At 66.3% G+C, this 104,095-nt stretch carries 106 protein-coding genes and 2 tRNA genes; 49 read left to right on the forward strand and 59 right to left on the reverse strand.

Translation table 11 applies throughout. The annotated features are described in order from the left end of the window. Positions 1-124: 124 nt before the first annotated feature. Positions 125-586, reverse strand: coding sequence for a DciA family protein (locus GBG68_RS10025; RefSeq protein ID WP_152146874.1), 462 nt, complete (start codon positions 584-586; stop codon positions 125-127). A gap of 105 nt (positions 587-691) precedes the next feature. Here GBG68_RS10025 and secA point away from each other — a divergent pair, with 105 nt between their 5' ends. From secA to GBG68_RS10040, 3 genes are read left to right on the forward strand one after another with little or no spacing between them, the layout of a single operon-like run. Next, on the forward strand, positions 692-3,409 hold the full coding sequence (gene secA / locus GBG68_RS10030; protein ID WP_152146876.1) for a preprotein translocase subunit SecA: 2,718 nt from the start codon (positions 692-694) through the stop codon (positions 3,407-3,409). A 10-nt stretch (positions 3,410-3,419) separates the two neighbouring features. After that, positions 3,420-4,619 (forward strand): bifunctional glutamate N-acetyltransferase/amino-acid acetyltransferase ArgJ, encoded by a 1,200-nt coding sequence (gene argJ, locus GBG68_RS10035; protein WP_152146878.1) that lies wholly within the window; start codon positions 3,420-3,422, stop codon positions 4,617-4,619. Continuing rightward, positions 4,619-5,560 carry a Nudix family hydrolase gene (locus GBG68_RS10040; protein ID WP_152146880.1) on the forward strand — a complete coding sequence of 314 codons (942 nt, stop codon included), beginning with the start codon at positions 4,619-4,621 and terminating at the stop codon, positions 5,558-5,560. The genes argJ and GBG68_RS10040 overlap by 1 nt, the downstream gene beginning before the upstream one ends. Positions 5,561-5,618: 58 nt before the next feature. Here GBG68_RS10040 and GBG68_RS10045 read toward each other — a convergent pair whose 3' ends face one another. The 10 genes from GBG68_RS10045 to ispB form a co-directional block, all read right to left on the reverse strand. Then, positions 5,619-5,828, reverse strand: a complete 210-nt coding sequence (locus GBG68_RS10045; RefSeq protein WP_152146882.1) for a DNA gyrase inhibitor YacG — start codon at positions 5,826-5,828, stop codon at positions 5,619-5,621. 16 nt (positions 5,829-5,844) lie between these two features. Further along, positions 5,845-6,633: a cell division protein ZapD gene (gene zapD, locus GBG68_RS10050; protein ID WP_193222299.1), complete on the reverse strand. Its 789-nt coding sequence runs from the start codon at positions 6,631-6,633 to the stop codon at positions 5,845-5,847. A 96-nt stretch (positions 6,634-6,729) separates the two neighbouring features. Beyond that, positions 6,730-7,326, reverse strand: coding sequence for a dephospho-CoA kinase (gene coaE, locus GBG68_RS10055; RefSeq protein WP_152146887.1), 597 nt, complete (start codon positions 7,324-7,326; stop codon positions 6,730-6,732). A 9-nt stretch (positions 7,327-7,335) separates the two neighbouring features. Further along, positions 7,336-8,199, reverse strand: a complete 864-nt coding sequence (locus GBG68_RS10060; protein ID WP_152146888.1) for a prepilin peptidase — start codon at positions 8,197-8,199, stop codon at positions 7,336-7,338. 5 nt (positions 8,200-8,204) lie between these two features. Next, positions 8,205-9,428, reverse strand: a complete 1,224-nt coding sequence (locus GBG68_RS10065) for a type II secretion system F family protein (RefSeq protein WP_152146891.1) — start codon at positions 9,426-9,428, stop codon at positions 8,205-8,207. 36 nt (positions 9,429-9,464) lie between these two features. After that, positions 9,465-11,192 carry a type IV-A pilus assembly ATPase PilB gene (gene pilB, locus GBG68_RS10070; RefSeq protein WP_152146893.1) on the reverse strand — a complete coding sequence of 576 codons (1,728 nt, stop codon included), beginning with the start codon at positions 11,190-11,192 and terminating at the stop codon, positions 9,465-9,467. A gap of 169 nt (positions 11,193-11,361) precedes the next feature. Continuing rightward, a complete protein-coding gene (locus GBG68_RS10075; protein WP_152146895.1) occupies positions 11,362-13,314 on the reverse strand; it encodes an EAL domain-containing protein in 1,953 nt (650 codons plus the stop codon). A gap of 112 nt (positions 13,315-13,426) precedes the next feature. After that, a complete protein-coding gene (locus GBG68_RS10080; RefSeq protein WP_152146898.1) occupies positions 13,427-14,233 on the reverse strand; it encodes a TlpA disulfide reductase family protein in 807 nt (268 codons plus the stop codon). A gap of 58 nt (positions 14,234-14,291) precedes the next feature. Continuing rightward, positions 14,292-14,368: transfer RNA gene (locus tag GBG68_RS10085), tRNA-Pro, on the reverse strand. A gap of 10 nt (positions 14,369-14,378) precedes the next feature. After that, positions 14,379-15,347: an octaprenyl diphosphate synthase gene (ispB, locus tag GBG68_RS10090; protein WP_152146899.1), complete on the reverse strand. Its 969-nt coding sequence runs from the start codon at positions 15,345-15,347 to the stop codon at positions 14,379-14,381. A 175-nt stretch (positions 15,348-15,522) separates the two neighbouring features. Between ispB and rplU the strand changes: the two genes are divergently transcribed. From rplU to ispH, 10 genes are all read left to right on the forward strand, one after another. Further along, on the forward strand, positions 15,523-15,837 hold the full coding sequence (gene rplU, locus GBG68_RS10095; protein ID WP_152146901.1) for a 50S ribosomal protein L21: 315 nt from the start codon (positions 15,523-15,525) through the stop codon (positions 15,835-15,837). A gap of 21 nt (positions 15,838-15,858) precedes the next feature. Next, complete coding sequence (rpmA, locus tag GBG68_RS10100) at positions 15,859-16,116, forward strand: 50S ribosomal protein L27 (RefSeq protein ID WP_152146903.1); 258 nt, start codon at positions 15,859-15,861, stop codon at positions 16,114-16,116. Between the two features lie 73 nt (positions 16,117-16,189). Further along, a complete protein-coding gene (gene cgtA, locus GBG68_RS10105) occupies positions 16,190-17,245 on the forward strand; it encodes an Obg family GTPase CgtA (protein ID WP_152146905.1) in 1,056 nt (351 codons plus the stop codon). Then, the gene (gene proB / locus GBG68_RS10110; protein ID WP_152146907.1) at positions 17,226-18,344 is read left to right on the forward strand and encodes a glutamate 5-kinase; all 1,119 of its coding nucleotides are present in this window, start codon (positions 17,226-17,228) and stop codon (positions 18,342-18,344) included. Before cgtA ends, proB begins: the two co-directional genes overlap by 20 nt. Positions 18,345-18,430: 86 nt before the next feature. Next, positions 18,431-18,694 (forward strand): 30S ribosomal protein S20, encoded by a 264-nt coding sequence (rpsT, locus tag GBG68_RS10115; RefSeq protein WP_152146909.1) that lies wholly within the window; start codon positions 18,431-18,433, stop codon positions 18,692-18,694. 111 nt (positions 18,695-18,805) lie between these two features. Continuing rightward, positions 18,806-20,380 carry a murein biosynthesis integral membrane protein MurJ gene (murJ, locus tag GBG68_RS10120; protein ID WP_152146910.1) on the forward strand — a complete coding sequence of 525 codons (1,575 nt, stop codon included), beginning with the start codon at positions 18,806-18,808 and terminating at the stop codon, positions 20,378-20,380. A 25-nt stretch (positions 20,381-20,405) separates the two neighbouring features. After that, the gene (locus tag GBG68_RS10125) at positions 20,406-21,329 is read left to right on the forward strand and encodes a bifunctional riboflavin kinase/FAD synthetase (protein WP_152146912.1); all 924 of its coding nucleotides are present in this window, start codon (positions 20,406-20,408) and stop codon (positions 21,327-21,329) included. Between the two features lie 31 nt (positions 21,330-21,360). Next, positions 21,361-24,186 carry an isoleucine--tRNA ligase gene (gene ileS / locus GBG68_RS10130; protein ID WP_152146914.1) on the forward strand — a complete coding sequence of 942 codons (2,826 nt, stop codon included), beginning with the start codon at positions 21,361-21,363 and terminating at the stop codon, positions 24,184-24,186. Continuing rightward, a complete protein-coding gene (gene lspA / locus GBG68_RS10135) occupies positions 24,186-24,647 on the forward strand; it encodes a signal peptidase II (RefSeq protein ID WP_152146916.1) in 462 nt (153 codons plus the stop codon). Before ileS ends, lspA begins: the two co-directional genes overlap by 1 nt. Positions 24,648-24,759: 112 nt before the next feature. Further along, complete coding sequence (ispH, locus tag GBG68_RS10140; RefSeq protein ID WP_152146918.1) at positions 24,760-25,704, forward strand: 4-hydroxy-3-methylbut-2-enyl diphosphate reductase; 945 nt, start codon at positions 24,760-24,762, stop codon at positions 25,702-25,704. A 67-nt stretch (positions 25,705-25,771) separates the two neighbouring features. On the opposite strand, the gene GBG68_RS10145 is transcribed toward ispH, so the two are convergent. From GBG68_RS10145 to GBG68_RS10180, 8 genes are all read right to left on the reverse strand, one after another. After that, entirely contained in the window at positions 25,772-26,344 is a 573-nt protein-coding gene (locus GBG68_RS10145) for a GspH/FimT family pseudopilin (RefSeq protein ID WP_152146920.1), read from the reverse strand. Between the two features lie 74 nt (positions 26,345-26,418). Continuing rightward, positions 26,419-26,853, reverse strand: coding sequence for a type IV pilin protein (locus tag GBG68_RS10150; protein WP_152146922.1), 435 nt, complete (start codon positions 26,851-26,853; stop codon positions 26,419-26,421). A 14-nt stretch (positions 26,854-26,867) separates the two neighbouring features. Further along, a complete protein-coding gene (locus tag GBG68_RS10155) occupies positions 26,868-27,227 on the reverse strand; it encodes a hypothetical protein (protein WP_152146924.1) in 360 nt (119 codons plus the stop codon). 35 nt (positions 27,228-27,262) lie between these two features. Further along, a complete protein-coding gene (locus tag GBG68_RS14570; RefSeq protein WP_152146927.1) occupies positions 27,263-30,580 on the reverse strand; it encodes a pilus assembly protein in 3,318 nt (1,105 codons plus the stop codon). Positions 30,581-30,611: 31 nt separating this feature from the next. Beyond that, positions 30,612-31,157 (reverse strand): PilX N-terminal domain-containing pilus assembly protein, encoded by a 546-nt coding sequence (locus tag GBG68_RS10165; RefSeq protein WP_152146929.1) that lies wholly within the window; start codon positions 31,155-31,157, stop codon positions 30,612-30,614. Positions 31,158-31,161: 4 nt separating this feature from the next. Continuing rightward, on the reverse strand, positions 31,162-32,058 hold the full coding sequence (locus GBG68_RS10170; RefSeq protein WP_152146930.1) for a PilW family protein: 897 nt from the start codon (positions 32,056-32,058) through the stop codon (positions 31,162-31,164). Beyond that, positions 32,055-32,552 (reverse strand): type IV pilus modification protein PilV, encoded by a 498-nt coding sequence (gene pilV / locus GBG68_RS10175; RefSeq protein ID WP_152146932.1) that lies wholly within the window; start codon positions 32,550-32,552, stop codon positions 32,055-32,057. Before pilV ends, GBG68_RS10170 begins: the two co-directional genes overlap by 4 nt. Then, entirely contained in the window at positions 32,549-33,061 is a 513-nt protein-coding gene (locus GBG68_RS10180) for a GspH/FimT family pseudopilin (RefSeq protein ID WP_152146934.1), read from the reverse strand. Before GBG68_RS10180 ends, pilV begins: the two co-directional genes overlap by 4 nt. A gap of 131 nt (positions 33,062-33,192) precedes the next feature. On the opposite strand from GBG68_RS10180, the gene GBG68_RS10185 reads away from it, so the two are divergent. Then, positions 33,193-33,268: transfer RNA gene (locus tag GBG68_RS10185), tRNA-Thr, on the forward strand. Positions 33,269-33,276: 8 nt separating this feature from the next. Here GBG68_RS10185 and GBG68_RS10190 read toward each other — a convergent pair. Further along, positions 33,277-34,155 (reverse strand): LysR family transcriptional regulator, encoded by an 879-nt coding sequence (locus tag GBG68_RS10190; RefSeq protein ID WP_152146937.1) that lies wholly within the window; start codon positions 34,153-34,155, stop codon positions 33,277-33,279. Between the two features lie 95 nt (positions 34,156-34,250). Between GBG68_RS10190 and GBG68_RS10195 the strand changes: the two genes are divergently transcribed. Continuing rightward, complete coding sequence (locus GBG68_RS10195; RefSeq protein ID WP_152146939.1) at positions 34,251-35,303, forward strand: YeiH family protein; 1,053 nt, start codon at positions 34,251-34,253, stop codon at positions 35,301-35,303. A gap of 40 nt (positions 35,304-35,343) precedes the next feature. On the opposite strand, the gene GBG68_RS10200 is transcribed toward GBG68_RS10195, so the two are convergent. The 9 genes from GBG68_RS10200 to GBG68_RS10240 all read right to left on the reverse strand — a co-directional run bounded on the left by GBG68_RS10200 (position 35,344) and on the right by GBG68_RS10240 (position 45,092). Continuing rightward, positions 35,344-37,107 (reverse strand): GspE/PulE family protein, encoded by a 1,764-nt coding sequence (locus GBG68_RS10200; RefSeq protein ID WP_152146941.1) that lies wholly within the window; start codon positions 37,105-37,107, stop codon positions 35,344-35,346. A 2-nt stretch (positions 37,108-37,109) separates the two neighbouring features. Next, positions 37,110-37,964 carry a carboxylating nicotinate-nucleotide diphosphorylase gene (nadC, locus tag GBG68_RS10205; protein ID WP_152146943.1) on the reverse strand — a complete coding sequence of 285 codons (855 nt, stop codon included), beginning with the start codon at positions 37,962-37,964 and terminating at the stop codon, positions 37,110-37,112. Further along, positions 37,964-38,302: a Na+/H+ antiporter subunit G gene (locus GBG68_RS10210; protein WP_152146945.1), complete on the reverse strand. Its 339-nt coding sequence runs from the start codon at positions 38,300-38,302 to the stop codon at positions 37,964-37,966. The genes nadC and GBG68_RS10210 overlap by 1 nt, the downstream gene beginning before the upstream one ends. A gap of 8 nt (positions 38,303-38,310) precedes the next feature. Further along, a complete protein-coding gene (locus tag GBG68_RS10215) occupies positions 38,311-38,580 on the reverse strand; it encodes a K+/H+ antiporter subunit F (RefSeq protein ID WP_152146947.1) in 270 nt (89 codons plus the stop codon). Continuing rightward, a complete protein-coding gene (locus GBG68_RS10220; protein WP_152146949.1) occupies positions 38,562-39,065 on the reverse strand; it encodes a Na+/H+ antiporter subunit E in 504 nt (167 codons plus the stop codon). The genes GBG68_RS10215 and GBG68_RS10220 overlap by 19 nt, the downstream gene beginning before the upstream one ends. Then, positions 39,062-40,615: a monovalent cation/H+ antiporter subunit D gene (locus GBG68_RS10225; RefSeq protein WP_152146951.1), complete on the reverse strand. Its 1,554-nt coding sequence runs from the start codon at positions 40,613-40,615 to the stop codon at positions 39,062-39,064. Before GBG68_RS10225 ends, GBG68_RS10220 begins: the two co-directional genes overlap by 4 nt. Next, a complete protein-coding gene (locus tag GBG68_RS10230) occupies positions 40,612-40,935 on the reverse strand; it encodes a Na+/H+ antiporter subunit C (protein ID WP_152146953.1) in 324 nt (107 codons plus the stop codon). The genes GBG68_RS10225 and GBG68_RS10230 overlap by 4 nt, the downstream gene beginning before the upstream one ends. After that, positions 40,935-43,724: a monovalent cation/H+ antiporter subunit A gene (locus GBG68_RS10235; RefSeq protein WP_152146955.1), complete on the reverse strand. Its 2,790-nt coding sequence runs from the start codon at positions 43,722-43,724 to the stop codon at positions 40,935-40,937. The genes GBG68_RS10230 and GBG68_RS10235 overlap by 1 nt, the downstream gene beginning before the upstream one ends. A 315-nt stretch (positions 43,725-44,039) precedes the next feature. Further along, positions 44,040-45,092 (reverse strand): class I fructose-bisphosphate aldolase, encoded by a 1,053-nt coding sequence (locus GBG68_RS10240; protein WP_152146957.1) that lies wholly within the window; start codon positions 45,090-45,092, stop codon positions 44,040-44,042. Between the two features lie 246 nt (positions 45,093-45,338). Between GBG68_RS10240 and GBG68_RS10245 the strand changes: the two genes are divergently transcribed. After that, on the forward strand, positions 45,339-46,115 hold the full coding sequence (locus GBG68_RS10245) for a lysophospholipid acyltransferase family protein (RefSeq protein WP_152146959.1): 777 nt from the start codon (positions 45,339-45,341) through the stop codon (positions 46,113-46,115). Between the two features lie 113 nt (positions 46,116-46,228). On the opposite strand, the gene GBG68_RS10250 is transcribed toward GBG68_RS10245, so the two are convergent. Together GBG68_RS10250 and egtC are read right to left on the reverse strand one after the other, a co-directional pair. Continuing rightward, on the reverse strand, positions 46,229-47,404 hold the full coding sequence (locus GBG68_RS10250) for an SUMF1/EgtB/PvdO family nonheme iron enzyme (RefSeq protein ID WP_152146961.1): 1,176 nt from the start codon (positions 47,402-47,404) through the stop codon (positions 46,229-46,231). Beyond that, positions 47,401-48,180: an ergothioneine biosynthesis protein EgtC gene (egtC, locus tag GBG68_RS10255; protein ID WP_152146964.1), complete on the reverse strand. Its 780-nt coding sequence runs from the start codon at positions 48,178-48,180 to the stop codon at positions 47,401-47,403. The genes GBG68_RS10250 and egtC overlap by 4 nt, the downstream gene beginning before the upstream one ends. A gap of 67 nt (positions 48,181-48,247) precedes the next feature. Between egtC and egtD the strand changes: the two genes are divergently transcribed. Then, complete coding sequence (gene egtD, locus GBG68_RS10260) at positions 48,248-49,252, forward strand: L-histidine N(alpha)-methyltransferase (protein WP_152146965.1); 1,005 nt, start codon at positions 48,248-48,250, stop codon at positions 49,250-49,252. A 118-nt stretch (positions 49,253-49,370) separates the two neighbouring features. Then, positions 49,371-51,476: a methyl-accepting chemotaxis protein gene (locus GBG68_RS10265; RefSeq protein WP_193222300.1), complete on the forward strand. Its 2,106-nt coding sequence runs from the start codon at positions 49,371-49,373 to the stop codon at positions 51,474-51,476. Positions 51,477-51,487: 11 nt separating this feature from the next. On the opposite strand, the gene GBG68_RS10270 is transcribed toward GBG68_RS10265, so the two are convergent. Beyond that, on the reverse strand, positions 51,488-52,576 hold the full coding sequence (locus GBG68_RS10270) for a porin (RefSeq protein ID WP_152146969.1): 1,089 nt from the start codon (positions 52,574-52,576) through the stop codon (positions 51,488-51,490). 124 nt (positions 52,577-52,700) lie between these two features. Between GBG68_RS10270 and phoB the strand changes: the two genes are divergently transcribed. The 13 genes from phoB (at position 52,701) to arsB (ending at position 63,703) form a co-directional block, all read left to right on the forward strand. Beyond that, a complete protein-coding gene (gene phoB / locus GBG68_RS10275; protein WP_152146971.1) occupies positions 52,701-53,381 on the forward strand; it encodes a phosphate regulon transcriptional regulator PhoB in 681 nt (226 codons plus the stop codon). After that, positions 53,378-54,685: a phosphate regulon sensor histidine kinase PhoR gene (gene phoR, locus GBG68_RS10280; protein ID WP_152146973.1), complete on the forward strand. Its 1,308-nt coding sequence runs from the start codon at positions 53,378-53,380 to the stop codon at positions 54,683-54,685. The genes phoB and phoR overlap by 4 nt, the downstream gene beginning before the upstream one ends. A 242-nt stretch (positions 54,686-54,927) precedes the next feature. Continuing rightward, the gene (locus GBG68_RS10285) at positions 54,928-55,983 is read left to right on the forward strand and encodes a porin (protein ID WP_152146975.1); all 1,056 of its coding nucleotides are present in this window, start codon (positions 54,928-54,930) and stop codon (positions 55,981-55,983) included. Positions 55,984-56,108: 125 nt separating this feature from the next. Next, positions 56,109-57,149, forward strand: coding sequence for a phosphate ABC transporter substrate-binding protein PstS (pstS, locus tag GBG68_RS10290; protein ID WP_152146977.1), 1,041 nt, complete (start codon positions 56,109-56,111; stop codon positions 57,147-57,149). A gap of 67 nt (positions 57,150-57,216) precedes the next feature. Continuing rightward, the gene (gene pstC / locus GBG68_RS10295) at positions 57,217-58,212 is read left to right on the forward strand and encodes a phosphate ABC transporter permease subunit PstC (RefSeq protein WP_226801765.1); all 996 of its coding nucleotides are present in this window, start codon (positions 57,217-57,219) and stop codon (positions 58,210-58,212) included. Positions 58,213-58,219: 7 nt separating this feature from the next. Next, a complete protein-coding gene (pstA, locus tag GBG68_RS10300; protein ID WP_152146979.1) occupies positions 58,220-59,059 on the forward strand; it encodes a phosphate ABC transporter permease PstA in 840 nt (279 codons plus the stop codon). A 50-nt stretch (positions 59,060-59,109) separates the two neighbouring features. Next, positions 59,110-59,907: a phosphate ABC transporter ATP-binding protein PstB gene (pstB, locus tag GBG68_RS10305; protein WP_319020499.1), complete on the forward strand. Its 798-nt coding sequence runs from the start codon at positions 59,110-59,112 to the stop codon at positions 59,905-59,907. A 22-nt stretch (positions 59,908-59,929) separates the two neighbouring features. After that, positions 59,930-60,655 (forward strand): phosphate signaling complex protein PhoU, encoded by a 726-nt coding sequence (phoU, locus tag GBG68_RS10310; RefSeq protein WP_152146982.1) that lies wholly within the window; start codon positions 59,930-59,932, stop codon positions 60,653-60,655. Then, positions 60,655-61,026, forward strand: coding sequence for a hypothetical protein (locus GBG68_RS10315; protein WP_152146984.1), 372 nt, complete (start codon positions 60,655-60,657; stop codon positions 61,024-61,026). The genes phoU and GBG68_RS10315 overlap by 1 nt, the downstream gene beginning before the upstream one ends. 64 nt (positions 61,027-61,090) lie before the next feature. Further along, positions 61,091-61,426, forward strand: a complete 336-nt coding sequence (locus tag GBG68_RS10320; protein ID WP_152146986.1) for an ArsR/SmtB family transcription factor — start codon at positions 61,091-61,093, stop codon at positions 61,424-61,426. Further along, positions 61,423-61,860 carry an arsenate reductase ArsC gene (locus tag GBG68_RS10325; protein ID WP_152146988.1) on the forward strand — a complete coding sequence of 146 codons (438 nt, stop codon included), beginning with the start codon at positions 61,423-61,425 and terminating at the stop codon, positions 61,858-61,860. The genes GBG68_RS10320 and GBG68_RS10325 overlap by 4 nt, the downstream gene beginning before the upstream one ends. Further along, the gene (arsH, locus tag GBG68_RS10330; RefSeq protein WP_152146990.1) at positions 61,857-62,603 is read left to right on the forward strand and encodes an arsenical resistance protein ArsH; all 747 of its coding nucleotides are present in this window, start codon (positions 61,857-61,859) and stop codon (positions 62,601-62,603) included. The genes GBG68_RS10325 and arsH overlap by 4 nt, the downstream gene beginning before the upstream one ends. 14 nt (positions 62,604-62,617) lie before the next feature. After that, positions 62,618-63,703 (forward strand): ACR3 family arsenite efflux transporter, encoded by a 1,086-nt coding sequence (gene arsB, locus GBG68_RS10335; protein WP_226801766.1) that lies wholly within the window; start codon positions 62,618-62,620, stop codon positions 63,701-63,703. A gap of 72 nt (positions 63,704-63,775) precedes the next feature. On the opposite strand, the gene argF is transcribed toward arsB, so the two are convergent. The 3 genes from argF to GBG68_RS10350 form a co-directional block, all read right to left on the reverse strand. Continuing rightward, positions 63,776-64,693, reverse strand: a complete 918-nt coding sequence (gene argF, locus GBG68_RS10340; RefSeq protein ID WP_152146992.1) for an ornithine carbamoyltransferase — start codon at positions 64,691-64,693, stop codon at positions 63,776-63,778. A gap of 11 nt (positions 64,694-64,704) precedes the next feature. Further along, the gene (locus GBG68_RS10345; protein WP_152146994.1) at positions 64,705-65,886 is read right to left on the reverse strand and encodes an acetylornithine transaminase; all 1,182 of its coding nucleotides are present in this window, start codon (positions 65,884-65,886) and stop codon (positions 64,705-64,707) included. A gap of 232 nt (positions 65,887-66,118) precedes the next feature. Further along, positions 66,119-66,706 carry a superoxide dismutase gene (locus GBG68_RS10350; protein WP_152146995.1) on the reverse strand — a complete coding sequence of 196 codons (588 nt, stop codon included), beginning with the start codon at positions 66,704-66,706 and terminating at the stop codon, positions 66,119-66,121. Between the two features lie 195 nt (positions 66,707-66,901). On the opposite strand from GBG68_RS10350, the gene GBG68_RS10355 reads away from it, so the two are divergent. Together GBG68_RS10355 and grxD are read left to right on the forward strand one after the other, a co-directional pair. Further along, positions 66,902-68,473 carry a hydantoinase B/oxoprolinase family protein gene (locus GBG68_RS10355; protein WP_152146997.1) on the forward strand — a complete coding sequence of 524 codons (1,572 nt, stop codon included), beginning with the start codon at positions 66,902-66,904 and terminating at the stop codon, positions 68,471-68,473. A 98-nt stretch (positions 68,474-68,571) separates the two neighbouring features. After that, positions 68,572-68,889 carry a Grx4 family monothiol glutaredoxin gene (gene grxD / locus GBG68_RS10360; RefSeq protein WP_152146999.1) on the forward strand — a complete coding sequence of 106 codons (318 nt, stop codon included), beginning with the start codon at positions 68,572-68,574 and terminating at the stop codon, positions 68,887-68,889. Between the two features lie 60 nt (positions 68,890-68,949). Here grxD and rnt read toward each other — a convergent pair whose 3' ends face one another. Further along, positions 68,950-69,606, reverse strand: a complete 657-nt coding sequence (gene rnt / locus GBG68_RS10365; protein ID WP_152147001.1) for a ribonuclease T — start codon at positions 69,604-69,606, stop codon at positions 68,950-68,952. 46 nt (positions 69,607-69,652) lie between these two features. After that, positions 69,653-70,687, reverse strand: coding sequence for a dihydroorotase (pyrC, locus tag GBG68_RS10370; RefSeq protein WP_152147003.1), 1,035 nt, complete (start codon positions 70,685-70,687; stop codon positions 69,653-69,655). 208 nt (positions 70,688-70,895) lie between these two features. Between pyrC and GBG68_RS10375 the strand changes: the two genes are divergently transcribed. Together GBG68_RS10375 and GBG68_RS10380 are read left to right on the forward strand one after the other, a co-directional pair. Beyond that, positions 70,896-72,110: an argininosuccinate synthase gene (locus GBG68_RS10375; RefSeq protein WP_152147005.1), complete on the forward strand. Its 1,215-nt coding sequence runs from the start codon at positions 70,896-70,898 to the stop codon at positions 72,108-72,110. A 152-nt stretch (positions 72,111-72,262) separates the two neighbouring features. Next, entirely contained in the window at positions 72,263-74,608 is a 2,346-nt protein-coding gene (locus tag GBG68_RS10380; protein ID WP_193222301.1) for an EAL domain-containing protein, read from the forward strand. 24 nt (positions 74,609-74,632) lie between these two features. Here the strand turns inward: GBG68_RS10380 and GBG68_RS10385 are convergent, their stop codons facing one another. The 9 genes from GBG68_RS10385 to metG form a co-directional block, all read right to left on the reverse strand. After that, a complete protein-coding gene (locus tag GBG68_RS10385; protein ID WP_152147009.1) occupies positions 74,633-75,067 on the reverse strand; it encodes a DUF1841 family protein in 435 nt (144 codons plus the stop codon). An 85-nt stretch (positions 75,068-75,152) separates the two neighbouring features. Beyond that, positions 75,153-75,785, reverse strand: coding sequence for an endonuclease III (nth, locus tag GBG68_RS10390; RefSeq protein WP_152147011.1), 633 nt, complete (start codon positions 75,783-75,785; stop codon positions 75,153-75,155). Then, positions 75,782-76,489 carry an electron transport complex subunit E gene (locus GBG68_RS10395; protein ID WP_152147014.1) on the reverse strand — a complete coding sequence of 236 codons (708 nt, stop codon included), beginning with the start codon at positions 76,487-76,489 and terminating at the stop codon, positions 75,782-75,784. The genes nth and GBG68_RS10395 overlap by 4 nt, the downstream gene beginning before the upstream one ends. Then, a complete protein-coding gene (gene rsxG / locus GBG68_RS10400) occupies positions 76,479-77,168 on the reverse strand; it encodes an electron transport complex subunit RsxG (RefSeq protein WP_152147016.1) in 690 nt (229 codons plus the stop codon). The genes GBG68_RS10395 and rsxG overlap by 11 nt, the downstream gene beginning before the upstream one ends. Before the next feature lies 1 nt (position 77,169). Continuing rightward, a complete protein-coding gene (gene rsxD / locus GBG68_RS10405) occupies positions 77,170-78,198 on the reverse strand; it encodes an electron transport complex subunit RsxD (protein WP_152147018.1) in 1,029 nt (342 codons plus the stop codon). Next, positions 78,198-79,796: an electron transport complex subunit RsxC gene (gene rsxC / locus GBG68_RS10410; protein ID WP_152147020.1), complete on the reverse strand. Its 1,599-nt coding sequence runs from the start codon at positions 79,794-79,796 to the stop codon at positions 78,198-78,200. The genes rsxD and rsxC overlap by 1 nt, the downstream gene beginning before the upstream one ends. Further along, positions 79,793-80,347, reverse strand: coding sequence for an electron transport complex subunit RsxB (gene rsxB / locus GBG68_RS10415; RefSeq protein ID WP_193222302.1), 555 nt, complete (start codon positions 80,345-80,347; stop codon positions 79,793-79,795). The genes rsxC and rsxB overlap by 4 nt, the downstream gene beginning before the upstream one ends. A gap of 29 nt (positions 80,348-80,376) precedes the next feature. After that, positions 80,377-80,958 carry an electron transport complex subunit RsxA gene (gene rsxA / locus GBG68_RS10420; protein WP_152147022.1) on the reverse strand — a complete coding sequence of 194 codons (582 nt, stop codon included), beginning with the start codon at positions 80,956-80,958 and terminating at the stop codon, positions 80,377-80,379. A 219-nt stretch (positions 80,959-81,177) separates the two neighbouring features. Beyond that, positions 81,178-83,205: a methionine--tRNA ligase gene (metG, locus tag GBG68_RS10425; RefSeq protein ID WP_152147024.1), complete on the reverse strand. Its 2,028-nt coding sequence runs from the start codon at positions 83,203-83,205 to the stop codon at positions 81,178-81,180. 161 nt (positions 83,206-83,366) lie between these two features. Here metG and GBG68_RS10430 point away from each other — a divergent pair, with 161 nt between their 5' ends. The 3 genes from GBG68_RS10430 to dcd all read left to right on the forward strand — a co-directional run bounded on the left by GBG68_RS10430 (position 83,367) and on the right by dcd (position 85,704). Then, a complete protein-coding gene (locus GBG68_RS10430; RefSeq protein WP_152147026.1) occupies positions 83,367-83,738 on the forward strand; it encodes a PilZ domain-containing protein in 372 nt (123 codons plus the stop codon). A 197-nt stretch (positions 83,739-83,935) separates the two neighbouring features. Further along, entirely contained in the window at positions 83,936-85,027 is a 1,092-nt protein-coding gene (gene apbC / locus GBG68_RS10435; protein ID WP_152147027.1) for an iron-sulfur cluster carrier protein ApbC, read from the forward strand. 110 nt (positions 85,028-85,137) lie between these two features. After that, the gene (gene dcd, locus GBG68_RS10440; protein WP_152147029.1) at positions 85,138-85,704 is read left to right on the forward strand and encodes a dCTP deaminase; all 567 of its coding nucleotides are present in this window, start codon (positions 85,138-85,140) and stop codon (positions 85,702-85,704) included. Positions 85,705-85,717: 13 nt separating this feature from the next. Here dcd and GBG68_RS10445 read toward each other — a convergent pair whose 3' ends face one another. Genes GBG68_RS10445 through purM form a run of 3 tightly spaced genes read right to left on the reverse strand, consistent with a single transcriptional unit; the run spans position 85,718 to position 88,206 of the window. Then, positions 85,718-86,434: a DUF3108 domain-containing protein gene (locus tag GBG68_RS10445; RefSeq protein ID WP_152147031.1), complete on the reverse strand. Its 717-nt coding sequence runs from the start codon at positions 86,432-86,434 to the stop codon at positions 85,718-85,720. Between the two features lie 48 nt (positions 86,435-86,482). Then, a complete protein-coding gene (gene purN / locus GBG68_RS10450; RefSeq protein WP_152147033.1) occupies positions 86,483-87,154 on the reverse strand; it encodes a phosphoribosylglycinamide formyltransferase in 672 nt (223 codons plus the stop codon). Further along, on the reverse strand, positions 87,151-88,206 hold the full coding sequence (gene purM / locus GBG68_RS10455) for a phosphoribosylformylglycinamidine cyclo-ligase (RefSeq protein WP_152147035.1): 1,056 nt from the start codon (positions 88,204-88,206) through the stop codon (positions 87,151-87,153). The genes purN and purM overlap by 4 nt, the downstream gene beginning before the upstream one ends. Positions 88,207-88,309: 103 nt before the next feature. On the opposite strand from purM, the gene GBG68_RS10460 reads away from it, so the two are divergent. Together GBG68_RS10460 and GBG68_RS10465 are read left to right on the forward strand one after the other, a co-directional pair. Next, positions 88,310-89,341: a DUF2066 domain-containing protein gene (locus GBG68_RS10460; RefSeq protein ID WP_226801771.1), complete on the forward strand. Its 1,032-nt coding sequence runs from the start codon at positions 88,310-88,312 to the stop codon at positions 89,339-89,341. Positions 89,342-89,353: 12 nt separating this feature from the next. Next, entirely contained in the window at positions 89,354-89,914 is a 561-nt protein-coding gene (locus GBG68_RS10465) for a CDP-alcohol phosphatidyltransferase family protein (RefSeq protein WP_152147039.1), read from the forward strand. Positions 89,915-89,937: 23 nt separating this feature from the next. Here GBG68_RS10465 and GBG68_RS14440 read toward each other — a convergent pair whose 3' ends face one another. Next, positions 89,938-90,942: a DUF481 domain-containing protein gene (locus GBG68_RS14440; RefSeq protein WP_152147042.1), complete on the reverse strand. Its 1,005-nt coding sequence runs from the start codon at positions 90,940-90,942 to the stop codon at positions 89,938-89,940. Between the two features lie 168 nt (positions 90,943-91,110). Here GBG68_RS14440 and hda point away from each other — a divergent pair, with 168 nt between their 5' ends. Continuing rightward, positions 91,111-91,839 carry a DnaA regulatory inactivator Hda gene (hda, locus tag GBG68_RS10475; RefSeq protein ID WP_193222304.1) on the forward strand — a complete coding sequence of 243 codons (729 nt, stop codon included), beginning with the start codon at positions 91,111-91,113 and terminating at the stop codon, positions 91,837-91,839. 34 nt (positions 91,840-91,873) lie between these two features. Here hda and GBG68_RS10480 read toward each other — a convergent pair whose 3' ends face one another. Genes GBG68_RS10480 through arsC form a run of 3 tightly spaced genes read right to left on the reverse strand, consistent with a single transcriptional unit; the run spans position 91,874 to position 93,218 of the window. Further along, positions 91,874-92,218, reverse strand: a complete 345-nt coding sequence (locus GBG68_RS10480; protein WP_152147046.1) for a DUF2069 domain-containing protein — start codon at positions 92,216-92,218, stop codon at positions 91,874-91,876. Further along, positions 92,215-92,817: an NAD(P)H:quinone oxidoreductase gene (gene wrbA / locus GBG68_RS10485; protein ID WP_152147048.1), complete on the reverse strand. Its 603-nt coding sequence runs from the start codon at positions 92,815-92,817 to the stop codon at positions 92,215-92,217. The genes GBG68_RS10480 and wrbA overlap by 4 nt, the downstream gene beginning before the upstream one ends. 50 nt (positions 92,818-92,867) lie before the next feature. Continuing rightward, entirely contained in the window at positions 92,868-93,218 is a 351-nt protein-coding gene (arsC, locus tag GBG68_RS10490) for an arsenate reductase (glutaredoxin) (protein ID WP_226801767.1), read from the reverse strand. 102 nt (positions 93,219-93,320) lie between these two features. On the opposite strand from arsC, the gene GBG68_RS10495 reads away from it, so the two are divergent. The 5 genes from GBG68_RS10495 to GBG68_RS10515 all read left to right on the forward strand — a co-directional run bounded on the left by GBG68_RS10495 (position 93,321) and on the right by GBG68_RS10515 (position 96,110). Continuing rightward, complete coding sequence (locus tag GBG68_RS10495; protein WP_193222305.1) at positions 93,321-94,592, forward strand: virulence factor BrkB family protein; 1,272 nt, start codon at positions 93,321-93,323, stop codon at positions 94,590-94,592. Beyond that, complete coding sequence (locus GBG68_RS10500) at positions 94,589-94,858, forward strand: acylphosphatase (protein WP_152147052.1); 270 nt, start codon at positions 94,589-94,591, stop codon at positions 94,856-94,858. The genes GBG68_RS10495 and GBG68_RS10500 overlap by 4 nt, the downstream gene beginning before the upstream one ends. 126 nt (positions 94,859-94,984) lie before the next feature. Further along, on the forward strand, positions 94,985-95,308 hold the full coding sequence (locus GBG68_RS10505) for a c-type cytochrome (protein ID WP_152147054.1): 324 nt from the start codon (positions 94,985-94,987) through the stop codon (positions 95,306-95,308). 11 nt (positions 95,309-95,319) lie between these two features. Further along, a complete protein-coding gene (locus GBG68_RS10510; protein ID WP_226801768.1) occupies positions 95,320-95,661 on the forward strand; it encodes a c-type cytochrome in 342 nt (113 codons plus the stop codon). 86 nt (positions 95,662-95,747) lie between these two features. Beyond that, the gene (locus GBG68_RS10515) at positions 95,748-96,110 is read left to right on the forward strand and encodes a sirohydrochlorin chelatase (RefSeq protein ID WP_152147056.1); all 363 of its coding nucleotides are present in this window, start codon (positions 95,748-95,750) and stop codon (positions 96,108-96,110) included. Here GBG68_RS10515 and GBG68_RS10520 read toward each other — a convergent pair. Then, positions 96,097-96,936, reverse strand: coding sequence for an SDR family oxidoreductase (locus GBG68_RS10520; protein WP_152147058.1), 840 nt, complete (start codon positions 96,934-96,936; stop codon positions 96,097-96,099). The genes GBG68_RS10515 and GBG68_RS10520 overlap by 14 nt on opposite strands. A 53-nt stretch (positions 96,937-96,989) precedes the next feature. Here GBG68_RS10520 and trmH point away from each other — a divergent pair, with 53 nt between their 5' ends. After that, the gene (gene trmH / locus GBG68_RS10525; RefSeq protein WP_152147060.1) at positions 96,990-97,646 is read left to right on the forward strand and encodes a tRNA (guanosine(18)-2'-O)-methyltransferase TrmH; all 657 of its coding nucleotides are present in this window, start codon (positions 96,990-96,992) and stop codon (positions 97,644-97,646) included. A gap of 9 nt (positions 97,647-97,655) precedes the next feature. Here the strand turns inward: trmH and GBG68_RS10530 are convergent, their stop codons facing one another. The 5 genes from GBG68_RS10530 to GBG68_RS10545 all read right to left on the reverse strand — a co-directional run bounded on the left by GBG68_RS10530 (position 97,656) and on the right by GBG68_RS10545 (position 101,769). Then, positions 97,656-98,228: a lytic transglycosylase domain-containing protein gene (locus GBG68_RS10530; RefSeq protein ID WP_152147062.1), complete on the reverse strand. Its 573-nt coding sequence runs from the start codon at positions 98,226-98,228 to the stop codon at positions 97,656-97,658. A 44-nt stretch (positions 98,229-98,272) separates the two neighbouring features. After that, the gene (locus GBG68_RS10535) at positions 98,273-99,991 is read right to left on the reverse strand and encodes a proline--tRNA ligase (RefSeq protein ID WP_152147064.1); all 1,719 of its coding nucleotides are present in this window, start codon (positions 99,989-99,991) and stop codon (positions 98,273-98,275) included. A 168-nt stretch (positions 99,992-100,159) separates the two neighbouring features. Continuing rightward, positions 100,160-100,597, reverse strand: a complete 438-nt coding sequence (locus GBG68_RS10540; RefSeq protein ID WP_152147066.1) for a DUF4124 domain-containing protein — start codon at positions 100,595-100,597, stop codon at positions 100,160-100,162. Positions 100,598-100,742: 145 nt separating this feature from the next. Further along, complete coding sequence (locus GBG68_RS14185) at positions 100,743-100,901, reverse strand: hypothetical protein (RefSeq protein WP_193222306.1); 159 nt, start codon at positions 100,899-100,901, stop codon at positions 100,743-100,745. Between the two features lie 208 nt (positions 100,902-101,109). Further along, the gene (locus GBG68_RS10545; protein WP_152147068.1) at positions 101,110-101,769 is read right to left on the reverse strand and encodes a hypothetical protein; all 660 of its coding nucleotides are present in this window, start codon (positions 101,767-101,769) and stop codon (positions 101,110-101,112) included. A 271-nt stretch (positions 101,770-102,040) separates the two neighbouring features. Here GBG68_RS10545 and ilvN point away from each other — a divergent pair, with 271 nt between their 5' ends. Both ilvN and ilvC read left to right on the forward strand, forming a co-directional pair. Next, a complete protein-coding gene (ilvN, locus tag GBG68_RS10550) occupies positions 102,041-102,535 on the forward strand; it encodes an acetolactate synthase small subunit (protein ID WP_152147070.1) in 495 nt (164 codons plus the stop codon). A gap of 51 nt (positions 102,536-102,586) precedes the next feature. Next, positions 102,587-103,603, forward strand: coding sequence for a ketol-acid reductoisomerase (ilvC, locus tag GBG68_RS10555; protein WP_152147072.1), 1,017 nt, complete (start codon positions 102,587-102,589; stop codon positions 103,601-103,603). Positions 103,604-104,095: the final 492 nt, after the last annotated feature.

A 104,095-nucleotide genomic window follows, 5' to 3' on the forward strand; every position in this document is an offset into this window, starting at 1 on the left:
GAAACCACTCAGCGCCGATGATAGTGCAGCCTCGCTGTTGTGCGAAAGTAGGTCATCGCCAGGCTCTTAATACCAAAACCCCCGAAGGAAATACCTTCGGGGGTTTTTCTTTGCGCGGGTGACCCTAATCCTTGGGCGATCGGTCCGCGCGGCGGGCGAGGTGCAACAGTGCACGGCGCAGGCGCGCGTCTTCGAAACCTTCCGCGGCCTGGCGCAGTGTTCGGGCGGCCTCTGCACTCAGCTTCTCCCGCTGTTCCGGCGGCGCCTGCCGTTGTTCGGCGATCTTGATGCTCACTCTTGCCGGGCGAATGCCGGTGTAGGCCTCCGCGGCGTCTTGCAGCCGGCGTCCGAGATAGCGAAGTTGGCTCGCCCACAGGGAAGAGTCCGCGACCAGCACCAATTCCTGCGCGTCCAGGCGTGCAACCTGCCATTTGCCACGCAAGCTATCGGGCAGTGCGTCCTGTTGTAACTGCCTGGTCAGCATGGCGAGCTGGCGGGCCCGCTGACGTATCTGCCCCAGGGGGCTGTGCTGGCTGCGTAGCCAGTGGTGGGGCGGCTGGGCGTGTGGCGGTTTGGCGTTGGGCATAGCGGGGTCGGTAATAATTTGCCTGCTCTTGCAGTATAGTAAGCGGTTTTCCGGCAGGTGCCGAATCCGGCGGCTGTCAGCCTACAGCAGGACTGGAATCCGACTATGCTCAGCGCCATTGCGAAGAAGTTGTTCGGTAGCCGTAACGATCGTCTGGTCGGCCGCTTGCGTAAGCTCGCGGAACGGATCGGTGACCTGGAGGCCGAGTGCGAAGGGCTTTCCGACGAGGAGCTGAGTGGCCGAACGCAGGCGTTTCGCAAGCGGCTAAGTCAGGGCGAATCCCTGGACGATCTGTTGCCGGAAGCCTTCGCCACCGTCCGTGAGGCGGCTAAACGCGTCCTGGGAATGCGGCATTTCGACGTTCAGCTCGTAGGCGGCATGGTGCTGCACCAGGGCAAGATTGCCGAGATGAAGACCGGCGAGGGCAAGACCCTGGTCGCAACCCTGGCCGTCTACCTCAACGCACTGGCCGGCAAAGGCGTGCATGTTGTGACGGTGAACGACTACCTGGCGCGCCGGGATGCCGATTGGATGGGCAAGCTCTACCGCTTTCTCGGCCTGAGCGTCGGGGTGGTGGTGCCGGGGATGGAGCAAGAGGCCAAGCGCGAGGCCTATCTGGCTGATATCACCTACGGGACCAATAATGAATTCGGCTTCGACTATCTGCGTGACAACATGGCGTTTCGCAAGGAAGACCGAGTGCAGCGCGAACCGTATTTCGCGGTTGTCGACGAAGTGGATTCCATCCTCATCGATGAGGCGCGCACCCCGTTGATCATCTCCGGTCCGGCCGAGGACAGCGCAGACACTTATCAAGCGATGAATCGCCTCGTGCCGAAACTGCGGCGTCAGGAACACGAGCCTGAAGAGGGCGAGGAAGCTGAAGGCGACTACTACGTCGATGAGAAGGCTCGTCAGGTGTACCTGACCGAGGAAGGTCATGAGCACGTAGAGCAGGTACTTCGGGAGGCCGGCTTGCTGGAGGAGGGTTCCAGTCTGTACGACGCTCGCAACATCGGCCTGGTTCACCATTTGAATGCCGCGTTGCGGGCTCATGCCTTGTACCAGAAGGACGTGCATTATCTGGTGCGTGACGGCCAGGTGGTGATTGTCGATGAGTTTACGGGCCGCGCCATGGCCGGTCGACGCTGGTCGGAAGGGCTGCATCAGGCGGTAGAAGCGAAAGAGGGCGTGCAGGTGCGCGCCGAGAACCAGACCCTGGCCTCCATCACTTTCCAGAATTACTTCCGGCTCTACGAGAAGCTTTCCGGGATGACCGGCACGGCTGACACCGAGGCCTTCGAGTTTCAGCAGATCTACGGTCTCGAAGTGGTCGTGATCCCCACCCATCGGCCCATGGCGCGCGTCGACCACAACGATCTGGTCTACCTCACCCAGAAAGAGAAGTTCAACGCGATCATCGAGGATATCGCCGATTGTCAGCAGCGCGGGCAACCGGTGCTGGTGGGTACTACCTCCATTGAGGTCTCGGAGTATCTGAGCGGTCTGCTCGACAAGCGGAAAGTTTCCCACGAGGTGCTCAACGCCAAGCAGCATGAACGGGAAGCCACAATCATTGCCCAGGCCGGGCGGCCCGGCGCGGTGACGCTGGCCACCAACATGGCCGGCCGTGGTACCGATATCATGCTCGGGGGTAATCTGGACGCGGAACTCGACAGCCTGGATGTCGCCTCCGACGAGGAGGCGCGCCAACAGGTTCGCGACGGCTGGAAGATGCGCCACGACCAGGTGTTGGCCGCCGGCGGGCTGCACGTGATCGGCAGCGAACGTCATGAGTCTCGACGCATCGACAACCAGCTTCGCGGTCGCTCGGGCCGCCAGGGCGATCCGGGCTCCACCCGGTTCTATCTCTCCCTTGAGGACTCGCTGTTGCGTATCTTTGCCTCCGAGCGTGTCACCGGCATGATGCAGCGCCTGGGCATGGAGGAAGGCGAGGCTATCGAGAGCGGACTGGTCTCCCGAGTCATCGAGAACGCCCAACGCAAGGTGGAAGGGCACAACTTCGATATCCGCAAACACTTGCTGGAGTTCGATGATGTGGCCAATGATCAACGCCGGGTGGTGTATCAGCAGCGTAACGAGCTGCTGGAGGCCGACGAGATCGAGGACATCATCCGTGGGTTGCGGGAAGACGTGATCCACCAGCTGATCAGCGAGCACGTGCCGCCGGGTTCTATCGATGAGCAATGGGATGTAGCCGGTCTCGAAGAGGCGCTCGAGCGTGAACTTGGCTTGAAGCTGCCGGTGCGGCAGTGGCTGGACGACGAAACCGATCTGCACGAGGAGCCGCTGCGCGCGCGCATACTCCAGCAGGCCGCCGACCTTTACGCGGAGAAGGAAGCGCTGGCTGGCAGTGATGTCCTACGTCAGTTCGAGAAATCGGTGATGCTGCAGGTGCTGGATACCCAGTGGAAAGAACACTTGGCCGCCATGGACTATCTGCGCCAAGGGATTCACCTGCGCGGCTATGCCCAGAAGAACCCCAAGCAGGAGTTCAAGCGCGAGGCCTTCGAGATGTTCAGCGAGATGCTGGACAACATCAAACGCGAAGTGGTCAGCCTGCTGTTGAGGGTCCAGGTGCGGGCCCAGGAAGACGTGGCCGCGGTGGACGAGCAGCGCCGCCCGCAGGGGGAGATGCAGTATCAGCATGCCGACGCCGGCGGTCTGGGCGCCGACGAGGAAGCCGACCAGGTGCAGCGGCGCGAGCAACCCTACGTGCGCGACCAGAAGGTGGGACGCAACGACCCCTGCCCCTGCGGCTCCGGCAAGAAGTACAAGCACTGCCACGGGCGTTTGCAGTAAGGAGCCGCGGGTGAGCGAACAGTCGATACACCCGGTGCCCGGCCTGCGGTTGGGTGCCGTCGCCGCCGGGATCAAGAAACCCGACCGGCGTGATCTGGTGGTGATGGAACTGGCGCCGGGCAGTCGGGTGGCTGCGGTCTTTACCCGCAACCGCTTTTGCGCCGCACCGGTGCATGTGGCCCGAGAACACCTCGCCCGGGGTGAGCCGCGCTATCTGCTGGTCAACACCGGTTACGCGAATGCCGGAACCGGGGAGCAGGGCCTGCGCGATGCCCGGGCCTGCTGCGCGGCGCTGGCCCGGGCGGGTGGCTGCGCGCCGGAGCAGGTGCTGCCTTTTTCCACCGGGGTGATAGGTGAAGCGCTGCCCGTGGAGCGCATCAGCGCGGGCCTTCCAGCGGTGCTGGAGGCCTTGGCGGGCGATGGCTGGCGAGAAGCCGCGAGCGGGATTCTCACCACCGACACCGTGCCCAAACTCGCCAGCCGTGAGTTTCGCGTCGATGGCGTGCGCTGCATCCTCACCGGCATGGCCAAGGGGTCGGGAATGATTCGCCCCGATATGGCGACCATGCTCGCCTACGTGGCTACCGATGCAGCTCTCCCCCAGGCGCTGCTGGACCGTGCGCTGCGAGAGGCGGTTCATCTGTCGTTCAACCGGGTAACCGTGGACGGTGATACCTCTACCAACGATGCCTGCGTGCTCGCCGCCACGGGGCAAGGCGAGTTGCGGATCGAGGAAGAGGGTGACGCCTACCGGGCGTTCCGCGCGGCGCTCACCGAGCTGTGTGTGGAGCTGGCCCGTGCCATTGCCCGGGACGGCGAAGGTGCGACCAAACTGGTCAATGTGCACGTCGATGAGGCGCTCAACGAACTCGAAGCGGCCCGGGTGGCTTTCACCGTGGCGGAGTCGCCGCTGGTAAAGACGGCCCTGTTCGCCAGCGACCCCAACTGGGGGCGGATTCTCGCGGCGGTGGGCCGTGCCGGAATCGACGATCTGGACGTCAGTCGGGTGCGGATCTACCTGGATGAGCTTTGCATCGCGCGCGACGGTGGTCGTGCGCCGGATTACCAGGAGTCGGCGGCCGCCGCCCGTATCGCCGGCAGCGAGGTTACCATCCGTGTGTGCCTTGGCCGCGGCGTGGCCAAGGGCACGGTCTGGACCTGTGATTTCAGCTACGACTACGTGCGCATCAACGCCGAATACCGTACCTGATGCCGACGCTGCATGTGGCCGCAGCGGCCATTTTCGATTCCCTGGGTCGGGTGCTGATCGCGCGCCGGTCGGCACATCGCCATCAGGGCGGGCTATGGGAGTTCCCGGGCGGCAAGATCGAACCGGGTGAGAGCGTGCAACAGGCCTTGTGCAGGGAGCTTGAGGAAGAGCTGGGTATCAGGCCGCTCGATGCCCGCCCCCTGATACGTATCCCCCACCGCTACCCGGACCGGGAGGTCGTGCTCCATGTGAGGGCAGTGCGCCGCTGGCACGGTGAGCCTCGTGGTCTGGAGGGCCAACCATTGCGCTGGGTCACAGCGTCCGAGCTGAATGATTACGATTTTCCCACTGCCAACCGGCCCATCGTGCGCGCGGTGCAACTTCCCGATCAGTATCTGATCACCCCGGATCCTGCCGAGGTGCCCGCCTTTGAACAGCAGCTGGATGCCGCGCTGAGGCGCGGCGTGCGCCTGCTTCAGCTACGCGCTCCCTCCTTGGGCGATGCCGCCTACGCGCGCCTGGCCGAGCGCCTGTTGCCGCGGGTTCATGAGCTGGGGGGGAAGCTGCTGCTCAATGCCGATCCGGCGCTTTGTCTGTCGCTGGGCGCCGACGGCGTGCACTTGAACGCGCGACGCCTGGCGGCGGCCCGGCAGCGGCCCCTGCCGAGCGGCTATCGAGTGGCGGTGTCCTGTCACGACGCGTCGCAACTGGCGCGGGCCGCTGCGTTGGACGCGGACTTCGCGGTGCTCTCGCCGGTGTGCGCCACCGCCAGCCACCCCGGCGTCGAGCCTATGGGCTGGGAATCGTTCGCCGCGCTGGTCGCCGACGCGGCATTGCCGGTCTATGCCCTGGGTGGTCTGAGCCCGGCCGATACGGCGCGGGCAAGGGAAGCGGGCGGTCAGGGAATTGCCGCTATACGAGGTCTCTGGTCTAGGAGCTAGGCGGCTCCCTAACCATCTCCAGGCGGCCGCACGCCCAAGGAACCAGCGTGCAGTCCTGCTAGTCTTCGTTCGCTGGGCGTGTGCCCGGATCAGCCAGCCGACCCACCAGTTCTTCGTCCAGCTCGGCGCCGGGGATGCTGTGGCGTTCCGTGAACCAGTCGTTGAGATCAGCCATGCGGCAGCGCTTGCTGCAAAAGGGCCGATAAGGCGAGGCCGCGGACCATTCGACCGGTGCGCGACAGTTGGGGCAGGGAACGGTGGTGCTCATGGAGTGATCTCGAAGTTCAGATCATGCAGCATTGCAGATGAAAGTGGACGGTGTCGCTCACCCGCTCCGCCCGCCCGCCCCCATCGGCGGTGGCCTGCAGGAAGCGTACGGTGATGAAATGCTTGCTGCCGCTGATCACCGCGTGGCAGCGCGATTCCGCAGGCAGAAGCACGCGTATCAACTGGCCGGGGGCGCCCGCGGGCAGCTTGCGTTGGTAGCTGCCGTCCTCGGCGTTCAATGACTGGATGTTCGCGCTCTGACGGTACAGGCTCAGCACCGTTTCGCCGGCTTCGCGCAGTTCCGAAAGCGTGCTCAGCCAGCGCTGTAACTGCTCCAGGCGCTCCCGCGGATGCCGATGCAACCAATGATGGTAGGCCGGCAGGTCGAAGCCGCAGGTGCCGCCGGCGACTCCAGAGCGCTGGAGGACGGCCACCAGCAGTTCGTCCTGCTTGAGCGCGCCGCCCGGTGCGCCCGGTAGCGCCTTGAGGCGCCGGTTGCAGCCCTCCAATCGCTGCAGTAGCGCATCGAGTTGAGCGTCGTCCACCCCAGGCTGGCGGCGCAGGGGGGCGAGGACGCCCAGCAGCCGGTCCAACTCCTTGTTCAGTTCGCTGCGCAGATCGCCACGTCCGAGCAGTTCCATCAACTCCACCAGCGTGTGTACGCCCAGCCGGCTGTGCCACGGGCTCTCGCCCTGCAGCGCGAAATCCGCTTGCCGGAACAGAAATTCCAGGCGTAACAGGGTGCGAGCACGTTCGTTCAGCGGTTGCTCGTAGGCCGTAACGGCTTCTTCTGCGTTGGACTCCATTGGCATCCTGCCCTGATCCCAGCCAATAAGCCGCACATTGTCGCCCAGGGGGGCGCATGGTGAAAGGGGCTCAGGGGGTGGCCGCCAGGGAATTGATCAGTCCCCCGCCAGGCGAAGGTACGCCTGATGCAGCGCCTCCACGTCCGCCTGCAGCCGTTTCAGGTCGCTATCGTTGACGATTACATCGTCGGCGATGGCCAGCCTCGCGCCACGCTCCGCCTGGGCGGCAAGCATGGCTTCGGCCAACTCCGCGCTGCCGCCGTCTCGGGCCATCAGGCGCTGTCGTTGAGTCTCCCGGGGGGCGTCCACCACCAATACCCGGTCGGCCAGGCCCTGCATGCCGGTTTCCACCAGCAACGGGATCACCAACAAGGCATAGGGCGCATGGAGTGCGCGCAATTGTCCTCGCAGACGCTCGCGGATCAGCGGGTGGAGCAGGGCATTCAGCCGGGCGCGGGCCTCGGGGTGTTGGAAGATGTGCTCTCGCAGGCGCGCCCGATCCAGGCGGCCCCGATTGTCCAGCATGCTCTCGCCAAAGGCTTGACGGATGCCTTCCAGACCCGGTTGGCCGGGTGCTACCACTTCCCGGGCCGCCACGTCCGCATCCACCACTGGGACTCCGAGGGCCGCGAAGCGGTCGGAGACCGTGGTCTTTCCGCTGGCGATGCCGCCGGTGAGGGCCACGACCAGCACGTCGCCCGCCTACAGCCCCGCCCAGCGGAAATACAAAGCGGTGAACTCTTCGCGCCAGAGCAGCGCCAGCCAGCCGGCGGCAGCGAGGTAGGGGCCGAAGGGAATGGGAATGTTGCGATCGCGCCCGCGCAGTATGATCAGCGCGATGCCCACCACGGCGCCCACCAGCGAGGAGAGCAAGACGATCAGTGGCAGGCTCTGCCAGCCCAGCCAGGCGCCGAACACGGCGAGCAGCTTGAAATCCCCGTAGCCCATGCCCTCCTTGCCGGTGAGCAGGCGGAACAGGTGGAAGATCAGCCACAGGGCAAGATAACCCGCCGCCGCGCCAATCACCGCATCCGGCAGGCTGGTGAACACGCCGCCTACATTGACCAACAGCCCCAGCCACAGCAGCGGCAGGGTGATGTTGTCGGGCAGCAGTTGCTCGTCGAAATCGATCACACTCAGTGCGACCAGCGACCAGGTCAACACCAGGGCGAACGCAGTCTCCCAGCCGAACCCGAAGCGCCAGGCCACCAACGCGGACAGCAGCCCGGTGGCCAGCTCCACGGCCGGGTAGCGGACCGGGATGCGGCGCTTGCAGGCGCTGCAGCGACCGCGCAGGAAGAGGTAGCTGATGAGCGGGATGTTCTCCCAGGGGCGGATACGATGCCCGCAGCCGGGGCAATGGGAGGCCGGGGCGACCAGGTTGAAGGGCGCGGCCGCTTTGTCGGTCTCGGTTTCACCGAAAAGTGCCTCGCACTGGCCCTTCCACTCTCGCTCGAGCATCTTCGGCAGGCGCAGGATCACCACATTCAGGAAGCTGCCCACCAGCAGCGACAGCAGGAAGGCCGCCAGTACGAAGGCGGCCGGGTTCTGTTGTAAATAATACAAGACGCTTAGACCACCTGGCCCATCTTGAAGATCGGCAGATACATGGCGATGACCAAGCCGCCCACCAGGACGCCGAGAATGGCCATGATCAGGGGCTCCAGCAGGCTGCTCAGGCTGTCGATGGCATTGTCCACCTCTTCCTCGTAGAAATCGGCAACCTTGGCCAGCATGTCGTCCAGGGCACCGGATTCTTCACCGATGGCGACCATCTGCACCATCATGTTGGGGAACAGGTTGCTCTGACGCATCACGGACTGCAGCTGTTGGCCGGAGGAGACGTCATCCTTCATCTTCAGCGTCGCTTCCTGGTAGACCACGTTGCCGGTGGCCCCGGACACCGACTGCAACGCATCCACCAGGGGTACGCCGGCCGCGAACATGGTGGAGAGGGTACGGGCAAAGCGTGCCTGGGCGGCCTTGTTGAGAATCACGCCAACGATGGGTAGCTTGAGCGCAATTCGATCCAGCAGATGCGCGAACTTCTGCGAGCGGCGCTTGCCCTGTACGAAAGCCACGATTACGCCCACGGCGCCGAACAGCATCGCCCACCAGTAGCTCTGGAAGAACTCCGAGAGGTTCACCACCATCTGGGTGAAGGCCGGCAGGTCCGCGCCGAAGCCGCTGAACAGGTCTTCGAACTGGGGTACCACATAGATCAGCAGGATGGCGGTGACCACGAAGGCCACCACAATAACGGCGGTAGGGTAGAACAGCGCCTTCTTGATCTTCTTCTTGATGGACTCGGTCTTTTCCTTGTAGGTGGCGATCTTGTCCAGCAGGGTATCCAGCACGCCCGCCTGCTCGCCGGCCTGGACCAGGTTGCAGAACAGTTCGTCGAAGTGGTACGGGTGCTTGGAGAGTGCTTCCACCAGCGACGCGCCGCCTTCCACGTCGGTCTTGATCTTCATCACCAGGTCCTGCACGCCGGCGTTCTCGTGGCCGCGGCCGATGATGTCGAAGGCCTGCACCAGCGGCACGCCCGCATCGAGCATGGTGGCCAACTGGCGGCTGAACACGGCGATATCGGCGGTGGTGACCTTCTTCTTCTTGCCGGCGCTGGAGAACAGCGTGGATTTCTTCACCACCTTCTTGGCGGCGATGCCCTGGCGGCGCAGTTCGGCGCGCAGCATGGTGGGATTGGTGGCCTGGCTCTCGCCCTTGACCTTCGAACCTCGCTTGTCGACACCTTCCCAACTGAAGGTGGACAGTTTGATCGCTTTTTCTGCCATGGCTCCGTGTCTCTTGTGCTTGTTATGCCGCTGTTATTATTCGACGGTTACGCGGTTGACTTCGGTGAGGCTGGTCACGCCCTGCATGACTTTTTTCAACCCCGAGCGGCGTAGGTCGTCTATGCCTTCCTTGCGCGCCTGATCGCCCAGCTGCAGGGAGTTGCCTCCCTCCATGATGATCCGGCCCATGGCCTCGGAGACGGGCATGACCTGATAGATGCCCACCCGCCCCTTGTAGCCCTCGGCGCACTGGTCGCAGCCCACCGCGTCGTAGAGGGTGAGCCCGTCCAGGTCCTCTTCGAGAAAACCTTCCTTGAGCAGTGCGTCCCGGGGCACTTCCACCGGCGCCTTGCAGCTGTTGCACAGCCGCCGGGCCAGGCGCTGGGCGATGATCAGGCTCACCGAGGAGGCGATGTTAAAGGCCGGAACACCCATGTTCGCCAGGCGCGTGAGCGTCTGGGGGGCGTCGTTGGTGTGCAGGGTGGAGAGCACCATGTGCCCGGTCTGTGCCGCCTTGATGGCGATCTCGGCGGTTTCCAAATCACGGATTTCACCGACCATGATCACGTCCGGGTCCTGGCGCAGGAAGGCCCGCAGGGCCGAGGCGAAACTCAATCCGGCCTTCATGTTCAGGTTCACCTGGTTGATGCCTTCCAGGTTGATTTCCACCGGGTCCTCGACCGTGGAGATATTGCGATCCGCGGTGTTGAGGATGTTCAGCGCCGTGTACAGGGATACCGTCTTGCCGCTACCCGTCGGGCCGGTAACCAGCACCATGCCGTAGGGCTTGTGGATGGCGTCGACGAAGCGTTCCTTCTGCTCCGGCTCGTAACCCAGCGCATCGATGCCCAGTTTGGCGCTGGAGGGGTCCAGGATACGCAGGACGATCTTCTCGCCGAACAGGGTGGGGCAGGTGTTGACGCGGAAATCGATGGCCCGGGTCTTGGAGAGCCTCATCTTGATGCGGCCGTCCTGGGGTACACGGCGCTCGGCGATGTCCATCTGCGACATGACCTTGATGCGCGCGGAAATGCGGTTGGCCAAAGCGATGGGCGGTCCGGCCACCTCGCTCAGCATGCCGTCCTGGCGGAACCGTACCCGAAAGCGCTTTTCATAGGGCTCGAAGTGTATGTCCGAGGCCCCCTTCTTGATTGCGTCCAACAGTACCTTGTTGACGAAGCGCACCACCGGCGCGTCGTCCGCGTCGGCCTCGGTGACCGCCTGCCCGCCCTCGTCCTCGTCACCGCCGGAAATGTCGAGATTGTCCAGATCCGCGTCCAGATCCATGCCGGACATGGCGCCCAGACCACCATCGGCGGCCTCCAGCGCCTTGTCCATGGCGCGCATGAGCTTGTCTTCTTCCACCAACACCGGGTCGGTGGTCAGGCCGGTGTGGAACTTGATCTCGTCCAGTGCGTCCAGGTTGGTGGGGTCGGAAACGGCCACGAACAGCCGTTTGCCGCGCTTGAGCAGCGGCAGGGCCCGGTGGTGGCGAACCAGTTTCTCCTTGACCAGTTTGACGGCGGCCACATCCGGTTCCATGGCGTCCAGGTCCATCACCGGCACGCCGAACTCCTGGCTACCGGCCTCGGCGATGGCCTTGGCGGCGACCAGCTTCTTCTCCACCAGGTGGGCGACCAGCGGGGTGCGGGCCTTCTTGGCTTCTTCCGCGGCGCGCCGGGCGGTTTCCTCGTCGAGCAGGCCGTCGCGCACCAGGCGGGCGGCCAGTCCGCTGAGCCGTATGGAAGGGTTCACTGTTGCCATATGGGGTTTTGATCTCGCTTTGCGCGGCGGCGTGTGCTTCGGTCCATGGTTTTTATTATGGGTGTTCGTGAAGTTCCGTTACGGGGAAACTTCATGTTCCAAGGTTTCGAATATAAACCATAAAATCTCCCTCAACTAGGAAGCGGGACACGTCTGCCCGAGTCTCTGCTCAGGAGGACAAGGCTTCGCTGGCGAACACATCCGCCGGTTCCTGCATGAAATAGCCCTGGATGTATTCCACGCCACATTGCCAGAGCACGGAGAGATTCCCCGCGTCTTGCACCAGCGGGGCGATGGTGCGCGCGCCGGTGCTGCGCGCTTGGGCCACCAGAGTCTGGATGCGTTTCTGCTGTTGCACATCGGTGGCGGCGGCGCGAGTAAGGTTTCCGGCGAGCTTGATGTAATCGGGCTTCAGGGTTTGCAACAATTCCAGGCTCTGATTGCCGTCGCTGACATGCTCCAGGGCCACGCCGCAGCCCAGATCACGCAGCGCCCGCACCAGTCGGGCGCTTTCCGACAGGCGCGTGATCGCTGTGGATTCAGGGATCTGCAGCACCAGCTGCTCGGGGCGCACGGCGTTCTCCCGTACGCACTGGGCGATGTGCTTGGCGATGTCGGGGTTGGATATGCTTTCGGCGAACAGCTTGACGAACAAAACCGGCGCGGTCTCCCGCTGGCTGCCCAGTACCTCGGCGGCGCGGCTGAGCACCCAGCGGTCAAGCTGCGGCTCCAGCCCGGCCCGCGCCACGGCAGGCAGAAATTCCCGGGGCAGAATGTCGTCCCCGTCTTCACTGCGCAGGCGCAGGAAGACCTCATAGAAGCTGCTCGGTTGGCCGGAGAGGCTGGCAACAGGTTGGTAGACCAGGCGGAAGTGTTGTCTCACCAACGCCTGGCTGACCCGTTTGTGCCACTGCTCCAGGAGAGCCTGGTCGGCTTCGCTGCGCACCGCCTGGTCGCCGGCCTCGCCGCCCGCGAGTTGCAGCGCCTGGGTAGCGCGGTCCAGCAGTTGTCCCGGGTCCGCGTCCGCCGCGCTCACTACCGTCATGCCCAGGCGCGCGCTGGCGGGGAGTTTGCTCATCTGGCTATCGATTTCGCTCGCCAGTTGCTCCAGCGCGGAAGCATCCAGACCGTGCAGCAGCAGGCCGATGTCGCCATCGCTCAGGCGGGCGGCCAGACTGGCCGGGGGCAGCAGGCGGTGCAATTGCTCGGCGGCCTCCACCAGCAGCCCGGGCAGTTGCGCTTGATCGCCCTCCAGGCGCAGCAAGGCGAGCGCCGCGTTGGTGCCGGCCCGCCGGGCCGCCAGGGTGTGACGCAGGGTTTCGTAAAAATGCTCGTCGTTGTAGAGGCCGGTGAGCGGTTCGCGCCGGGCCAGGTAGCGCCAGGCGCTGCGCAGATCCCGTGCGCGGCCCACCCGGTGATGAATGATGGCGGCCAGGTCAGTGGCGGCCACCGGCAGACCCAGCAGGCTGTCCACGCCAGCGACGATGGCGGCATCATCCAGGCTGCGTTTGTCTGCCGAGGTCAGCAGGATCACCGGCAGGCCCTGGTAGCTCGGGATCTGGCGCAGCGCCTGTACCAGCTCCAGGCTGCACTCCGGTGTCTCATCGGCGTGGAGCAGCAGCAGATCCACGGCTTCGCGGCGCAGGGTTTCCAGCAGTTGATCGCTGGTATCGCAGTCCAGCAGCCGAATGCCGGCCGCCTCCAGCTTGTCGCGCTCGACGGGGGCGCAGCTCCCAGGCTCCTCCAGCAACAGGGCGGTGGGCTGCTCGGCGCTGTCCGCGGCAAGCAGTTGGCTCAGGCGATGCAACAGGGCTGTGCGATTGAGCGGCCAGTGGAAAAAGCCGCTGCCATTGGCGCGTATGGCCCGCAGCCGGGTGCTCATGTCGTCCTGGCGCGAGACGAAAATATGCGGGGCCTGGGGCGCGGCCAGCGGTTCCTCGCCCAAGGCCTCCAGCTCCGCGATCACCGCCGCCGGCGGCAGGGTTGCCGCTGCATTGCCCATTACCGCCGCACTGACGAAGTGCCGTGCCTTGTAACCGTAATGACGCAGATCCAGCGCCAGGGCCTCGCCGACGGTGCCGTCCTGGAACAGCAGATAAATCGGGCCGCTTTGATCCCCCATGGGTAAAGGCATCCCCTGCAGTTTGGGTTCTTGTTGTCTTTTCCGAACCGCAAGGATAGGCCCCGCGAGCGCTTCGGGTAAAGCGCGGTTCCGGTGGGGGCCGGGCAGGCGCTCAGGGCGGGGCGAGTCGCTTCAGGAAATCCGCCAGCATGGGCTCGCTCAGTTCGCCCAAGTGCGTGTCGACCAGTTGCCCGTCGGCGTCATAGAAGAAGGTGGTGGGTAGGCCTCGTGCGCCGGTCTGCTCGGAATACTGGTGGAGCGGGTCCAGCAGCAGGTTCTCCAACTGCAGGCCTTGACCGTGCAGGTAGCGGCCGATCGAGGCGCGGTCTTCGCCTTGATTGACGAAAACAATGTGGAGGTTCGCATGTTGGCGCTGGGCTGCCTGCAGCACTGGCATTTCCCGCCGGCAGGGCGGGCACCAGGTGGCCCAGAGGTTCACCACCGTGGGTTTGCCGCGGAAATCGCGCAGCGCCATCCACTCGCCACTCAGGCTCTGAAGGTCCAATTCCGGCAGGCCGGGACCGGCTTGCTGCAATTGCTGGTTAAGCCAGGCGAAGGCCGCCCAGGCCAGCGCCGCCGTCGCGATGAGGGTGAGTAGCGCCTTGCGCAGGGCGGCGCGTTTGCCGCGCGCCGTGGCGTAGACCATGCTGCCGATTACTCCTGCCCAAGCGGAAAAGCCACCCTGCCACAGGTAGAGGGTTTCCAGGGGCCGTTGCTGGAAGTAGTCCGCGTGACCCAGCGCATAAGCCAGCCGCGCAGTGATGAGGCCGGCCACCAGGCTTTGCCAGAGCAGTGATTCCAGCCCGCGGTGGCCGCGCCGTTCCCACAGGCGGGCGGCGAGCAGCGCCAGAATCATCAGCGCCACCGCCACCAGGCGGGGGATGGCCAGCGCCAGTGGGCCGAGGGTGATGCTGTTCATGGCTCCCACGACAAAGGCCGCCCGGTATTGCTACCGCGGCGGCCTTCGATCTTGTGCCTGGTCGGGGTGAGAGGATTCGAACCTCCGGCCCCTGCCTCCCGAAGACAGTGCTCTACCAAGCTGAGCTACACCCCGAATTGTCGATCTAGTGAGAGCGATCCACCGCTGATTTGGCGACCTGTTCAAGCGCTTGCCGATACGGGTTGGCCGGCAAATGCTCCAGACAGGCCAAGGCGGCATCCGTCTCCCGCTGAGCGAGGCGGCGAGTATAGGCAATGGCTCCGGTGTTTTCAATCGCTTCGCGCACTTCCGCCAGGCGCGACACGTCACCCTGTTCGATGGCTATGCGGATCGCCGCCGCCTGCGCCGCGGAGCCGGTGCGCATGGCGTAGATCAGCGGCATGGTGGGTTTGCCCTCGGCCAGGTCGTCGCCCACGTTCTTGCCGATCTCCTCGGCACTGCCGGTGTAGTCCAGCAGGTCATCCACCAGCTGGAAGGCTGTGCCCACGTGGCGGCCATAGTCGGCCAGCGCATCGGCCACTACCTGCGGCTGATCGCTGATCACCCCGCCGAGCCGGCAGCCAGCTTCGAACAGCGCCGCTGTCTTGCGGTAGATCACCTCCAGGTAGCGCTCTTCGCTGACATCCGGGTCGTTGCAGTTGAGCAGCTGCATCACCTCGCCGGCGGCGATGGTATTGGTGGCGGCCGCCAGCACGGCCATCACATCCATGCGACCCACTTCCACCATCATCTCGAAGGAGCGTGAGTAGAGGAAATCCCCCACCAGCACGCTGGCTTCGTTGCCCCAGATGTGGTTGGCGGTGTCACGGCCGCGGCGCAGCTCGGAGGCGTCCACCACGTCGTCGTGGAGCAGGGTGGATGTATGGATGAACTCCACCACCGCGGCGAGCTGTATGTGATCCTGACCGGTGTGCCCGCAGGCCCGCGCGGCCAGCAGCACCAGCAGGGGGCGCAGGCGCTTGCCGCCACTGTTTATAATGTAGGCGCCCAGCTGGTTGATCAGCGCCACGTCCGAGCTCAGCCGAGTCTGTATCAGCCGGTCCACGGCCGACACGTCGTCCGCCACCAGTTCACGCAGCGCGTTGATATCCATTGCCGATCGAAAGGCCCACAGCGGAAGGGAAGCCGCATGCTAGGAAGGGCGCGGAGGGGTGTCAAGAAAGCGAGGTGTCGGCGTTGACCGCGGGGCTAGGAGTCGCTAAGATTCCGCGCCTTGACTTGGCTGCCCTCTCGGCGGCCAGCGAATGGAATTCAACGGAGAACGGGCCATGTACGCCGTCATCAAGACCGGAGGCAAGCAGTACCGCGTCGCCGAAGGCGACAAGCTGCGCATCGAGAAGCTGAACGCCGAAGAAGGCGCCACCGTGGATTTCGACCAGGTTCTGCTGGTCGGCGAAGGTGATAACGTCAAGGTCGGCGCGCCGCTGGTGGAAGGCGGCAAGGTCACCGCCGAGGTCGTGCGCCAGGGCCGCGCGGACAAGGTGGAGATCATCAAGTTCAAGCGCCGCCACAACTACAAGCGCACCCAGGGGCATCGGCAGAGCTTCACGGAAGTGAAGATCACCGGCATCTCCGCAGCCTAATCGACTGAGAGGACAAAGCTCATGGCACATAAAAAGGCAGGCGGCAGTACTCGTAACGGTCGCGATTCAGAGTCGAAACGTCTTGGCGTGAAGCGCTTTGGCGGGCAGGCGGTAATCGCCGGCAACATCCTGATCCGTCAGCGCGGCACCCACTTCCATGCCGGCGAGAACGTCGGTCTGGGTCGGGATCACACCCTGTTCGCCAAGGCCGACGGTCACGTGGTCTTCGAGCGCAAGGGGCCGAAACAGCGTCGCACCGTGAGTGTGCGCCCCGCGTAAGGCTCGGCCACAAGCATAGTGCGAAAGCCCCGTTCCTCGAGCGGGGCTTTTTTGTATGGGGTAATGTGCCGCCATGAAATTCGTCGATGAAGTCACCATCAAGGTGGCCGCCGGGGACGGCGGCAATGGCTGCGTGAGCTTCCGCCGGGAGAAGTACATCCCCAAGGGGGGGCCGGACGGTGGTGATGGCGGCAAGGGCGGCAGCGTCTGGCTGCAGGCCGACGAGGGGCTCAACACCCTGGCGGATTTCCGCCACACCCGTCACTTCAAGGCCCGCCGCGGCGAGAACGGCATGGGTCGTCAGTGCAGCGGCGCCAAGGGTGAAGACATCGTGGTGATGGTGCCCATCGGCACCCTGGTCTACGACCGGGAGACCGGCGAGCAACTGGGGGATCTGCTGGAGCACGGCCAACAGCTCCTGGTGGCCCAGGGCGGCCGGGGCGGCTTGGGCAACATCCACTTCAAGAGCTCCGTCAACCGGGCTCCCCGCCGCGCCACCTCCGGCACCGAAGGCGAGCGCCGGGAGTTGAAGATGGAGCTCAAGCTGCTGGCGGATGTGGGCTTGCTGGGTATGCCCAACGCCGGCAAATCCACCTTGATTCGGGCGGTCTCCGCCGCGCGGCCCAAGGTGGCCGATTATCCTTTCACCACCCTGTATCCGAATCTGGGCGTGGTGAGCGTGGGCGCCGGGCGCAGTTTCGTGGTGGCCGATGTGCCCGGGGTGATCGAAGGCGCGGCCGAGGGCGCGGGGCTGGGGGTGCGTTTTCTCAAGCATCTGAGCCGCACCCGCCTGATTTTGCACCTGGTGGATGCGCTGCCGCTGGATGAGAGCGTCTCTCCGGCGGAGCAGGTGCGCAAGATCGCCGACGAGCTGCGTCGCTTCAGTCCTGAGTTGGCCGAGCGGGAGCGCTGGCTGGTGGTCAACAAGCTCGACCTGCTGCCCGAGAGCGAGCGTCAGTCCCATGTGGATGCCCTGTGTGCCGAGTTGGGCTGGCAGGGGCCGGTCTACGCGGTCTCGGCGCTCAGCGGCGAGGGCACCGAGCGGCTGAGTCAGGATGTGATGACCCGCCTGGAAGCGATGTGGGCGGAAGAAGAGGAACAGGGCCGGAATGAGCGGACGGAGCAGTAGCGAGCGCTGGGTGGTCAAGGTCGGCAGCGCCCTGGTCACCGACGACGGGCGCGGGCTGGACCGCACACGCATCGCCGCTTGGGTAGAGCAGATTGCCGAGCTGCGCCGGCGGGGGCTTTCTGTGATTCTGGTCTCTTCCGGTGCCGTGGCCGAGGGCATGCAGCGTCTGGGCTGGCGGCAACGCCCGCGCGCCGTTCACGAGCTGCAGGCCGCCGCCGCGGTGGGGCAAATGGGTTTGGTGCAGGCCTACGAGGCGGAGTTCCAGCGCTACGGTCTGCACACCGCCCAGGTGCTGCTCACCCATGAAGATCTGAGCAACCGTCGGCGGTATCTGAATGCTCGCAGCACATTGAAGACCTTGCTGGAGCTGGGTGTGGTTCCCGTGGTCAACGAGAACGACACCGTGGTTACCGACGAAATCCGCTTCGGTGACAACGACACCCTGGCCGCGCTGGTGGCGAACCTGGGGGAGGCGGATCAACTGGTCATTCTCACCGACCAGCAGGGCCTCTACGACGGTGACCCGCGAAGCAACCCCCACGCTGCTCTGGTGCGCGAGGCACGGGCGGGTGATCCGTCCCTGGATGCCATGTGCTCCGCCGCGGCGGGCGCCGTGGGCAGTGGCGGAATGTTGGCCAAGGTGCGTGCCGGCGCCCGGGCGGCACGCTCCGGTACCGTGACCCGCATCGCCTCCGGGCGAGAGGAGCGGGTGCTGCTGCGCCTGCAGGAAGGGGAGGCGCTGGGAACTCGGCTGAGCCCCGCCGCCGAGCCGTTGGCGGCCCGCAAGCGCTGGCTGGCCGGGCAACTGCAGCTGCGCGGCAAGCTCTGGCTGGATGCCGGCGCGGTGCGGGTGTTGCGCGAGCAGGGCCGCAGCCTGCTGGCCGTGGGTGTTAGCCGGGTGGAGGGCAGGTTTTCCCGCGGCGAAGTGGTAGCCTGTCTGGGCCCCGATGGCGTCGAGGTCGCACGTGGCCTGGCCAATTACGGCGCGGACGAGGCGCGTCGCATTCAAGGGCGCGGCAGCGACGAGATCGAGAGCCTGCTCGGTTATGTGGGCGAGCCGGAACTGATCCACCGGGACAATCTGGTGCTCACCGGTTGAGCGTCTCCCTGGTTGACATAAGCGGCTCCCGCAAGAATAATGACCGCCCTTTCTGGATTCCGATTCTTTTGGTAGGAGTTTAAGCCTTGGCTAACATCGCGTCCGCAAAGAAGCGTGCCCGTCAGGCCGAAGTACGTCGGCAGCACAACCAGGCCCGCCGCTCGATGCTGCGCACCGAGATCAAGAAGGTGCTCAAAGCTGTGGAGAGCGGTGACAAGGCCCAGGCTGATGCCGCCTTCAAGACCGCTGTGCCGGTTATCGACCGCATGGCCACCAAGGGCCTGATCCACAAGAACAAGGCTGCTCGCCACAAGAGCCGTCTGAACGCCAGCATCCGCGCCCTGGCCTAACGGCCGGCGCCGAATCGAGGAAGCCGCCTGACCGGGCGGCTTTTTCGTGGCCGGGTGTTTTCCAGCCGGGCCTTGCTATGATCTGGCCTTCGCTCGGCCGCGAGTAGATCCATGCTCAGATCCCTGTTCACCTTTGGCTCCTGGACGCTGCTCTCGCGGGTGCTGGGCTTGGTGCGGGATGTGGTGATCGCCACCTTCTTCGGTGCGGGCGCGGCCACCGACGCCTTCTTCGTCGCCTTCAAGATTCCCAATTTCGGTCGACGGCTGTTCGCCGAGGGGGCCTTCTCCCAGGCCTTCGTGCCGGTGTTGAGCGAATACCGCCTGCACCGCTCCCTGGAGGAGGTGCGCGCGCTGATTGCTCGGGCCTCGGGCACCCTGGGGCTGGTGCTGTTGGCGCTGACCCTGATAGGCGTGCTGGGCGCCCAAGGAGTGATGGCCCTGTTCGCCCCGGGCTGGCTGGCCGATGACCCGACCAAGTTCGCCATGGCCGTGGACATGCTGCGGCTCACCTTTCCGTATCTGCTGCTGATCTCCCTGGTGGCCTGTGCCGGGGCGGTGATGAACACTTACGGTCATTTCGGCATGCCGGCCTTCGCACCGGTGCTGCTCAATCTGTGTCTGATCGCTGCCGCCCTCTGGTTGCAGCCCTACTTCCAGCAGCCCATCTATGCGCTGGCCTTCGCCGTGTTCGTCGCCGGGGTGCTGCAGCTGCTGATTCAGCTGCCGGTACTGCGCCGCCTGGGCGTGCTCAGCTGGCCGCGCTGGGGCTGGAAGGATTCCGGCGTGCGTCGGGTGCTGCGGCTGATGGGGCCGGCGGTGTTCGGCTCCTCGGTGGCGCAGATCAATCTGCTGATGGACACCGTGCTGGCGTCCTTCCTGATCACCGGCAGCATCACCTGGCTGTATGTGTCGGACAGGCTGATGGAGTTCCCGCTGGGTATCTTCGGCGTGGCTCTGGGTACGGTGATCCTGCCCCGGCTCTCCGGTGAGCACAGCAGCGCCCGGCCCGCGCAGTTCTCCGCCACCCTCGACTGGGCGCTGCGCCTGACCGTGTTGATTGCGCTGCCCGCGGCGGTGGGGCTGATCATGCTCGCGGGGCCGATATTGACCACGCTATTCCAGTACAAGGCCTTCTTGGCCGCCGATGTCTACGCCGCGCGCCTGAGCCTTTTCGCCTACGCCGCCGGGCTGTTCGCCTTCATCCTGGTGAAGGTGCTGGCGCCGGGCTACTTTGCGCGCCAGGACACCCGCACCCCGGTGCGTTTCGCCGCCTTCAGCTTCCTTCTCAACATGGTGTTGAGCGCCCTTGCCGTCTACCGCCTGCACGACACCGCCTACGGGCATGTGGGCCTGGCCTCGGCCACGGTGGTGGCCGCCGGCGCGAATGCCTGGATGCTGTTCCGCGGCCTGCGCGCCACGGGGGTGTATCAGCCCCGCGACGGCTGGGGCCTGTACGCCGGGCGCATCCTGCTGGCGGTCGCCGCGATGGCGATCGTGCTTTACTGGCCTGCGCGCGAACTGCACAGTTGGCTGCTGGCGGACGTCTGGGCGCGGGTCGGGCGGCTGCTGTTGTGGGTGAGCGCGGGTGTTGTGGTCTATGGCGCGGTGCTGTGGCTGAGCGGTCTGCGCCCGGGGAGCCTGCGTGCCCCCGCCGCGCATGGCCGGGGGGCTTCAAAGCCCTTATAATGCACGGTTTTGCGGGCCCTGTGGCATGCGCCTGATTCGCGGTTTCGACAATCTGCCCTCCAGCCTGCGTGGCGGCGCGGTGACCATCGGCAACTTCGATGGGGTGCACCGCGGCCATCAGCGCATGCTCGCCGAGCTGCGTGCCCGGGCGGATGAGCTGGGCGGGCCGGCGCTGTTGCTGAGCTTCGAGCCCCATCCGCTGGAGTATCTGCACCCCGAAAAGGCCCCGCCGCGCATTACCCGGCTGCGGGACAAGCTGCTGGCGCTGCGGGGCTGCGGGCTGGACGCGCTGATCTGTCTGCGTTTCGGCCCGCGTCTCGCCGCCCTGGAGGCCGAGGCGTTCGTCCGACGGGTGCTGCACGACGGCCTGGAGGCGCGTTACCTGCTGGTGGGCGACGATTTCCGCTTCGGCCGGGGCCGGGGCGGGGACTATGCGCTGTTAAAGGGCTTGGCGCCGCGCTACGGGCTGGCACTGGGCCGCATGGACACGGTGGCCGAGGCCGGCGGACGCATCAGCAGCACCCGCATCCGTGAACGGCTGGCCGCCGGCGAGCTGGCCGAGGCCGAGCGCCTGCTGGGCCGCCCCTATGCCATTTCCGGCCGGGTAAGCCATGGCCAGCGCCTGGGGCGGGAGCTGGGTTTTCCGACCCTGAACCTGCCCTTCATCGGCATGCGACCACCGCTGCGCGGGATCTTCACCGTGCGGGTGCATGGCCTGGGCGCGCCGCGGGAAGGGGTGGCCAGCATCGGCACCCGGCCCACGGTGAACGGGCGGGGCACGGTGCTGGAAGTCTACCTGCTGGATTTCGACCAGCAGGTGTACGGTCGCCACGTGCGGGTGGAGTTTCTGCACTGGCTGCGCGACGAGCAGCGCTTCGATTCGCTGGAGGCCTTGCGCGCGCAAATTGCCGCCGATGTAGCCGCCGCCCGCCATTATTTCACCGCCTGAACCATTTGCCGCTTAACACTGGGAAACCGACGTGACCGATTACAAGCACACGCTCAATCTGCCGCAGACCGACTTCCCCATGCGGGGCAACCTGGCCAAGCGTGAACCGGAGCGGTTGAGCCAGTGGCAGGGCATGGATCTGTACCGCCGCCTGCGCGAGCAGCGCGCCGGGCGCGAAAAGTGGGTGTTGCATGATGGCCCCCCCTACGCCAACGGCGACATCCACATCGGTCACGCGGTCAACAAGGTCCTCAAGGACATTATCGTCAAGAGCCGCACGCTGGATGGCTATGACGCGCCCTACGTGCCGGGCTGGGATTGTCACGGACTGCCCATCGAGGCGAAGGTGGAACAGCGCCTGGGTCGGGTGGGCGACAAGGTGAGCGCGCGGGAATTCCGCCAGGCCTGCCGCGAGTACGCCGCCACCCAGGTGGACGGCCAGCGCGAAGGCTTCAAACGCATGGGCGTGATCGGGGATTGGGACAATCCCTACCTCACCATGGATTTTCGCATCGAGGCGGATATCCTGCGCACGCTGGCGAAGATCATCGACAAAGGTCATCTGCTGCGTGGCTTCAAGCCCGTGCATTGGTGCCTGGACTGCGGATCGGCCCTGGCCGAGGCCGAGGTGGAATACGAGGAGCGTACCTCGCCGGCCATCGACGTGGCCTTCCCGGTAGCCGACGAGTCGGGATTCCTCGCGCGCCTGAACGTGGAAGCGGACGCCCCCGGCGAGCTGGCGGTGGCCATTTGGACCACCACCCCCTGGACCCTGCCCGCCAACCAGGCCGTGGCAGTCCACCCCGATCTGAACTACGCCCTGGTGGCCTTCGAGCACGAAGGCCGTGCCCGCCGCCTGCTGCTGGCCGAGGACCTGGTGGAGAGCGCGCTGCAGCGCTACGGCGTGGAAGACTACCGCGTCGTTGCCCGTGCCCAGGGTGCGGCCCTGGAGCGCGCCAGCCTGCGCCACCCCTTCCAGGCCCGCGAGGTGCCGCTGATTCTGGGTGAGCATGTGACCACCGATGCCGGCACCGGCGCGGTGCACACCGCCCCCGCCCACGGCGTGGACGACTACAACGTCGGCCAGCGCTACGAGCTGCCGGTGGACAACCCGGTGGACGATCAGGGCCGTTACCGCGAGGGCGTGGCGCACTTCGCCGGCGAGCAGGTCTTCAAGGCCAACCCGGCGATCGTCGCACTGCTCGCCGAGCGCGGCGTGCTGCTGCACCACGAGAAGTTCCAGCACAGCTACCCTCACTGCTGGCGCCACAAGACGCCGCTGATCTTCCGCGCCACCCCCCAGTGGTTCATCGGCATGGACAAGCAGGGCCTGCGCCGCGATGCCGTCCAGGCCATCGACGGCGTGCAGTTCGTGCCCGGCTGGGGCCAGGCGCGTATTCGCGGCATGGTGGAGGGCTCACCGGACTGGTGCATTTCCCGCCAGCGCAACTGGGGTGTGCCCATTGCCTTGTTCGTCCACAAGGAGAGCAAGCAGCCCCACCCGCGCACCGTGGAATTGCTGGAGCAGGTGGCACTGAGGGTGGAACAGGGCGGCATCGACGCCTGGTTCGAGCTGGAGCCCGCCGAGCTGCTGGGCGAGGAAGCCGCGCAGTACGAGAAGGCCAGCGATGTGCTGGACGTGTGGTTCGATTCCGGCAGCACCCATCACGCGGTGCTGGATCGTCGCCCCGAGCTCACCTTCCCCGCCCAGATGTACCTGGAAGGCTCCGACCAGCACCGGGGCTGGTTCATGGCGGCCCTGCGCACCAGCATCGCCATGCGCGGCGTGGCGCCCTACCGAGCGGTCCTCACCCATGGCTTCACCGTGGACGAGAAAGGCCACAAGATGTCCAAGTCCCGGGGCAATGTGGTGGCTCCGCAGAAGGTCATGGACAGCCTGGGCGCGGACATCCTGCGCCTGTGGGTGGCCTCCACCGATTACAGCGGCGAGATGGCCGTCTCCGACCAGATCCTCAAACGGGTGGCTGATGCCTATCGGCGTATCCGCAATACCGCCCGCTTCATGCTGGGCAACCTTGCCGGCTTCGATCCGGCCGCGAATCTGCTGCCACCCGAACAGATGCTCCCGCTCGATCGCTGGATCGTCGATCAGGCCCTGCAGCTGCAGGAACGGTTGCGCCAGGCCTACACCGATTACGAGTTCCACCAGATCGTCCACCGGGTGCACAACTTCTGCGTGCTGGAGATGGGCGGCTTTTATCTGGACGTGATCAAGGACCGCCAGTACACCATGCCCGCCGACAGCACCGGTCGGCGCTCGGCGCAGAGCGCGCTCTACCACGTGGTGCAGGCCTTCGCTCGCTGGCTCGCGCCGGTGCTGAGCTTCACCGCGGAAGAGATCTACGAGCACATTCCCGGCGAGCGGGGCGAGTCGGTGCTGCTGGAGGAATGGTATGAAGGGCTCTTCCCCCTGCAGGGCGAGCTGGATCGTGCCTACTGGGCCCGGGTGCTGCAGTTGCGCGAGGCGCTGAACAAGGAGATCGAGGGCCAGCGCAACGAGGGTCGCATCAAGGCCTCGCTGGAGGCCGAGGTGGATCTGTATCTGCCCGAAGGGCTGTATCAGGACTTCGCCCGGCTGGAAGATGAGCTGCGCTTCGCGTTGATCACCTCCTATGCCCGTCTGCACCCGCTGGCCGAGCGGCCCGCCGACGCGGTGGACGCCCAGCTGGAGGACGGCACCGCCTTCGCGCTGAAGGTCACCGCCTCCGGGCACGCCAAGTGCACCCGCTGCTGGCATCGGCGCGAGGACGTGGGCGCCGTGGCCGCGCACCCCGAGCTGTGCGGTCGCTGCGTCGAGAACGTGGACGGCAGCGGCGAAACGAGACGGTACGCCTGATGAAGCGCTGGCTCGCACTGATCGTCGCGGTGGTGCTGCTGGACCAGCTGAGCAAACAGTTGGCTGAAGCCCTGCTGGTCTACCACCAGCCCTTGCCGGTGCTGCCCTCGTTCAACCTGACGCTGGGTTATAACACCGGGGCGGCCTTCAGTTTCCTGGCCGACCAAGGCGGCTGGCAGCGCTGGTTCTTCGTGGTGCTGGCCATCGTCGTGAGCGTGTTCCTTGGCCGGTGGCTGCGGGAGGTGCGCGACCAGCCCTGGCTGGCGGCCAGCCTGAGCTTGATTCTGGGCGGCGCCATCGGCAACGTGATCGACCGGGCCTTCTACGGCCACGTCATCGATTTCATCGATCTGTATTACGATCGCTGGCACTGGCCCATATTCAACGTGGCCGACATCGCCATCAGCTGCGGCGTGGTGCTGCTGGTCGTGCTGACATTCCGCAGCCCCAGGAACCCGTAGCCGTGATGCAGCGAAGCGGAATCGAGGGCTCCCACCCAACAGAGCCAAGGCAGCTCCCGGGTTCCCGCCTTTGGTTCCACCCGGGCTACGTGTCACGACAAGGTTGAACGCTATGCAACAGATCCTCCTCGCCAACCCCCGCGGCTTCTGCGCCGGCGTGGACCGGGCCATCAGCATCGTCGAGCGCGCGCTGGAACTGTTCGGCGCGCCCATCTACGTGCGCCACGAAGTGGTGCACAACCGCTTCGTGGTGGATGACCTGAAGGCCAAGGGCGCGATCTTCGTCGAGGAACTCCATGAGGTGCCCGACGGCAATACCGTGATCTTCAGCGCCCATGGTGTCTCCCAGGCGGTGCGCGAGGAAGCCGCGAACCGGGAGCTGCGCGTCTTTGACGCCACCTGCCCGCTGGTGACCAAGGTGCACCTGGAAGTACACAAGCACGCCTCCGAGGGGCGCGAGGTGGTGCTGATCGGGCACGCCGGTCACCCGGAGGTGGAGGGCACCATAGGCCAGTATGTGGGCGAAGGCGCCGAGCGCGGCGCGATCTACCTGGTGGAGACCGTGGCGGATGTGGCGCATCTACAGGTCCGCAACCCCGATGAATTGGCTCATGTCAGCCAGACAACGCTCTCCATGGACGACACCGCGGCGATCATCGATGCGCTGCGGGCCAGGTTCCCGCGCATCCACAGCCCGCGCAAGGATGACATCTGCTACGCCACCCAGAACCGTCAGGACGCGGTGAAGGAACTGGCCGAGCGCTCCGACCTGCTGTTGGTAGTGGGGTCGTCCAACAGCTCCAACTCCAACCGCTTACGGGAGCTGGCCGAGCGGCGGGGTATTCCGGCGTACCTCATCGACGGGCCGGAGGATCTGGACCGGGCCTGGCTGGCAGGCGTGGAGCGGATTGGGCTCACCGCCGGGGCCTCGGCGCCGGAGAATTTGGTGCGCCAGGTGGTCGACCGGCTGGTGGCATGGGGGGCGGCCGTGCCACGAGAGATGAAAGGGCGGGAGGAGACGGTGGTTTTCTCTTTGCCACGGGCGCTGGGTCGGTAACAACCGTCGTGGACTAGTGCCGCTCCTGCTGACCGAGCACGGCGGCGTGTGCGATTGATGCCTGTAATCATTCCCCGCTTTGCTCGTCGCACCCGCTCAGCTCCTCCGGATTCGCCCGCCTCACCCGCCCGGTGGTCGCCACGACCAGGCCTCTGTGTTCTCCATGCCGGTCGCACAGCGAGAAGGTCGTCATATATCCGACACTCATTCCCAATGGGCCATATACCATGCGTCGGGACGCGTTGAGACCGCTGGCGCTCAAGCTGAAACGCGCCGGCAGCGAGGGCTGTCGCCACACAATACGGCCCTGGTCGCCGTCGCAGCGGTGATCGCCATCGAGATCCTGGCAATGGCCGTCGCTGTTGTTATCCTGAAAGACCCACCAGCCGTCGTGCCACGGGGCGCTGTGATCGCAGGCGCCATCGCGCGGTTTGCACATCACCGCGCGCCGCCCGCCATGCACCGCCGTGCTGCGGGTCAACGCGAGGCCGTGGTTGAGGCTGTTGATGGCGGTGCTGGCCTGGTTGCGGTTGATGACGCTGGTGTAGGCAGGCAAGGCCATGCTGGCGAGTATCGCCAGCATGGCCAGGACGACCAGCAATTCGATGAGCGTGTAGCCGCGCGCTACATTCCTTTGCATGACGATCTTCCTTGATCGGCGGTTGCTTGGCGGGCGTCCGTGCTCGCCGGTTTTCTATGGGAGAGGGATTGGGGTTACCAGCAATCCGCTCGGGTGACGCCGGCGCCCTGACCGGTGATGTTACCCAACCCGGTCTGATCAAGGGTCAGCGTCCCGCACCGATCACCGTCTTGAATGCCGCCGGCCACTGGGGCGGCCTGCAGCGTAAAGCTGGTGGCAGTGACATTGCTGATGCTGATGTTATAACCGTCGTTGCCCAGGCTCGGCGTCAGGGCCGGGGCTGTGGTGCCATTGCTGCCGTCGTCATAGCGGTTGTTTTCGGTGTAGTAGCGCTCCATCAACTGCGCCAATTCCACCAGGGCGGCACGGGCATCGGCGCGGTTCGAGCTGCGCACGTGTTCCGTGTAGCTGGGTACGGCGATGGCGACGAGAATGCCGAGGATGGCGACCGCGATCATCAGTTCGATCAGACTGAAGCCGCGGTTGCTCCGAGCGGTGCTGTTGGTCATTGTCGCTATCTCCGTCAGTTTGCTTCATCCGGCTCGGGCTGCAGCCAGCGGCGGCTGTCTCCCTTCGGGAGTATCCAGATCTCGCGTACCAGCTCCTGGCCGTCCGGTAGAGGCTCCGGGAAAAAGGTCACCCGCTGGCCGACCCGCAGTGCCTGCGGCGGCGCGTTGGCGGTGGCCGGTGTGTGCACCCGCAGGTTGGGATCCAGGCGATAGGCAAGATCGCCTGCCACCAGGGTGTTCTCGGACAGGTCCACCCGGTCGACGGTCTGAATCGCGGTGATTCGCGCCGGGTAATGCAAGGGCAGACCGTTGCCGGCGCTCGCCGGCCCCAGCGCCAGGGCCAAAAGGGCGCTTGCGAGTAGTCTAATTAACATGAGCTTCATCCTCATATTGGCGCCTGGCCTGCTGTTCACAGTTCCTGCCAGGACATGCGGCCGGCGTTGCTGCCACCCAAGCTTTCCACCAGGCGCTCGCGCAACCGATGGGTATCCGTGCTCACGGTGACTTGCTTGTTGCCGGAGAAGGCAGCGCCCCCGGGCAGGCCTTCGGCTGTCTTCGAGCCCACATAGGCGTCTTTGTCCCGGCCGTAGGTATCCAGGCTGTCGATTACGCCGTCGCGGTTGTAGTCGAAGACCGGGCGGGGCGGCGCGCCGCCGTTGCTGATGCTCAGCGACATCTCCCACCCACTGCCGCCCGCCTGGCAGGCATCGGCGGAGGGGATCTTGGTGTTGAAGTAGACGATGTCGCCGCGCACCACCGGGTCGGTATCCGCCCGCTCGCCGCTGTCCGGCAGATTGGCGTAATAGCCGTACTGGCGGTCGTCTTCGTCGGCGGGCATCCAATCGACGCTGTGGCTGGTGGCCGTGCGGCCCTTGTTGCCGTCGACGTTGGTGATGGTCTGCTGCTGGAGCTTGCTCTTGGTGAGCCCGCCCACGCCGCGGTCCCACACGCCGTAGAAGGCCTGGGTGTCGGTATTGGTCTTGTCGGCTTCGGTCAGATACTGACCGGTGCCGAACAGCACGACCAGGTTCGGGTCGCCGGCGTTCTCGTCGCTGCCCACCGCGCTGTCGGGGTGGCGAATGACGGTGGGCTTGGCGGTGATCGGCTGGGTGGCGAGGCCCGTGAACAGGGGTTGCGGGTTGCCGCCGTCCTGGTAGGCGACATCCCAGCCACTGGCCTGGCAGTCGCCGTCGGCGTCCTCGTTGCACAGATCGAAGACCCACAGATTGCCGTGTAGATCGCCGGCATATACCCGGTCGGCGGTGCCGTCGCCGTTCACGTCGACCACTTCCGGGGTCGAGAGACCGTTGCGATCGGCCGCCGAGCCGACGCCGGTGGACAGCTTGATGTAGTCGGTGGCGGTCCAGTCGCTGGGGTGGTAGCTCCAGGTGCCGTCGATGCCGCCTTCCAGGTAGACGATGAACAACTGCGCTTCGCCGCTGCCGGTGTCGTTGTAGCCGTTGCCGAAGATAGCCGCCCAGCGGCCGTTGTTGAGCAGGACGACGGTGGGCTTACTGTAGGTATAGCCCAGGTCGGCGTCGTTGGCGTTGGTGAACTCCCACAGCACCAGGTCCGCGGCCTTGGCCTCCTTGAATTGGCTGGGGTCGGTGATGTCCAGCGCGAACAGCCCGCGGCCGCCGGCGCGCTGACCGCCCAGCAGCACCGTGCGCCAGGCGGCGGTGGCGCCGACCGCGGCACTGGTCTTGATGTGTGCCGGTGCGGTCGTGGGCGTCAGGTCCACATGATAGCGGTGGGCGTAGTCGGGCTGGGTGAGAAAATGCAGGCCCCGGCCCTTGGCGGTGGAATAATTGGTGCCGGGGATGTAGGCGAGTACTTCTTCGCCGCTTTCGTTGAAGGCATGGAGCATGCCGTCGTTGCCGCCGACGTAGATGATGCCGTCACGGCTGGTGTTGGTTACGAAGGTAGAGTAGGCCTGGGCGCCGGTGGGGAAGGGCGCGCTGTCCAGCCAGTAGTACTCCATGGGGTCGCCCACGTAAACCGGACTGGAGCTGATGATATCGCCAAGTCGGCTCTTGCGGTCGCGGAAGTTGTGGCCGGTGCCTTCGTGGCTGGTATCGCCGCGGATGAAGGCCAGGCGGGCCTTGGCGACATCGTCCTGGCCGCTGATCACACCGCTGCCATCGTGACGCAGATCGTTCTTCTGCGCGGTCGATAGCTGGTCCCACTCAAAGGCTACGCCGGTGCTGCCATTGTGGGTCAGGATGGTGCGCGGTTGGGTCTTCAGGTTGCGCGCGTCCAGCTTGTCGGCGGCGCTCCAGTCGGGGGTCGTCTTGAAGCTCTGGGTATTGGCATCCAGGCTGTAGGCGCGCAGATCACCGCTCCAGCCGTTGGAATTGAACAGCCCCTGGTAGACCACGGTATCGGTCTCCAGTTGGGTGTTGCTGAAAGCCACGGTGCCGCCGGCGCCGGTGCGGTCGATGATGGTGGCGATCGCATCGCTCAGGGAGTCGATCAGCTCCTGCGGGTCACCGGCATTGAGGAACTTGCCCCGGCCGTTCCAGGCGGCGTGACGCATGTCGTCGGTGGTGGTGGGCTGGTTGTTCGTCGGCTTGGGCCAGTTGAAGCTGGCCTTGGGGTTGGTGGGGTTGGCGTCCAGGGTGCCGGGCACGCCGAAGGCCACGGTGAAGGTCACCAGATGCTGCTCCGGGTTCTCGTCCACGCCGTCTATGGTGGGCACCGCCGGCGGCAGCGAGGGTGCCAGGTCGGTGGAGTAGTAGTACATCGCCACATCCGCCAGGGTGTTGGAGTACTTGTCCGCATAGGAGCCGCCGGCGAATTTGTTGCTGCTGTCGCCGTCGACGTTGCCCACGTACGGGGAGCTGCCGTTCCAGTAGCCGTCGGACATCACCACGGCGAAGTTCTGCTGGCAGGCGCCGCCTTTATCCAGTGGCAGAATCGGCGAGTGCTTGCCTCGGAAATATTCGCCGGTACTCTTGAGCGCCGTTCTCAGCGGCGTGCCGCCGCTGGAGTTGATTCTGGCGGCGTTCTTCAACAGCGCTGCGCGGTTGCCGTCGTCATCGTTGTCTTTCACCGAGGTCCACACCGAGTTGTTGTTGTGCAGGGTCTTGAGTCCCATGCGGGTCTCGGTGTTGGTGCTGATCAGCTCGGTCAGCGAGCGTTTCGCGACATATTCGCGCTTGCGATAATAAGTGTACCAGTTGGCGTAATTGGTCTTCTCGCTGGCGCTCAGATCCTTGACGTACTTGCGGTGCTTCTTCTTGGTGGGGCACTCGCCTTTTTGGAAGACGCCATCGCCATTGTCGCGCCAGGCAAAATAGTAGTGGTTTTTCAGGTTGGCGGTGCTGGTGTAATAGGGGTGTTTGCGCGCCGCGGTGTAGGACTGATCGCCGAACGGATTGCCCGCTTGGTCGACGCCCTTCCAGGGCGTGTAGGTCTTTTTCGGATCATAGGCCAGGGCGTTATAGCCGACGCACAATTCCAGCCGCTCGGTACTGTTGTCCGGGGTGAAGTCCAGGTTGCCGGAGTTGTGACTGTAACCCTCGTCCCTGGCACCATCGGTGAGCAGCACTTCCCAGTCCATGCTGCCCGAATCGTCCATCACGAACATGATATTGGGCTTGACCTTGGTGCCGGTGAACAGCGGCTGATCCGCCAGATTGCCGGGGGCGGCCTGGGCGACGGGGAGCCCGGTGGCCGCGATCAGGCCGGTCAACAGGCTTTTGCGGATGAGGTCTTGTATTTTCATGGCTCGTCACCCCTGTGGGCGGATCAATAGATTACAGCGACAGTCCGTAGCGGGTGCGCAGGACAACCTGGGCGTCGGTATCGCCGCCCGTGCCCTGGGCCGTGATTTCGAAAACCGTGATGCCGCCGCTGCCTTGAGGAACGCCTTGGCTCAGCCCGATGCTGCCACCGGTGCCGGGCACGAAGCCGATTTCCTTGATGTAATAGCGTGGCAGCGCCGCGGTGCCCGGCACGGCATTGGCAGCTACCGAACGGGTGCCCTGCCAGAGCGTGTTGTCGTGAGGGTCGGCATCATGGTTGCTGTCGTACAGACCATTGCCGACGCCGTCGCCGAAGTTGGCGCTGATGAACGCAGCGTCATAGCCGGTCAAGGTGGTCTCGGCTTCACGCAGAGCAGCTTCGGCCGCCTGGAAGGCGATGCTGCGGTTGCGGGTGTTGCCGGCCATTTTCTCCTCCAGCGTGGTGCCGCGCATGGCAGAGACACCTAGCAGGGTCATGACCAGCAGCAGTATGAGGCTGATGGCCAGCGCGGCGCCCCGCTGCGCGTGCCGGGACTGGTGTGTCGGTTTACGAGTCATGGAGCTACCCCGTCCGGTTTCGGATGGTGACGGTGGTGGAGAAGCCGCGGCGCAGGCGGCCGTCACCGTTGCTGGCGGCGGCGCCGTTGAAATAATAACCTTGGGCGCCGCTGGTCAGGTTCTGCTCCTCGGAGCGCAGCAGCACGTTGATTCGCATGCTGGTTACCTGCTCCCAGGTGCCGTTGCCGGTCACCGTGTTGGCGTCCACGTAGTAGTCGGCGGAGCCGTCGGGGCTGCCCGCCGGCAGCACGTCCACCCCGTATCGGACCTGAAAGCCTTCGACGTTCGGGATCAGTGGTTGACCGTTGCGAACCAGCGTTCCGTTGGTGACGGCGTAGGTGACGGCTTCCAGCGGATAGACGCGCGCCGTCGGGCCGTAGCTCTTGCTGAGGGTGGTGGCGTGGGAAATGCTGGTGCTGTCGCTACCGGTGAGGGTGACGATGTCGCCGCGCTGGCAGTCGGCGATCAGCACCACATCACCGGTGGTGTGGCCATGGTTGGCGGGTACGGTGATCGCGCCGCTGACCGGCGCCCCGGCGGGCAGCGCCGTGCCCGCGCCCAAAGCCTTGACGGCGGTGAATTGATCGCTGGCGCCGTTCACCTGGCCGACGAGCCCGGTGCTGAAGATCGCATTGCCACTGCGGTTGGTAATAAGCCCGCTGTCTGTCAGGCACCCCCAGAAGTCCGCCATCCGCACATCGCGAGAGACCAGTTCCATGCTGAAACGACCGTCTTCCTGCAGGCGCCCGGCGGCTTCCTGTACGCGGTAGCCCTGCTTGGATGATATGAAGATCTGCACGACGCCGGCGACCAATAGCAGACTGATGGCCAGGGCGATCATGATCTCGATCAGGCCGACACCGTACTGCTGTCGTCGGCTGACGGAATAGAGCTGTTTCATGGGCGCACGCTCGTGTCAAAGAGGAGCGTGCTGCCGTCACGCTCGTCGTTCCACCAGATCTTGATGGCGTAAAAATCCCCGGCGCCGTCACACGCTGGTGCGGCGGGGGTCGCGGTGTTCTCCAGGGTGCTGTCACGACAGACTATTGCGTTGCCGCCCGGGAGCTGGGCGGCAACGGCCTGTTGCCACTCCCAGGCATCGTGGGCGGCCATGTTGGCGGCGCTGCAGCCGGCGGTGGTCAGGCAGGTGGCGGTCTGCGCGGCTGCCGGTTGGTCGTAGGCGCCGCTCAGAAAGCCTGCACGATTGGCGCGCATCCGGTCGGCCATATCGTTGGCGAGGATGGTCGCCTGGCTGCGCAGGTAGGCGCTGTGGTTGTTCTTCAGGCTGGCAGCCTGTAGCCCGGCCAGCCCCAGCAGGCCGACGGAAAGCACCAGCACTGCCACCAGCACTTCGATCAGAGACAGCCCCTGTTGTCGCTTTCGTTGCTGTCTCATGAGCAGGCCTCGTTGGTGGTGCCCGGGCGCCCGGTCAGCGCGACCGTGATTCGGCGCTGCTCCGTATTGCTGCAGCCCTTCGCCCTGTGGACGATGGTCTGGGCGGCGGCCTGGTCCAGCATGCCATTGCCGGCGTAGCGGATTTGGCCCGGTCCGGTAATGTTCGGCGCGCCCGCCGGGGCGTCCCAGACCTTCAGGACCGTGTCGGTGCCCGCATCGACGGCGCCGTTGCCGTTGGCATCGGTGAACACGATCCAGCCCACCGACCAGTCGGTGCCGCCGCTGCAGTTGGTCAGGTTGCTGCTGGGGCACACCGATACGCGCTGATTTCGCTTGATCGCTTCACTGCGCGCCAGGTTAAGCGCCGCCAGCATGTCATTGGCTTGGGTCGTGATGCGGTTGTCGCGGACAATGTCGGTGAAGCTGGGGACAGCAATGGCTACGACGATGCCCAGCAAGGCGACCACCACCATGAGTTCGATCAGGGTAAAGCCGTTAGTCGTTTTCATGTTGCCCGTTATAGACAGGGGGCGCGAGCGGTACCAGATTTCGACGACGAGGTGCTCGGTCCAGCCGACCAGCGGCCTGTCGCGTCCCGCGTTGTTCAGTGCGCGGCCTTGTTCTATACTCCCGCACCCGTGCCGGAGTAGCTCAGTCGGTAGAGCAACTGATTCGTAATCAGTAGGTCGGGGGTTCGATTCCTCTCTCCGGCACCATTCCTTTTTTAATCCGCCTCATCCGCCATCTCGATGAACCGTTGCGCCGCGGGGCTTAGCGGTTTGTGGCGCAGGCCGATACGGTACAGCGGCCGCCGGAAGACCGGCAGCCCCTTCAGGATCCGCAGCCGGCCGGTGGTCAAGTGCTGGCGGGCGGCGGTGCGCGAGACCATGGTAAGGCCCAGCCCGGCGGCGGTGCTCTCCACGGCCGCGGCGACGCTGTCCACCTCCAATACCCGCGTGACCTCGATGCCGGCGTCCCGCAACAGGGTCTCGGTCACCGTGCGCGTGCCCGAGCCGGCCTCGCGGATGATCCAGCGCTCCCGGGCCAGTCTCTCCGGCTCGAGCGCGGCGAGCTGGCTCAGCGGGTGAGAGCCCGCGGCAAGAATCACCAGTTCATCTTCCCGCCACGGGGCGCGCAGGATCTCGCGATGCCGAGTCGGCCCCTCGACGAAGGCCGCGTCCAGTTCGTAACCCAGCAGGCGGCGCTCGATCGCCGCGGTGTTGTCGCTGACGATCTTCACCTCGACGCCGGGATGGCGCGCTAGAAACCGCGCCACCAGCGGGGGCAGCAGATAGGTGGCGATGGTCATGCTCGCGCCCACGGTGAGGTTGCCTCGCTCCAGCCCCTGGCGCGCCCGCAGGTCGGCCTGGGCCGCCCGCTCCAGGGCGAAGATGGCCTTGGCATGCTCGTGCAGCGCTTCACCGGCCTCGGTCAGGCGGAGCTGGCGCGCGCCGCGCTCCAGCAGCGTTATCCCCAGTTGAAACTCCAGATCGCGAACCCCCTTGGAGACGGCGGGCTGGGTGATATGCAGGGCCTGGGCGGCGCGGGAAAAGCTGCCGTGGGTCGCGACGGCGGTGAAGGTGCGGAGCAGGTGCAGGTTCACGGTATTACCAAAAGTTATGCATAGGTGATAAATGGCAATTGGCAGTATGCATCAGGCTGAAGGAGGATGTTTATAAGCTTATGCGGGGGTGATCTATGTCGCAGCTTACAGGAACGGCGGTATGCCTTGAGGACAGCCGCCGGCCGGCGGCGCGGAACTATCTCCCGGGCTTGGCGCTGGTGCTGCTGATCGCGCTGGGCGCGGGCTGGGTAGCGGGCAGTGGCTTCGTCCGCGGCCTGGGGCTGGGCAGCTTGACGCTGGCGATGATATTCGGCGGTGTCGTCGGCAACACGGTTTATGGGCGGCTGCGCCTCGCCTGCGAGCCTGGGGCGGAATATGCCGCCGGCGGGTTGCTGCGCCTGGGCATCGTGCTCTACGGTTTCCACATTACCTTGCAGGATCTGGCGCTGGTCGGCTGGTCGGGCTTGCTCACCAGCGCCGTCATGGTCTGCAGTACCTTCCTGCTGGCCGTGTACGCCGGCACGCGCCTGCTGCGGCTCGATCGTCAGAGCGCCATGCTGATCGGCGCGGGCAGCGCGATCTGCGGGGCGGCGGCGGTGATAGCGGTGGCGCCGGTGCTGCGCGCGCCGCCCCACAAGGTGGCGGTGGCGGTGGCGACGGTGGTGCTGTTCGGCACCCTGGGCATGTTCCTCTATCCGTTGGCTCATCCGTATCTGGGCCTCGGCGAGCAGGCCTACGGCGCCTTCGTCGGCTCTACCCTGCATGAGGTCGCCCAGGTGGTGGTCGCCGGTGGCGCGGTGGGGGCCGAGGCTGCCCATACAGCGGTGTTGGTGAAGATGCTGCGGGTGATGCTGTTGATGCCGTTCCTGCTGCTGCTTTCCGGCTACGCGGGCGCGCAGGCTGAAGGTGGCAGGAGCCGGCTGACGGTCCCCTGGTTCGCGCTGCTCTTTCTCGGCGTGATTGGCGTCAATTCGCTGGTGACGGTGCCGGCGCCGCTGCTCGACGGGCTGCTGCGGCTGGATGCCGCCTTGCTGGCCATGGCCATGGCGGCTCTGGGGTTGCGCACCCGCGTCGCCGCCGTGGTCGGTGCCGGGCGGCGGCCGATGCTGCTGGCGCTGTTGCTGTTCGGCTTCCTCTTTGCCGGCGGCTATGGGGTGAACCTGCTGTTGGGCGGTCTGTCTCCCTGACGGGCAGTATCCCGCGCCGGCTCAGGTCTCGTGCGGCGACTCAGGCCTCGTGCGGCGGCGGCGTCACCTTGATCACCTCGTCGATATCCGTCACCCCCTGGGCGATCTTGCGCGCGCCACTGAGTCGCATCGGCCGCAGCCCCTCCTTGATGGCCTGGGCCCGAAGGGCGGGCAGATCCGCCTCCGCGGTGATCAGCTCCCGCAGGGCCGGGGTGATGCGTAATAACTCATACAGCCCCGTGCGTCCCTTGTAGCCGGTGCGGCGGCATTCCAGGCAGCCCGTGGCGCGGCGGATCTGCGCGGGCGGCTCGGCCTTCCAGGGGGCGACCAGCTTCTGCCAGGCCTCCCGCTCCACGGCTTCCGGTTTCCGGCAGTGGGGGCAGAGCGTGCGCACCAGGCGCTGGGCCAGCACGCCGAGCAAGGAGCTGCGAATCAGATAGGCCGGCAGGCCCAGGTCCAGCAGACGGACGATGGCCGAGGGCGCATCGTTGGTGTGCAGGGTGGAGAGCACCAGGTGCCCGGTCTGGGCCGCTTGCACGGCCATCTCGGCGGTTTCCAGGTCGCGGATCTCGCCCACCATGATGATGTCCGGGTCCTGGCGCAGCAGCGTGCGGATGCCGTCGGCGAAGTTCAGGCCGATATTGCGCTGTACCTGCATCTGGTTGAAGGACGGCTCCACCAGTTCCACCGGGTCCTCCACGCTGCTCACGTTCACCTCGGGGCCGGCGAGCTGGCGCAGGCTGGAGTAGAGCGTGGTGGTCTTGCCCGAGCCGGTGGGGCCGGTGACCAGGACGATGCCGTTGGGGGCGTGGATCAGCTCCTGCCACTGGGCGTTCTCCTGCTGGCTGAAGCCGAGCTGGGCCAGATCCAGCACCAGGGCATCCGGGTCGAAGATGCGCAGCACCAGCTTCTCCCCAAAGACGCTGGGCATGGTGGACAGGCGAAACTCTACCTCGCGGCCCTGAACGCTGCGGATCTTCAGCCGCCCGTCCTGGGGGCGGCGCTTTTCGGCCACGTCCATGCGGGCGAGGATCTTCAGTCGACTGGTGACCGCGCCCATCACCGCGGCGGGGATTTCGTAGACCTGGTGCAACACGCCGTCGATGCGAAAGCGGACATTGCCTTGCTCACGGCGCGGTTCCATGTGGATATCACTGGCGCGCTGTTCCATGGCGTACTGCAGCAACCAGTCCACCACGCTGACCACGTGGCCGTCGTTGGCTTCCAGCTCGCCGCGGCGGCCGAGTTCGCGCAGCTGCTCCAGGTTCTGCAGGCCGCTGTCCCGGCCCTGCTGCGTTTTCGCGCCGCGCATGGAGCGGGCGAGGCTGTAGAACTCCACCAGGAAGCGGTCGATGTCGGCGGGGTTGGCCATGACCGGCTTGACGGTCTTGCCGAGAATGCGCTCCAGCTCCTCGCGCCACTCGCCGCTCCAGGGGTCGGCGCTGGCGATGGTGACGCTGTCGGCTTCCACCTGGATGGGCAGGATGCGAAAGCGGCTGGCATAGGCGTAGGAAACCACCCCGGCCACTTCCGCCACGTCGATGGCGAGCGGGTCTATGCGCACGTGGGGCAGGCCGTGGCGGGCGGCGAGCCAGGTGCTAAGGCGCTCCAGGTCCAGGGTGCGCCCCGGTCGTTCGGGGTCCGGCGCCTCCCGGCGGGCGAACTGCACCAGCGGGTGTTCCGTGCCCGGATCCTTGCCGTGGCTGCTCCACAGGCGGCGCTGGTCCTCGTCCAGCAGACCATCCTCGGCGAGCTGGGCCAGCAGCGCCTCGACAGTCAGACGGCCGGTGGGGGCGGCTGCCATGCTCAGGCGTCCTCCAGCCGCAGCGAGAGGTCGATGGCGTGTACATGCTTGGTGATCGCCCCGGTGGAGATGAAATCCACGCCGGTTGCGGCCAGCGCCGTGAGCCGGTTCAGTTCTACATTGCCCGACGCCTCCAGCGGGATGCGCCCGCCAGCCAGCGCCACGGCCTGCTCCAACTGGTCCAGCGAGAAGTTATCCAGCAGGATCTGGTCGGGCGCGGCGTGCAGGGCCTGCTGCAGCTCGTCCAGGTTCTCCACTTCCACCTCCACCGGTGCGCCAGGGTGCAGGCGACGGGCCTCCATCACCGCGGCGGCCACCCCGCCGCAGGCGAGGATGTGGTTTTCCTTGATCAGCACCGCGTCGTAGAGGCCGAGGCGGTGATTCACGCAGCCGCCGCAGTGCGTGGCGTACTTTTGTGCCAGGCGCAGACCGGGGAGGGTCTTGCGAGTATCCAGGATGCGGGTCCGCGTGCCCGCCACGGCGGCGGCGAAGCGCCGCGCCGCGGTGGCGGTTCCGGAGAGGGTCTGGAGGAAGTTCAGCGCCGTACGCTCGCCGCTGACGATGCTGCGCACCGGGCCTTCCAGCACGCACAGTAGTTGGTTGCAGGCGAGCTCGTCGCCGTCGGCCACGCGCCAGTCGACGGTTACGCTGGGGTCGAGCTGGCGGAACACCTCGTCCAGCCAGGCGCTGCCGCACAGCACCGCCGGTTCCCGGCTGATGAGGCGGGCACGGGCGGTTTTGCCGGCGGGCAGCAGCGCGGCGGTGAGGTCGCCGGCGCCGATGTCCTCGGCCAACGCTCGGCGCACGTCCTCGGTGACGCTCTCGGGGCGTGGTTCGCTCAGTTGCTCGGTGCGCATCAGGCCTCTTCCCGCGGAGTCTCGCCCCGGTCGTGGGGCAGGGGCGCGCAGGAGCGCAGCTTGCGGTAGATGGCGGCCCGGGCCAGCAAGTGGGCGCTGATCGGCGCGGTCATGAACAGAAAGACGGTAATCAGCACCGGGCGGGCGGTGAGCTCGCCGCTGACCAGGTGGCTGTGCAGCGCGGCGGCGATGAGCATGCCGCCCAGGCCCAGGGTGGTGGCCTTGGTGGGGGCGTGAAGCCGGGTGAAGAAGTCCGGCAGCTTCGCCAGCCCCAGGGAGCCGATCAGGGCGAAGGCGGCGCCGATCAGCAACAGGATGGAAATGAACACTTCGCTCATGGTCGCACTCACTCGATGATATTGCCGCGCAGCAGGTATTTGCCGAAGGCCACGGTGCCGATGAAGCCCAGCAGCGCGATGATCAGCGCGGCCTCGAAGAACACGCTGGTGCCAAAGCGCATGCCCAGCAGGATCATCAGGGCGATGGTGTTGATGTAGAGCGTGTCCAGGGCCAGCACCCGGTCCGGCACGTCCGGGCCGCGCAGTAGTCGCCACAGATTCAGCAGCATGGCCAGCGCAACCGCGATCAGCGCGATGTTCAGCGAGACGGCGAGCATTCGAAGATCTCCTTCAGCGGCTGTTCATAGCGCTGCTTGATGCCGGCGATGTCGGCCTGTGGGTCGGCGGAGTCCAGGGCGTGCACGTACAGGGTGCGCCGGTCCTCGCTCAGCTCCGCCGAGACAGTGCCCGGGGTGAGGGTGATGATGCTGGCGAAGGCGGTGATGGCGTGGGGGCTTTCCAGTTCCACCGGAATCACCAGGAAGGCCGGACGCAGCTTGCGGTTCGGGCCCAGAACCAGCCGCGCCACCGCGATATTGGCCACCAGAATGTCCCATAACACCAGCGGGACGAAGCGCAGCAGCAGCCCCGGGCGCCGGAAGCCCACGGGTTCGGGCCAGAACGCGGTGCTCCAGCGGGCGATGAGCACGGCCAGGATCAGGCCCAGCAGCAACACGCCGATACCGGCGCTGTCCATCAGCAGCACCCAGGCGAGGAGCAGGGTGGCGGCGAGCACCGGGTGAGGCAGCAGGCGCTTGATCATCGGGCGTTCTCCCCTGCGGACAGCAGTTCACGAGCTTCCAGTGCGCCGGGGGTGCCCAGCACGGCATCCACGTAGGCCCCGGTGTCCATCACCTGGGCGGCGGTGGCGGCGGTCAGTTCGCCGAAGGGGCCGGCCAGCACCGTGAGCGCGGCGAGCAGTGTCAGCACCGCCGCCACCGGCAGGGCATGGCCCAGGCCGACGCGGGGGGTGTCGGCGGCGGCTTCCACGTCGCCGCTCTTCCAGAAGATCTGGCTGCCCGCCCGGCCCATGCCGATGATGCCCAGCAGCCCGCCGCCCAACAGTACGGCCCAGACCCAGGCCAGCGCGGAGCTGTCCAACGCGGCGTTCATGATCAGCACCTTGCCGATGAAACCGCTGAGCGGCGGCAGGCCGATTACGGCGATGGCTAGTGCGAAATACAGGACGCCCAGCAAGGCCGGCTGCGCCAGGGCACGGCCGGCCTGCAGACGGTCATCCAGCTCGCCCCGCTGCATGCCCACCAGGTCGGCGAGCATGAACAGCGCGCAGATCACCAGGGTGCCGTGGGGCAGGTAATACAGGGCGGCATCCAGCCCTTCGCCGCTGTAGAGCCCCACGGCGGCAAGCAAGGTGCCCATGGAGGCGACCACCAGGTAGGCCACCTGGCGGCGCAGGGTATCGGCGGCCAGCGCCCCCACCATGCCCGCCACATGGGTAGCCAGCGCCACCGGCAACAGATAGGGGGCCAGCAGGTCCGCGGCCTCGCCGGCCTGGGGGCCGAATACCAGCACGCTCACCCGGATGATGGCGTAGGCGCCCACCTTGGTCATGATGGCGAAGATCGCCGCCACCGGGGCCGAGGCCGCGCTATAGGCGCCGGGCAGCCAGAAGTACAGCGGCAGCAGGGCGGCCTTCACCGCGAAGACCAGCATCAGCAGCAGGCCGCCGGCCTTCAGCAGGAAGGCGTCCTCGGGGGAGACGACGGCGGCCTGTACGGCAAGATCCGCCATGTTCAGGGTGCCGGTGACCGCGTACAGCAGCCCCACCCCCAGCAGGAACAGGGAGGAGCCGATCAGGTTGATTACCACGTAGTGGAAGCCCGCCCGGGTGCGGGCGCGGCCGCCGCCGTGCAGCAGCAGGCCGTAGGAGGCGATCAGCATCACCTCGAAGGCGACGAAGAGGTTGAACGCATCCCCGGTGAGAAAGGCGATGTTCAGGCCCAGCAGCTGTAGCTGGAACAGCGGGTGGAAGTTCTTGCCGCGCCCGTCCCAGCCCTGCACCGCGAACAGCAGGCTGGCCAGGGCGACGATGCCGGTCAGGCAGACCATGAAGGCGCTGAGCCGGTCCAGCACCAGCACGATGCCGAAGGGTGCGGGCCAGTCGCCCAGCTCATAGACCCGGTGGGCACCGTCGGCGGACAGCCACAGCAGGCCGATGCCCAGCAGGAGCAGGGCGGTGGTGGCGATCAGGTTGGCGGCCCGGCGCGAGGCCAGCGGCGCGCTGGTCATGAACACCAGCAGGACGCCGGCCAGCAGCGGCAGAACGATGGGAGCAATGACCAGATGATTCATTGTTTGCCGTCCACGTGGTCGTTACCCAGCACGAAGCGCGCGCGCAGCGCCAGGGCTACCAGAAAGGCGGTCATGGCGAAGCCGATGACAATGGCGGTGAGCACCAGGGCCTGGGGCAGCGGGTCGGTGAAGCGCTCCGCACCGGGCAGGGTGAGCGGCGGGGCGTCCAGCTGCAGTCGGCCCATGGCGAACAGATACAGGTTCACCGCGTAGGCCAGCAGGTTCAGGCCCAGGATGACGGGAAAGGTGCGGCCCCGCAGCAGCAGGTAGATGCCCGCGGCGCTCATCACCGCCACGGCACTGGCGACCAGAAATTCCATCAGTTCTCCTCCTTGCCGGCCCGCCGCGCCGGTTCCTCGCGCAGGGCGCCGAGCCGGGTGAGCATCAGCACCACCGAGCCGACCACGGCGAGGAACACGCCCAGGTCGAAGGCGATAGCGCTGGCGACCTCGAATTTGCCCACCAACGGCCACTTCAGGTAGGTGAAGGCGCTGGTGAGAAAGGGGTGGCCCACGAACCAGCTGCCGATACCCGTGAGGGTGGCAACAAGCAGGCCCATGGCGATCATGCCCCGGTAATCGTTCCACAGCCGACCGGCGGCCCACAGGGTGCCGCTGGCCATGTACTGCATGATCAGCGCGACACTGGCGATAAGCCCGGCGATGAAACCACCGCCCGGCAGGTTATGGCCGCGCAGGAAGATATAGGCCGCCACCAGCAGGGCGAAGGGCAGCAGCAGGCGGGTGCCCACTTGCAGCATCATCGGCCAGCGAGCCTCGCTGCCGTCCACCGCGACCACGTCCTCGCGCAGCTTGTCGAGCATGGCGTACACGCCCAGTGCCGCGATGCCCAGCACCGTGATCTCGCCCAGGGTATCGAAGCCGCGGAAGTCCACCAGGATCACGTTGACCACATTGGTGCCCCCGCCGCCGGGTTTGGACTGCAGCAGGTGGAACAGCGAGATGCTCTCCAGCGGCCGGGTCATGGCGGCATACACCAGCGCGCCCAGCCCCAGCCCCGAGGCGGCGGCGATCAGCCCGTCCCGGGTGCGCCGCCCGATGCCCGATTCCCGCGGCGATTCCTTGGGCAGCAAATTGAGCGCCAGCAACAGCAGGATGGTGGTGACCAGCTCCACCGAGAGCTGGGTCAGGGCCAGATCCGGCGCGGAGAGATAGGCGAAGCCGATGGACAGGATCAGCCCGACGACACCCACCACCACGATGCTCACCAGCCGGCGTCGATGCAGCAGCACCGTGGCGAGGCAGCCGGCGATCAGCAGCGCCCAGACCGCCCAGGCGATGGGCGCGGCGGGCGTGCGGGGCAGCTCGCCGAAGCTCGGGCCCAGCGGCCCCGACATGGCCAGCGCGCCCAGGGCCAGGGCGCTGAGCAGAGTGTAGGTGGCATAGCGTTGCAGGGAGCGGTTGTCCAGCAGTCGCTCCAGCCAGCGGGCCAGGCCCCGCAACGCCGCGATGGCCTGGTCGAACAGGGGTTTCGCCTCGATGCGCGGCCATACGGTGTCGTGGAGACGGATCACCGCGGCGCGCTGCCAGTAGATCAGCGTGCCACCCGCCAGCGCGATGGCGCTCATCAACAGGGGCAGGTTGAGGCCGTGCCAGATGGCGAGGCTGTAGTGGGGCAGCTCGCCCAGCAGCACGGAGCCGGCGGCGGTGGCCAGCAGGCCGCCGATGATGATCGTGGGCACGATACCCACCGCCAGGCTCAGGCCTACCAGAATTTCCACCGGCACCTTCATGTAGCGCGGGGGTTCGTGGGGCATGTTGGGCAGTTCACCCCCGGGCTTGCCGAAGAACACGTCGTGGATGAAGCGCAGGGAGTAGGCGACGCTGAACACCCCGCCCAGGGTGGCAAGAATCGGCAAGATGATGCCGCTGGCGCCGTACTGGTCGGCGTGCAGCACCTCGGCGAAGAACATCTCCTTGGAGAGAAAGCCGTTCAACAGCGGCACACCGGCCATGGCGGCGGCGGCCACCAGTGCCAGGGTGGCGGTATGGGGCATGTACTTGAACAGCCCGCCCAGCACGCGAATGTCCCGGGTGCCGGTCTCGTGGTCGACGATGCCCGCGGCCATGAACAGCGAGGCCTTGAAGGTGGCGTGGTTGAGAATGTGGAACACGCCGGCGACAGCCGCGAGGGGCGTGCCCAGGCCGAACAGCAGGGTGATCAGGCCCAGGTGGCTGATGGTGGAATAGGCCAGCAGGCCTTTCAGGTCATGCTGGAACAACGCAACGTAGGCACCGAACAGCAGGGTGAGGGTGCCGGCGCTGCTGACGAGATAGAACCACTCCTCGGTGCCCGCCAGCGCCGGGAACAGGCGTGCGAGCAGGAATACGCCGGCCTTCACCATGGTGGCCGAATGCAGATAGGCGCTCACCGGGGTGGGCGCGGCCATGGCGTGGGGCAACCAGAAGTGGAAGGGGAACTGCGCCGATTTGGTGAAGGCCCCCAGCAGGATCAGTACCAGCATGGGCAGATACCAGGGGCTGGCCTGGATGATGTCGGCCCGCTGCATGACTTCCGAGATCTGGAAGCTGCCGGCGATGGTGCCCAGCAGGATTACCCCGGCGAGCATGGCAAGCCCCCCGGCGCCGGTGATGGTCAGCGCCATGCGCGCGCCCTGGCGGGCATCGGCCCGGTGTTTCCAGTATCCGATCAGCAGGAAGGAGCTCAGGCTGGTCAGCTCCCAGAAGATGGTCAGCAGGATCAGATTGTCCGAGAGCACCACGCCGAGCATCGCGCCCATGAACAGCAGCAGAAAGCCGTAGAAGCGGCCCATCGGGTCTTGGTCGGACAGATAATAGCGGGCGTAGAGGATCACCAGCAGGCCGATGCCCAGAATCAGCAGGGCGAACATGAAGCCCAGGCCGTCGATCATCAGGCTGAAGTTCAGGCCCACCTGGGGCAGCCACGCCCAGCTTGTCTGCAGAGTCTCGCCGCGGAACACCGCCGGCGCCTGGCTGAGCAGCAGGGCCAGCGCCGTGAGCACGGGGGCCGCGGTCATCCAGGCGCAGTGGCTGCGCCCGCTGCGCACGGTGAGCACAGGCAGCCAAGCGAACAGAAAGGGCAAGAGCACGATCAGCAGGATGTTCATAGAAGGGGTCTGCCGTGTCCGGTTGGGAGCGGGAAACAGAGACCCGCGTGCATGAATTGGCCCGGATTCTAGCAACTGCCGAGCGCCCTGGGGAGTCTGCGGCCCACGCCGCCCGCTGTCCGATAAATAGGTGTGAAAGGGCGAAGAAAATGTAGGCGCGGCTCCTGGCCGCGATGGTTTTGGCGCCGGCTTCCCGGGTGTGGGGCGGTTTTGCCAAGGCAATAGCGGTCAGGAGCCGCTGCTACAGGCCGAAGGCACCGCCAAACAAAAAAGGCGGCTCATGGAGCCGCCTTTTCCGCGTGTCTTTGCCTGGCTTCAGGCGATGGTGACGTCCTGGCTCAGGTACACGTCCTGAATGGCGTTGAGCAGCTTGACGCCTTCGGGCATGGGGCGCTGGAAGGCCTTGCGCCCGGAAATCAGGCCCATGCCGCCGGCGCGCTTGTTGATCACCGCGGTGCGCACGGCCTGGGCCAGGTCGCTCTCGCCCGAGGAGCCGCCGCCGGAGTTGATCAGCCCCGCGCGGCCCATGTAGCAATTGGCCAGCTCGTAGCGGTTGAGATCGATGGGGTGGTCGGAGGTGAGCTCGTCATAGACCTTCTGGTGGGTCTTGCCGTGGCCCACCGCCAGGTAACCGCCGTTGTTCTCGGCCAGCTTCTGCTTGACGATGTCGGCGTTGATGGTGGCCGCCAGGTGATTGGCCTGGCCGGTCAGATCCGCCGAGACGTGGTAGTCCACGCCGTCCTGCTTGAAGGCTTCGTTGCGGGTGTAGGCCCAGAGAATGGTGCACATCCCGAGCTCGTGGGCGTAGGCGAAGGCCTCGCTGATCTCCTGGATCTGGCGGCGGGATTCATGGGAGCCGAAGTAGATGGTGGCGCCGATGCCCACCGCACCCATGTCGAAGGCCTGCTGCACGCTGGCGAACAGGGTCTGGTCATGGATGTTCGGGTAGCTGAGCAGCTCGTTGTGGTTGATCTTGACGATGAAGGGGATGCGGTGCGCGTAGCGCCGGGCCACCGAGCTCAGCACGCCCAGGGTGGAGGCGACGGCGTTGCAGCCGCCTTCCACGGCCAGCTCGCAGATCGCGGCCGGGTCGAAGAAGGCCGGGTTCGGTGCGAAGGAGGCGCCGGCGGAGTGTTCGATGCCCTGGTCCACCGGCAGGATGGACAGATAACCGGTGCCGGCCAGCCGCCCGGTGTTGTACATCTGCTGCAGGCTGCGCAGCACGCCGACCTTGCGGTCCTTCTGGGCCACCACCCGGTCCACGTAGTCCGGGCCCGGCAGGTGCAGGGAGCTGCTCGGGATGGTCTTGCACTGGTGGTTGAGCAGGCTGTCCGCCTCGTCGCCCAAAAGGGCCTGAATATCGGTCATTGGTCGATCTCCCTCGCCGGTTCGAGCGTGTTCTTGCTTAACGGCACTAAAAATCCGTGGCGCGCGAATTATAGAGGCTTTGCTGCCTGGGGGCATCTTTCGCGGCCTTGGCCGCCAGTGGGCCGGAGCCCCGGGGGAATGAATGAGCGTCGCCCCGGTGGCTCAGGCTACTGAGTAGCGGGCGGCAAGAGGCTTTTCAAGACTGTGTTGCCGCAAATATGGCGGCCTGCGCTAAGATGCGGGCCCATGAAAACAATACGACGCCTGTGGCGCTTTCCGCTGGTTTTGCTGCTTGTCCTGTTCGGTGGGCCCATTATCTGCCTGGCGGTGGCCTGGGATGGCCGGCGGGGGCGGCCGCTGCACAGCGGCGCCGGGCGGCGCGCCCAGGTGCTCTGGTCGCGCTGGATGTGCGCGCTGCTGGGCGTGCGCGTCACCCTGGAGGGCGAGCCCCTGGGCGAGGGGGCGGCGCTGATCGTTACCAACCATGTTTCCTGGATCGACATACCGGTGCAGGCCTCGGTGTGGCCGGTGGGTTTTCTCAGCAAGTCCGAAGTGCGCGACTGGCCCATCGTGGGTAGCGCGGCCACTGGGCTGGGCACCCTCTACATCGCGCGTGGCCGCAGCGGCGCGGCGGCGGATGCCACTCGGGTGATGGCCGAGCGTATGCGGGCCGGCCACCGGGTGCTGTTCTATCCGGAAGGCACCACCAGTGACGGCCGGGGTTTGCTGCCGCTGCGTCCGCGCCTGTTTCAGGCCGCGGTGGATGCCGGTGCACCGGTTCGGCCGGGTGTGATCCGCTATCTGGAGGATGGCCGGGTCAGTGAGCTGGCGCCGTTCATCAACGACATGAGTCTGGCCGCGCATGTCTGGCGGGTACTCGGGGTGCGGCGACTGGATGTGCGACTGCACCTGGGGCCGCCACTGGAATCCGCCGGCCGCAGCCGTAGCGAACTGGCGCTGGAAGCGCGGGAATACATGGCGGCGTATCTGGCATCCGGCACATCGGGTAGCGCTTCTCTGTAGAAGCGACTCATGGCCGCGCATGGCCGTGATTGCCTTTGTCCCGGACCCCGGGTGCAACCGAAGGGCAGCCGCGGCTATGGGTCGCTCTTACCGGGAGACAGGGGGCATTCCGTTCAGCGGTTCGCCGGCCAGGCCAGCCGCAGGCCGGCGAAGATGTGGCGTTTGTGCGCCTCGTAGAAGTTGCGAAAGCTCGGCCTTTGCACGGCGGGCCAGGTATGCGGCCCATGCCCCCGCAGCACGAAGTGCGCGCCGTCGAACCAGGGCTCGGAGTAGCCGCGGTAAGGGTAGGCCTGAAATCCGGGGTAGGGATGAAAGGCCCCCTGGCACCACTCCCAGGCACCGCCCACGCTCTCCAGCAGTCCGGCACGCCGGGCGGCCTCCCACGCGTATTCGTCCACCAGGCGAGCGCCGGCCCAGCGGGCATAGGCCTGGGCTTCGTGGTGGCTCAAACCCTGCACGGCTGCGTAGGGCTTCAAGGGCGCGGGGCCGTCGGGGCCCAATTGATACCAGCGGCCGCGGGATTCGCACCAAAGGTCCGGAGAACCCACCCCGCTCGTTTGCAGCCAACGCCAGCCGTCGGCGCTCCAGTATTGACGCTCCCGGTAGCCGCCGGCCGCCATGAAGGCGCGGTACTCGCCATTGCTCACCGGGTGGCGGGCGATGCGGCAGGCATTCACGGACACGCGCCAGGACGGGCCTTCATTGTCATAGTGCCAAGGCGTGTCGCTGCCCAGCAGGTACTCCCGGCCCGCCAGGGTGACCGTGTCCGCTGACGGCGCCCGCACGGCGCAGTCCGGCCAGTCGCCCTCGGCCGCCGGGCAGCGCCTGGCCCGGATCATGGCGATGGTCTCCAGGTGCTGGCTGTGGTGCTGGACGAGAAAGCGCAGCAGGTAGTCCCGCGCCATCAAGGGGTGTCCACGGCCGGCCTGTGCCTGCAAGCGCGCGAGGGTGCCTCCTTGCACCGCCTCCGCCCAGCCGAGCAGTTCTTCGCGCGGCGGCAGCTGCGGAGCGCGCTCAGCCTTCGGTGCCCGTTCCGGGAAATACAGGCCGTAAAGGGGGCGGCTGCGGCGGGTATCTTTCAGCACCCGCTCTTCCAGCCAGTACAGCTCGATGAAGCAGCAATGTCCCAGGTGCCAGCCCAGGGGGCTTAGATCCGGGTGCTCCCGGGCGCGCATGCCGTCTTCGTCGGTGTCCTGGACGGCCTGGCGCAAGGCCTGTTGGCAGCGGGCGAGTTCCGCGAGCCAGCACTCGCGGCTCGCTGTTTCAGCGTTCAGCGCGGCTCGACTCATAAGGCGGCAAGGCTGGGCGGCTCGTCCGGATCCAGCACCAGCAGATGATGAGGCGGCACGCTGCGCCAGAACTCCGGGGCGGTGAGCGGTTCGGAGGCCACCAGCTGGCCGCCCGGGAAGCTTTCCTCATCGGTGCTGTAATAGAGGCTGGCGCAGTCACGATTGATGGCGTGGCGCAGGGCGTAGATCCGCCGCCCGTCGCTCAGCACCAGGCTGAGCAGGGCGGTGCTGTCCTCGCACCAGTGGGCAAGCCTCTGCACCAGCTGCATCAGCACCTGCTCCAGGCTCGCGTCCGGTTCTTCGCGCAGCAGTTGGCGCAGCACGGCGAAGAGGTATTCTGAATCGGTGTTGCCGTGGATGGCGGCCTCGATGTCCGGCTGCAGCCAGCGGCGGATGCGGGCCCGACCCTCGGTGGCGAAGCGCTCCAGAAAACCGTTGTGCAGAAACAGCAGCTCCCTGTCGTAAAAGGGCTGGGTGTTAGCCAGGCCTGTGGCGAAACCTTCAGTGGCGCTGCGCACCGCAGCGAGCCACAAGGGCTCGCGCAAGCTGCGCCCCAGGGAGGGCAGGTTTGAATCGGCCCAGATGGGCAGCACATTGCGATAGATGGCGGGCTGCCCGGCCGGGTCATACCAGCCCAGGCCGAAACCGTCGGCGTTCAGCACCGCTTCCTGCATTTCCCGCGGTGCCCAGGACTGCTTCAGCAGGCTGTGTTCCGGCTGCAACAGAAAGTGCTGCAGCTCCACGGCGGGGCCTAGATAAGCGGCGAGACGACACATGCGGGCAGCTCCCAGACGTTTCCTGCCATGATGGTAACCTGAGCCCATGCCCAAGGGAGAACCGCTAATGACTGCAGCGCGTCCGGATGTGGTGAGCCAGGAAAATCGCTTCAGCTTCCGGGTGGTGCCGCCCGCGCGGCCGGTGCCCAGCCTGGCGGAGGATGTGCGCAGGGGCTTTGCCAGGCCCCAGCGGGAACTGCCGCCGAAGTATTTCTACGACGAGGCGGGCTCGCAGCTGTTCGACCGGATCTGCGACACCCCCGAGTACTACCCCACCCGCACCGAGGCGGAGCTGCTGCGCGAACATGCCGGGGAAATCATCCGTCAGGCCGCCCCGGAGCAGCTGATCGAGTTCGGCAGCGGCAGTTGTCGAAAGACCCGCCATCTGTTGCAGGCCTGCGCCGAGCAGGGTTTCGCCCCTCTTTTTCAGCCCTTCGAATTCTGCGAGAGCATGCTGCGCGAGTCGGCCGCGGACCTGCTGCGCGACTACCCCTGGCTGCGAGTGAACGGTTTGCAGGGGGATTACACCGCGGGCCTGCAGACCGTGCCGCTGCCCCCCGGGCGGCGTTTGTTCGTGTTCCTGGGGGGCACCATCGGCAATTTCACCCCCGAGCAGTCGCGGCATTTCCTCACCGAGCTACGCGAGCGCATGGCGCCGGGGGACCACCTGCTGTTGGGGGCCGATCGGGTCAAGGCCGTGGAAGCCCTGGAGGCGGCCTACGATGACGCCCAGGGACTGACGGCCCGCTTCAACCTCAATGTGCTGCGCGTGCTGAACCGTGAACTGGGTGCGGATTTCGAGCCCAAGGCCTGGGCGCATCAGGCGCGATTCGACCCCGGCCATTCCCGCATCGAGATGCATTTGCGCGCCCGTAGCGCCCAGACCGTGCGTGTCACGGCGCTGGGCGAGCAATACGCCTTCGCCGTCGGCGAGAGCATACGCACGGAGATCAGCCGCAAGTTCACCGTGGAGGCGCTGCATCAGGAGCTCGAGGGCGCGGGGCTTGCGCCCGTGGGCCACTTTGAACCCGCGCAGAGAAGTTTTTCGCTGTTGCTGGCCAGGCCCGCCTGACTGCCGCGAGGCCGCCGCAGGGTGCCGGAGGTTCGTTGCCGGGCCGGGCTTTCCGCCCTGTCATCAAGACGTCACACCGATGCGACAGGATGCGCTTGCCCTGATTCCGGAGCGAGCCATGTCCCTCAGCATTGCCAGCCCACGTCCCCGATCCATCCTGCGCAAAGCGCTGCTGCCGCCGCTGTTGCTGTTGTCACTGATGCTGGCCATGGGATTGACGTCCTTGGGAGTTCTGGATGATCTGAATCGGCGGGTGGACGAACTGGATGCCAGGTTCGCCCCGCGGGTGGCAGCGCTGACCTCGCTCACCGAGGCTTTGTACCTGGAACGCCTGGCGGTGGAGCGCCTGCTGGCGCGCATGGATGAGGACAGCGAACAGTTATGGCGTTCGCGCCAGGCGGAGGTGGGCACCGCGCTGGGGGAGCTGTCGGTGGCCCTGGAAGGCACGGTCTGGCGGCAGGCGGGCGCACGGCTCCGACAGCGCCATCAAGACTACTCGACACTGTTTGCCGATCGGGTGCTGCCGGCGCTTCATCGGCTACTGCACCTCAACCGTTCGGTGGTTGTGGCGCGCGGCGGCGGTGCCGCCGAACAGCTCGCCCTGATGGTGCAGGAGGCGTTGGCCCAGGAAGAGGATCTGTTCGCCGATCTGGGCGGTCAGGCCCTGCGTGCCTTGCTCAATGCCCGGGTGGCGCTGCAGCGTTTCGCCGCTGAAGGCAATGCGGCCCAGGGCGCGGGGGCCGCCGAGCAAGTGGCGGACGTGGGCGCCTTGCTGGATACCGTCAACGCCTTCGTTTTCTCCGATTATGTGGCGCTGGAAATGCGGGACGTGCTCGCGCACTGGGCGGCGGTGACCACGGCATTCGAGGAAATGCTGGCCCTGCGGGCGCAAAGCCGCGCGCTCATCGTCGGGGAGCTGAGCACGCTGGGGGAGGCCATGACGGATCAGGCCCGCAGCTTGCAGGCCGAATCCTTCGCGGCAATGACCGCCATGAACGCTCAGACCAGCGAACAGGTCGCGGGCACCCGCTGGACCCTGTCCCTGCTGCTGGGGCTGGCCGTGGTGGGTGGCCTGGGCGTGTCCTGGTTGGTGACCCGCAGTTATCTGCGCCCGCTGATTCGCTTGAAGACCTTCATGAGCGAGCTGGCCGACAATCTGGCGGCGGGCCGATTGGCACTCTCTGCGCGGGCGGAAGTACCAAGTCGCGACGAGGTGGGGGAGCTGGCCTGCCACATCAATGTCTTTCTTGCCGCTCTGCAAGAGGTCGCGATCACCCTCGGCCGAGAGAGCACGGCTCTGGCGCGGGCCTCCGGGGAATTGCTGGACAGCACTGGCGCCGGCTGCGAGGACATGGCGGCTCAGCGCGGGGAGCTGGATCAGGTGGCGGGCGCCATGATCCAGATGAACGGCGCGGCCGAGGAGGTCGCCCGCCATGCCGCCCAGGCCGCCCAGGCCGCGACCGAAGCGCACGGTCAGGCCCGCGAGGGTGAGGCCGTGGTGGAAGATTCCCTGCTGGCGCTGGGTGAACTGCTGGGGGTGGTCAACGAGGCGGGGCAGGCCATGGAGCAGCTCGGCCGTGACAGCGAGACCATCACCGAAATCACCGAAGTCATCGCCAGTGTCGCCAAACAGACCAATCTGCTGGCGCTTAACGCGGCCATCGAAGCGGCTCGCGCCGGGGAGAGTGGGCGGGGGTTCGCGGTGGTGGCCGATGAAGTGCGGGAGCTTGCCCGGCGCAGCAGCGAATCCGCCCAGACCATAGAGCAGCGCCTGGCGGGGCTGCGCGCGTCCATGGGGGCGGCCTTGCAACGCATGCGCGGCAGCGGCGAACAGGGTCAGCGCGCCAGGGAACAGGCGGAGCAGGCGGCGCGGGCGTTGCGCGGCATACAAGAAGCGGTACGGCGTATCGACGGCATGAGCGCGGAGCTGGCCAGTGCCGCTGAGCAGCAAAGTCAGGTAAGCGCAGGGGTGAGTGAGCGCACGGAGCAGATCCGCGTTCTTGCCGAGCGCACCGAAACGGGTGCGCTGAAGGGGCGGGAGGAAAGTCAGGCGCTGGCCGCGCTGGGGGCACGCCTGAAAGGCCTGGTGAACCGTCTGAATGGCGGTGTCGGAGCGGATGAGGCGGATTCGAAAGCCCTTTGTGCCTCAGCGCGTGACCTGATCCCTTGGCCGAGCGAGGGGCGAAAGGCCCCTCTCCATCCGATCCAGCGCAAGGTGGCCTGAGCGGTGTTTCCCTAGAAAATCCAAATCAGCCCCAGCGCGATGGCCCGCGGGTCCCCACCCAAGGTGGTCTTGAGTTCATCGCCGTGGCCACCGTCCACGCCCTGGTAGCGGGCCGCCTCGCCGTTGCGGGTCTGGGTGTAGACCGCGTACACGGTGGTGCTGGGGTGGATCTTGTACTCGCCGCCGACGGCGTACATGTCGGCGCTTGAATCATCCACGTTGCCGTAGTCCTCGGCGTGCAGCCACTGGGCCTTCAGGGTGGCCTTGCCGGTCAGTTTCAGCGCCACATGGGCACCGTAGGCGGCGCGGTTCAGGGTATAGGTGCTTTCGCCGGCATCCCCCGCGTCGTAGTCCTCGTAGAGCGCGCCCACGCGCACCCGGCCGAAGTCGTAGCCGGCGCCGAGCCGATAGCCGCTGACCTTGTCGCCTTCCGTGGCCACGGCCTTGTCGATATCCAGTGCCGAATATTCCTCGTAGGCCAGCCCCAGGCTGAAATTGCCCGGTGTCCACAGCGCACTGACGCTGTACATGTCGTGGTCATTGTCATCGCGGCTGCCGTTGTTTTGCTGGTCCGCCGAATACATGGCGCCCAGCTGCAGCTGCTCGAAGAAGCTCTTGCGCCAGTACAGGGCGTTCTTGCCCCGGGTGTCCATTTTCGAGCCGAACTGGGCGCTGGCGCCGATCAGTGCGCGATGATCCCCCACGGTGTCGCCGAAGGTGAGGAATTTACCGCGCAGTTGCTTGAAGGGCGTGTCGTGGTAACCCACCAGCACATCCCCCATGGGTCCGCGCAGGCCCACGAAGCTGTTGCGGGTGCTCCAGAAGTCATCGCTGGAATCGGTCAGGTCCACGCCCTGCTCGATCTGGTAGAGCACGCTGAAGCGCTCGTTCAGGCCGTATATGCCCTTGAAGCCCAGGCGGCTGGAGTTGCTGGAGACCACGAAATCCGTGCCCTCGCCACTGGCGTCCGGGTCGAAACCCGCGATGGCCACGTTCAGCTTGCCGTAGATCTCCAGTTTCTCGTCGATGACCTGCAGGGCAGGGGCGCTGACGGGCAGGCTCAACAGCAGGCTGGCGGTGATCAGGTGCCTCTTCTTCACGACCGGGCTCCTCGTGTGGCGGCTTCCAGGGGGCCCCGCGGGGGCGTTGCGCGCATGGTGTCACAAATCTGTCATGATGTTGCGCTGTAATGCGGGGCATTGCAGGTAATGGGCAAGAAGTAGCATGGCAAGAATCCTTATAGTCGAAGACGAGGCGGCCATCCGGCAGATGGTAGGCCTGGCGCTGGCGCGGGCCGGTCATGAGGGGCGCGAGGCCGCCTCCGCCGAGGCAGGTATGGCCATGCTGGAAGACAGCGTGCCGGATCTGGTGCTGCTCGATTGGATGCTGCCGGGCATGAGCGGGGTGGACTTCGCACGGCGCCTGAAACGCCACCCGGCCTACAAGGATGTGCCCCTGATCATGCTCACCGCGCGCGGCGAGGAAGAGGACCGCGTTCGGGGGTTGGACGTGGGGGCGGATGATTTCGTTACCAAGCCCTTCTCCCCTCGGGAGTTGATGGCCCGCATCAAGGCGGTGCTGCGCCGCGCCGCCCCGGCGGCGGCCGATGAGCCGGTGGAGGTGGCCGGGCTTACCCTGGACCCGGTGGCGCACCGGGTCTGGACCGGGGAGCGCACCCTGGACATGGGGCCCACTGAATTCCGCCTGCTGCACTTCTTCATGACCCACCAGGACCGGGTGTTCAGCCGTGCGCAACTGCTGGACAATGTCTGGGGGACCAATGTCTATGTAGAGGAGCGTACCGTGGACGTGCATATCCGCCGCCTGCGCAAGGCCATCGGCGAGCATGATCGGCTGATTCAGACCGTGCGCGGCGCCGGCTACCGCTTCTCCACCCGGGCATGATTCACGATAACCCCTGGCCGCGCACCCTGCGGCGCTGGTGTTACGGCCTGGCCCTGGCTGGCCTGATCGGCTGGGGGCTGGGGCTTGCCGCCGAGGCTTTGGCGCTGGCGCTGGCGCTGGGTCTGCTCTGGCAGTTTCGCTACATCGCCCGGCTGGAGTACTGGCTGCGCAAGGATTCCCGCTTCGAGCCGCCCCACGGCCGAGGTCTGTGGGAAGACATCTTCGACGGCATCTACCGCATGCAGCGCCGCCACCGCACCCGGCGGCGACGGCTGGGCGCGCTGCTGCACGCCTTCCGTGAATCCGTGGATGCGGTGCCCGACGGGGTGCTGGTGCTGGACGAGGGGGGCGAGATGCGCTGGTGGAACGATGCCGCCGAGCGCCTGATCGGCGTACGTTGGCCCCAGGACCGGGGACGACGCCTGGATAACCTCTATCGCCATCCCGAGATGGTCAATTTCATGGCCTCGGAGCCGGATGAGTCGCGCAACCTCGCGGTGCCCGCGCCGCTGGACCCGGAGCTGATGCTGGATATCCGCCTGGTGCCCTATGGCGAGAGCCAGCGGCTGCTGATTGCCCGGGATATCACCCGGCTGAGAAAGCTGGAGGAAATGCGCCGGGACTTCGTCGCCAACGTTTCCCATGAACTGCGCACGCCCCTCACCGTGGTGCATGGGCTGGCGGAAACCCTGGCCGAGCCCGAGAACGGGCTGAGCGAGCCGGATCGGGACATGCTCGGCCTGGTCCTGCAACAGACCCGACGCATGAATCGTCTGGTGGACGACCTGCTGATGCTCTCGCGGTTGGAAACCGGCCCCCGGCCCGCGGCCGGGGAGGTGGTGGATGTAGCGGACATGTTGCGCGCCCTGGCCGAGGAGGCCCAGGCGCTGAGTGGTGCGCGCGCTCACCAGATCGAACTGCAGATCGACAGTGAGCGTGGCCTGCGCGCCGATGCCAACGAGCTGCGCAGCGCGTTTTCCAACCTGGTGCACAACGCCGTGCATTACACCCCGGCCGGTGGCCGAGTGACCCTGCAATGGCAGTGCGACGCCCAGGGCGCACGGTTCAGCGTGATCGATACCGGCATCGGTATCGCGCCGCAGCACATTCCCCGCCTTACCGAGCGTTTCTACCGGGTGGATCGCGGCCGCAGCACCGCCACCGGCGGCACCGGCCTGGGGCTTGCCATCGTCAAGCACATCCTGGGGCGCTATGACGCGCATCTGGAGATACGCAGCACCCTGGGCGAGGGCAGCCGCTTCTGCTGCCACTTCCCGCCCGAAGCCGTCACCCCTGAGTCCTGATCGAATCCGATCCCCCCTTCTTGCATGAGCCGCTCCTGCGCGGGAAAGCCGCGTTGGCCAGCGGCCATGCCTCACGGTCTGTTGCGCGCACGCAACGGTGACGTGCTTTTACAACAGGCATCATCAAACTGTCTCGAAGCTGTAACGGAAGCGTAACAGCCCAGGCTCATCATCGGCTGCGGTTGCGGGGGCAGCCCCGTGTTCTTACCGACACGAACCCTAACGAGCCTGAAGAGGACATCATGAAGAAAACTGCAATCGCCGCGGCCATCGCCGCCGTCGTCGCCCTGCCGAGCACCGCTGGTGCCTATGAAATCATCGGCAAGCACCTGGAGGTGTATGGCAAGGCCCACGTGTCCGTGGACTTCGCTGACAACGACCGCGACAGCGCCGTGGCCATCGCCAGCAACTCGAGCCGCCTGGGTTTCAAGGGCGTTACCGCCGTCAGCGATCAGCTGGACGTGCTCTACCAGATCGAATCCAAGATCGTGTTCGATGAAGGCGGCGCCAACTTCGCCGGTCGCAACACCTACGTCGGCCTGGGTGGCGATTTCGGCAAGGTGCTCATCGGCAACCAGGACACGCCCTTCAAGGGTGTGCGCGGCACCTTCGACCTGTTCGGCGACACCGTGGGTGATGCCCGCAACCTGCTGGGCGTCTACGCCGTGGGCACGGCCGTTTCGGATATCGGCAACCGCCGCGCCAAGAACAGCATTCAGTACCTTTCGCCGAGCATCGGTGGCTTCGCCGCGAAGGCCATGTACTCCAGCTCGTATAACGACACGGAGCTGCCGGGCGGCATCGAGGACAACGACTTCGATCTGTACAGCGTCAGCGGCAGCTACAAGCTGGGTGGCCTGACCCTGGCGGCCGGTTACGAGCGTGCCAACTCGGCGCTGAACAACGACGAGTCCGACGGCTACCGCCTTGCCGCCAACTACAAGTTCAACGCCTTCACCCTCGGTGCCATCGCCGAGCGTATCGAGCGTGGCAATATCGAACGCGACGCATACGGCATCAATGGCGCGTTCAGCTTTGGCCCCAACAAGCTCAAGCTGCAGTACGTCTACGCCGATGAAATCGACGGCATCGACGACAGCGATGCCAGTCAGCTGACCCTGGGCTTCGACCACAAGCTGGGCAAGAAGACCACCCTCTACGCCGCCTACAACCTGCTCGACAACAACGATGCCGCGGGCTACCGCATCAAGGGCGGCCACGACACGGATGTGTACGAAGTCAATGCCGTGGGCGATGACGTCAGCGCCTTCTCCATCGGTCTGGTTCACAGCTTCTAAGACCGCCCCGGCGCCCGCTTGGCAGCGGGCGCCCTCTCTGTAACTTGACTGTCACATTTCTTACATAGAATGCGCAGCCATCGCCCCCAGCGGGCACTGCGCCTTCAACAGCAGGAGTCGCCAGCATGTTGAAAAGCTTCAAATCCGTAGGCCTGGGTCTGGTTCTGGGCATGAGCGTGGGCAGCGCCTTCGCCGCCGATATCGCCGGCGCCGGCGCCAGCTTTCCGTATCCCGTCTACGCCAAGTGGGCGGACGCCTACCACAAGGCCACCGGCAACCGTATGAACTACCAGTCCATCGGTTCCGGCGGCGGCATTCGCCAGATCAAGGCCAAGACCGTAGACTTCGGCGCCTCCGACGCCCCGCTGACGCCGGACGAGCTCGCCGAGGCCGGTCTGATGCAGTGGCCCATGGTGATGGGCGGCGTGGTGCCGGTGGTGAACCTGGACGGCATCGGGGCCGGTGAGCTCAAGCTCTCCAACGACGTGCTCGCCGATCTGTTCCTGGGCAAGATCACCAGCTGGGACGACGAGGCCATCGCCGCGCTGAACCCGGGCGTGGACCTGCCGTCCCGTCGCGTGACCGCCGTGTATCGCTCCGACGGTTCCGGCACCACCTTCGTGTTCACCGACTACCTGGGCAAGGTCAGCGAGGAATGGAAGCGCGAAGTGGGAGTCGGCAAGGCCGTGGCCTGGCCCACCGGTGTCAGCGGTAAGGGTAACGAGGGTGTAGCCTCCTACGTGGGTCGCATCAAAGGCGGCATTGGCTACGTGGAGTACGCCTACGCCCTGCAGAACGAGCTGCCCCACGTGCAGCTACGCAATCAGGCCGGCCAGTGGGTCAACCCGGGCAGCGAGAGCTTCCAGGCCGCCGCCGCCGGCGCCGACTGGGAGCAGGCCGAGGGCATGTACCTGGTGCTGACCAACCAGCCGGGCGCCAAGAGCTGGCCCATCACCGCCGCCACCTACATCCTGATGCACAAGCAGCAGGACAAGCCGGAGGCCGCTCGCAACGCCCTGGATTTCTTCAGCTGGGCTTTCGAGAACGGCGACGAGATGGCCGATGAGCTGCACTACGTGGCCATGCCGGACTCGGTGGTGAAGTTCATCGAGCAGCGTTGGAAGAATGAGCTGACCGACACCAGCGGTCAGCCGGTACTGCGCTGACACGCGCAAACGGTAGACGCCCGGGGCCACTGAGGCTCCGGGCGTTTCTCACTTTCGGGAGATCGGGATGACCCAGGCAGTCGAGAATGCGCAACCGGGCCGGGCAGCGGACGGAATGCCCGACGGCAAGGCGCGCAGCGACCTCATCGAACGGATCTTCGCCTGGTCCACGCGCCTCGCCGCCGCTGGTGTGCTGGTGTTGCTGCTGGGTGTGATGATCTCGCTGATCGCCGGCGCGCTGCCGGCGCTGCGGGAGTTCGGCCTGGGCTTCGTGTTCACCGAAGTCTGGAACCCGGTCACCGAGGAGTTCGGCGCGCTGGGGCCGATCTACGGCACCCTGGTGACCTCGCTGATCGCCATGCTCATCGCCGTGCCGGTGAGCTTCGGCATTGCGCTGTTCATCACCGAGCTGTGCCCGCTGTTCCTGCGCCGCCCGCTCGGGATCGCCATCGAGCTGCTGGCCGGCATTCCCAGCATCATCTACGGCATGTGGGGCCTGTTCATCTTCGCCCCCTGGTTCGGTGACCACGTGCAGCCCTGGCTGATCGACAACCTGGCCGGCCTGCCCGGTGTGGGGTTCCTGTTCGACGGCGCGCCGCTGGGTATCGGCATGTTCACCGCCGGGCTGATCCTCGCGATCATGGTCATCCCCTTCATCTCCGCCGTGATGCGCGATGTCTTCGAAGTGGTGCCCCAGGTGCTGAAGGAATCCTCCTACGCCCTGGGGGCGACCACCTGGGAAGTGGTGCGTCAGGTGGTGCTGCCCTACACCAAGGTCGGCGTGGTCGGCGGTATCATGCTGGGCCTGGGGCGCGCCTTGGGCGAGACCATGGCAGTGACCTTCGTCATCGGCAATGCACACCGCATCGACCCCTCGCTGTTCATGCCCGGCACCACGATCTCGGCCACCCTGGCCAATGAATTCGCCGAAGCCGACGGGGTGCTGCACACCTCCTCGCTGATGGCCCTGGGGTTGATCCTGTTCGTACTCACCTTCCTGGTGCTGGTGGCGGCGCGCTTGTTGCTGCTCAAGCTGCAGGCCGGCGAAGGCAGGAAGGTCTGAGGTGCTCATGAAGCTCTATACGCGACGTCGCCTGATCAACGGGTTCAATCTGGGCATGTCCCTGTTGACCATGCTGTTCGGCCTGTTCTGGCTGGCCTGGATACTCATTACCCTGTTCCAGCAGGGCTTCGCGGCCCTGGACTGGCAGGTGCTCACCGAAAGCACGCCGCCGCCCGGCGGCAGCGGGGGGCTCGCCAACGCCATCGTCGGCAGCGCCATCATGACGGCGCTGGGCATTGCCGTCGGCGGGCCCATCGGCATCCTCGCCGGCACGTACCTGGCCGAGTACGGCCGGGGCAGCAAGCTCGCCCAGTTCATTCGTTTCATCAACGATATCCTGCTCAGCGCGCCCTCGATCATCGTCGGTCTGTTCGTGTTCGGCACGGTGGTGCTGATGATGGGCAGCTTCTCGGGGCTGTCCGGCGGGCTGGCGCTGGGGATCATCGCGTTGCCGGTGGTGGTGCGCACCACCGAGAACATGCTCGGCCTGGTGCCGGTGCGACTGCGCGAGGCCGCCGCCGCCCTGGGCGCGCCCGCCTGGATGGTGATCGTGTGCATCTGTTACCGCGCCGCGCTGCCGGGGCTGGTCACGGGGGTGCTGCTGGCCATCGCCCGCATCTCCGGCGAGACGGCGCCGCTGTTGTTCACGGCCCTGAACAACCAGTTCTGGAGCACGGATCTGAACACGGCCATGGCGAACCTGCCGGTGACCATCTACCAATTCGCCATGAGCCCTTATGACGATTGGCGGGAGCTGGCCTGGGCCGGCGCGCTGCTGATTACCATGACGGTGCTGCTGATCAGCATCATCGCCCGCGTCTTCCTGCGACAGAGGGGTGGCCGCTAATGGAGACCACGATGAACGATGTGAACATCAAGCGGGGGCCGGCCGTGTCCATGGCGGCTCGACGCGAGACGGGCCGGGAGGCGGCGGCGCGGGGCGCGGCGAAGCTGGAAGTTCGGGGCCTGAACTTCTACTACGGCGGTTTTCATGCGCTGAAGGATATCGACCTGGAAATCCCCCAGGGCCAGGTGACCGCCTTCATCGGCCCCTCGGGCTGCGGCAAGTCCACGCTGCTGCGCACGTTCAACCGCATCTACCAGCTCTACCCGGGCCAGCGGGCCAGCGGGCAGATCCTGATGGACGGCCGGGACATTCTCGATCGCAAGGTGGATCCGAATCTGCTGCGCAAGCGCATTGGCATGGTGTTCCAGCAGCCGACCCCGTTTCCCATGTCCATCTACGACAACATCGCCTTCGGCGTGAAGCTCTACGAGAAGCTGCCGCGTCGGGAGATGGACGAGCGTGTGGAATGGGCGCTGCGCAAGGCCGCCCTCTGGGATGAGGTCAAGGGCAAGCTGCGCCAGAGCGGCACCGGGCTCTCCGGCGGTCAGCAGCAGCGGCTGTGCATTGCCCGAGCCGTGGCGGTGAAGCCCGAGGTGCTGTTGCTCGACGAGCCCACCTCGGCACTGGACCCGATCTCCACCGGCTTCATCGAGGAGCTGGTGCATGAGCTGAAAAAGGACTACACCATCGCCATCGTGACCCACAACATGCAGCAGGCGGCACGCGTGTCCGACTACACCGCCTTCATGTATCTGGGTACGCTGGTGGAGTTCGGCGACACCGATGCGGTGTTCACCAACCCGGTGCAGAAACAGACCGAAGACTACATCACCGGCCGCTACGGCTGATCGCGCGCACGCGGAGGGCGTCATGGTAGACAAGAATAGCCTGACCCAGCATATCTCCCGGGTCTACAACGAGGAGCTCACCGGCATCATGGACCGGGTGATGCGCATGGGCGGCCTGGTGGAGCAGCAGCTCGGGGATGCGTTGCTGGCCCTGGTGGAGGGCGACACCGAGCGCGGCGAGCGGGTAGTCACCAGCGATTACAAGATCAACGCCGCGGAGGTGGCGCTGGACGAGGAGTGCGTGCACATCCTCGCTCGGCGCCAGCCGGCCGCCAGCGACCTGCGCCTGATCATCGCCGTGATCAAGACCATCACCGACCTGGAGCGTATCGGCGATGAGGCCGAGCGAATCGGCCGCATGGCCTTGCACCTGTTGCCCCAGGACCGCGAGACCGCACCGGTGGCCCAGATGCAGGCCCTGGGTGATGGGGTGAAGCGCATGCTGCGCGGCGCCCTGGATGCCTTCGCCCGCATGGACGTGGAAAGGGCGGTGCAGGTAGCTCAGGAGGATATCCAGGCCGATGCCCAGTATGAGCGCATCGTGCGCGGCCTGCTGAAGCTCATGCAGGAGGATTCCGATGCGGTGCCGCGGCTGATGGACATCGTCTGGTCGGCCCGCTCACTGGAGCGCATCGGTGACCGGTCGCGCAATATCTGCGAGTATGTGGTGTATCTGGTGCGTGGGCGTGATGTGCGCCACACCAGCTTCGAGCAGATGGCCCGCGAGGCCACGGGAGATCGCCACTGATGAGTTTGCCGGCCTATCTGGCGGGGGTGGATGCCGACCGGCTGCGATTGGCCGGCGACACGCGGGACTTGCGTGCGCAGCTGCGCCAGAGCCGCTGGGCGGAGCAGGTGTTCCGTGATGCGGGCATGGCGTTGTGCATCGGTATTCCGCCGGGTGCGAACCCGCTGGTGGAGCCCGCCGTGATCGAGCTGCTGGAGTGGCTGCGGGTGCAGGGTGTGGTGTTCGTCGAGGATTACACCGTGCCTTATGGGCCGGGGCAGATCATGAGGGCGCTGCTGGCCGACGGCGAGGTGGGGCCGTTTCAGAGCCTCATCATTCGCTCGGAGCAGGACTGGGAGCTGGAGGAGCACCGGGGCCCCCCGGGCCCCTGAAGCCTCATCCCCCTGTGGGAAGCTCGCCGTGGGGTTCATTCAACGTTTCCACGATATTAAAATTATGAAAATGAGAGACGCCGTACGCGCCCTGGGCGCCCTGTCCCAATGCTCACGCCTGAGCGTGTTCCGCCTGCTGGTGGCGACGGGGCCCGAGGGGCTGTGTGCCGGCGATATCGCCCGGCGCCTGGAGCTGGCACCGGCGACCCTGTCCTTCCATCTGAAGGAGCTCACCCATGCGGATCTGGTGACTTCCCGCCAGCAAGGCCGCTATGTGATCTACAGCCCGCGGCTGGACGTGATGAACGCGCTGCTGGGCTATCTGACCGAGAACTGCTGCGGGAACCGGCCGGCTCTGTGCCGGCCCGCCCCCTGCCCCGACGAGGAGCCCACCGCGTGAGCGAGAAGCTGAAGGTATTGTTTCTGTGCACCGGCAATGCCTGCCGCAGCCAGATCAGCGAGGGCTGGGCCCGCGCGCTGAAAAGCGACGTGCTGGAAGCCTGGTCCGCCGGTGTAGCACCCCACGGTGTGGATCCGCGGGCCGTGCGGGTAATGGCCGAGGCGGGGGTGGACCTCGCCGGTCACCATTCCAAGCACGTGGACGAGCTGCTGGCTATCCCGTTCGACTATGTGGTGACTGTGTGCGATGCGGCCGCGGAGAGCTGCCCCATCTTCCCCGGTCCAGCCCGACGGGTGCACCGCGGCTTTCAAGATCCGCCCCGTCTGGCCCGTGATGCCGCCACCGAGGAGGAGGCGCTGGGTCATTACCGCCGCGTGCGCGACGAGATCCGCGCCTACATTGAAACCCTGCCGGAGTCCCTTGGACAATCATGAGTGTGCCCGAATTGACCGATCCTGACGGCCTGCCCCAGTTGGAAGACGAGTATGTGGAAGCCGCCTTCCCGGGCGGCTTCGACCTGTGCGCCCAGCTCGATCATGCGCCGCGTATCCTGCTGCTGTACGGTTCGCTGCGCGAGCAATCCTATAGCCGTTATCTGGTGGAGGAGGCGGCGCGGCTGCTGCGCCGCTTCGGTGCCGAGACCCGTATCTTCGATCCCCGGGGGCTGCCGCTGCCGGATCCGTCGCAGAGCGAGCACCCCAAGGTGCGGGAGCTGCGCGAGCTCTCCCTGTGGTCGGAAGGGCAGGTGTGGTGCAGCCCGGAGCTGCATGGCGCCATGAGCGGCGTGTTGAAGAGCCAGATCGATTGGATACCACTCGCCCTGGGCAGCATACGCCCCACCCAGGGGCGCACCCTGGCGGTGATGCAGGTCAGTGGGGGCTCCCAGTCCTTCAATGCGGTCAACGGCATGCGGGTGCTGGGGCGCTGGATGCGCATGATCACCATCCCCAACCAGTCCTCCGTGCCCAAGGTCTGGCAGGAGTTCGATGAGCAGGGGCGGATGAAGCGCTCGGCGCTGTATGACCGGGTGGTGGATGTGATGGAGGAGTTGGTGAAGTTCACGGTGCTCACTCGGGAACACGCCGATTATCTGGTCAATCGCTACAGCGAGCGCCGGGAGCAGGGCGAGGCCGCCAGTGCGGCGGTGCGCGACATTCTGGCTCGGGCCAGCGACTAGGCGGGAGCAAGACGATGAGCAGCGATTCCAGCCAGGCCGTCCCCCAGGTCGACGATGCGCCGGATGTGAAAGCGGGCATGGGGCTCTTCGAGCGCTTCCTGACCCTGTGGGTGGCCTTGGCGATCATCGCCGGTATCGCCCTGGGGCAGTGGGCGCCGGAGGTGCCCGGGGCCCTCTCGCGCTTCGAGTATGCGCAGGTTTCCCTCCCGGTGGCGGTGCTGATCTGGGCGATGATCTTCCCGATGATGCTGCAGGTGGACTTCGCCGCCATCGCGCAGGTGCGTCGCCAGCCCAAGGGCTTGTTCATCACCACGGCGGTGAACTGGTTGATCAAGCCCTTCAGCATGTTTCTGATTGCCTGGCTATTTTTCTTCGTGCTGTTCGCGCCGCTGATTCCCGAAGCCCTGGCGCGAGAGTATCTGGCCGGGGCGATTCTGCTGGGCGCGGCGCCCTGCACGGCCATGGTCTTCGTCTGGAGCTATCTCACCCGGGGCGATGCGGGTTACACCCTGGTGCAGGTGGCGGTGAATGACCTGATCATGTTGTTCGCCTTCGCGCCCATCGTGGTGTTCCTGCTCGGGGTGAGCGATATAGCCGTGCCCTGGGATACGGTGGCTCTCTCGGTGCTGCTCTACATCGCCATCCCGCTGGGTGCGGGATATACCACGCGCGTGGTGTTGGTGGGCCGCCGGGGGCAGGCCTGGTTCGATCGGGTGTTCTTGCCACGCATCGGCAAGGTGACGCCGATTGGCCTGGTGCTCACCCTGGTTCTGTTGTTCGCCTTCCAGGGTGAGGTAATCCTGCGCAACCCGCTGCATATCGCCCTGATCGCGGTGCCGCTGATCGTGCAGACGGTGCTGATCTTCGCCCTGGCCTATGGTTGGGCGCGGGTGTGGAAGGTGCCGCACTGCATCGCTGCGCCGGCGGGGATGATCGGCGCGAGCAATTTCTTCGAGCTGGCCGTGGCCGCGGCGATCGCCCTGTTCGGGCTACAGTCCGGGGCGGCGCTGGCCACGGTGGTGGGGGTGTTGGTGGAAGTGCCGGTGATGCTGGCGCTGGTGCGGTATGCGAACCGCACGCGGGGGAAATTCCCGGCTTGATCCGGGTTGGGGTTACCGCGGAGGCGCCGAGTTAAAGGAATAACCACAGAGGCCTACTCGGCGCCTCTGCGGTTAAACGCTCTGCGCCGGCGCCACCAGCATTTCCAGCAACGCCTTCTGGGCGTGCAGGCGGTTCTCCGCCTCGTCCCAGACCACGCTCTGGGGGCCGTCGATCACCCCGGCGCTGACTTCCTCGCCCCGGTGGGCGGGCAGGCAGTGCATGAAAAGCGCATCCTCGGCGGCGAGGCGCATCAGCGTCTCGTCCACGCAGTAATCGGCGAAGGCCTGCACTCGTTTCGCCTGCTCCTCTTCCTGGCCCATGCTGGCCCAGACATCGGTGACCACCAGATCGGTGCCGGTGACCGCCTCGCGGGGGTCCTGGTGCAGGCTGACCCGTTCGCCGCCCTCGGCGAGCAGCTCCGCCGGCGGCTCGTAACCCCCTGGGCAGGCGATGCGCAGCTGGAAGTCGAAGCAGCGGGCGGCGCGGATGTAGGAATTGCACATATTGTTGCCATCGCCCACCCAGGCCACGGTGCGCCCGGCGATGTCGCCGCGGTGCTCGAACCAGGTCTGCATGTCGGCCAGCAGCTGGCAGGGGTGGAACAGATCGCTCAGGCCGTTGATCACCGGCACCCGGGCGACGGCGGCGAAGCGCTCCAGGGTCTCGTGGCCGAAGGTGCGGATCATCACCGCATCGACCATGCCCGAGAGCACGCGGCTGGTGTCCTCGATGGGTTCGCCGCGGCCCAGCTGGCTGTCCCGGGGCGAGAGGAAGATCGCGTGCCCCCCCAGCTGCGCCATGCCCGCCTCGAAGGAAACCCGGGTGCGGGTGGAGGATTTCTCGAAGATCATCCCCAGCACGCGGTTGCGCAGCGGCTCGTGCAGCTCGCCGCGGTGCTGCATCGCCTTGAGTTCGGCGGCACGGCGGATCAGGGCGAGCAATTCCTCGCGGGTGAAGTCGGTCAGGCTCAGAAAATGGCGCACGGGCATGAGTGCTTACCTCAGGCGTTATTCGCCGCAAATTCGTTGATCAACTCGATGAGTCGGTCGGCCAGCTCATCGGCCTCGGCATCGCTCATCACCAGCGGCGGCAGCAGGCGCACCACGGATTCCGCGGTGACGTTGATCAGCAGGCCGCGATCCAGTGCCCGCCGCACCAGCTCGGTACAGGGGCGATCCAGCACCAGACCGAGCATGAGGCCGCGGCCACGGATTTCGCGCAGGATGGGGCGGCCGGCCAGGGCCGCCTCAAAGCGCTCCCGCAGCCCCGCGCCCAGGCTGGCGGCACGCTGCACCAGGGCCTTGTCACTGATGGTCTCCAGGGTGGCCAGCGCCGCACGGCAGGCCAGCGGATTCCCGCCGAAGGTGGAGCCGTGGCTGCCGGGGCCGAAGGTCTCGGCGGCGCTGCCCCGTGCCAGGCACGCCCCCACGGGCACGCCGCTGCCCAGGCCCTTGGCCAGGGTCAGGACATCGGGCTGCGCCGTCTCATGCTGGAAGCCGAACCACTCGCCGGTGCGGGCGATGCCGGTCTGCACTTCATCGAACATCAGCAGCCAGCCGCGTCGGTCGCACAGCGCGCGCAGGCCGGCAAGATAGCCTTCCCGAGCCGGGGTCACGCCGCCTTCGCCCTGCACGGGCTCCACCAGCACGGCGCAGATGTTCGGATCGGCATCACCGGCGGCCTCCACGGCCTGCAGGTCGTTGTAGGGCACTTGGGTGAAGCCGGGCATGTGCGGGCCGAAGCCTTCACGGGCCTTGGTGTTGCCGGTGGCGCTCAGGGTGCCCAGGGTGCGGCCATGGAAGCTGCGCTCGGTGGTGAGGATCACCGGGCTCTGGTTGCCGCGCTGATGGGCGTGCAGGCGGGCGATCTTGATCGCCGCCTCGTTGGCTTCGGCGCCGGAGTTGCAGAAGAAGGCGCGCTCCATGCCCGCGAGCCCGCACAGGCGCTCCGCCAGCTGTTCCTGCAGCGGGACGCGGTACAGATTGGAGGTGTGCAGCAACTGCCCCACCTGGTCCTGCAGCGCGGCCACCAGGCGCGGGTGGCTATGGCCCAGACCGCTCACGGCGATGCCGCTGAGCCCGTCCAGATAACGCTTGCCGTCGGCGTCCCACAACCAGCAGCCCTCGCCCCGCACGAAGGCGACGGGCAGGCGGGCGTAGGTGGGCATCAGGTAATCGCTCATGACTTCTTCCGGCCCTTAAAACAAGAAAGGCAGCGCCCTTGGGGGCCTGCCCGAGAAAGAACCGTAAATTATAGTGTTGGGGGGGTGGGGGGACAAGCGGGGCGTGTGGTGTTGGGTCTTTTCCGAGAATCCCTGCGTCCTCTGCGCCTCTGCGATAAACACCACCATCACCCGGTGCCGGCACAAAAAACGGGCCCGAAGGCCCGTTCCGTGCAAGAGGCGGCGGAGCCGCTTACTTGTCGTAGTTCTGCTGGGCGAAGTCCCAGTTGACCAGGTTCCAGAAGCTCTCCAGGTACTTCGGCCGCGCGTTGCGGTAATCGATGTAGTAGGCGTGCTCCCAGACGTCGCAGGTGAACAGCGGCACCACGGAGTCGTCGGTCAGCGGGGTGTCGGCGTTGCTGGTCTGACGGATTTCCACGGAACCGTCGGACTTGTTTTTCACCAACCAGCCCCAGCCGGAACCGAAGTTGCCGGCGCTCTTCTCGTTGAACTGCTTCTTGAATTCCTCGAAGGAGCCGAAGGCCTTGTCGATGGCCGCCGCCAGGGAGCCGCTGGGCTGGCCGCCGCCGTTGGGGCTCATGCTGTGCCAGTAGAAGGTGTGGTTCCAGATCTGGGCGGCCTGGTTGAACAGCACGCCGGAAGCCTTCTTGATCAGCTCTTCCAGCGGCAGATCGGCATGCTCGGTGCCTTCGATCAGGCTGTTGGTCTTGTCCACATAGGCCTGGTGGTGCTTGCCGTAATGGTATTCCAGGGTTTCCTGGGAGACGTGCGGCTCCAGGGCGTTCATGGCATAGGGAAGCTGGGGAAGTTCGTGTTTCATGCGTAGCTCCTTCAAGTGGACCGTCCGTGTACAAAAACCTGTTGTGCCCGCTGGCGTCTCTCCCGCGCCCGGGGCATGTTCCGAAACCGGTTGATTTGGCCCGGCACGGGCCTGTGCGGTCATCCCAAGGAGTCTAGAGGCGCCCCTGTGCGGATGCAACCGAGCCCCAGGCGCCGGCTTTGATAGAATGTGGCCATGAACCCGGTGGAACTAGGTATTTTCTCCTCCCGCCTCGGTGCGGTGTGTGACGAGATGGGCGCGGTGCTTCAGCGCAGCGCCTTCTCGCCCAATATCCGCGATCGGCTGGATTTTTCCTGCGCGGTGTTCGACGCGGAAGGCGCGCTGGCTGCCCAGGCGGCGCACATTCCCGTGCACCTGGGCAGCATGGCCTATGCCATGGGCGATCTGGTGCAGGCAATGGACTGGCGGCCCGGGGACATGGTGGTGCTCAATGACCCCTACCTGGGCGGCACGCATCTGCCGGACGTGACCCTGGTGGCGCCGGTGTTCATCGAAGAGCAGCTGCTCGGCTTCGTCGCCAACCGCGCCCACCATGCCGATATTGGCGCCATTACTCCCGGCTCCATGCCCCTGTCCTCGCGGCTGGAAGAGGAGGGCGTGGTAATTCCGCCCAGCTATCTGTATCGCGCCGGCGAGCTCTGCGAGGAGCTGCTGGCGCGGATCGCCGGCGCCACGCGCAATGCGCGCCAGACTCGGGGGGATTTCTCGGCCCAGGCCAGCTCCGCGCGCACCGGGGTGGGGCGCCTGCAGGCGCTGGTGCGCGCACTGGGGGTGGAGGCGTATCTGCGCGGGCTGACGGCGCTCAATGATTACGCCGAGCGGCTGGTGCGCGCGGCGTTGGCGGAACTGCCCGCGGGCGAGTTTCGCTATACCGACTATCTGGACGACGATGGCCAGGGCAACGTGGACCTGCCGGTGAGCGTGACTGTCCGGGTGGGCGCCGAGGGCATTCGCGTGGATTTCACCGGCACCGCGCCGCAGACGTCGGGCAATATCAACTGCCCGGTATCCGTGGCCGCGGCGGCCGTGTACTACGTCTTCCGTTGCCTGATGCCGCCCCAGACGCCGGCCTGTGCGGGCGCCTTCCGCCCGGTAAGCCTGAGCGTGCCGGACGGCTGCCTGCTCAACGCCCGTCGCCCCGCGGCGGTGGCCGCGGGCAATGTGGAGACCTCCACCCGAGTGGTGGACGCCCTGATGGGCGCGCTGGCCCAGGCGCTGCCGGAGCGTTTGGCGGGCGCCAGCCACGGCAGCATGAACAATCTGGCCATGGGTGCGCCGGAAGGCGAGCCAGCCTGGGATTACTACGAGACTCTGGGCGGCGGCATGGGGGCCGGGGAGCGCGGCGGTGGGCTGGATGCGGTGCAGACCCACATGACCAACACCCTGAACACCCCGGTGGAGGCGTTGGAGATGGCGTATCCGCTGCGGGTCCGCCACTATGGTGTGCGGCGAGGTTCCGGTGGCGCGGGGCGGCGCGCCGGAGGTTGCGGCCTGGTCCGGGAGTACGAGTTTCTCGCCCCCGCGGTGGTGACGCTGCTCACAGAGCGGCGCCGGCATCGCCCCTGGGGCCTTGCCGGCGGAGAGCCGGGGGCGGCGGGGCGGAATTTGCTCAACGGCGAGACGCTGCCACCGAAGGCCACCGTGCGAGTGGCGTCGGGGGACCGGCTAAGGGTGGAGACGCCCGGGGGCGGGGGCTGGGGGAACCCTGAGCCGTTCGTCAGGTCAGAACAGGAGATCGGGCGATAATCCTGTTGTCGTCATGTTTTTAACCGCCCGGCGCGGGGTCTACAATGGCGCCGCGCGTGGCGATGCCACTTCCAGAAGATTTCAACGAGGTGATCCGGATGAGCGACGTACAGGCTCGCATCAAGCAGCAGGTGGGCGAGAACCCCATCATTCTCTACATGAAGGGCACCCCGCAGTTCCCCCAGTGCGGTTTTTCCATGCGTGCCTCCCAGGCACTGGCCGCCTGCGGCCGGGAATTCGCCTATGTGAACGTGCTTGAAGACCCGGAGGTGCGCGAGGGCATCAAGGTCTTCGGTGACTGGCCCACCATTCCGCAGCTCTACATCAATGGCGAGTTGGTGGGTGGCTGCGACATCATCCTGGAAATGTACGAAAGCGGCGATTTGGCGAAGGCCGTGGAAGCTATCGAGGCCTGAGCCCGCGGGCTGTCCGAAGAAGAAACCCGGCGCTTGCGCCGGGTTTCTTGCATCTGGGGACTATTCCCCGGGGAAACCGAAGGCCGCGTCCCAGCGGTTGACGATGTTGCAGAACAGGTCCGCGGTCTTCTCGGCGTCGTAGATCGCCGAGTGGGCTTCGCGGCTGTTCCAGCCTTCGCCGGAGGCCTCCACCGCGCGGCGCAGCACGGTCTGCCCGTAGGCCAGCCCGCCCAGGGTGGCGGTGTCGAAGCAGCTGAACGGGTGGAAGGGGTTGCGCTTGAAGTTGGTGCGCTCCACTGCGGCGTTGAGAAAGCCCATGTCGAAAAAGGCGTTGTGCCCCACCAGAATGGCCCGCTTGCAGCCGGTCAGGCCCAGCTCCTCGCGAATGGGGCGGAATATCTTGCGCAGCGCCTCCTTTTCCGGGATGGCCATGCGCAACGGGTGGTCCGGGTCTATGCCGTTGAACTCCAGCGATTTGGGGTCCAGGTTGGCACCTTCGAAGGCTTCCACATGGGTGGAGTAGGTGGCCGCCGGGTAGATCCGGTCCTGGCGGTCCATGCGCAGCACCACCGCGGCGATCTGCAGCATGGCGTCGGTGGCGGCGTTCAGCCCGCCGGTCTCGATATCCACCACTACGGGCAGGTAGCCGCGAAAGCGCTTGGAGATACGGGTGTTGACGTCGGCGAGCGGGTTCTCGGCGGTAAATTCCTCGGACACGTAGGATCCTTGTAGTCGGCGCCGGGCGGTGCCGCCCGGCTGAGTGTTAGTCGGCCAGCTGCCAGGCAAGCTGGCCGCCGGCGCGCAGGGGCACCAGCTGTTCCTCGCCGAAGCGGTAGTGTTCCGGCACCGTCCACGGCTGGCGACGCAGGGTGACCGTGCCCTGGTTGCGGGGCAGACGGTAGAAATCGGGACCGTGGTGGCTGGCGAAGCCTTCCAGCTTGTCCAGCGCGCCGGCCTGCTCGAAGGCTTCGGCGTAGAGTTCCAACGCGGCGTGAGCGGAGTAGCAGCCGGCGCAGCCGCAGTCGGATTCCTTGGCGTGGCGCGGGTGGGGCGCGGAATCCGTGCCCAGGAAGAACTTCGGGTTGCCGGAAGTGGCTGCCGCCAGCAGAGCCTTGCGGTCCGTCTCGCGTTTCAGGATGGGCAGGCAGTAATGGTGCGGCTGCACCCCACCCACCAGCAGGTCGTTGCGGTTGAGCAGCAGATGCTGGGGCGTGATGGTCGCGCCCACCGTGTCGGGGGCCTGCTGCACGAACTCCGCGGCCGCGGCGGTGGTGATGTGCTCGAAGACCACCCGCAGTTCGGGTATGCGTTCGATCAGCGGCGCCAGGCGCTGGCCGATGAACACGGTTTCCCGGTCGAAGATATCCACTCCGGGGTCGGTGACCTCGGCGTGCACCAGCAGGGGCAGGCCGCAGTCGGCCATGGCGCGCAGGGCGCTCTCGCAATGGGCCAGCTCAGTGACGCCGGCGTCGGAGTTGGTGGTCGCGCCCGCCGGGTAGAGTTTGATGCCGTAGACATGGCCGCTGGCCCGAGCGCGCGCGATCTCCGCCGGCGTGGTGTTATCGGTGAGATAGAGCGTCATCAGCGGCTGGAAGTCGCTGCCGGCGGGCAGGGCGGCGAGGATGCGCTCGCGATAGGCCAGGGCCTGCTCGGTGCTGGTCACCGGCGGCCTGAGGTTGGGCATCACGATGGCGCGGGCGAACTGGCGCGCGGTATGGGGCGCGACCGCCTGCAGGGCCTCGCCGTCGCGCAGGTGCAGATGCCAGTCGTCGGGGCGCGTGAGGGTCAGCTCGTCCACGGGCACGTACCTTCTCCATCCAGCGATGTGTCGATGCGGGGCGCGGATTATAACAGTGTCAGAGGTTTGCGTCCGCCAAGCTCGTCGCGGCTCGCGCCCAGGCGCCGGACGCCTTGATTTATGCTCGGGCAGCGGTGATCATGGCCCCTTCTTAGGCCGCGTTCTTGCTGGCTTCGCGGCGATTCTCACACTCTGACTCAAGGCGCACATGAGCGACATCAAGAAGGTTGTTTTGGCGTATTCCGGGGGGCTGGACACCTCGGTCATTCTCAAGTGGCTGGAAGATACCTATGGCTGCGAGGTGGTGACGTTCACCGCCGACCTGGGCCAGGGCGAGGAGCTCGAGCCGGCGCGCGCCAAGGCCGAAGCCTTCGGCATCAAGGACATCTACATCGATGACCTGCGCGAGGAGTTCGTGCGGGACTACGTCTTCCCCATGTTCCGCGCCAACGCCATCTACGAGGGCGAGTACCTGCTGGGCACCTCCATCGCCCGGCCGCTGATCGCCAAGCGCCAGATCGAGATCGCCCGCGAGACCGGCGCCGACGCCGTCTGCCATGGGGCCACCGGCAAGGGCAACGACCAGGTGCGCTTCGAGCTCGGCTACTACGGCCTGGAGCCGGGCATCAAGGTCATCGCCCCGTGGCGCGAGTGGGATTTGAACTCCCGGGAGAAGCTGCTGGCCTACGCCGAGCAGCACGGCATCTCCATCGAGGGCAAGCAGGAGGGCGGCTCGCCCTACTCCATGGACGCCAATCTGCTGCACATCTCCTACGAGGGCGGTGTGCTGGAAGATCCCTGGACGCCCAGCGAGGAGTCCATGTGGCGCTGGAGCGTGTCGCCGGAACAGGCGCCGGATCAGCCCACCGAGATCGAGATCGAGTTCGAGCAAGGCGACCCGGTGGCCATCGACGGCGAGCGTCTGAGCCCCGCCACACTGCTCGAGCGGCTGAACAAGCTGGGCGGCGACAACGGCATAGGCCGCATCGACATCGTCGAGAACCGCTACGTGGGCATGAAGTCCCGCGGCTGCTACGAAACCCCCGGCGGTACCATCCTGCTGCGCGCGCATCGGGCCATCGAGTCCATCACCCTGGACCGGGAGTCCGCGCATCTGAAGGACTCGATCATGCCGAAGTACGCGGAAATGATCTATAACGGTTATTGGTGGAGCCCGGAGCGTGAAGCCATGCAGGCCCTGATCGACGCCACCCAGAAGACCGTCAACGGCGTGGTGCGTCTGAAGCTTTACAAGGGCAACGTGGACGTGGTGGGCCGCAAGTCCGAGCGCAACAGCTTGTTCGACACCCGTATCGCCACCTTCGAGGATGATGCCGGCGCCTACGACCAGAAGGACGCCGAAGGCTTCATCCGGCTGAACGCATTGAGACTGAAGCTGGCGGCTGCCAAGCGGGGCGGCTGAGCCTTTTGAGCCGCCGGGCAACGCCTCGGCGGCGGCCGCGACCGGCCAGGGGAGGAGCCGCCCGCAGAGGCGGCGAAGAGCCCGGTCGCAGGCTTGAACACAATGATTACAACTATAAGCAAATGAGCAAACCGAGTGCCGCACCCTCCTGGGTGAGTGAAATCTCAAGCGAGAACCGCTTTCGCTCGGCGTCCCCGGCCTTGCGGGAGCGTGTGCTGGACGAGCAGGTTCGCAGCCTGTACGCAGTGACGCGCTATGCCTTCCGCACCAGCCTGGTGTTCGCGGTGCTGGTGTACTTCTATTTCCTCGGGCGGGTGCCCACGCTCTGGCTCAGCATCTGGCTGGCCAGCGTGGGGCTGATTGCCGTGGCCCGCTTCCTCGCCTCCCGCCGCTTCTTCGACGAGCCCGGCGCCGAGGCCCGCCGGGCCTGGGTGCGACTGGCTTGTGTGAGCATGACGGCCCAGGCCTGCAGCTGGCTGATGGTGCTGTTGTTCGTGGAGCAGACCGGTGCCGCCGCGGACGCCTCCATGGCGGTGTTCCTGCTCTGCGCACTGGCCTTCGGTGGCTTCGCGGTACTGGGCTTCTATTTGCCGGCGTATCTGAGCTTCGCCGCGCCCATCTTCCTGGGGTTGTGGGTGTGGTTTGGCTGGACGTCCATCAGCGCCGACTGGTTCTGGCTGATGGCGGTGGTGGCCTTCGGCTCGCTGGCCATTATCGGCTCCGCGGTGGGCTACACCCGAATACTGCGCGGCACCCTGCTGCTGGGGTATCAGCATGAAGACCTGATCCGCCGTCTTACGGAGGAAAAGGAGCGGGTGCAGGTGACCCTGCGCTCCATTGGCGATGCGGTGCTGACCACCGATGTCCAGGGCCGTGTTACCTACGTCAACCCGGTGGCCGAACGCCTGACCGGTTGGCGCAACGAGGAAGCCTGGGGCAAGCAGCTCGAAGAGGTGCTGCATCTGATTCACGACGGTGGCGGCGAGCGTATCACCGATGTGGTGTCCCGCTGTCTGGAGCGCGAAGGGCTGTTGGTGCTGGAGGATGAAATCTCGCTGGAGGATCGTCGCGGTGAGCGCGAATCCACGGTGGAGGTTACGGCTTCGCCGATCCGCGGTTACGACCGGCAGATCATGGGTGTCGTGGTGGTCGCACACGATGTCACTGAATTGCGGGGCATGGCGCGCGTGATGAACTACCAGGCGCAGCACGACCCGCTGACCGGGCTGTTGAATCGGCGGGAATTCGAGGCGAGCCTGTGGCATGCGCTGGAGAGCGCGCGCCGGGAAAAGCTGCAGCATGCGGTCTGCTACCTGGACCTGGATCAGTTCAAGCTGGTCAACGACACCTGTGGTCACAGTGCTGGCGACGAATTGATCAAGCAGGTGGGCGTGCTGTTGCATCGGCGCGTGAGTGAAAGCGACACCCTGGCGCGTTTGGGCGGCGACGAGTTCGGCCTGTTGCTGCACGATTGCGGACTGGAGCGGGCGCGGGTTGTCGCCGAGGAATTCTGCGAAATGATGCGGAGCTTCCGCTTCGACTGGCAGGGCAAGCTGTTCAATATCAACGTCAGCATTGGTGTGGTGCTGGTAGACGGGACCAGCAGCCCCAGCGACCTGTTGGCGGCGGCGGATGCGGCCTGCTACGTGGCCAAGGATCAAGGGCGCAGCCGGGTGCATGTGGTCCTGCCCCACGACCGGGAGCTGGCGCATCGCCATGGCGAGATGCAGTGGGTGAGCCGGATTCAGCAGGCGTTGGACGAGGGTCGGTTCGTCCTGCGCTACCAGCGGATCGTACCGCTGCGGGCCGGCGAGAATATGGTGGAGATGTTGGTCTCCATGATCGGGCCGCATCAGGAGCTGGTCCCGCCGGGCTCTTTCCTGCCGGCCGCCGAGCGCTTCAACCTCGTAACGGAGATCGACCGTCGGGTAGTGCGCATGGTGCTGGAGCGATTGGCCGCGGCGGATACCGTGTTGGCCGAGATGGATGTGATAACCATCAACCTCTCCGGCCAATCCGTCAACGATGAAAGCTTCCTGGACTACGTGCTGGCGACGCTGGACGATACCGGCGCCGACCCGCAGCGAATCTGCTTCGAGATCACCGAGACCGCTGTCATTGCCCACATGGAGCGGGCCGAGCGCTTCATTCAGGCTCTGCGCGAGCGCGGTTGCCGTTTCGCCCTGGACGACTTCGGCAGCGGGATCAGCTCATTCGGCTATCTGCGAGCGCTGTCGGTGGACTACCTCAAGATCGACGGGATGTTCGTGAAGAACATGGTCAACGAACCGGTGGACCGCTCCATGGTGGAGGCTATTCATCAGGTGGGTCATGTCATGGGTATCGAGACCATCGCTGAATTCGTGGAGGATGAGGAAACCCGCCAGATGCTGGAGGACCTGGGGGTGAACTATGGCCAAGGCTTTGGCCTGCACCGGCCGGAATTCCTCGACAAGGATGTGTACGGCCGCATCGCGGCGCCCCAGCCTACCGCTTGACACGCGCGGACCGCAGTTCAGCGATCAGCGCGTTTCCAGGCCTTTCAAAGCTCGCATATAAGCCGCCTCGTCCGGCGGCATGGCCATCTGCTGGGATTGCCACAGCACCTCGCCCAGGCACTCCATCATGGCGTGTTCCGCTTCCATCACGCCGCCGTAGGCGCGGCACAGGCGCCGGTGCAGGGCGCGAATGCCCTGCGGGCGGTTACTGGCCACCTGTTCCCGAATGGCGATGTGCATGCCCATGTGCATGAATGGGTTGGCCTCGCCCAGCTCGGGCAGGAACTCCCGGCCCAGGCTGCGCTCCTCGTGCTCCAGCAAGGCATGGTACTCCGGGTGCTCCATCACCACGTCCGCCACCAGCTGCTCGATGGCCTCCATGGGCAGGCCCTCCCGGGCCTTTCGCCAACTCTCCAGATAGACGCGGCGGATCTGGTCACGGTCCTGGCTGTAGAACATGGGGTCTCCCTGTGGCCGGTTGGCAAAGACTTTCGGGGCATTGTCTCACGCAAGCCCCTTGCCCTGCAGGCGCGCGGCGCTTCGTCTACGCCGTCTTCTCCTTGAACTCGCACAGGTCGTAGATGACGCAGGCCGCACAGCGGGGCTTGCGGGCCACGCAGACGTAGCGGCCGTGGAGGATCAGCCAGTGATGGGCGTCCTTCAGGTACTCCCTGGGGATCCACCGCACCAGCTTGTCCTCCACCTCCCGCACGGTCTTCCCGCGGGCGAGGCCGGTGCGGTTGGCGACGCGGAAGATATGGGTGTCCACCGCCATGGTGGGCTGACCGAAGGCGGTGTTGAGCACCACGTTGGCGGTCTTGCGGCCCACGCCCGGCAGCGCTTCCAGCGCCGTGCGGGTGGAGGGCACCTCGCCGTCGTGGCGCTGCAGCAACAGCCGGCAGAGCTGCATGATGTTCTCCGCCTTGGTGTTGTAGAGCCCTATGGTCTTGATGTGCGCCTTCAGCCCCTCCAGGCCCAGCTCCAGGATCGCCCGAGGGGTGTTGGCCACGGCGAAAAGCCGGGCGGTGGCCTTGTTCACGCCCCGGTCGGTGGCCTGGGCCGAGAGCACCACGGCGATCAAAAGCTCGAAGGCATTGCTGTATTCCAGCTCGGTGGTGGGCTCCGGGTTCTCCGCCCGGAGCCGAGCGAAGATGGCGGCGCGCTTTTCGCGGTTCATGCCTGGCCGGGGGCGGCCTCGGGGCCCGCCTCGGGTTCCGCCGCCGGAGCGCGGGCGGCTCGGGCCGCCAGGCGCTTGTCGATGCTGTTCTTCAGCGCCAGCAGCAGCCCCAGACCGATGAACGCGCCGGGGGGCAATACGGCCAGCAGAAAGCCGCGGTAATCGTCCAGCACCGTGAGGGTCAGGCCCCGGCCCCATTCGCCGAGCATCAGGTGCGCCTGGGCAAGTAGCGTGCCCTGGCCCAGCAGTTCCCGCAGCGCCCCCAGCACCACCAGCAGCAGAGCGAAGCCCAGCCCCATCATGAAGCCGTCCAGCGCCGCGGCCAGCGGCTTGTTGCGCGAAGCGAAGGCCTCGGCGCGGCCGAGGATGCTGCAGTTGGTGACGATCAGCGGAATGAAGATGCCGAGAATCAGGTACAGCTGATGGAACCAGGCGTTCATGGCCAGTTCGATGGCGGTGACGATGCTGGCGATGATCAGCACGAACACGGGAATGCGTACTTCCGGGCGCACGATATTGCGGATCAGGGAGACGGCGAGGTTGGAGGCCACCAGCGTGAGCAGGGTGGCCAGCCCCAGGGCCAGCCCGTTGACCACGGTGGCGCTCACCGCCAGCAGCGGGCACAGGCCCAGCAGCTGTACCAGGCCCACGTTGTTGTTCCACAGGCCGTCGCGAACGATCTGGCCATAGGCGTTAGCGGACATCGGCGCCTCCTCGTTCGTTGGCAGGGTTGGCCAGTTCCGGCCGCGGGTCCGGCGCCCGCTCGGCGGGCGCGGCGTAGATCGCCTCACGGTGGGCGGCATGGTACTCCAGCGTGCGCTTCACTGCCGCGACCACCGCGCGGGGCGTGATGGTGGCACCGGTGAACTGGTCGAAGGCACCGCCGTCCTTTCGAACCTTCCACGCCTGCGCCGGCGGGTCACCCAGGCGCTTGCCCTGGAAACCGTGTATCCAGTCGGACTTCTCGGACTCCACGGCATCGCCCAAGCCGGGTGTCTCGGCATGGCCAACCACGCGCACGCCGGCCAGTTCGCCGCTGCGATACACTCCCACCAGCAGGCGTATGGGGCCACTGTAGCCGTTCGGCGCCACCACGGTGAAGATGGCCGCCACTGGCTGGCCCCGCCGACGAGCCCGGTAGACGGTCTGGGGCGGCTGGCCCCCGAGGATCGGCGCGTCCAGCGCCAGGGTGTCGTCCACCAGCTCGTTGTCGTACGCCGCCGCGGGGAGGATCTGGTTCAGGCGGTCGAGCAGGGTCTGGCGCTGGTTCTCGGCGATGCGATCGGCGGTCTGGTACTGGGTCCAGGCCACCAGCCCGGTGCCGGCCACGGCGAAGCCGGCGAGCAGCGCCGCCGCGATGAGCATTTGACGTCCCAGACTCATCTCAGTGCCCATAGACGCGCGGTTTGTTGTAATAGTCGATCAAGGGGGCGGCCATATTCATCAGCAGCACGCCGAAGGCGATGCCGTCGGGATAGCCGCCCCAGCTGCGGATGATGAAGATCAGCGCGCCGATGCCCGCGCCGTAGATCAGCCGGCCGCGCGGCGTGGTGGCCGCGGACACCGGGTCGGTGGCGATGAAGAAGGCGCCGAGCATGATACCGCCGCTGAGCACATGAAACAGCACCCCGGGCTGGGTGTCCGGGGCCAGCGCCCAACCCAGCGCCGCCAGTGCGCCGAGGCTGCCCAGCATGCCGGTGGGGATCTGCCAAGCGATCACTTTCTTGTAGACCAGCCACAGGCCGCCGGCGAGAAAGGCGAGGTTGATCCACAACCAGCCGACACCGCCGAGTACGCCGAACACCGCATCCTGCTTGATGGCGCCCAGGGGCCGCTCCAGCCCCAGCTCGATGCCCACATGATCCAGCGGTGTGGCCATGCTCAGCGCATCCAGCGACCGCCCGGTGGCAGTGATGCCGCCGCCGAACACGCCGCGCCAGATTTCGGCCAAGCCCAGCGGCTCGGCCAGCAGCGGGGCGGGGGCGGGCCAGAGGGTCATCTCCCGGGGGAAGGAGATCAGCAGGATGACATAACCCACCATGGCGGGGTTGAAGGGGTTGTAGCCCAGCCCGCCGTAGAGGTGCTTGCCCAGCACGATGGCGAACAGGGTGCCCAGCACCGTGAGCCACCAGGGGGCCAGCGGCGGCAGGGCCAGGGCGAGCAGCGCGGCGGTGACCAGTGCGCTGTAATCGCCCAGGAAAAGGCCCACGGGGCGGCGGCGCAGCACCAGCATCAGCGCCTCGCCGGCCACCGCGGCGATGATCGCCAGCAGCAGGTTGAGCAGCACCCCGTAGCCGAAGAACAGCGCCATCAAGGCCGTGCCAGGGAGCAGGGCGTAGAGCACACGACGCATCATCAGCGGCACACTGTTGATGGGTGGCAGATGGGGCGAGCTGACGCTGAAAAAGCGCATCAATCCGATTCCTCGTTACTGGCCTCGGCGCTGGCGCGAGCCTTGGCGGCTTTCTTTTCCTCGGCGCGCTTCAGCGCGGCCTGAATGGCGGCCTGCTTGTCGACGGCGGGCTTTTCACCGCCCGCGCCCTCGGCCTTGGCCTCCTGGGCGCGGCGCAGGGCCTCCTTCTTCTTGCGCCGTTTCTCGGCCTGCTCCTGTTTTTCGCGCTCCAGACGCTCCAGGCGGAACTCGTAGCGATCCCGGGCCAGGTCCGCCTTCTTGCGCTCCCGTTCCTGCTCGGCGATCTCGGACTTGGCGTAGCGAAAGTACTGTACCAGCGGGATCTGACTGGGGCAGACGTAGGCGCAGGCACCACACTCGATGCAGTCGAACAGCTCGTGTTCCTGGGTCTTGTCGAAGTCCCCGGCTCGGGCATGCCAGTAGAGTTGCTGCGGCAGCAGGCTGACCGGGCAGGCATCGGCGCAGGCGCCGCAGCGGATGCAGGGCAGGGCCTCGGCGGGGCGGGGAAACTCCGCCCCGCTGCCGGCCAGCACGCAGTTGGTGGCCTTGATCACCGGCACGAGGTCGTCCTGTACCGCAAACCCCATCATGGGCCCGCCCATGAGCAGCCGGTCCACCTCCGGCGTGTAGCCGCCGCAGTACTCGATCAGGGCACTGAACGGAGTCCCGATGCGTACTTCCAGATTGGCCGGCGCGGCTACCCCGGCACCGGTCACGGTGAGCACCCGGGAGATCAGCGGTCGGCCCTCGACGACGGCCTGGTACACCGCCGCCGCGGTGCCCACGTTGTGGCACACCACGCCGATCTGCAGGGGCAGACCGCCGGAGGGGACTTCACGACCGGTGAGCACCTGGATGAGTTGTTTCTCGCCGCCGGCGGGGTAGCGGGTGGGCACGGCGGCCACGGCGACGTCCCGCTCGCCCGCCGCGCTCAGTGCCTCGCGCAGGGCGGCGATGGCTTCGGGCTTGTTGTCCTCCACGCCGATGGTGCAACGGCGTGCCTGCAGCGCATGACGGATGATGCGCAGCCCACCGACGATCTGCTCGGCCCGCTCGCGCATCAGGCGGTCATCGCAGCTGATGTAGGGTTCGCACTCGGCGCCATTGAGGATCAGATCCTCCACCACGGCGCCGGGGCCGGGGTTGAGTTTCACCGAGCTGGGAAAGGCAGCGCCGCCCAGGCCCACGATGCCGGCCTCGCGCACTCGTTGGCGCAGTTCCGCCGGATCGCGCTGTTCCCAATCACTGATCGGGGCGGGCAGCTCGGCCCAGCGGTCCTCGCCATCGGTGCGGATCACCACACAGGGGGCGCTGAGCCCCGAAGGGTGAGGCACCGGGCGTGATTCGATGGCGGTGACGGTGCCCGAGCTGGGGGCGTGAACGGCCGCGCTGACGTAGCCGTCCGGGCGGGCCAGCATCTGGCCCTTGCCCACGGTATCGCCTACCTTCACCAGCACTTCGGGGACGGCGCCGATGTGCTGGCCCAGCGGCACGGTCAGCTCGGCGGGCACGGGGGCGGGGCGTATCGTCGTGGTGTTGGACAGCTTCTTGCGCCCCGCCAGCCTCAGGCCGCCGGGGAAGCGGAACAGCTTGTTCATTGCCCGGCCCCCTGCTTCGGCTCGGGCAGGGGCCACTTCCAGCTATCGATGTCCTCTTTCACCGGCACCATGTAGATGCAGTCCACCGGGCAGGGGTCCACGCACAGCTCACAGCCCGTGCATTCATCCTTGATGACCGTGTGCATCTGCTTCGCCGCGCCCAGGATCGCGTCCACCGGGCAGGCCTGGATGCAGCGGGTGCAGCCGATGCACACCTCCTCGTCCACCCAGGCTACGGTGGGCACGGGTTTCTCTTCGCCGTTCTCGGGATTGAGCGGCTTGGGTTCCACGCCCATCAGATCCGCCAACGCTTCCACGCCGGCCTCGCCGCCGGGTGGGCACTGATTGATATCAGCCTCTCCGCTGGCGATAGCCTCGGCATAGGGCCGGCAGCCAGGGAAGCCGCATTGGCCGCACTGGGTCTGGGGCAGGATGGCGTCGATCTTGTCGACGATGGGTTCGCCCTCGACCTTGAAGCGCACGGCCGCGAAGCCGAGCAACAGCCCGAACACCACCGCCAGCGCACTCAATGCCAGGATCGCTTCCAGCAAAACTACAGCCTCCGTGGCGCCGTCGGCGCCTACAGGGTGACCAAACCCGAAAAGCCCATGAACGCCAGGGACATCAGGCCCGCCGTGATCAGGCCGATGGACGCGCCTTGGAAGGGGCCGGGCACGTCGGCGACGGCCAGTCGCTCACGCAGTGCGGCGAACAGCACCAGCACCAGGGAGAAGCCCGCCGCCGCACCGAAACCGTAGACCGCCGACTGCAGGAAGCCGTTCTGCTCCTGCACGTTCAGCAGCGCCACGCCCAGCACCGCGCAATTGGTAGTGATCAAGGGCAGGAAGATCCCCAGCACCTGATAGAGCAGGGGGCTGGTCTTGTGCACCACCATTTCGGTGAATTGCACCACCACCGCGATCACCAGGATGAAAGTGATGGTGCGCAGGTATTCCAGGCCCAGCGGCGAGAGCAGGTACTCGTTGGCCAGGTAACTGCACACCGAGGACAGCGTGAGCACGAAGGTGGTGGCCAGAGCCATGCCCATGGCGGTTTCCAGTTTGCGCGATACCCCCATGAACGGGCACAGGCCGAGGAACTTTACCAGCACGAAGTTGTTGACCAGTACCGTACTGACCAGGATAAGGGCCAGCTCCGTCATGCCGTGTGCCTGCCTTTGGAGATGAGAATGACTGCTATCACCGCCGCCATCTTAAGGGGCGGGGAGGCAATAACAACCCATAAAGTATGGGGCTTCAAGAATAATGGCGGCCAAGCTTAGGCGAGGTGGTTATAAGCCGGGGAGGGATCGCGACCATGAGCCGCTCCCGAAGCGGCCTGCTGTTCAGCAGGAACGGCTCATGGTCGCGATGGATGGCCTTTACTTCACCCGCATCCCCGGCTGCGCCCCTTCGTGCGGCTCCAGAATCCACAGATCCTCCCCGCCCGGACCGGCGGCCAGCACCATGCCTTCGGACACGCCGAACTTCATCTTGCGCGGCTGCAGGTTGGCCACCATGACGGTGAGCTTGCCCTGCAGCTCCTCGGGCTGGTAGGCCTTCTTGATGCCGGCGAAGACGTTGCGGGTCTCGCCGCCCAGATCCAGGGTGAGTCGCAGCAGCTTGTCGGCGCCCTCCACGTGGGCGGCCTCGGCAATGCGGGCGATGCGTAGATCGAGCTTGGCGAAGTCGCCGATCCCGATGGGCTCGGCGATGGGTTCGCGCTGCAGCGGGCCCTCGGCGACGGCCGGCGCGGCCGCGGGGGCCAGGGTCTGCTTCGATTCTTCGACCATGGCTTGTACCTTGTCCGGGTCCACCCGCGTCATCAGCGGGGTGAAAGGGCCGATGCGATGGGCCAGCAGCGGCGACTGAGCGTCGTCCCACTGCTGCGCGGGCAGGCGCAGAAACTCTTCCGCGGCCTCGGCCATCTTTGGCAGGACGGGCTTGAGATAGATCATGAGGGTGCGGAACAGGTTCAGGCCCTGGGTGCACACGGCCTGCACCCGCGCTTCCTGGCCTTCTTCCTTGGCCAGCACCCAGGGTTTCTGCTCGTCGATGTACTGGTTGGCCTGATCGGCCAGGTTCATGATCTCGCGCACCGCGCGGGCGTATTCCCGGTCCTCGTAGAGTTGGGCGATGGTTTCGCTCTGGCCGCTGACGCGGTGGAACAGTGCCGGATCATCCAGCTGCTCGGCGAGCTGGCCGCCGAAACGCTTGCTGATGAAGCCGGCGCAGCGGCTGGCGATGTTCACCAGTTTGCCCACCAGATCGCTGTTAACCCGGGCGGTGAAATCGTCCAGGTTCAAGTCCAGATCGTGCACGCCGCCGCCGAGCTTGGCCGCCAGGTAGTAGCGCAGGTACTCCGGGTTCAGATGGTTGAGGAAGCTGCGCGCCATGATGAAGGTGCCCCGGGATTTGGACATCTTCTGACCGTTCACGGTAAGAAAGCCGTGGGCGTTGATCTGGGTGGGCTTGCGAAAGCCCGCGCCCTCCAGCATGGCCGGCCAGAACAGGGCGTGGAAGTAGATGATGTCCTTGCCGATGAAGTGATGCAGCTCGGCCTCGGAATCGGCGGCCCAGAACTCGTCGAAGTCCAGGCCTTCCCGGTCGCAGAGGTTCTTGAAGCTGGCCATGTAGCCCACCGGCGCGTCCAGCCAGACGTAGAAGTACTTGTCTTCGGTGTCGGGAATGCGAAAGCCGAAATAGGGGGCGTCGCGGGAGATGTCCCATTCGCGCAGGCCATCCTCGAACCACTCGGCGAGCTTGTTGGCCACCTCTTCCTGGATGTGGTCGGGGCTCGAGGTCCATTCCTTGAGCATGGGCTCGAAGTCCTGCAGCCGCACGAAGTAATGCAGCGAGTCCTTTTCGATGGGCCGTTCGCCGGAGATCACCGATACGGCGTTCTTCAGCTCCGCCGGGGTGTAGGTGGCGCCACAAGCCTCGCAGCTGTCGCCGTACTGGTCCTCGGCGCCGCAGCGCGGGCATTCGCCCTTGATGTAGCGGTCCGGCAGGAACATGTCCATCTTCGGATCGAAGGCCTGCCGAATGGTGCGGGTCTCGATGTGCCCGGCGGCCTTCAGGCGCTCGTAGATCAGGGTGCAGAAGTAGCGGTTTTCCTCCGAGTGAGTGGAGTGGTAATTATCGAAGCCGATATGGAAATCGGCGAAATCCTCTCGGTGCTCGGCGCCGATGCGCTCGATCAGTTCCTCGGGCTCGATCCCCTCCTGGCGCGCCTTGAGCATGATGGGCGTGCCATGGGCGTCGTCCGCGCAGACGTAATAACACTCATTGCCGCGCAGCTTCTGGAAGCGCACCCAGATATCGGTCTGGATGTACTCCACCATGTGCCCCAGGTGAATGGGGCCGTTGGCATAGGGCAGGGCGCTGGTGACCAGAATCTTTCGCGTCATTCGCAGTTACGACTCGTGCGTGGCTGGGAGGCAGCGGCCGATTATGCCAGATCGGCCCGATGCTTGGCGAAGGCGCTCAACTGGAAAAGTGCGGCGAATAACCCTACCTTTGGCAACATGCAGTGACGCCCGCGCGAGGCGTTCCGGTCGAGGAGAGGTGCATGAAGAACGAACGCAGGGCCCAGCGAGAGGTCATCAACTACTACCTGAAGGTCTACGAAGCCGACAGTGGTGAGTTTCTCGGTTATCTGGCCGATGTGACCCGTGAAGGCGCCATGATCCAGAGCCGCGAGCCCATCCAGCCCGAGCATGACTACGAGCTGCGTATGGAGCTGGGCGAGGATCTGGCCGGTGAGGCCATCTGCCTGAAGGCCCGCAGCATCTGGGAGCGCAAGGAGCGCAATTCCATCTTCCACTCCACCGGTTTCCGCTTCACCCAGGTGGAAGAGCAGGACGCGCCCAAGCTGGAACGGCTGATGCAGAGCTACCGCCTGCCGGTCCCGGAGAAACGCGGCACCGTGGTTCGCCACTGACTCGCCGCGGGCTCCGGCCCGCCGCCGCGATGCCGCCGCGGGCGGCATCGAGGAATCCCTCCCCCGTAGCTTGTGCCTTCGCGAACCTTGCGCCAGCAAAGCGCGCCCCTGCTTCCTCCGCCACCCCTGCAGCCCCCGCTGCTTTTCCCTTAGACTGAATCACCACTTCATCAGGCAATTCCAGGAAGGCCGACGCCATGTCAGACATCACTCCCGAGCGCATCGAACAGGCCCTGTCCCAGTGGGTCGAACCCAATATGGGGCGTGATCTGGTCAGCACCGGTGCGCTGCAATCGGCGCGCTGGGAGAACGGCGTGGCGATGCTGCGGGTGCAGCTGCCCTATCCGGCTCGCGGTTATCGCGATGAGCTGCAACAGGCGCTGGCCGAGCAGCTGCGCGCGGCGCTTGGCGTGGAGGAGGTACAGCTGGAGCTGGATTGGAAGATCGCCGGCGCCCGGTTGCAGCAAGGCGGGCTGCAGCCGTTGCCGCAGATTCGCAACATCATCGCCGTGGCCTCCGGCAAGGGCGGGGTGGGCAAATCCACCACCGCGGTCAATCTGGCGCTGGCGCTGAGCGCCGAGGGCGCGCGCTGCGGCGTGCTGGATGCCGACATCTACGGCCCCAGCCAGCCGCGCATGCTGGGGCTTTCCGGCCGGCCGGAAAGCTCTGACGGCAAGACCATGGAGCCGCTGGAGAACTATGGCATACAGGCCATGTCCATCGGTTTTCTGGTGGACGAGGAGTCCCCGATGGTCTGGCGCGGCCCCATGGTTACCCAGGCCCTCACCCAGCTGCTCAACGAGACCCGCTGGCGGGATCTGGATTATCTGATCGTGGATCTGCCCCCGGGCACCGGCGATATCCAGCTGACCCTCTCCCAGCGGGTGCCGGTGAGTGGGGCGCTGATCGTCACCACGCCCCAGGATATCGCCCTGCTGGATGCGCGCAAGGCGCTGAAGATGTTCGAGAAGGTGCGGGTGCCGGTGTTGGGCGTGGTGGAGAATATGAGCACCCACATCTGCAGCCAGTGTGGTCACGAGGAGCATATCTTCGGTGCCGGCGGCGGGGCGCGCATGGCGGCGGACTACGAGGTGGACCTGCTGGGTGCGCTGCCGTTGGATATCCACATCCGCGAGCAGGTGGATGGCGGGCGGCCCAGCGTGGTGGCGGATCCGCATGGGCGTATCGCCAGGGATTACCGGGCGATTGCCCGACGGGCGGCGGCGCGCCTGGCGCTGCAGACCGAGCGAAAATCCGCTTTCCCCCGCATCGAGGTGGGTGATAGCTGAGTCGCGCGCGTGGCGCGTGGGGGTGGCCGCCCGCCTGTCGCGGCTTTCCCCCGTGCGGCCACTGAGGCACAATTCCCGGCCATCAGAACAATCAGCCTTGGGTAGCCCGGATGAGCATCAAATCGGATAAGTGGATTCGCCGCATGGCGGAGCAGACAGGCATGATCGAGCCGTTTCAGGCCAAGCAGCTGCGTGACGCGGAAGGGCGGCCGGTGATCTCCTACGGGGTGTCCAGTTACGGCTACGACGTGCGCTGCGCCGACGAGTTCAAGATATTCACCAATATCAACTCGGCCATCGTCGACCCGAAGAACTTCGACGAGAACAGCTTCGTCGACGTGAAATCCGATGTCTGCATCATTCCGCCCAATTCCTTCGCCCTGGCCCGCACGGTGGAGTACTTCCGCATTCCGCGCAATGTGCTCACCATCTGCCTGGGCAAGTCCACTTACGCGCGCTGCGGGATCATCGTCAACGTCACGCCACTGGAGCCGGAGTGGGAAGGGCATGTGACGCTGGAGTTTTCCAACACCACGCCGCTGCCGGCGAAGATCTACGCCAACGAAGGCGTGGCGCAGATGCTGTTCCTGGAGTCCGACGAGGTCTGCGAGACTTCCTACGCGGATCGGGGCGGCAAGTACATGGGGCAGCGCGGTGTGACCCTGCCACGCAGCTGAGCGCCGCTCGGCCTCAGGGTTTTTGCAGGCCGTCCAACCGCCGCAGGCTGAGGCGAACGGTGCTCTCGCCTTCCTCCTGCTGCTCCATGTGCACGGCCAGATAACCCAGCTCCGGCGCGCACCACAGGGTGGTGCGCTTGTCACTGTCCTCCACCCTCACCACCCTCAGGGTGCGGAAGGTGCCCACAGCCGTCTCCCGCATTTCCTCGCCGTCGATGCGCAGGCGGTAGGTCTTCAGCTTGCCGCCATCGGCGATGGGGTAGACCAGTTCCCGCTCTCCCTGCCTGAGGTCGTGCATCAGTTGCAGTGGGCTCACCAGGCGGTCCAGGGCGTCCGGCGGGATGGGCATGCGCCAGGGCCGCTCGCCGATATCGTTGACCACCTCGCCCTGTTCCCAGTCAAAGCGCAGCACCGCGTGCCGGGCATCGCGCCCGCGGCGTATGTACTCGTAGCGCAGCGGTTTCGGGCCCTGCTCGGTGAGCAGGCCGTGGCTGCTCTCTTCCACCTCGGCGCGAAAGAAGAGCGCCGCGAGACCGGTGGGCTGGGTGAGAGAGTGGTAGTGATAGCGGCGTGCGCCCAGGCGCTGAAAGTTCACCTCGGCCCGGCCGAGGGTGAAGCCGCCGCGACTGACTTCGTAGACCGCGTGAAAGGCCGGGGGAGCATCGGCACCGGCGGGGCTCGTCAGGGCACAGATAAGCAGTAGCCCGAGCAGGCGGCGGATGATCGGCATCGGAACCCGTTGTTCAGGCAGTCCCAGGGGAATTTTTCGGAGTCTCCCTTAAAGCGTGCCGGGGTCCTGGCCCGGTTCCAGCCGAGGGGCGGTGACCAGGGGCATACCGTCAAGATAGGCCCGCTCGCCACGCATTTCGACCCTGCCCTCGGCTAACCAGCGCACCGCCAACGGATAGACCCGGTGTTCCTGACCGTGGACCCGCTCGGCCAGGCTCTGCGGGTCGTCGTTGTCGTGCACCGCCACCGGCCCCTGAACGATGACCGGGCCGGCGTCCAGGTCCGGGGTGACGAAATGCACGCTGCAGCCGTGCTCGCGCACGCCGGCCGCCAGAGCGCGCTGGTGCGTATCCAGGCCGCGGAATGCCGGCAGCAGGGAAGGGTGGATGTTGATCAGTCGGCCCTGATAATGATCGACGAAGCCGGTGCTGAGAATGCGCATGAAGCCCGCGAGTATCACCAGCTCGGGCGCCACTTCGTCGATCATCGCCCGCAGCGCCTCATCGTAGGCTTCGCGGCTGTCGAAGTCCCGGTGGGGAAGCACTCGGGTGGGAATGCCCGCCTGCTCGGCGCGCACCAGCCCATAGGCCTCGGGCTTGTTGCTGATCACCGCCCGAATATCGATGGGCAGGCTGCCTTCGTCCCGGCCATCGATGAAGGCCTGCAGATTGCTGCCGCTGCCGGAGATGAGCACCACCACCGGCAAGGGGCTGCCCGTCATGCGCCCTCCGCGAATCGCACCGCCTCATCGGCTTCGGCGCGCGCCTCCAGCGCACCCAGCACCCAGGCCTGCTCGCCGGCGGCGTTCAGCTGTGCCACGGCGTCGCCGGCTTGCTCGGCGGGCAGGGCCAGCACCATGCCGACACCGCAGTTGAAGGTGCGGTACATCTCCGCATCGGCAATGCCGCCCTGCTGCTGCAGCCAGCCGAAGATGGCCGGCCACTGCCAGGAGTCGGTGTCGATGCGCGCCCGCACCTGCTCGGGCAGCACCCGGGGCAGGTTCTCGGGCAGGCCGCCACCGGTGATATGGCAGATGCTGTGAATATCCAGTGTCTCCAGCAGCCCGCGCACCGCCTTGACGTAAATGCGGGTGGGGGCCATCAGGTGCTCGGCGAGGCTGCGGCCTTCCAGCTCCTCGCTCAGGGCGGCGCCGCTGCGCTCCAGCACCTTGCGCACCAGGGAATAGCCGTTGGAATGCGGGCCGCTGGAACCCAGCGCGATCAGGGCATCGCCCGGCGCGCAGCGGCTGCCGTCGAGGATGCGTTCCTTCTCGACGATGCCCACGGAAAAGCCGGCCAGGTCATAGTCGCCCTCGCCGTACATGCCGGGCATCTCCGCGGTCTCGCCCCCCACCAGGGCGGCGCCAGCCTGGAGACAGCCTTGGGCGATGCCCCGCACCACCCGGGCCGCCACGTCCACGTCCAGCTTGCCGGTGGCGTAGTAGTCGAGGAAGAACAGCGGTTCGGCCCCGGTGACCAGCACGTCGTTGACGCACATGGCCACCAGGTCGATGCCAATGCCGTCGTGCATCCCGGTCTCCAGGGCGAGCTTGAGCTTGGTGCCCACCCCGTCGGTGCCCGAAACCAGCACTGGCTGCCGATAACCGGCGGGTAGTTCGAACAGGCCGCCGAAACCCCCGAGCCCGCCCAGAACCTCCGGGCGACGGGTGGCGGCCACATCGGCCTTGATGCGTTCGACCAGGGAATTGCCGGCGTCGATATCGACCCCTGCATCGCGATAGGTCAGGCCGGGCTGGACAGGCTGCTTGCTCACCGGGTGCTCCTCGTTGGGGAAGGGCGGTATGGTAGCGGGAAATGGTTTGAATCCCCAGCGAAGCTGCTATTTTACGGATACCTCGAGACAAGGCCCAGCCGTGATGATCAGAAAACTGTGCTTGCTCTGCTTGCTCTGGCCGCTGACCCTGGGTGCCCAGAGCCTGTTCGATGTGCGCGTGCCGGTGGCGAATGGCGGCGCGCAGGCCCGCGAGCAGGCGATGCCGGCCGCCCTGGAACAGGTGCTTGCCCGCCTGACCGGACAGGGTGGGCTCGCCGCCGATGAGCGCCTGCGGGATTTGCTGCCGCGCGCCGGGCGCTACGTGCAGCGCTACAGCTATGAACAGGGCGAGGACGACGCGCCGCCGACGCTGCGCTTGAGTTTCGATGACCGGGCGCTGCGCGCGGCGCTGGCCGAGCGGCAGGTGCCGGTATGGCAGCAGGGCAAGCCTGCGGTGCTGGCCTGGGTGGCCGTGGAACAGGGTCGCGAACGTGATCTGCTCGGCGGAGAGGATGACCCGGCGCTGCGCCAGGCAATGCGCGAGGCGGCGCGGGATTACGGCCTTGCGCTGCTGTTTCCCTTGTTGGACCTGGAAGACCGCCGCTCGATCCGGGTGTCCGATGTCTGGGGTGGTTTCGCCGACTCGGTGCTGACGGCGTCTCGCCGCTATGAGGCGAGCGCGGTGCTCTCCGCGCGCCTGAATCAGGACCGGGCCGGGCGCTGGCAGGGGGCCTGGCGTCTGTATCTGGGCGGTGAGGCCGCCGCCGCCTGGCAAAGCCGCGGCGAGAGCGCCCAAGGCGCCTTGGCCGACGGCATGCGCGGCCTCGCGCAGGGTTTCGCCGCGCGTTACGCGGTGGTGCCGGGGCAGCGTGAGGAGCGGCTGCGTCTGCGGGTCGAGGCAGTGTCCCAGGCGTCGGATTACGCCTGGCTGCAGCAGCGGCTGGCTGAAGTGCCGGGCGTGAGTGGGGTGGGGCTTGCCCGCGCGGAGGGTCGTGACCTGGAGTTCGAGCTGGCGCTGGATCTGGCGCCGGAACGCGTGCTGGGCACCCTGGATCGCGTCCCATGGCTGCGCCGACAGGAGGTCCAGGCCGGGGGCACTGCCGGCGTACCCCATCTTTACCGGCTGAGCCGCTAGCGCCGGGGCCTGATGAGACTGGCGACCCTACCCAATCTGATCAGCTTTGCCCGGCTGCTGCTGGTCGGACCTATTCTGTGGCTGATGTTGCAGGGGCGCTACCAGCTGGCCTTGGGGCTGTTTCTGCTGGCGGGGCTGTCCGACGGCCTGGATGGATACCTCGCCCGGCGTTTTGCCTGGCAGAGTCGACTGGGCGGGTTCCTCGACCCGCTCGCGGACAAGCTGCTGGTGACCAGCAGCTTTGTGGTGCTGGCCAGCCAAGGGCTCTTGCCCGTGGCGCTGGCGGTGGTGGTGCTGCTGCGGGATCTGGTGATCGTGCTGGGCGCCTTGGCCTTTTACCGGTTGCGCGGGGCCTTCGCCGCCGAGCCGCTGCCGGTGAGCAAGCTCAATACGGTGCTGCAGTTGCTGGTGGTGCTGGCGGTGATGTTGCCGCCGGCCTGGTGGTGGCTGGCTGAGCCCTGGCGGCCGGAGATACTGCGGGGACTCTTTCTGCTGACCTTGGCCACGGTAGTGACCAGCGGCGTGTCGTATGTGCTGCGCTGGGGGCGCCGGGCCTGGCCGCGCCGGAGCTGAGCAGCGCTCCGGCGCGTCGTGGTTCACCAGCTGTAGCCGATCTTCACCAAATAGGCCCAGTCCTCCTTCTCGGCATCGGCGGCCGGCCGGTTGTCGTAGTCGTAATTGACCTGTAACGAGCCGGTTATGCGCTCGCTGAGCGGCACTCGGGCGCCGGTGCGGGTGCGTAGCAGCCAGTCAGCCGTCTCGTCCAGGCGAACCAGGCCGTCCTGGCGATGGAACAGGGTCAGGTTGCCGAGCACGGTGTGTTCCCAGTCCACCGCCCAGCGCCCGGCGGGAAAGTCCTCGCTAGGCCCGACCTCGTAGTCCTCGTGCACGTAGTTCACCCCGGCCTCCGCCGACAGGCGCGATTGCCTGGTGTCCCAGAACTGGTAACCGACGCCCACACCGGCCGCGCTGCGCAGGGAAAGGTTCTTGAACAGGTCACGGCTGAAGTTGAGGTTGGCCGTGGCGTACCAGTGTTCATCGATGAAGCGGTCGTACTGGGTATTGAGCAGCGCGTTGTTCACCGACTCGACATCGTCTTCCTTGCCGTAGTTGGCCTCGCCGTAGACGCGCAGGCGATGCAGGGTGCTGCGGGCCACATACTCGCCGTCCAGCGCGTAGCTTTCGGTCTCGGTGTTGCCGCGGGTCATGGTGGCGCCGGCCTGTAGGCGCAGCGTCTGCTCCACGGTCGGCGCTGCCGGGGGCGGGTTGATGGCGGCAAGCCGAGCTTCGGCCAGGCTCCGCTCAGCGCCGTTGCTCTGCAGTCGCAGTTCGCCATCGGCGTCCTTTTGCAGGCGGCCCTCGGCGAGTTCGCCGTCCTGGAGCTGTACCCGCACCGTATCGTCGGTGCGCAGTTCCAGCACCTGCGCCCAGGGCAGTTCCAGGGTGCCGCCGTAGGCTGTTTCAAAACGCAGGGTGCCGGCCTCCAGGGCCTGCACGGTGCCGCTGAGGCGGTCGCCGTTCTGCAATATGACCAGATCCGCTTGGGCCTGGAAGGTGGCAAGGCTGAGGGCACATGTGGTCAGGGTCTTCTTGACGCTCACGTAGGCTCCCGAAGTTGCGATGGGTTTTATGGTTGACAGCGTCCGAAGGCACGGGTTGGAATCCGTGCGGCCGGGGAAAGTCGCGGGCTGTGCCGCGGCCGGCGTGGGCGCTGGAGGGGAGTCAGCTTATGCGAAAGAGGCGCGGGTGGGCAAAAAATGAGCAGGATCATGCCGGGACGCACTAGCCAGCTGGCCTTCGATTTCGCCTGGGACGCGCATCTGAGCCTGGAAGACTTCCGGACGGGTGCCAATGGCGAAGTGCTGGAGGCGATACGGGCCTTGTGTGCGGGTTCGAGCGCGGCCAGCGTGTACCTGTTCGGGGGCCGGGGGCTGGGCAAGACTCACCTGTTGCAGGGCGCCTGCCGGCTGGCCTCGGAGCAGGGTCAGACCGTGGCTTATCTGCCCCTGCGCCGTGCTGTGGCGTGGCCGGTGCAGGCGGCGGAGGGGCTGGAACGCATGGATCTGGTGGCCGTGGACGATGCCCAGGCGCTGCGCGGTCACCGGGCGTGGCAGGAGGCCCTTTTCCACCTCTACAACCGCCTGCGCGAGCAGGGCGGGCGATTGTTGCTGGCCGGCGAGCTGCGCCCGGCGGAGCTGGGCTTGGAATTGGCCGATCTGGTTTCGCGACTGCAGTGGGGGCTGACGCTGCGCCTGCAGGAGCTGGATGATGCCGACAAGGCGGCATTGCTCTCCCGGCGCGCGGCGGGCCGGGGGCTGGAGCTGTCGGAAGAACTGGGTGCCTATCTGCTGGCCCATTATCGCCGCGACATGCCGGGCCTGTTCGCGCTGCTGGACCGCCTGGATGCCGCCTCGCTGGCGGAGCAGCGCCGCCTCACCGTGCCGTTTGTGAAGCAGGTGCTCGGCGATGGTCGTGAGGGTTGGTCCGGCCCCCTGTAGGCGCGGCGTGTCGTTACTGTGACCTGTTGTCTCTTCAGGCGGGCCTGGGCTTGCTGCGAACGAACAGAATGGCGCTGACGAAATAACCGCCGCTGAGCAGGATTTCGAGGCCACCAAGCAGGGGCTGGCCGCTGGCCGCCGCCGCGACACCGTGGCAGAAGTACACCAGGACCAGCATGGAGCTCCAGGCCGCGGTATAGCGCCGGCCGCGCAGCAGGCCCCGCAGCGGCAGCAGCAGCGGCCCCACCAGCAGAATCAGCCACGGCGCGCGCAGCGCCGGCTCCGGCGGCGCCAGCCACACGCCCCACAGCATCAGCAGCACGAACAGGCCCAGCCACTGGGCCAGGGAAAGCCTCTGCCAGAGCAGCGCGCGGCTCATGCGCGGCCCCGCTTGAGTTCCAGCGCGAGCTGCGCGACCCGGCGGCCCAGGGCCAGGCACAGGGTGCGCTCATCATCGCTGACTGGCTGATCGCTGCGGGCGCCCGCCACATGGCTGGCACCGTAGGGCGTGCCCCCGGTGCGGGTATTGTTCAGAGCCGGTTCGGTATAGGGCAGCCCGGTGAGCAGCATGCCGTGATGGAGCAGGGGCAGCAGCATGGTGATCAGGGTCGTTTCCTGGCCTCCGTGCAGGCTGGCCGTGGAGGTGAAGGCCGCGGCCGGCTTGCCGCTCAGGGTGCCCTTGAGCCACAGGCCACTGGTGCCGTCGATGAAGTATTTCAGGGGGGCGGCCATATTGGCGAAGCGAGTGGGGCTGCCCAGAATGAGCCCATCGCAGGCTTCCAGATCGGCCAGCTCCGCGTAGGGCGGGCCGGATTCAGGCACCGCCGGCATGCTCGCCTCGCAAGCCGCCGAGACCGGCGGCACCGTGCGCAGCCGTGCCGCCATGCCGTCCACTTCCTCGACGCCGCGACAGATCAGCTCGGCCAGGCGCGCCGTGGCACCGAAGCGGCTGTAATAGAGAACCAGAATCTCGCCCATGGCGCGCTCCCGTGAAATGCCCCCACTACCACCCTGCGGGAGCGGGATGGTTAAAGGATATCCAGCACCCGCTCCGGGGGGCGCCCCAGCGCGGCGCGGGCGCCGTGGACCACAATGGGACGCTCGATCAGCCGAGGGTTGCGCACCATGGCCTGGATCAGTTCCTCGCGGCTAAGGTCGGGGTGATCCAATCCCAGCTCCTGGTACTCGGCTTCCTTGCGGCGCATCAGCGCCCGGGGCTCCAGATCCAGCAGCTGCAACAGCTGATCCAGTTCCGCTTCGCTGGGCGGGGTGTCCAGGTAACGCACGACTTCCGGTTGCAGCCCGCGCTCTTCCAGCAGCTGCAGGGTCTGTCGAGACTTGGAACAACGCGGGTTGTGATAGATCCGTAGCGTCATCATGACTCCTCGGGTATCCGTTTTGTGGGAGTAAAACTGCACGCATTGTATCCTAGGGCGAACACGAATAATTCCCCGGGATCACGCCGGGGCATGGGGCGGTGTATGACACGGGGCGGGTACGATGTCCGGCGACTGAAGGAGCGCGCCGCCTGGCTGGGCGGGTTCTTTTTCTACATCGGCCGGCGCTTCGGCCAGGATCAGTGCATTCGTCACGCCACGGCCCTGGCCTACACCACGCTGCTCTCCCTGGTGCCCTTGCTCACCGTCAGCTTCGCGGTGCTGTCCGCCTTTCCCGTGTTCGACGACATCAGCGCCCAGGTGCAGGCCTTTCTGTTCGATAACCTGGTGCCCGCCACCGGCGATATGGTGTTCGATTACATCCAGCGTTTCATGGGGCAGACCGGCGGGCTCACCGCGGTGGGCACGCTGGGGCTGGTGGTGGCGGCCCTGCTGATGATCTCCACCATCGACAAGGCCCTCAACGATATTTGGCGAATCAGCGACCGGCGCCGGCCGGTACAGGGCTTTCTGGTGTACTGGACGGTGCTCACGCTCTCGCCGGTGTTTCTGGGCGCCAGTGTGGCGATCAGCTCCTATCTGCTCGGGGACTGGGCCGAACTGGTGGAATTATCGGGTCTGCGCCAATGGCTGTTGGCTGTGCTGCCGTTCCTCGCCGAGTGGCTGGGCTTGATGCTGCTCTACACGGTGGTGCCGAACCGGCGCGTGCCCCTGGTGCACGCGGCGCTGGGGGCACTGGTGGCGGCGATACTCTTCGAGCTCGCCAAGGCGGTATTCGCCCTCTATGTGCGCTCGGTGCCCGCCTACGAGGTGATCTACGGCGCGCTGGCCGCCGTGCCCCTGTTCCTGGTGTGGTTGTACGTGAGCTGGGTGGTGGTGCTGGTGGGTGCGGAGTTCACCCAAGGCCTGAGCAGCTATCGGGAGTCCCGTCGCGGCGGTCTGGCCGATCCACAGCAGGCCCTGTTGCTGGCGGCGCGCCTGATAGGGCATCTCTGGCATGCCCAGCAACGGGGTCGCACGCTGCAGCGGCGTGATCTGCACCGGCTGGAACCGCGGCTGGGCGAACTGGCCCTGCAGCAGGCGCTGGCCGAGATGGAATACGCCCACCTGGTGGTGCGAGCCCAGGGCGGTGGCTGGACCTTGCTGCGCGATCCGCACGATTTCACCTTGCTGGATCTTTACCGCAGCGGCCCCTATCTGCTGCCCCACGACCTGACCGACGGCCATGACGCCTGGGACCGCTCCTTGGGCGGCGCGCTGGGGCAGGCGGCCCGTGGTGTGGAGCAGGGGCTGGGGGTGACGCTCGCGCAGCTGTTGGCGGAAGATGTGGCGGAGAACGGGGAGGGTGCGCAATGACCGAAGGCAGACGTTACAGCATCCGCGGCCGCGTGCAGGGTGTGTACTTCCGCGCCGCGACGCGAGAACAGGCGCTGGCGCTGGGCTTGGTGGGGCAGGCCCGCAACTGCCCGGATGGGCGCGTGGAGGCCCAGGCTTGGGGCGAGGCATCGGCGCTGGATGCCCTGGGCCGTTGGTTGTGGCAGGGGCCGCCGATGGCGCGGGTCGAGGAGGTGCGGGAGGCGCCCGCGGAGGGGCCCGCGCCCGAGGGGTTCCGCATTGCCTGAAGCCCTGAAGAGGGGGCTTTTGCTTTACCACGGGCACGGATCGTGGAAACATATGCCCCTTTCGGGCGGGGGCCGTGCAGGGTCACGCTGGCCCGTAGCACACTGCAAGCAGCCGAGAGGAAGTCGATGAGAGCCAAGAGCTTGATGTTGGGGGGGCTGGGCCTGATGCTCGCGCTGTCCGGGACGGCATATGCCCAGGGTGATGCCGAGGCGGGTGAGCGCAAGGCGACGGCTTGCATGGGTTGCCACGGTGTGGACGGCTACCGCAACGCGTATCCGGCTTATCGTGTGCCCAGGATCGGCGGCCAGCACGGCGATTATCTGGTGGCCGCGCTCAAGCAATACCAGGCCGGTGAGCGGGCGCACAGCACCATGCACGCCCAGGCCGAAGAGCTGAGCGATCAGGATATCCAGGATATCGCCGCTTACTTCGCGCGGCAGAAGCAGTAATGGGGGCTGGAATGATGAAACGCGGGATTACCCTCCTGGGCGGCCTGCTTCTGGCGGCCATGGCGCTGCCGGCCGCGGCGGTGGAACTGGGCGACGCCGAACGTGGCGCCGAACTGGCCGGCACCTGCCAGGCCTGTCACGGCCCGACCGGCAATGCCGACAACCCGGCCTTTCCGCGCCTGGCGGGGCAGCATGCCGATTACCTGGCGGCGGCCCTGCGCCAGTACCAGAACGGTGAGCGCAGCAATGCCATCATGCAGGGCATCGTCAGCGGATTGTCCAAGCAGGACATGCGCGATCTGGCGGCCTACTTCTCCGGACAGCAAGGCGATCTGTACACTCCTGAGCGCTGAGCGCCCGGCGTGCATGGGTTTCTTGAAAAGCGCCCGCGGGCGCTTTTTTCATTGCCGACGACGCGTGCCGCGGGAGGGCATATGCCATGCAAGCACTGATTCTGCTGGCCCACGGCAGCCGCCGGGCCGAATCCAACCGGGAAGTGCAGGCCATGGCCGAGCAGCTGGCCGCCCGGCTGCCGGGCTTTCGGGTGAGCGCCGCCTTTCTGGAGCTGAGCGCGCCGGATATCGCCACCGCCATCGACCGGGCGGTGGCGCAGGGCGCGGGGCGGGTGCTGCTGCTGCCCTATTTCCTCGCCGCCGGTCGCCACGTGGTGGAGGATATTCCGGCGATCGTCGAGGAGCGCCGGACACACTACGCCGAGGTGGAAATGCTGTTGTTGCCCTATCTGGGGGCCGCCCCAGGGATGGCGGATTTTCTGGCGGCGCTGGTGCCTACATCTCCTTGAGCATCGCCGCATAACCTTCCCGGTAAGACGGATACCTGAAGCGATAGCCGCTGGCGCGCAGCTTGTCGTTGCGGCAACGCTTGCTGCCCGCGCGAAAGCCGCCGGCCCCGACGTTTCGGCGTGGCGGTTGGGGCAGACCCAGTTGCTCCGCCAGCCAATCCATGAGCTCGCACTGGGTGCATGGCGCGTCATCCACCGCCAGGTACACGCCCGGTGTGATGCGCGCCGCGCCAAGATGCGCCAGCACCCCTACGCAGTCTGCCTGGTGAATGCGGTTGCTCCACGCGGGGGGGTGCGCGGTGCAAGCCTCGCCATGGCGGACCTTGTCGATCATGCGGGTGCGGCCCGGGCCGTAGATGCCGCCAAAACGCACCACCACGCTCTCCCCGGCCCATCCCAGGGCGATGTGCTCGGCCTCCAGCATGCGCTGCCCGGAAAAGCCGGTCGGTTCCGTGGGGCTGCTCTCGTCCACCTCGCGGCCATCGCTTTGCCCATAGACGCTGGTGCTGGAGACGAACACCAGGCGCCCGTCGGGATTCGGCAGGGCCGCCAGCAGGTTCCGCAGGCCGTGCACGTAGGCTCGCTGGTAGGCGGTATCGTCGTAGGCGCCGGGGGTGGCGATGTAGTAGATGCGGTCCAGTGCCTCGGGCAGGGCGGGCAGACTGGCCGGATCGGCCAGATCGCCGGCGAGGGGGCGAATGGGCTCGGGAATGCGCTCGGCGCGACGGCGCAGGCCCCACACGGTGTGGCCCGCTTCGCTCAATTCCCGCCCCAGCGCCGTACCCAGCTTGCCGCAACCGGCGATCAATATTCGTTCCGTGCTCATGTGCCTCGGCTCCTGGGCTAGAATGGCCCGATTTTTCGCATGGGGGACACAGTATGACCGCAAGGCGCATGGCGCGCATGCGTGCCACCCTGGATCGGCGTCAGCCGGATCTGCGGGTGCTGATGGATCAGGTGCACAAGCCGCACAATATCTCCGCGATTCTGCGCACCTGCGATGCCGTGGGTGTTTGGCAGGCCCACGCCGTGTGGCCGGGGGTAGAGCGCTTCCGGGCGCGTGCTCATTCCTCCGCCGGCACGGGGCAGTGGGTGAAGACCGTGGCGCATCCGGATATCGCCGAGGGCATCGGTTCCCTGCAGCGCGAAGGCTTTCGCATCTACGCCGCGCATCTGTCCGAGCGCGCCGTGGATTTTCGCCGCGTGGACTACACCCGGCCCTGCGCGGTCCTGCTGGGGGCGGAGTTGCACGGGGTGAGCGATACCGCGGCGGAGCTGGTGGATGAGCACGTGATCATCCCCATGGCGGGGCTGGGGGCCTCGCTGAACGTGTCGGTGGCGGCGGCGGTGATTCTCTTCGAGGCTCAGCGCCAGCGGGAGGCGGCGGGCCTGTACCAGCAGTGCCGGCTGGAGTCGGATGTGTATGAGCGCACCCTGTTCGAATGGCTGCATCCGAAGATCGCGGCGCGCTGCCGCGAGCGGGGTGAGCCCTATCTGCCCATCGACGAGGACGGCGATCTGCGGCGTCGCCCCTGAACGGGCGGCCTATTGGACATACCAGCGCCGGTCCATGGCCCGGTATACCCGCTCGGCGTACCAGGTCTTGCCCAGGCTGCCGTTGTAGCGGGCCAGCGCCCGGGTGAGGTTGCCTTTCTCCCGGTCCAGGTAGTGACGCAGGATGGTGCAGCCGAAGCGCAGATTGGTCTCGATGTGGAAGAGGTTGTCCTCCGGCCGGCCGATCTCCTTGAGCCAGAAGGGCATGATCTGCATCAGTCCCCGGGCCCCGGCGGAGGAGATGGCGTAGCGCTGGAAATTGCTCTCCACCTCGATCACCGCCAGCACCAGCTCCGGGGGCAGTTCGGCACGGGTGGCCTCACGGTGCACCAGGCGCAGCAACTCCAGGCGCTGGTGGATATCGGGCACCTTGCGCGCCAGGCGGGCGGCCATATCGGTGAGCCACACTTCGGCCACATAGCGGTTCTCGAAGCTCTCACCGCTGTTGACCGCCTGGATCAGCGCCTCGCGCAGGCGCTGATCCACGTCGCTCTGGGCAAGCGGGGCCTGCGCCGCGGCCAGCAGAACCGCGGCGAACAGGGGCTTGAGCAGGCGAGTGGGCATCCGGGGCATGTTCTTGGTGTTGTCGGCCGGTTCCGCCGGTCAGTTTAGCCTTTCGCGTCGGCCAGCGCTGCCAGCAGAAACTCCAGCGCGCCGTCCGCCGGAACGTCGCGGTTCTCGCTGTCGGTGCGCGCGCGGTATTCCAGCGTGCCGGCCTCCAGGCCCCGGGGGCTGATGACCAGACGGTGAGGGATGCCGATCAGCTCCATATCCGCGAACTTCACCCCGGGGCGCGCATCACGCTCGTCCCAGAGCACGTCCACGCCGGCTTCCTGGAGCTGCGCGTAGAGCTGCTCGGAAGCCTCGGCCACCGCGGCGGACTTGTCCATCTGCAGGGAGATCAGCGCCACCTGGAAGGGGGCGATGGGCAAGGGCCAGACGATGCCGCGCTCGTCGTGGTTCTGCTCGATGGCGGCGGCCACCACCCGGGACACCCCGATGCCGTAGCAGCCCATGATCAGCGGCTGGGCACGGCCCTGCTCATCGAGCACGGTCGCCCCCATGGCCTCACTGTATTTGCGGCCCAGCTGGAAGATGTGGCCCACCTCGATGCCGCGGGTGATGCGCAGCCGGCCCTGGCCGTCGGGGCTGGGGTCGCCGTCGCGCACTTCGCGCAGATCCACGGTCTCGGGCTCGGGCAGGTCCCGACCCCAGTTGACGCCGCGCAGGTGCTGCCCCTGGCGGTTGGCGCCGCAGATGAAATCCGCCAGCGCCGCGGCGGCGTGATCCACCAGCAAGGGGATTTCCAGGCCCACCGGGCCGACCGAGCCGGGTTCGGTGCCGGTGGCGGCCCGCACTTCCTCGGGGGTGGCCATGCGCAGGGGCGCTTCGATGGCGGGGTGTTTCTCCGCCTTGATCTCGTTGAGCTGATGATCGCCGCGCAGCACCAGGGCGACGAAGCCGCCTTCGGCGCCGGCCACCACCAGGGTCTTCACGGTCTGGGCCGCGGGCACGTCCAGATGGCGGCTGACCTCCTCGATGCTGCGCTGGGTGGGCGTGTCCACTGGCTCCATGGCCTGGCTGGCCGCCGGGCGGGGCTCGGCCGGGGGCAGGGCTTCGGCGCGCTCCACGTTGGCGGCGTAGTCGCTGGCGTCCGAGATGGCCAGTGCGTCCTCGCCGGAGTCGGCCAGTACGTGGAATTCATGGGAGACCGCGCCGCCGATGTTGCCGCTGTCGGCCACCACCGGGCGGAAATGCAAGCCCAGGCGCTGGAAGATGCGGGTATAGGCTTCGTGCATGCGCTGGTAGGTTTCCTCCAGCGAGGCCTGCTCCAGATGGAAGGAGTAGGCGTCCTTCATCATGAATTCCCGCGCCCGCATTACCCCGAAGCGGGGTCGGATCTCGTCGCGGAACTTGGTCTGTATCTGGTAGTAGTTCACCGGCAGCTGCTTGTAGCTCTTGAACTCCCGGCGGACGATGTCAGTGATGACCTCTTCATGGGTGGGGCCCAGGCAGAAGGGGCGCTCGTGGCGATCCTGCACCCGCAGCAGCTCCGCGCCGTACTGCTCCCAGCGGCCGGATTCCTCCCACAATTCCGCGGGTTGCACCACGGGCATCAGCAGCTCCAGGGCACCCGCCCGGTCCATTTCCTCGCGCACCACGCGCTCTACCTTGCGCAGCACCCGCAGGCCCAGGGGCAGCCAGCTGTACAGGCCGCTGGCGAGTCTTTGAATCAGGCCCGCGCGCAGCATCAGCTGATGGCTGATGATCTCGGCGTCGGCGGGGGTTTCCTTGCTGGTGAAAAGCGGGAAGCGGGATGCGCGCATGAACTGGCTCCGTACCTGTTCCGGGGGCTGGGTGCGAAACTTTAAGCGCTACGGGGGGAACTTGAAAGCCGCGCGCCGCCGCGCCGCCGCCCGTAGGCACCGGCTGGCGCGCTCACAGCCAAGGCGCGCCAGCCGGGCAAAGGTCCGAGGGGCCTGATCGGCGGCGGCTCAAGCGCAGTTCTCATCGATATAGGCCTGGGCCTGGTCGATGCGCTGCTGGCGCTGCTCATCATCGAAATAGGTGATCTCGCCATCGTCGGTCCGGAAGCGGCGATGGGTGGGCTCCTGAAGCACTGCCAGGTTCTTGCGGGCGATGGCGCAGTTCTCTTGCAGCTGGGCACGGCGGGCTGCCTCGGCTTCTTTTTCGGCGGCAGTGCGCCGCTGCTCGCCGCCGCTCTCATCCTTGGCTTGCGTCGGCTCGCTTTTTTCCTGCCTGGGCGCGGGCGGGGCGGCGCGCAGCTTGATGCGGTCCGCCTGGCCCTGTTTCGGCGGCTGGGAGCCGTAGTGCACCTGGCCGTTCTCGTCGGTCCATTTATAGACCTGGGCGGTGGCGAGCAGGGGGAGCGCGAGCAGGATCGCGGTGAGCAGCGTTTTCAGATCGGGCATGGGGTGGCTCCTTGTTGTTTGTGCCCATTATGAAACAGCGGTGCCGAGGGGCAAGTGTGCGAGTCCCATCTGCGTCTTCCCTGGGCCTTGGTCGCGAAAGAAGCCGGCAACGCGGCCCGAGGAAATTGTTCAGTGCCCGCTCGGATCAGTCCGGGCGGTACAGGGCGAGAAACTGCGGATCGACGTTGGGGAATCGTGCGATATGTGGATTCGGCAGGCCATTCGAGCTCTTCCCCTGACGGCGCAATGCCTCAATGGCATCGAGCACACCGCCCTTGGCTGCTGTGGGCAGATGCGCCTGCATGGCATCCGCGGTGGCGGGCACATCGTGCCAGCGATTGCGGCGGTATGCGCGTCGAAGACTCGGCCAGTGGTTCCCATGTCAGCGACTTTTCGCCGACTCGCCAGGATGTTGCCGTGTCCGCTTCGGTGCCGCTCAGGCTTGCCGTTGGCCATCAAAGGATGGCCGCAAAGGCGACGGCGCGACTGGCGTGTGTCTTGATTGTCATGATTCAGTAAACCCCTTGGGCTCTCTGCTCGCGCTTCCACATCTGGCAGTCCTTGGCGAAGAAGGTGAACTGTTCGCGATTTTCCAGCAGCTTGCGCCGCACGTCCGATAGTATTCCAACCAGCTCCGCGCAGAGCGCCTCGAGATCGTTGCCGTACAGGTCGATGCTGCGGCTGTCCTGCATGCGCCGGGATAATTCCCGAGCCAAAGCGCGGATACGGTAATGGAAATTGCTCTTCATCCGCGTGCCACCCCCGTGTTCCATCATTCGCTGCAGCAACAAACCCTGACGTTTGAAATCTTCTTCGATCGCGGTCATTTGGCTTCGAACCCGCGCTATCGCGCGATCCTCCAAAGACGTGGACAGTTCACCAAGATTTTTGATGGATTGAATGAGCGTGGTGATTCCCGCGATCTCGCCCAGGGTGATGACCGTGTCGCAACCGAGCAGCTGGTCGAATGAAGACGTCTTGACTTGAAACGCGGTCAGGCGGGCTTGTTCGAAGCGTTCCTGGTACTGATAGACGCCGATGGCCAGGGTTCGGATGTCACGGTCGATATGACGCGGCGCATCGGCGCTGTGAGCCGTGTTTTCGTCGGTGAAACGTTGGGCGCGGCCGAGGAGGCAGGACCTGGCCGTGCTGATGAGCACGTCGAGGAGCATGGTGAGCAATTCCTTTTGCTGAAGTGTTTTTGCTTATTGGGGCTCGAAATCCGCGTGTCCTTTCGCGGAGCTTGCATTGAAGCATGAAGGGCCTTGCGAGTGAACCTGGGATCTGAGCGGTCCCTCGCTTGACGCCTGCGGCAATCCCAAGTAGCTTTCTCCCCTTTCTTCCGACCTGTGCCCGCTGGCGCGGGAGCGCGTACCGGCCACCGTCGGAGGCGCCACGGCCCGTGTTCGGGGGTCGCCAGGGCCTTGGGGTTCATACAGTCTTATGCGGCACATCATCTCTATTCTCGTCGAGAACGAGTTCGGCGCGCTGTCGCGCGTGGCGGGCATGTTCACCGCGCGCGGCTACAACATCGAGTCATTGGCGGTAGCGCCCACGGATGATCCCAGCCTGTCCCGCATCACCCTGGTGACCAACGGCGACAACCGCATCATCGAGCAGATCATCAAGCAGCTGAACAAGTTGCTGGATGTGGTCAAGGTCATGGACATGACCGAGGGCCCGCACATCGAGCGGGAGATGATGCTGATCAAGGTCGCCGCGGCCGGCTCGGAGGCGCGGGCGGAATTGAAACGGCTGGCGGACATTTTCCGTGGCCGGATCCTGGACGCCACGGACCGGATCTACACCATCGAGGTGACGGGCACCAGCGACAAGCTGGATGCCTTCATCGTCGCCATCGGTCAGAACGGAATCCTCGAGGTGGTGCGCTCCGGCGTGATCGGCATCGCCCGGGGCGAGAAACATCTGCGTATCTAGGCCTATCGTCCTGATCGGTTCAGGACCCAAACGACTCCAAACGGGGGAATCATGAAAGTCTATTACGATAAGGACGCCGACCTGTCCGTCATCCAGGGCAAAAAGGTCGCCATCATCGGTTACGGCTCCCAGGGCCATGCCCATGCCAACAACCTGAAGGACTCCGGCGTCTCCGTCGTGGTCGGCCTGCGAGAGGGCTCCGCCTCCGCCGAGAAGGCCAAGGGCGCCGGTCTGGACGTGGCCTCCATCGAGGACGCCACCAAGCAGGCGGATGTGGTGATGATCCTCACCCCCGACGAGCACCAGGCTCGCGTGTACCGCAACCACGTGGAGCCGAACCTGAAGCAGGGCGCGGCCATCGCCTTTGCCCACGGCTTCAACATCCATTACGGCCAGATCGAGCCCCGTGCCGACCTGGACGTGATCATGGTCGCGCCGAAGGGCCCGGGCCATCTGGTGCGCTCCACCTACGTGGAAGGCGGCGGTGTGCCCAGCCTGATCGCGATTCATCAGGACGCCTCCGGCCAGGCCAAGGAAATTGCCCTGTCCTACGCCTCCGCCAACGGTGGCGCCCGCGCCGGCGTGATCGAGACCAGCTTCCGCGAGGAAGTGGAGACCGACCTGTTCGGTGAGCAGGCTGTGCTCTGCGGCGGCATCACCGCCCTGATCGAGGCCGGTTTCGAGACCCTGGTGGAAGCCGGCTACTCCCCGGAGATGGCCTACTTCGAGTGCCTGCACGAGACCAAGCTGATCGTGGACCTGATCTACGAGGGCGGCATCGCCAACATGCGCTACTCCATCTCCAACACCGCCGAGTACGGTGACTTCACCCGCGGCCCGCGCGTGATCAATGAGGAGAGCCGCGAGGAGATGCGCGAGATCCTGCGCGAGATCCAGGAAGGCGAATTCGCCCGCGAATTCATCCTGGAGAACCAGGCCAACGCCCCGACCCTGAAGGCCCGTCGCCGCATCTCCGCCGAGCACCCGATCGAGGTCGTCGGCGAGAAGCTGCGCGGCATGATGCCCTGGATCAAGGCCAAGCAGCTGGTGGACAAGTCCAAGAACTAAGCGTCGTACGCTTGGTTTGCTGATCGAGACGGGGGCCTTCGAGCCCCCGTTTTTTGTGCTTCTTCGTGGTTTGGCGGGAATGTGCGTGAAAGCCCCCAGGTTCGGTGGCGATTGCCGGGTCAGGGTGGGCTGTTTCGGGTTCCACGTCTTGGTCCCGGGCTGCGCCCGGGACTCCCCTGTGCTCCTCGGTCCGGGCGGCGCTCCGCGAACTCGCTACGCCTGCGGCTCCGCTCAGACAGCGCTCCGCTCTTTTCCGCCCGGCCCTGCGGTGCTCGGCTGCGCCGACGAACCCGAAACAGCCCACCCTGACCCGGCTCCCCATCGTTGGTGGAGCGCCCCCGACCTTTGAGGTCCTGGGGGTGGTGCGGCCTGCGGCGGCCGTCGATGCAGCCGAGCATCGCAGCCGGAAGGGGATCAGCGAGCAGCTTGTTTGAGCGTAGCGAGTTTGCTGCTCGCCCCCTTCCGGCGAGAAGCGCAGGGGAGCGCCGGGCG

The sequence above is a fragment of the Alkalilimnicola sp. S0819 genome (assembly GCF_009295635.1).
Classification (GTDB): domain Bacteria; phylum Pseudomonadota; class Gammaproteobacteria; order Nitrococcales; family WHIW01; genus S0819.

What these genes read in the sequence shown, in the direction of transcription:
- GBG68_RS10025 (WP_152146874.1), bottom strand. Translation starts at nt 586, where the DNA reads ATGCCCAACGCCAAACCGCCACACGCCCAGCCGCCCCACCACTGGCTA.
- secA (WP_152146876.1), top strand. Translation starts at nt 692, where the DNA reads ATGCTCAGCGCCATTGCGAAGAAGTTGTTCGGTAGCCGTAACGATCGT.
- GBG68_RS10040 (WP_152146880.1), top strand. Translation starts at nt 4,619, where the DNA reads ATGCCGACGCTGCATGTGGCCGCAGCGGCCATTTTCGATTCCCTGGGT.
- GBG68_RS10045 (WP_152146882.1), bottom strand. Translation starts at nt 5,828, where the DNA reads ATGAGCACCACCGTTCCCTGCCCCAACTGTCGCGCACCGGTCGAATGG.
- zapD (WP_193222299.1), bottom strand. Translation starts at nt 6,633, where the DNA reads ATGGAGTCCAACGCAGAAGAAGCCGTTACGGCCTACGAGCAACCGCTG.
- GBG68_RS10065 (WP_152146891.1), bottom strand. Translation starts at nt 9,428, where the DNA reads ATGGCAGAAAAAGCGATCAAACTGTCCACCTTCAGTTGGGAAGGTGTC.
- pilB (WP_152146893.1), bottom strand. Translation starts at nt 11,192, where the DNA reads ATGGCAACAGTGAACCCTTCCATACGGCTCAGCGGACTGGCCGCCCGC.
- GBG68_RS10075 (WP_152146895.1), bottom strand. Translation starts at nt 13,314, where the DNA reads ATGGGGGATCAAAGCGGCCCGATTTATCTGCTGTTCCAGGACGGCACC.
- GBG68_RS10080 (WP_152146898.1), bottom strand. Translation starts at nt 14,233, where the DNA reads ATGAACAGCATCACCCTCGGCCCACTGGCGCTGGCCATCCCCCGCCTG.
- ispB (WP_152146899.1), bottom strand. Translation starts at nt 15,347, where the DNA reads ATGGATATCAACGCGCTGCGTGAACTGGTGGCGGACGACGTGTCGGCC.
- rplU (WP_152146901.1), top strand. Translation starts at nt 15,523, where the DNA reads ATGTACGCCGTCATCAAGACCGGAGGCAAGCAGTACCGCGTCGCCGAA.
- rpmA (WP_152146903.1), top strand. Translation starts at nt 15,859, where the DNA reads ATGGCACATAAAAAGGCAGGCGGCAGTACTCGTAACGGTCGCGATTCA.
- cgtA (WP_152146905.1), top strand. Translation starts at nt 16,190, where the DNA reads ATGAAATTCGTCGATGAAGTCACCATCAAGGTGGCCGCCGGGGACGGC.
- proB (WP_152146907.1), top strand. Translation starts at nt 17,226, where the DNA reads ATGAGCGGACGGAGCAGTAGCGAGCGCTGGGTGGTCAAGGTCGGCAGC.
- murJ (WP_152146910.1), top strand. Translation starts at nt 18,806, where the DNA reads ATGCTCAGATCCCTGTTCACCTTTGGCTCCTGGACGCTGCTCTCGCGG.
- GBG68_RS10125 (WP_152146912.1), top strand. Translation starts at nt 20,406, where the DNA reads ATGCGCCTGATTCGCGGTTTCGACAATCTGCCCTCCAGCCTGCGTGGC.
- lspA (WP_152146916.1), top strand. Translation starts at nt 24,186, where the DNA reads ATGAAGCGCTGGCTCGCACTGATCGTCGCGGTGGTGCTGCTGGACCAG.
- ispH (WP_152146918.1), top strand. Translation starts at nt 24,760, where the DNA reads ATGCAACAGATCCTCCTCGCCAACCCCCGCGGCTTCTGCGCCGGCGTG.
- GBG68_RS10145 (WP_152146920.1), bottom strand. Translation starts at nt 26,344, where the DNA reads ATGCAAAGGAATGTAGCGCGCGGCTACACGCTCATCGAATTGCTGGTC.
- GBG68_RS10150 (WP_152146922.1), bottom strand. Translation starts at nt 26,853, where the DNA reads ATGACCAACAGCACCGCTCGGAGCAACCGCGGCTTCAGTCTGATCGAA.
- GBG68_RS10155 (WP_152146924.1), bottom strand. Translation starts at nt 27,227, where the DNA reads ATGTTAATTAGACTACTCGCAAGCGCCCTTTTGGCCCTGGCGCTGGGG.
- GBG68_RS14570 (WP_152146927.1), bottom strand. Translation starts at nt 30,580, where the DNA reads ATGAAAATACAAGACCTCATCCGCAAAAGCCTGTTGACCGGCCTGATC.
- GBG68_RS10165 (WP_152146929.1), bottom strand. Translation starts at nt 31,157, where the DNA reads ATGACTCGTAAACCGACACACCAGTCCCGGCACGCGCAGCGGGGCGCC.
- GBG68_RS10170 (WP_152146930.1), bottom strand. Translation starts at nt 32,058, where the DNA reads ATGAAACAGCTCTATTCCGTCAGCCGACGACAGCAGTACGGTGTCGGC.
- pilV (WP_152146932.1), bottom strand. Translation starts at nt 32,552, where the DNA reads ATGAGACAGCAACGAAAGCGACAACAGGGGCTGTCTCTGATCGAAGTG.
- GBG68_RS10180 (WP_152146934.1), bottom strand. Translation starts at nt 33,061, where the DNA reads ATGAAAACGACTAACGGCTTTACCCTGATCGAACTCATGGTGGTGGTC.
- GBG68_RS10195 (WP_152146939.1), top strand. Translation starts at nt 34,251, where the DNA reads ATGTCGCAGCTTACAGGAACGGCGGTATGCCTTGAGGACAGCCGCCGG.
- GBG68_RS10200 (WP_152146941.1), bottom strand. Translation starts at nt 37,107, where the DNA reads ATGGCAGCCGCCCCCACCGGCCGTCTGACTGTCGAGGCGCTGCTGGCC.
- nadC (WP_152146943.1), bottom strand. Translation starts at nt 37,964, where the DNA reads ATGCGCACCGAGCAACTGAGCGAACCACGCCCCGAGAGCGTCACCGAG.
- GBG68_RS10210 (WP_152146945.1), bottom strand. Translation starts at nt 38,302, where the DNA reads ATGAGCGAAGTGTTCATTTCCATCCTGTTGCTGATCGGCGCCGCCTTC.
- GBG68_RS10215 (WP_152146947.1), bottom strand. Translation starts at nt 38,580, where the DNA reads ATGCTCGCCGTCTCGCTGAACATCGCGCTGATCGCGGTTGCGCTGGCC.
- GBG68_RS10220 (WP_152146949.1), bottom strand. Translation starts at nt 39,065, where the DNA reads ATGATCAAGCGCCTGCTGCCTCACCCGGTGCTCGCCGCCACCCTGCTC.
- GBG68_RS10225 (WP_152146951.1), bottom strand. Translation starts at nt 40,615, where the DNA reads ATGAATCATCTGGTCATTGCTCCCATCGTTCTGCCGCTGCTGGCCGGC.
- GBG68_RS10230 (WP_152146953.1), bottom strand. Translation starts at nt 40,935, where the DNA reads ATGGAATTTCTGGTCGCCAGTGCCGTGGCGGTGATGAGCGCCGCGGGC.
- GBG68_RS10235 (WP_152146955.1), bottom strand. Translation starts at nt 43,724, where the DNA reads ATGAACATCCTGCTGATCGTGCTCTTGCCCTTTCTGTTCGCTTGGCTG.
- GBG68_RS10240 (WP_152146957.1), bottom strand. Translation starts at nt 45,092, where the DNA reads ATGACCGATATTCAGGCCCTTTTGGGCGACGAGGCGGACAGCCTGCTC.
- GBG68_RS10245 (WP_152146959.1), top strand. Translation starts at nt 45,339, where the DNA reads ATGAAAACAATACGACGCCTGTGGCGCTTTCCGCTGGTTTTGCTGCTT.
- GBG68_RS10250 (WP_152146961.1), bottom strand. Translation starts at nt 47,404, where the DNA reads ATGAGTCGAGCCGCGCTGAACGCTGAAACAGCGAGCCGCGAGTGCTGG.
- egtC (WP_152146964.1), bottom strand. Translation starts at nt 48,180, where the DNA reads ATGTGTCGTCTCGCCGCTTATCTAGGCCCCGCCGTGGAGCTGCAGCAC.
- egtD (WP_152146965.1), top strand. Translation starts at nt 48,248, where the DNA reads ATGACTGCAGCGCGTCCGGATGTGGTGAGCCAGGAAAATCGCTTCAGC.
- GBG68_RS10265 (WP_193222300.1), top strand. Translation starts at nt 49,371, where the DNA reads ATGTCCCTCAGCATTGCCAGCCCACGTCCCCGATCCATCCTGCGCAAA.
- phoB (WP_152146971.1), top strand. Translation starts at nt 52,701, where the DNA reads ATGGCAAGAATCCTTATAGTCGAAGACGAGGCGGCCATCCGGCAGATG.
- phoR (WP_152146973.1), top strand. Translation starts at nt 53,378, where the DNA reads ATGATTCACGATAACCCCTGGCCGCGCACCCTGCGGCGCTGGTGTTAC.
- GBG68_RS10285 (WP_152146975.1), top strand. Translation starts at nt 54,928, where the DNA reads ATGAAGAAAACTGCAATCGCCGCGGCCATCGCCGCCGTCGTCGCCCTG.
- pstS (WP_152146977.1), top strand. Translation starts at nt 56,109, where the DNA reads ATGTTGAAAAGCTTCAAATCCGTAGGCCTGGGTCTGGTTCTGGGCATG.
- pstC (WP_226801765.1), top strand. Translation starts at nt 57,217, where the DNA reads ATGACCCAGGCAGTCGAGAATGCGCAACCGGGCCGGGCAGCGGACGGA.
- pstA (WP_152146979.1), top strand. Translation starts at nt 58,220, where the DNA reads ATGAAGCTCTATACGCGACGTCGCCTGATCAACGGGTTCAATCTGGGC.
- pstB (WP_319020499.1), top strand. Translation starts at nt 59,110, where the DNA reads ATGGCGGCTCGACGCGAGACGGGCCGGGAGGCGGCGGCGCGGGGCGCG.
- phoU (WP_152146982.1), top strand. Translation starts at nt 59,930, where the DNA reads ATGGTAGACAAGAATAGCCTGACCCAGCATATCTCCCGGGTCTACAAC.
- GBG68_RS10315 (WP_152146984.1), top strand. Translation starts at nt 60,655, where the DNA reads ATGAGTTTGCCGGCCTATCTGGCGGGGGTGGATGCCGACCGGCTGCGA.
- GBG68_RS10320 (WP_152146986.1), top strand. Translation starts at nt 61,091, where the DNA reads ATGAAAATGAGAGACGCCGTACGCGCCCTGGGCGCCCTGTCCCAATGC.
- arsH (WP_152146990.1), top strand. Translation starts at nt 61,857, where the DNA reads ATGAGTGTGCCCGAATTGACCGATCCTGACGGCCTGCCCCAGTTGGAA.
- arsB (WP_226801766.1), top strand. Translation starts at nt 62,618, where the DNA reads ATGAGCAGCGATTCCAGCCAGGCCGTCCCCCAGGTCGACGATGCGCCG.
- argF (WP_152146992.1), bottom strand. Translation starts at nt 64,693, where the DNA reads ATGCCCGTGCGCCATTTTCTGAGCCTGACCGACTTCACCCGCGAGGAA.
- GBG68_RS10345 (WP_152146994.1), bottom strand. Translation starts at nt 65,886, where the DNA reads ATGAGCGATTACCTGATGCCCACCTACGCCCGCCTGCCCGTCGCCTTC.
- GBG68_RS10350 (WP_152146995.1), bottom strand. Translation starts at nt 66,706, where the DNA reads ATGAAACACGAACTTCCCCAGCTTCCCTATGCCATGAACGCCCTGGAG.
- GBG68_RS10355 (WP_152146997.1), top strand. Translation starts at nt 66,902, where the DNA reads ATGAACCCGGTGGAACTAGGTATTTTCTCCTCCCGCCTCGGTGCGGTG.
- grxD (WP_152146999.1), top strand. Translation starts at nt 68,572, where the DNA reads ATGAGCGACGTACAGGCTCGCATCAAGCAGCAGGTGGGCGAGAACCCC.
- GBG68_RS10375 (WP_152147005.1), top strand. Translation starts at nt 70,896, where the DNA reads ATGAGCGACATCAAGAAGGTTGTTTTGGCGTATTCCGGGGGGCTGGAC.
- GBG68_RS10385 (WP_152147009.1), bottom strand. Translation starts at nt 75,067, where the DNA reads ATGTTCTACAGCCAGGACCGTGACCAGATCCGCCGCGTCTATCTGGAG.
- nth (WP_152147011.1), bottom strand. Translation starts at nt 75,785, where the DNA reads ATGAACCGCGAAAAGCGCGCCGCCATCTTCGCTCGGCTCCGGGCGGAG.
- GBG68_RS10395 (WP_152147014.1), bottom strand. Translation starts at nt 76,489, where the DNA reads ATGTCCGCTAACGCCTATGGCCAGATCGTTCGCGACGGCCTGTGGAAC.
- rsxG (WP_152147016.1), bottom strand. Translation starts at nt 77,168, where the DNA reads ATGAGTCTGGGACGTCAAATGCTCATCGCGGCGGCGCTGCTCGCCGGC.
- rsxD (WP_152147018.1), bottom strand. Translation starts at nt 78,198, where the DNA reads ATGCGCTTTTTCAGCGTCAGCTCGCCCCATCTGCCACCCATCAACAGT.
- rsxC (WP_152147020.1), bottom strand. Translation starts at nt 79,796, where the DNA reads ATGAACAAGCTGTTCCGCTTCCCCGGCGGCCTGAGGCTGGCGGGGCGC.
- rsxA (WP_152147022.1), bottom strand. Translation starts at nt 80,958, where the DNA reads ATGACGGAGCTGGCCCTTATCCTGGTCAGTACGGTACTGGTCAACAAC.
- metG (WP_152147024.1), bottom strand. Translation starts at nt 83,205, where the DNA reads ATGACGCGAAAGATTCTGGTCACCAGCGCCCTGCCCTATGCCAACGGC.
- GBG68_RS10430 (WP_152147026.1), top strand. Translation starts at nt 83,367, where the DNA reads ATGAAGAACGAACGCAGGGCCCAGCGAGAGGTCATCAACTACTACCTG.
- apbC (WP_152147027.1), top strand. Translation starts at nt 83,936, where the DNA reads ATGTCAGACATCACTCCCGAGCGCATCGAACAGGCCCTGTCCCAGTGG.
- dcd (WP_152147029.1), top strand. Translation starts at nt 85,138, where the DNA reads ATGAGCATCAAATCGGATAAGTGGATTCGCCGCATGGCGGAGCAGACA.
- GBG68_RS10445 (WP_152147031.1), bottom strand. Translation starts at nt 86,434, where the DNA reads ATGCCGATCATCCGCCGCCTGCTCGGGCTACTGCTTATCTGTGCCCTG.
- purN (WP_152147033.1), bottom strand. Translation starts at nt 87,154, where the DNA reads ATGACGGGCAGCCCCTTGCCGGTGGTGGTGCTCATCTCCGGCAGCGGC.
- GBG68_RS10460 (WP_226801771.1), top strand. Translation starts at nt 88,310, where the DNA reads ATGATCAGAAAACTGTGCTTGCTCTGCTTGCTCTGGCCGCTGACCCTG.
- GBG68_RS10465 (WP_152147039.1), top strand. Translation starts at nt 89,354, where the DNA reads ATGAGACTGGCGACCCTACCCAATCTGATCAGCTTTGCCCGGCTGCTG.
- hda (WP_193222304.1), top strand. Translation starts at nt 91,111, where the DNA reads ATGCCGGGACGCACTAGCCAGCTGGCCTTCGATTTCGCCTGGGACGCG.
- GBG68_RS10480 (WP_152147046.1), bottom strand. Translation starts at nt 92,218, where the DNA reads ATGAGCCGCGCGCTGCTCTGGCAGAGGCTTTCCCTGGCCCAGTGGCTG.
- wrbA (WP_152147048.1), bottom strand. Translation starts at nt 92,817, where the DNA reads ATGGGCGAGATTCTGGTTCTCTATTACAGCCGCTTCGGTGCCACGGCG.
- arsC (WP_226801767.1), bottom strand. Translation starts at nt 93,218, where the DNA reads ATGATGACGCTACGGATCTATCACAACCCGCGTTGTTCCAAGTCTCGA.
- GBG68_RS10495 (WP_193222305.1), top strand. Translation starts at nt 93,321, where the DNA reads ATGACACGGGGCGGGTACGATGTCCGGCGACTGAAGGAGCGCGCCGCC.
- GBG68_RS10500 (WP_152147052.1), top strand. Translation starts at nt 94,589, where the DNA reads ATGACCGAAGGCAGACGTTACAGCATCCGCGGCCGCGTGCAGGGTGTG.
- GBG68_RS10505 (WP_152147054.1), top strand. Translation starts at nt 94,985, where the DNA reads ATGAGAGCCAAGAGCTTGATGTTGGGGGGGCTGGGCCTGATGCTCGCG.
- GBG68_RS10510 (WP_226801768.1), top strand. Translation starts at nt 95,320, where the DNA reads ATGATGAAACGCGGGATTACCCTCCTGGGCGGCCTGCTTCTGGCGGCC.
- GBG68_RS10515 (WP_152147056.1), top strand. Translation starts at nt 95,748, where the DNA reads ATGCAAGCACTGATTCTGCTGGCCCACGGCAGCCGCCGGGCCGAATCC.
- GBG68_RS10520 (WP_152147058.1), bottom strand. Translation starts at nt 96,936, where the DNA reads ATGAGCACGGAACGAATATTGATCGCCGGTTGCGGCAAGCTGGGTACG.
- trmH (WP_152147060.1), top strand. Translation starts at nt 96,990, where the DNA reads ATGACCGCAAGGCGCATGGCGCGCATGCGTGCCACCCTGGATCGGCGT.
- GBG68_RS10530 (WP_152147062.1), bottom strand. Translation starts at nt 98,228, where the DNA reads ATGCCCACTCGCCTGCTCAAGCCCCTGTTCGCCGCGGTTCTGCTGGCC.
- GBG68_RS10535 (WP_152147064.1), bottom strand. Translation starts at nt 99,991, where the DNA reads ATGCGCGCATCCCGCTTCCCGCTTTTCACCAGCAAGGAAACCCCCGCC.
- GBG68_RS10540 (WP_152147066.1), bottom strand. Translation starts at nt 100,597, where the DNA reads ATGCCCGATCTGAAAACGCTGCTCACCGCGATCCTGCTCGCGCTCCCC.
- GBG68_RS14185 (WP_193222306.1), bottom strand. Translation starts at nt 100,901, where the DNA reads ATGCAGGCGCATCTGCCCACAGCAGCCAAGGGCGGTGTGCTCGATGCC.
- GBG68_RS10545 (WP_152147068.1), bottom strand. Translation starts at nt 101,769, where the DNA reads ATGCTCCTCGACGTGCTCATCAGCACGGCCAGGTCCTGCCTCCTCGGC.
- ilvN (WP_152147070.1), top strand. Translation starts at nt 102,041, where the DNA reads ATGCGGCACATCATCTCTATTCTCGTCGAGAACGAGTTCGGCGCGCTG.
- ilvC (WP_152147072.1), top strand. Translation starts at nt 102,587, where the DNA reads ATGAAAGTCTATTACGATAAGGACGCCGACCTGTCCGTCATCCAGGGC.